The sequence below is a fragment of the Flavobacterium gelidicaeli genome (genome assembly GCF_013294005.1).
In the GTDB taxonomy this organism is placed as follows: domain Bacteria; phylum Bacteroidota; class Bacteroidia; order Flavobacteriales; family Flavobacteriaceae; genus Flavobacterium.
Genome location: NZ_JABSNK010000011.1, coordinates 1 through 106,809, shown reverse-complemented (window position 1 = coordinate 106,809; position 106,809 = coordinate 1). Strand labels below are relative to the sequence as shown.

The following is a 106,809-nucleotide window of genomic DNA, read 5'->3' as shown; positions in this document are numbered from 1 at the left end:
CCCAGAAAAAGATTTGGTTTTAAAAGTCCAAATGAAATTTTTGAGCAAAAACTTAAACAATCTGCATGAGGTTGCATTTGTTAATTGAATCCACCGTTTAAAAGTATTTTGAAACTATAAATTAATTAAAGTTTAGATTAAAACTGGTACGTTAATGAAGTCATTACTTGTCTAGGAGCAATAGGGTTAGCGCTGTAATTTTCATGAACAGTATAATTTAAGGTATTACCAACGTTAGATAATTTGCAAAGGATTGCTATTTTTTTCCAAGTATATCCTGCAGATACATCTACTGTTGTGTATCCGTCAATAGGTACTTCACGATCATTAATGCTAGTTACTCCAGTAGTTGCATCTATTACAATTTGATTGTTCCATCCCGCTACTCGATTACCAATGTAATTAGCAGATGATCCCAATGATAGTCCTTTTAATATACCAGAAGGCAATGTGTAAAAGAAGCTTAAATTAGCGGTGTTTGACGGTGTTCTAGCTAAACGATCACCTACTATGAAACTACCGTTTAAACCAGAAGTTTTAGTGTAGCGCATGTCATTATAACTATAACCTGCAATGATACTCAAACCTTCAGCTGGCCTTGCTGTAATATCGATTTCAACTCCTTTACTTTTTGTTGCTCCACTTAATACTTTGATGCTTGAATCACTATTATTCGATCCATCTGCTTTGAACTCTGCTGTTTGAGCTAAGTTGCTGTTTTCTATTTGGTAAACAGTAAAGTTTGTTGAAATTATTCCGTTCCAAAAATCTTTTTTAATACCTATTTCATATTGATCAATTACTGATGGTTTGATTGCTTTTAAGTCAACTGTAGTTCCTGAATTAGGTGTAAATGAATTTGCGTAGCTAGCAAATAAGGACAGTGCAGTTGTAGGTTGATAAACTAGTCCTACTTTTGGAGTAAAGGCTTTGTCTACACGGTTTGCGTCATCTGTAATTTTAGTAGGCGTAGTGGTCAAATCTTCCGTATTTACTTGCGCTTCTTGCCAAGACCAACGTATTCCTGCTAAAACTTTGAATTTTTCAGTAAGTGAAATTAAATCTTGTGCGTAAACGCCAAAACGGTTTGTTTCTGTTTTTACAATTTTAGTAATTGCAGCATCAGGAATACTACCTCCTTGGTCAAAATTATCAAAATCAAAGATGTTTCCGCTACCATAAGTAGAAGGATTGAATTTAAAAGTGTATGCCTGAACAAAGGAGTTCTCAAAATCTACTCCAGTAAAAATTTGGTGTTTAATTTTACCAGTATTAAAATTCCCTATGAAGCTTAATTGTTCTGATAGGATTTGTTCTTGATTTTTATTTTGTCCTAACGGTCGGCTCCAAGAACCATCTGCAGCAGGCTGAATACGTTCTGTTCCTTTAGAAGTTCGGTTGTAATCCTGGAAAGAAGAGTTGAAGTTTAATTTCCAGTTTTGGTTAAACTCATGATTTACTAAAGCGGAAACACTAGCTTGTTTTGTTTGTCCGTTTGACCATGTCGCACCTAAATAGGTGTTTCTTGGAACAGCAGCAGTTTCTTTACCAATAATTCCAGTCCCAAAATCAGGCGTCCAATCATCGTGTAAATAATCTCCTTGTAACGTGATATCTGTTTTATCGCTTACTTTAAATAAAAAAGAGGGATTAATGTAATAACGTTCTTTTTTTACTACATCTCTGTAGCTTTCGGAGTTTTCGTAAGAACCAATAATTCGGTAGGCAATAGCATTGTTTAGAGGACCATAAATATCAATAGAAGGTTTGTAGAAAGCATTGCTCCCCATTTGCATGCTAATTTCTCCACCTTTATCAAACGTAGGTTTTTTAGTTACCATATTCAATATTCCTCCAGGTGCCACGTTACCAAATAATAATGCAGCACTTCCTTTTAATAATTCAACACGTTCTAGCGAAGACACTTCTGGAATAGAGCCATTTGTAAAACGGAATCCATTTTTAAACATATTATTGCTAGACATATCGTACCCTCTAGACCAGAAAGTTTCTTGAGAACCTCCTCTTGCAGATCCTACGTAAACACCATTTGCGTTTTTAATAACATCACTTAAGCGTACTGCTTGTTGTTGCTTAATAACTTCACTGCTGATCACTTGTACACTCTGTGGAATGTCCATTGGCTTTAAGCCAGAACGTACTGCTGATACATTTTTTTTATATTGATTAGCTTTGATAACGACTTCATTAAGGGCTTCTCCTTTTTTGTTTTTAACAGTGTCTTTTTGTACAGTGTAAAACGCTTTATTTGGGCTGAGTCCTGAAGTGCTAGCTATTTCTTGCGCTTGGCTAGAAATACTAAATAGTAAAGCTATTGTAGGGAATAATATGGATTTCATGTTGTTTATTTAGATTTATTTAAAATAACGATGCAAATTTACACGCTTTTTTGACATGTGCAAAGCTTATTTAGACTTATTATTAATAATTTGTTTATTTTTTTGTTTTCCAATGCTTTACAATTAAAAGAATATGACTTTCCGTTTTGAGTGCTGAAAAATTGGCACACAAATTTTAAAGATATTAGCAAATCTATTATGATTTTTCAGAGGAAATCCGGGAAAACTTTAAGCTTATTATAATTAGTGACCCATTAGCGGATAGTCATGTTTAACTCTTTTCTACATAACTAACAGTTGATTTAAAATTATCAATTCGTAAGTTTAACATTGTAAATGGCTTTTTAGTAATAAATAGAATATCAGAGAAATATGCACGAATAACTTCCGTTTCAGATTTTTAATTTCCTGAAAAATCACCAACAAATAAAGTATCAACACTAACTTATGTTAAATCCACCGTATCCGTTTGATTTTGTAATAACACGGTCCATTTCTAACCCAGCCTGAACTTCCGTTTGTTGAATTAAAATAATTCAAACCAACAAAAATATTGTAATACAGTGGTTTGTAAATAAAAAAAAACCTAGCTGTAAGGCTAGGCTAATTTAGTAGGATACTGTAATTTTAAAGAAGTACTTAATAAATTTTAATATTTTATCAAAACCGAGTACAATATAGTTTAGTTTAATTTTATCACATTTAGAAAAGTCGTATGTAATCGTATTTTTCGAATATGCTTAATATGGTAATTGTACTGTTTATAAAAATTTTTGGTGCTATTTAGAATAAAAATCCCATGTTAATTTCGAAATATCAGCTATTATCTCTTCACTTTCTTTAAACGTTTCCGTAGTATTTTGTAGAAATATAGCTAATATAAAGTGTTTGCTATTAGGTAGTTTTACAATTCCAATATCGTTTATTGCAGCTGTTAGGCCATCACTATTTGTACCTGAAGTTCCGGGTCTATGGGCTACTTCTGCACCTAGAGGTAGCTTGCCTTTTATTCTATTTTGTGCTACTGAGGTTGCTACCATTGCGTTATAAAGAAATTCACGAGACTTTGCGGTCAATATTTTCTTTTCATAAAATTTTTTCAATAACGCAACAGAATAATTGGGTGTTGTTGTATTTACTAGTTGTGCATTCCAACTTTGATGCATTGCTTTTTCATCATTATGAATAATAAAATTGGGATTGTTAATAAAACTTTCAACTACTTTGACTCCACCAATTCTTCTTAATAAAACATCACATAAATTGTTGTCACTTTGAGAAACGGTATACTGCAAGGCTTCTTGTATAGTTATAGAAATATTTCCATCAGGATGTTTATCTCTAAACGGACTCCAAGTGTCAGCAAGTAATTCGGTTTTATTGATAAAGAGTTTGTCGCTTAAATTCAGTTCGCCTTTATCTACTTTATCTAATACCGTTAGTGCAATATGAAACTTAAAAACACTCAACATAGGAAACAACTTGTTTCCGTTAATACTTAGGGTGTCGCCGCTTTCTAAATCTAAAATAGATACGCCAATTGTAACTTTTTTCGAGGAAATTAAATGCTCTATTTGAGATTTTAATTCGCTCGTTTTTTGTGAAAATAGTTGTGAAGAAATTAGTAAAAAGGAACTTAGTATAAAAAGTTTTTTCATGTTTAGTGGTGTTACTCTTTTTGCCTAAAGATCTGCTTTTTTATCGGATATTTTTTTTTAATTCGTTTTTTGATTCCAGTAAATAATGTAAAGGGCTCCAATTATTGATGGCGTAATCCAAGTAATCAAATTCCCAATTCCTAATCCTGCAACTATGAAAGCAGTAATGGAGGCGATTAAAGCGCCAATCATTTTCCCGATGTGTTTTTGAAGCCAATTATTTTTATTTTTTGAAACATTTTTAAAGAATAGAAAGTCTTTTACTGTCATAAATAATCCTAAACTACCAAAAAAGACAAATAAGATTCCGTTAGTAATGTTATTCAAAACACAATAAATTCCAATTAGAATCATTACTAGCGACAAAAGAAGCATTGTCCCTGATATAATTTTATCAAATAAATCAGCTTTATTTTTAGACTTAAATTTTATCGCACGATTACCTGATACCACTAGATAGATAGTAAATATTCCAATTAGAAATAAAAATAAGTTATGATGTTTTGGTATCCAGCAAATTAGTAATGATAGTACAGAACTTGTAAGCATTCCTACTGAGAATAATTTTCCTAATTTTTGATGGGTGTTAGTTCCCTTTTTAGAGATTACACTTCCTACACCGGTTATTAATCCAATTCCGCCAAAAAAGGCATGAATGTAAATTAAGATTTTTATAGTTTGTTCCATTTTAACTTTATTTAGTTACTGTGGTTCAAACCTCGTATTATAAAGTGATTTAATAAAATAGTAATTACCCAACTGTAGATTATTATGGTTGAGTTGTTAAATGAAGGTAATAATTCGTTTTTTTATTGGGCGTTATTATATTTTAATGAAACATAAAAATATAATAGTAGGGCATGAGTTTTAAAATGCTGTGTGTAGTTCTTAAATATTTTTTTTAATCAGTACTTTAATTTTAAAGAGATAATGTTAATTTTCATGACTATCCGTTACTAGTCTTTAATTTTAAACTAAAAAAGTGGATCATATTTCAAACTAATTTTTATCAATTCAAGCGGAGTCAGAATACAATTGTAATTTTTAATTTAATTAAGTACTATTATACAAATAGTATTAAGAAATAGAAGAGTTTTTATTTTAAAAAGATAACCATGTCCTCGTTAACAGCTTTAGACTGGTCAATGCTTAAAAAGTGTCCTGCATCTTTTATTATTTTTGATTGCCCTTTTACTAAAATGTTTTGAACTTTTACTAAACTTTTTTCAGAATTAATCACATCATGATCACCAATTAAAACAAGAACGGGGTTTGTAATTAATCTTAAATCATCATCTGAAAAAGGCTGCATTTTAAGCATCCCTGTATTTGATTTAGCATATTTATTGGCCAAATAAAACTGTTTGTTATATACTGGGCTAATGTTTTCAGGATGTGTTGAGAATATTTCCATTGTTTTATCAAATTTTTTCTGACTAGGGAAAAGTTTTAAAAACAATGCCGTTGTTGTTTTACCAATTTTATCAACAAATTCGAATGTTTGCGCCGGACTTAATAAAATCATTTTGTTTATAGAATTATTCTTTTGAGTTGCTAATAAGGTAGCAATCCAACCGCCACGAGAAGCTCCAATAATATCAAATTGCTTTAATTTGTAGTAATTAAAAATATCATTGTACCAAATAACAATATCATCAGCTGAAAGGGATTTTGATGTTAAAGTTGATTTGCCTGGTTCTTCTAAAAAATCGATGGCATAAATACGATGGGTTTTTGCTAAAGCTTTTATATTGGGATACCACATTGTAGAGCTGGCATCCATGCCATGTAAGAGTACTAATTTTTTTCCGTTTTTAGGACCTGCTAATACGATATGCGCTGTTCCAAATCTAGTTTTAATATTTTCTTGCGAATAAGGAATTCCCCAAAGTTTTAAGGAACGATTATAAGATTTAATATAAGTAGTTTTTTCTTTTTTTGATTGAAAAACGTAATCATCAAACTTTACTTTTTTTGAGGAAGCACAACCAGCAACTAAAAATAAGAAGGCGAATTTGAGTAATAATTTTGACATAATGATAAAATTCAATTGGTGTCAAAGGTACTTTATAAACTTATTTTAAAGTTTTAGAATTTCATGTAAAAATTATATAATTATACTTTTAATGAATGTTGATTTCAAAAGCTACTTAACAAATTGTTGTTACGTAGATTTCTAACTATTCTCTTTCAAAATGCTGTACACTACTTCTTTAGTTGGTTTTTGATCTTTTAATTTTTCTCTAACGACATCAAAAGATACTTTAAAAGCACAACCTGATTTATAATCGCTGCAACCGTAAGCAGTATTTCCCTTGATAACCGTACCTTTTTGACATTTTGGACAAGCTAATGCATCAGCAGCAGTTTTGCTCTCTGTTGATGGAGTAGGTGAAGCTGATTTTTTAGGTTCCAATATAATTTTGAAGTTTTCGTCAAAACGAAGTAATCCTTCTACTGTACCGGTATCCGTTTTAAAATCTTTTAAATTTACTGTAGATCCTTTTTGTAGTAAACGCAGGTACTGATTCTCTGATATTTTTTTATCTGCAAAAGTAAATGGCAATACAAAGTCGCAACCCACTTTATAATTGGCACAACCGTAAGCCGATTTCCCTTTTAAAAGTGTTGTTTTTTTACATTTCGGACAAATTTCTGCCGCGATTCCTGCTGCTTTCTTTTTTTCGACTTTTGCTTCTTGTTTTTGAGCAGTGCCAGCATGCGAAATATTAGCACGGGTAGTTTCACTTCGAACTTCATACACTAAAGCATCTACCATGCGCTTCATGTTGTTGATAAACGCCGCAGCACTAAATGTTCCTTTTTCTATGTCTTTCAATTGCTTTTCCCAAGATCCAGTAAGCTCAGCTGATTTCACTAAATCATTTTGAATAGTATCTATTAGTTGAATTCCGGTAGGAGTAGGTAAAACTTGTTTTTTATTCCTAACGATATATTGGCGTTTAAAAAGGGTTTCAATAATATTCGCTCGCGTTGACGGACGACCTATACCGTTTTCTTTCATTAATTCGCGTAGGTCTTCATCATCCACTTGTTTACCTGCGGTTTCCATAGCACGCAGTAAAGTTGCCTCTGTAAATTGATTGGGAGCTTTGGTTTCTTTTTCTAAAAAAGAAGGTTGGTGCGGGCCTTTTTCTCCCTCAACAAAATCTGGAAGTAGGTCAGCTTCTTTCTCTTTTGCATTAGCATTTTCAAAAACAATACGCCATCCTTTTTTGAGAATCACTTTACCAGTAGTTTTAAATAAAACATCTGCAGCTTTACCTATTACTGTAGTATTCGCAACCGAGCAATCATCATAAAATACGGCTATAAAGCGTTTGGTAATAATGTCGTAAACCTGCTGTTGATTGAATTGTAAATTGCTCTGGATTCCTGTTGGGATAATTGCGTGGTGATCCGTTACTTTTTTATCATTAAAAACTTTTGTTGATTTTTTTATTTTCTTTCCTAAAAGAGGTTCTGTTAATGCGGCATAATTCGTTAGTTTTTGTAGAATTCCAGGCACTTTTGGATAAATATCATTGGGTAAAAAGGTGGTGTCTACTCTGGGGTAGGTCACTACTTTTTGCTCGTATAATGTTTGTACAATTTTTAAAGTTTCATCTGCTGAAAAACCAAATTTAGTATTGCAATATACTTGTAAGCCCGTTAGGTCAAAAAGCTTTGGTGCATACTCATTTCCTTTCTTTTTTTCGATAGAAACAATCTCAAAATCACTTTCTTTAACTTTATTAGCTAAGCGTTCTCCGTCTTCTTTTTTCAAAAAGCGGCCGTCCTCATAACTAAAAAGCGTTTCTCTATATAACGTTTGCAGTTCCCAGTAGGGCTGCGGTTTAAAATTTTCAATTTCTTTCCAGCGATCGACAACCATAGCTAATGTTGGCGTTTGTACGCGACCAATTGACAAAACTTGTTTATAACCACCGTGCTTTACGGTGTACAAACGAGTAGCGTTCATACCGAGTAACCAGTCGCCAATGGCTCTTGAAAAACCCGCATAGTACAAGTTATCATAATTTGCAGATGGTTTTAAGTTGTCAAAACCCTCTCTAATTGCCTCTGTAGTTAAGGATGAAATCCAAAGCCGTTGTACTTCTCCTTTGTAGTTGGCTTCATTCATAACCCAGCGCTGAATTAACTCTCCTTCTTGTCCAGCATCCCCACAATTAATTACTAAAGTAGCTTTATCGAATAATCCTTTTATGATCCTAAATTGCTTTTGAATACCTGAATTCTCCACTACTTTAGTTTCAAATTTTTCAGGAAGCATGGGTAAGTTGTTCAAATCCCAACTTTTCCAATAGGTTTTGTAATCGTTAGGTTCTTTTAAAGTACACAAATGTCCAAACGTGTAGGTGACTGCGTAGCCATTACCTTCATAGTAGCCATCATGCTTAGTGTTAGCTCCTAATACGGATGCTATTTCTCGTGCTACACTTGGTTTTTCGGCAATACAGACTTTCATTTTTACTACTTGTTTTGAGGGCGCAAATTAGGAATTTAGAAGTTGGTATGGAAATGAAATCTTCAGGAGTTATGAACGAATTGAATAGGGCTTAAGATTAACAAGGTTGTTTTTGAAAATTATAAATAGTGATTTAAAACTCCAAAAAAAAACTACAACTTGTTAAGGCTGTAGTTTTAAATATTTTAATTATCAGTTATTCCATAACCTCTTTTCTTTTTTTCATTATTACAAAAAATGAGATTGTGATTAGAACAGTGATTACTAAACCAATCCAGTTTGAAGTAGCTACATCAAGACCAAAACCAATTGTAGGGTCATAAAATAAATAAGAACCTATTACTGAAGTGATAAAGAAAGCAGGTGCTAGTGCAATGATATAGTGTGTTTTCTTTTGGTACAAATAAACAGCGCCAATCCATAAAGCGATGGCTGCAGTTACTTGATTCGCCCAAGAGAAATACCTCCACAATAACTGAAAGTCTATATTAGTAAGAATATAAGAAATTACGAATAACGGAATAGCAACCATAAAACGATTTTTTAATTCTTTTTGATCTATTTTTAAGTAGTCAGCAATAATCATGCGCGCCGCTCTAAAAGATGTATCTCCTGATGTAATAGGTAAAACAATAACCCCAAGTACAGCAATAGTGCCTCCAACAGTTCCTAAAAATACAATTGCAATTTTGTTCACTACTGCAGCGGGACCACCATTTGCTAAAAGCATACTTAGATCATCCCCATTCATTAAGCTCATTGCTGCTGCTGCCCAAATCATGGCAATAACTGCTTCAAGAATCATCATTCCGTAAAATATTTTTCGACCATCTCTTTCATTATCTATTGTACGAGAAATAATAGGAGATTGGGTAGCATGAAACCCCGATAATGCACCACAAGAAATGGTTAAAAATATAACTGGATAGTAGGGGATATTTTTTGGGTGCAAATTTTCAAGCGTTAATTCGGGTATTGGGTTTCCGTACATAAACATTCCAATACAAATTCCTACAGCACTAACGAGTAGCATAAAGCCAAGTACAGGATAGATTTTCCCAATGACTTTATCAATAGGTAAAACCGTAGCAATGATGTAATAGATAAATATACACAATACAATTATACTCAGGAGGCTGGAGTCATCACCAATTAAATCATCAATCATTTTAGCGGGCGCAGTGACAAAAACAGTCCCCACTAAAAGAAGCAATAATAGCGTGAAAAAGTTGACTATGTGGCTAAAATATTTGCCTAAAAAACGAGAAGCTAATGCAGGTAAATGAGCACCACCGTACCGTAATGAAATCATTCCAGTAAGGTAATCGTGCACGCCACCAGCAAAAATAGAACCAAAAACAATCCATAAAAAAGCAGAAGGGCCGTAAAGTGCACCTAGAATTGGGCCAAATATAGGTCCTACGCCTGCGATATTCAAAATCTGGATAAAAGCATTTTTGTTGCTATTCATGGGAACAAAATCAACTCCATCTTCAAGAGTATGAGCGGGAGTTGTTTTATTAGGATCAGACTTGAATGTCTTGTCGACAAACTTTCCATAAATAAGATATCCTAAAAGTAATAAAATAAGGGAGATAATGAATGTGATCATATTTAGCTATTTTTATTATGAATATTGCTACTATTCTTTAAATATAATATTTTATTGGTAAATAAATATAGCTTTTAAATTGTTATTCGTTTTTTGTGAAATTCATTGAGAATAAAACAATACTATAAGCCGAAAACGGGTTTTAGCGATTATAAATTGCTGTGTTTAATAATGTAGCGTTTTTTTTGGATGGTAAATGCTGTATTCTTAAATGGGATATTTCCAGATAGAATACTTTAAAGTTTGGACTGTTTTAACAGTTCGTCAAAATTAGGTTCGTCAAACAGTAGTTCTGTTTGCTTATTAGTTTCGCAATTATTTACAATTAACGGAAGGCTTTTTATTTTATCAGATGCAACCATTAAGTAGTAGTAATTCATATCGGTATTTATTTCTTCAAAAACGGCAATTCCCTTTTCGTTATCAATAATATGAATAATCAGTTTTTTGTCTTTTTGGGTTACGCCAGTTAGTTTGAATTCGAACGTGGCGTTGTCAATTTTATTCTGTTCGATAATTTTACTTGCAAAAGGACCTTCGCCAGTCCAATCAATAAATTCGTTATCATCAATTGAAACCTTAAAATAGGTATAAAAGTCACAAGGATAGTAGGTGTAAAATTTACCTTGGTATTGTTTTATAGGCAACCATTTTGTTTGTGCAATAATAGGTGTTTTTTTAATAAGCGGAGATTCGTTTTCTTTCAAATAATTAATTGAAAACTGATAGCTTACATCATCAGTGGGACTAAAATCCCAATTATTGATGCGATCATAATAAGAATTATTTGGGTTGTCAATCAAAGTAATTGAGAGCGTCGTATCATCAACGCTAACTTTTTTTATAGAAACAGAATCCTTAATACTCCCTTGTCCAAAAGAGGAAAAACCTATTACCAGAATTACAGTCTTGATCGTGTTTTTAAATATTTTTTCCATAAAGTTTCAATCAATTATAAAGTTTCAATCAATTATAAAGTTTTATTAGAATGAAAGAATCGTTTAGGAGTATTTAAACTACTCTAAAACTAAATTTAGAAACGCAAAAAATGGGCATTATATTATCAGTGTGAACGTTTTAGGTTCTATCACTTGTATTAAATGTTAGGATACTTCAATTATAATAAAATGCGAATTAGAGTATTGCTTGTTTTGAATATTATTTAGCATAGTTTGATTCGAAAATTCGATATTTAAAAAGGCCTACGACTATGGCGCCTCCAATACTGTTACCCAACAAGGCCAGAATTAGAAACCATAAATAATCAAAAAAGCTAACTGTGTCTGAAAATAGAAAGGCGGCAAATACCTCAATATTACCTACAATACTGTGATGAAACCCTCCAAAACCAATAACAGCAGTAATCATAAAAATTAGAAATATTCGCGTCAGTGAATTCTTGGCGCTATTCAATAACCAATTAAGCAAGCCCATTAACCATCCAGCAACTATTGCACTTAAAAAGAGCACCCAAGCATCATGGTGGACTACGTGAGACCCTATTTTTACCATTGTTTCATGTGTGAATAAATTTAATTGTGGCGCTAATAAACCAATGAATAATGTAAAAATAATTCCACCAACAATATTGCCTAATATTACCAAACCCCAAATACGAAGCAATTCTCTTATTGATCGTTGCCCATTAAGAACAGGTAATGTTAAAACAGAAGTTTGTTCAGTAAAAAGAGCTGACTTGCCTAAAACAACAAGAATGAACCCTATAGGGTAGACCAAACTAAATAACTTAAAAATTGTATTTTCGGCTAAAGTGCCTTCTAGTAAATAGTATAAGGTACAAATCATGAAGTAGCTGAAACCTATTTCAAGTCCTGCAATAATAGCACTTAATGTAATGGCTTTATTTTTAATTTGGAATATCTCTTCGCCTTCATGAATCACCCGACTTAATATTTCGCGATATTCATTTACACCATCTACTTCTTTTGATGTTTGCTCTAATTCTTCCTGATATTTTTCTTGTTCTTTTTCTTCAGTTTTCATAAGACTATTTATTAGTAGCAGAACTACTGTAATTTTAAAAACCATCCGTCCTGCTGTACGCTTTATTCCTGATAAGTAAACTACGGCAAAAATGCCTTGTTTACTAAATCAGGCGATACCGCTGCCATCAGGGCTAGGGGAGTCTGTTTTTTACTTTTAATAAAACATAAAGAGAACTGCTAACTAGTCGTTCTCGTCAACAAGTAATTTTAGAGAATTGATATAATCAGTATCAAATTCGATTACTCTTACTTTACTGTGCTTGAAACTCATCACACCCTCAAATTCACCCTCTGGACTCAAGAAGTCCATGACCAATTCCTTATCTGTGAATTCCATTAACTTACCTAAGTAAACCGCCTTATCTGATTTTTTAGCAACTTGAAAAACGGGGTACTTATTAGCCAAAAAATAAATAATTGACTCTAAATTGGTCAAAGGAATAATTTCTTCAGCACTTGTTTTTAGTCCCTTAAGTTTAATTACTTTCTCTGTAAACTCGTGATCCTTATCCTGAATAATTGCTTTTACGTTTTTGTTTTTTAAAATAGTAAAACCATCAATTATAAAATCAACAGGATTATTTTTAAGTAAAATCCAGTCTTCTGTCCAGTCAATTAAAAAACCGGTAAAAATGTCTTTCTTATCTTCAAACTCAATCGAAATCAATTGACGTAAATATTTTTCCATAATGTAATGTCGCTTTATAGAGCAGCAAAATATTGCTGCGTCAAGTATTTTTTTAAAATCTCAATTTAAGAATATTATTGATAGCAACAAATTTAATTGTAATAGCTCATAAAAGAGTAAAAGCATTTTAATGTTACTATTTAAAGCTGGAATATTGATAATGCAATCTTAATAGGTTTTGTCTTTAGAAGATTACAGTAAAGCAAAGTTAACTAGATACAAAGTTATAAGTTGTATTGCACATATCATTCTGTGTTTGATTATAGTTTGTTTGAATTTTTATTTCCTGTTGCAAATGATAAATAGATTTTAAAATAATAAGCTTAAAATTGGGGTCATATTTATAAAAACATAAGAGAGGTTGATATTTAAGTCCCTGAGCCTTCTTGTTGCTATAGCTTGTATGGGTACAAAAGTTGGTAGAATAATTATATTTATATAAAATAAATTAAAAATTGTTTATTATCTAAACTCATTTCTGATAATAAAATAAGTATTGCTACTTGTGATAGTAATAAATTCGAAATTCAGTACTTGTAGGTTTTCCAGAAAAAGAAGGAATAAAAAAAAAGTATTTTTAAAATATCGCATCATTTTTAACTTTCCTTTTTAATAATAATTGTTTTATACCAAAAATACTTAAACGCAAATAGTTTTAAATGTTTGTTTTTTTTATGAAATTAATCAAGATTTTCAGGTGTTTTTTTTCTTTTTTCCAATTCAGAAATTTTCTCCTCTTTCAGTGAGTATGATTTAATCATCATAACAGTTATGACGGCTAATAGTATTCCAAATATTGATATTACAATTTGCGCAATGGTGTTATTCAAGTAATCTTCGATTGTTTCTGCTTTAAAAGATGATTTTAAGATATAGTTCCCAAAATAGTTAGTTATAATCCATAGACCCCACCATACTCCAATTCCCGAATTGCTATTGTCTAATATTTCATCTGTATTTGATTTTATTAGAGCAGTAGTTTTATGATGCATTTCTTTCATGATTTGGTAAGGACGAAAAAAGGATATTATTGGAACAAACCAACTACCTGCGGCCCAACTTTCTGCATGATTACAGTTTGCTCTTATGTTGAGGTTATAATAAGCACGTCTAAACCATTGAATAAAAGTAAATGCAGAAATAAAGAAAACTATTAGATAGAGAATACCTATTATTCGAACTCTTGTGTCATTTGTATTAATCGTTTGAGTGCTAACGTATTCATTATTTTGTAATGAACAGAGTAATTTGTATTGTAAATAAAATGAATATACTGAAATAATATCAACAGCCGAAACCAACCAGATTAATAATTGAGCGCGATTTGCTCTTTGTAAATTTGGTTTAATTGCATTAATCTTATTTTGAAAGCCTAAAACAATGTCATTATCCAAAGCAAAGTCTTTACAAGTATCTTCGAACTCGATGTTTTTTCCTTTTAGATTACAAATGTTTTCTTCTTCGCTTACTCTTTTTTTTCGATTCAAACATTGTTTACAATCATCGAATTGTTCTGTAGTCATTTTTAAGTTAGGTTTTTAATAACTGGTTGCTGGTTGTTTTTTGTGAAAGCCAATACTATTCGTAATAAATTAATAGCGATCTCACAATTCAAATATATACTATTTTGGCTATAATTATTAAAATTAATTGATTGATAATTGCTTTTATTTTTTGGTTTAAACCAAAAAAAACCTTGCGTGATGCAAGGTTTAGAAATAAGTATTTGGTTATTTTATTTTGTTCTAATCAGAATAAATTTTTCACTGCTTGGTTTGCCTTGTTGCATTCCAGATATTTCAGTTACTAAGCTATCTTTAGAAACCAAAGTATAGGTGATTTTTTGTGGATAATTGTGCGTTGGGTTTTCAAAAATCAGCGACTTATCGGTAGTTTTTGTTAATGGGAAAGCAACGGCTTTGTCGTCATTTTGCCCCATTACGGTTGCGTTGTAGCTAAGGTTTTCTCCTAATTGCGTTAGTTCAATGGTCTCGTTATGGATGGTATCTTTTCCTTTTAAGAAGTAAGAAGTTCCTGTGTAAGTACTGTCATTAACTTTTTTCCAAGATTCTGATAGTGTGCCGTCTTCTGATTTGTTTTCCCAGTTTCCTAGCATCCAGCGAGCGGTTTTTATTTTGTCTTTTTCGTTGTCATTAGTTCCTATTTCTTCTGATTTTTTACAGGAAAAAAAGAGTGTGATAAGTAGTAATAGGATAATTTTTTTGTACATAATAATTTGATTTATGATGGAATTGAACACAACAAATTTATGAAAAATAAACGCAACTAGCCCAGATAAAAGCGGCATCCTTTTTATCCTGAAAATTGTTCCGGATATGGAATTACTTTCGGGATAAAAAGATATAGCGGCTAGCTGGAAATAGCTCCTAAAAAAACTGTATGCTAACAACTGTTAACTGTAAACTATTTTTCGTAATTTTGCACTCCAAATATAAGGACTAAGATTATGTTAGATAGACTTCAAATAGTTAAACAACGTTTCGATGAGATTTCGGATTTGATTATCCAGCCGGATGTCATCTCTGATCAGAAGCGTTATGTGCAATTGAATAAAGAGTATAAAGACCTGAAAGCATTAGCTGAAAAAAGAGACGAATACGTGATCTTAATGGCAAATATTGATGAGGCAAACGAAATAATTACCGATGGTAGTGATGCGGATATGACCGAAATGGCCAAGATGCAACTAGATGAGGCTAAGGAAAGATTACCGGAATTAGAGGAAGAAATTAAGTTTATGTTGATTCCTAAAGATCCTGAGGATGCTAAAAATGTTATGGTGGAAATTCGTGCCGGAACAGGTGGGGATGAAGCGAGTATTTTTGCAGGAGATTTATTCCGTATGTACACTAAATATTGTGAAAACCGCGGATGGAGAACATCTGTAGTGGATATGAATGAAGGTACATCAGGTGGGTTTAAAGAGGTTATCTTTGAGGTTACTGGTGAGGATGTTTATGGTACTTTGAAGTTTGAAGCGGGTGTTCACCGTGTACAACGTGTGCCCCAAACAGAAACACAAGGGCGTGTGCATACTTCTGCAGCGACAGTTATGGTTTTGCCAGAAGCTGAAGAATTTGATGTGCAAATTGACATGAATGACGTTCGTGTAGATTTCTTTTGTTCGTCAGGACCTGGAGGACAATCTGTAAATACAACGAAATCAGCGGTACGTTTAACGCACGTTCCTACGGGATTAGTGGCGCAATGTCAGGATCAAAAATCACAACACAAGAATAAAGATAAAGCGTTTATTGTATTGCGTTCTCGTTTATATGAACAAGAATTAGCTAAAAAACAAGCCGAAGATGCTACTACTCGTACTTCTCAGGTAAGTTCAGGTGACCGTTCAGCTAAGATTCGTACGTACAATTATGCACAAGGTCGTGTAACTGATCACCGTGTAGGATTGACATTATATGATTTAGGAAATATCATGAATGGTGACATCCAGAAAATTGTTGAAGAACTAGCCTTAGTGAACAACATGGAAAAATTGAAAGAAGCTAGTGAAGTTTATTAATTAAAATAAACAGTACTCAAAATAATGTATCAAGAGAATGGAATAAATAATCTTGTGTACAGAATAAATAAGTTGAAAATGCCATACTAATTATTTAGTATGGCATTTTTTTTAAATAATCATAATGTTAACTTAGTAATAACAGGAAAGTTGTTCTTAAATTTTTCTTATTTTTGCCACAATTATAAGATTAATTAAAAGAATCTAATTCGAAAGAAAATGAAAAAAAGTTTATTGTCTATTCTTGTTTTTGCAAGTTTTGCATCTGCAAATGCGCAGTCCTACCTTGGGTACACCCATGATAATTATGCGGGAGTTCAAGGTGTGTTGTTTAATCCGGCATCTATTGTTGATTCTCGTTTTAAAACAGATATCAATTTGTTTTCTATAAGTACTTCTATTAATAATGATGCTTATGGAGTAAGTTTATCTGACGCTTTAAAATCAGATTATGATTTTGACACACAAGCAAGAAAGTCATTTTCGAATAATAATAACTTGGCTTTCAATACAGATATTATGGGGCCATCGTTCATGTTTAACATTGCTCCAAAACATTCTTTGGCAATTTTTACTAGAGCGAGAGCATTTGCAAATGTGCTTAATGTAAACGGAGAAGTGGTAAATGATATCACTAAAGATGCTAATGTTAGTTTTCCTACAGGTACATTAGGAAGTCCTAATGCTATTGGGAATTCATGGGGAGAGCTGGGAATTTCTTACGCAGCTGTTATTATGCAAAAAGGGCAACATTTTTTAAAAGGAGGTGTAACGGCTAAATATTTACAAGGTGTCGCTAATTACCAATTACAAGGTAATAATGTAACGGTACGTTATGATGATAGAGGAAATCCGCTAATAGATACTTATACCACTACTGGTACTGCAGTTTATGGATCAAGTCAAGATTTTGCTACAAATGACAACATTGATATTGATTCTAAATCAAGAGGTTTTGGTTTTGATTTAGGTTTGGTTTATGAATGGAGACCTGATTATGATGCTTCAAGAACAGATATTAATAATCTAAGAGATGAGAACAAATACAAAATTCGTTTTGGTGTTTCGGTGACTGATATAGGTTCAATGAAATATGACAAAGGAATTTTGAATAGTTATGATTTGAATAAAACTATTACTGCAGCAAATTATCAAGATGCAGATAATTTTGATGAATTCATGAAAAACAATTATACAAATACAGTAATCAACGGTTCAGTAAAATCATACTTGCCAACAGCTTTACACGCAGATGTGGATTGGAATATTCATAGAAAATTCTATTTAAATGTAAATGGAGATTTTAATGTTGTTGATAAAAACAAACTAAGTCAAAATAGTATTGCTAATAGAGTGAGTTTGACGCCTCGTTTTGAGTCAAAATGGTTTAGTTTCTATGTTCCTATTTCTTATATGGATTACAGCAAACAAGCACAAGTGGGTGTTGGTTTACGTACTGGTGTTTTCTTTATAGGATCTGGTTCTGCAATTTCTAATCTTATTTCTGATAATTCAAGAGCGGTTGATTTTCATTTAGGTTTAAAAATCCCTATTTATCAAAAGAAAGACGCTATTGTTGAAGTGACAGAGGTAATGATTGAAGAGACTGCACTTGCTCCGGATAGTGATGGAGACGGTGTGATTGATAGAGATGATGCTTGTATTGATATTGCAGGTCCTGCTGATAACAAAGGTTGTCCTTATCCTGATAGTGATAATGATGGAACATTAGATAAGGATGATAAATGTCCTACAGTTGCAGGTCCAACAGAAAATAATGGATGTCCATGGGCGGATAGTGATGAAGATGGAGTTGCTGATAAAGATGATAAATGTCCTACTGTAAAAGGTACTGTGGCAAACAATGGTTGTCCTGAAGTTACTGCTGAGGTAATTATAAAATTAAATACTTTCTCTAAAGCGGTATTGTTTAACTCTGGAAAAGCTACAATTAGAACAGAGTCAAATGCTAAATTAGAAGAAATTTTAAAAGTGATGAATGAATTTAATACTGCTAACTTTATGTTAGAAGGATACACTGATAGTACTGGTTCAGTAGCTAGAAATTTACAATTATCAAAAGAAAGAGCTGCAGCGGTAAAGGATTATTTGGTTGCTAAAGGAATTAGCGCTGATAGACTTTCGTCAGAAGGATACGGAATCATTAAGCCAATTGCCTCTAATAAAACTGTAGTAGGAAGAGGATTGAACAGAAGAGTTGAAATTGTATTAGTGAAATAAGTCATAAAAACAATAGTTATATTTTATAAAAGAGGTCTGAAAAGGCCTCTTTTTTTGGTTAAAACCAGCAACTGATATGATTTGCATCAAAAGAGAGCATTGTCCAATCATATTTCTTTCATATCGAGTATAGTTGAGATGCAATAAAGGTTCTCGATTTCGATCGAACTTATATTTTACTCGTTTTATAAATTGCATTGGTTTTAATTAAATACCACGCTCACACATTTTTTCAGGAATCACAGATATTTCCAAATTAATTGAATTCAAGTTTGTAAATTTGCTGAACAAGCAAACTACACATGACTACACAACAACTTATTGAGCAAATTAAAATTAAAAAATCATTTCTGGCTGTAGGGCTAGACGTTGATTTAGAAAAAATTCCGCAACATTTATTACAACTTGAAGATCCTATTTTTGAGTTTAATAAAGCCATTATTGATGCTACACATGATTTATGCGTAGCCTACAAACCCAATATTGCTTTCTTTGAAGCATACGGAATTAAAGGATGGATGGCATTGCAAAAAACGATCAATTACATCAACGACAACTACCCTGATATTTTTACAATTGCCGATGCAAAACGCGGCGATATAGGAAACACATCATCAATGTATGCTAAAGCATTTTTTGAAGATTTGAACTTTGATAGCGTTACCGTTGCTCCTTACATGGGGAAAGATTCAGTGGAACCTTTTTTAGCCTTCGAAAACAAACATACGATTATGCTGGCTTTAACATCAAACGAAGGAGCATTTGATTTTCAAACGCTTTTAGTAGACGGAAAAGAACTGTACAAGCAAGTGCTGGAAACGTCAAAATCTTGGAAAAACAGTGAAAACCTAATGTATGTTGTAGGTGCTACAAAAGCAGAATACTTTACAGAAGTTCGTAAAATTGTTCCTGATTCTTTTTTACTAGTTCCTGGAGTAGGAGCACAAGGAGGGAGCTTAGCAGAAGTATGTAAATACGGTATGAACGACAACATAGGGCTATTAATAAACTCATCAAGAGCCATCATTTATGCTTCAAAAGAAACTGATTTTGCCAAAAAAGCAAGAGCAGAAGCTTTGAAAATGCAGGAAGAAATGGAGGATATCGTTAGTTTAAAGTTTAAGGTTTAAAGTTTATTGGATTATGTATAAATTTTAGACACGAATTGCACGAATTGGCACGGATTAAAAGTAGTGATCTTGTATTCTTCGCGGTTAAACTTTAAACTTTTTTAAACCTTAAACAAATTAAACTTTTCTCCTTTGAAACAAAAAACCCTAACAGACCAGCTCGGAACAACACACACTTTTCAGACTTCGCCTAAGCGTATCATTTCTCTAGTTCCATCTCAAACAGAATTGCTGTATGATTTAGGATTAGAAGATAAAATTGTGGGTATCACCAAGTTTTGTGTACATCCGTATCATTTTAAATCGACTAAAATGCTTGTTGGTGGTACTAAGAAAGTTAATTATCGAAAGATAAAAGAACTGCAACCTGATATTATAATTTGCAATAAGGAAGAGAATACTCTAGAAATAGTAGAACGCTTGCGCGAAATTTGCCCTGTTTGGGTAACTGATATTCACATCATCGAAGATAATTTCCAAATGATAACTGATTTCGGGCAACTTTTTAATGCGCGTACCGAAGCCAGAAAGTGGAATGATAAACTCGCTTTTGCTTTAAGCGATTTTAAAAATTTTATAGCAACTATTCCAGTTAAGAAAGTGGCCTATTTTATTTGGAAAAAGCCCTACATGGTAGCTGGTTCTGATAATTTTATTACTGCATTATTACAACTAAATCACTTTGAAAATATATATAAATATAAAGGTCGTTATCCTGAAGTAGCTATTGAAAATATAGTAGAAGATGGCGATCCTGATTTTATATTTCTATCCTCTGAACCTTTTCCGTTTAAAAAAGAAGACGGTTACGAGATTAGTAATTATACCAAGAAAGCGCAAACTGTCTTAGTAGATGGCGAAATGTTTTCGTGGTATGGTAGCCGCTTGGTAAAAGCGTTTGAATATTTTAAAATGCTGCATCGTAATATTAGTAATTAGTTTTTTGCTTTCGCAAAAGCGTTACCTTATAAAAAAACCATTTAGAAATTAAGTTCGATATACTTAGTTTCTAAATGGTTTTTAAATTATAGAATGTTTTGTTTTAGACCTAAAATAAGAATTCTAAAGTGGTATAAAACGACCTGTTATCTGATGGGATAATTCCTGGACCAGGATATCCTGTTGCTCTTCTTGTAAAATAACTGTGGTTGGTAAAATTCGTTACACCAGCTTCTAATTTCCAATTTTTCCATTTGTATGAGCATGAAACATCTGCTACGTAGTACGAAGGTATTTCTCCAAATATCCCGTATGTGTTGTCATTGTTATCTGTAATACTATTATTAGCCTCTGTAAATTGTGACGAGACATAAGTAAGTTGTAAGCTCGTCATGAAGTTTTTATATCCTATTCCAGTTCCAGTTTTGATATTGAAAAGCGGAACAAATTCTACTTTATTTCCTTCAATATTAGGAGCCTCAGATTTTAAATATTCTGAGTTGGTAACGGCAATATTCGAAAAAGCATTCCAAGTAAAGTTCTCATTATCTTTAAAGAATGTTTTACTCAAACTCCAGTCAAACATACTCTCGAAACCATAGGTAACTGCTGTTCCTATGTTAGAGCGGTAACGAACCACAGCTGCAGCTCCATTGGGATTACGGGTTTCATATTCACCAATTTTATCGTTGTAATACAAGCCGTAAACACTTGCGTCAAATGTTACGTTGTTCCCTAATTGACCACGCACACCAATGTCTGAAGTAAAACCTTTTTCATCACTTATATCGGGATCAATCACATTACTAGGACTTACCGTACGGATATCATTAAAAGTAACTGATCGGTAATTTTGAGATACGTTTCCATACATTTCTATTTTGTTTGTTGGTTTATAGCTTAAACCCACACCTAATAAAACAAAATCTCTGTCCTTAATATTATTCTCAAATTGTTCATCATCAAGAATTACATTTCCAGCTAAATCAAGATTTATTTTTCTGTAAGAACCTTTGGCTTGCGTTTTTATTTTTTCGAATCTAAACCCAGGCGTAATCGAAAAGTTAGAAGTGATTTTGAAAATATTTTCTCCAAAAACTGCTAAGTTTAAATTTGGGAAAGTATAGTTAGATTGATTTGCATAGGAAGGAAATTCAGTAGCTGCTAAGTTAAAATTAGCATCACTTCCTGTACTTCCAGGACCTTGAATTCCAGTGTTTTTGGATTGGTAATATTTAGCACCAATTAAAAATGCACTGCTGTTTCCTCTTAGATTGTATCGTTTTAAATACCTCGCTTCGGCACCCCAATTTACAAAATCACCTTTAATTAAATCCCTTACAGTTCCATCAGTATCTATACTAGAAACACGATTAGAACGGAAACCTACTGTTTTTCGGCTTGCATTTAAACCAAATAATTGTAATGAGAAATCAGCACTGTTGTTGAATTTGTGTTCAAGTTTTAAAGCAAATAAATTCCAGTCTACAGCAAACCAGTTTCTAGCACGATTACTTTGTCTTGGATTTTCATTAAACATAGCATCTGTTAATCCACCACCTTGTTGTGCTAAGTAGTTGAAATAGGTGTAATCAAAATGTAGTGCTGTTTTGTCGTTGAATTTATAATTTAAATTGGCAAAATAGTTCTTACTCTCAAACTCAGAATTAGGTCTAAAGCCATCGCCTTTTTTATAATTGAAGAAAGTATAATAGCTGAATTTTCCGTTTGTACCACTTAAAGAAGTGAAATTAGTAAACAAACCATAAGAACCTAAAGTGTTTCTCGTTACTAATTCAAAAGGTTTAGTTGTTGGAGACTTTAATTTAAAGTTCACTAAACCACCAAACTGAGTTCCGTATTGTAAAGAAGCCGCTCCACGAATTACTTGGATTTCATCCAAAGCTTCGGTAGGAGGGGCATAATAACTTTCAGGATATCCTAAAACGTCGGCACTTATATCATAACCATTTTGACGGGTATTGAAATTAGAAGTTCGGTTGGGATCTAATCCGCGTCCTCCAATGCTCAATTGCAAACCACCATCTGAACTTTCGTTAATTGTTATACCTACAACTTGTGCAAATATTTGACGTGCATTATTTGTTGCTTTATTAACTGTTAAATTGTCAATGGCAATTACCTCGGTTTTTTTACCAGCATAAATCGCTGTTCCTTCAATGTCTTTAAGCTTGTGAATAGCTTGTAATTTTTGATTTTGTTTTTTTATAATGACCTCGGTAAGTTTGTTTATCTTGACTAAAACAATTTTGATTGTACTTCCTGTAGAAATACTGTTTTGCTCTACAATGCTGTAGCCTTCTTTAAAAAAGACAAAATCAAAACTAGCTGATTTCTTTTGTTCTATTTCAAAAGATCCATTTGTGTCTGTAAATAATTTAGTATTTGTAGACCTATTAAATACTTCTACTCCGGACAATTTTACTCCGTTACCATCTGTGACTACGCCAGAAATTTTATTCTGTGCAAAAGTCAATATGGGAAGTAATAAGAATAAAAACAGACTAAAATCCTTTAATGTTGTTATTAAAAGGGAGTATCCAGGTTTTGTGTTTGAAACTTTCATTTTCGTTCGCTAAATTTATTTTTGAATCTATATATTTCTGACTTAATCTTCCGTTTAATGCTACGTAGCTTTCTACATAAACTTCGGGATTATTAATGCCTTGTTGTTGATAGTAATTGTGTAGATAATGTGCATACTCTAAAATAAAATCAGGCTGAAAAGCCATTTGTTTTTCTTGAAAAGTAGTTAAAAAGTGACTGTTGTTAACAATGATTTCCTTTTTAGTAATGGCATCTCTTACGGTAAATGTTGCGTAACCTGCTTTCTCTATTAGCATGACGCGCCAAGAGAAACGAAAACCTTCTTCGGTCCAGAATAATTCATTAGGATAGCAAAAATATCTAAATGGAAACAGTAATTGCAACAATACAAAACAGCCAATAAATGTTAATTTGGCTTTAGCCAAAAAATTAAATTCTTGTATTTTTTCTTTTCCATTTTCATAGATGGCAATGCTGCTAGAACCTATTTTTGAAATGGAATTGAGTATTTTTTTATGCAAATCAGGGCTAAAGAAAATTAATGAACTAATGATCATTACATAAGGAAAAACGCCAATTGGGAATAATATTTTAGTTAAGATATGGAATACCACAACTAAAATAAAACCAAATAATCGCGTTCTTTTATAGAGTAATAAAAATACGATTCCAAGATCATATATTGCGCCTGTCCAGCTAAAAGCGTAATGTACCCAGTTTTGATTCAATAACGATCCTAGAAAAGGAAGGTTTGAGTTATTAGGCAGCCAAATTTTTAATGGCATAGCACTTATAAGCCAGTCTGAATTAAGTTTAGCCAGTCCCGCATAAAAATAGACGATGGCTAATAATAGTTTTAGAATATCAATGTTCCAAGTTGGGATTTTTTCAAAACGTATCTTCTCATTTTTATACGCATCAACAGAAAAATAACAGTTTGCGGGTAAAAATAATAATACAAAGCTGATTATTGTGATAAAATAATAATGATTGAGATAAGTGGTTTTATCCATTAATTCAATGTAGGTAAAACTCAAAAAAAAGGCGAGTATTGACCATTTGTATTTGTAACCAATAGCTACAAATAGTGCTGAAATCCCAGCTATTATAAATATGAAATAGGTGTAATTACCAATAGGTTTTACCCATTCAAAGCCATAATAGGTAAAATGGAAGTTGGGCGTAATGTAGAATTTTTGAATCCAACCATAACTCGCAAAACGAATCAAACTCAGTAGCATCATTAAACCAAACGCTAGCCTGTAAAAGGCTAGCGTTGCAGCTGAAGTATATTGTTTGAAATAATTGTGTATCATTATTGGGAGTGCTAATTATCAAAAGTCTGTTGTATTTTAGACTTTATTAATCTCCGTCACCATCAACATAATCAATAGTGATATTTAATGCTTGCATCATATCTAGTTTTGTATAAACAACATTTTGTTGTAAAACGTCGTAAGCAATAAGAATTTTAGCTTTATCAGTAGTTATCTGAGTAAAAAAGTTAGCGTTTAATGTGTTATTTGAAGCAATTATTGCTACATACTGATCATTAATAATAGTGCTTAGCTTTTGGCCACTTCGCATAGCATTTACAAAATCTAGGTAAGATTTTAAACCTTCACCAGTTGTAGTGTTGTTAAAGTGTTTTCCGTTAAAGAAATCTTGTGATGCTTGTACTGCTATATTTAGCAACTCTCTTGAAACATCTTTTTTATAGAAGGCTTCTACTTTTTCAGGAAGAGCTGTGCCAGTAGAGAAAACACCTGCAGGGATACCAATTTTTCCAGAACGTACATCCTTTTCTAAATTTTTGACAAATACGTTTGTTGTTATATTTACAGATCCACTTACTGAAGTTCCACTATTTGCAATGTAAGTAGTTCTGTAAGATGAGTTCCAGTCAGTCAAAACGGCATCGGCTGTTGTTTTTAATCTTGAAGTAACATCAGTTAAGTATTTTTGGTATTTGCCAGCATTTGCATTAGTGCTATAAAAAGTCACAATCTCAGCATCAGTAGTTCCTAAACCGTTGATTAAATAATCTAAAGCAGGAAAACCTTGTTTGTCAAATTGAGATAATAATGAAAGGTTATATCCACCAGACATAATGTTGCTTTCAATTTCAGCGGCATTAGTAGGGTAGGTATTGGCAGTTTCTTTTAAATTAAGATCTTCTGATTTCCCAAAACTATAAATGGCTACATATTGATATGCTTTATACGCTTCTAACCAAGAAGTTCTTACTGCTGCAAGATTAACTTCGTTTGCAGTTGCGTTAAAAGCGGTAATATCTGTTGCTAAGATTTGTAATTTAGCTTGATAGTTAGTATAGCTAGGGATGATAATGTTGTCAGCCCAATTTGTTAAAAGCGCTTTCCTATCAAAATTGCTTGATGCTGTTGTTTCATCGGTGCTATCGCTAGATGAACAAGCTGCAATAGTAAGTAATGCACTAAAAAATATAAATAGTTTCTTCTTCATGTTGTCTTATTTTTGGCAAAAATACAAAACCTATTGTACTTATCTGTATTTATTCTAAATTAATTTACTGTAGCAGCTTGCTCCACTGTAAAACCAAATGTTGTTGCGATTTGTGTAGAAAGGGTGTCTAGTTTAGCTCCTAAAGTATCAATATCCCATAATCCATTTGTACCACTAACCATTGAGGCTAACATAGCATCAACTTCCGTTTTTGATAAGTAAGGATTGTTAGTACCTGGTTTGTTTGTATAACGTAATGAAATAATAAAACCGTAAGCTTCAGAAAGTGCGTGGAAAGCTTTTGCCCCACCATCAGTAGTTAGTTTTCCTTTACCATCTTGTAAATAATAAACCGCTCTTACAGCAGGAACTAAGGCTAGTTTTGCTTTGATAATATCAATTTGCGCATCACGAGTGGTGTAATCATTAGCAACAATTGCAGCTCTACCAGTACGGAAAGCCAAATCAATATCTGTTTTTAAGGTATTAAAATCACTATCAGCATTTACTTGTGAAATATAACTACTCCAGTATTTTGTGCCATCTGCACCATATATGTAACCGTAAGCTTCATCCCAAGCATGCTCCATTGTTGTGTATTCCTTGTCTTCTTCAAGTACTTTATTAGTATTATTGATTTTATTACTCGCTTCGTCTAGTTTATTTTTACTTAGATAATTGTTTACAACTTGATCCATAAAACCAGCACCCATCATTCCTTTTAAAAGAACTTGTTGCGGCTCTAATCCATTTGCGGCAAATAATCTTGAACTTGAACCATCAAGGTAAGATCCTGCTAAACCAGCCGAAGCTACAGTACCTAAACTAGCTTGGTTAGCAAATGTTAATTGTGTTTCAAAAAAAGCTTGAACATTTGTTTTTTCTACCGTGCTTCCGCCGCCTAGGAATAATTCAAAATAATCTTTTGACGCTGCAGTTTTGTTTTTTAATTGCTTACCTGAAGTATTTAATTCAGTTGTAGAAAACGGATTGTTAGTATTGCTGTACATGTTAGATAGAACTGCATTGTCTACAATAGTTCCTGCAGTTGCAGCTGTTTTAATATAATTCCCCATTTCTTCTAACATCAATAATCTACTAGATTGACCAGAATAATCAACAGAGGTAACGCTATTTCTCTCGAAAGTATAGGTTGCCGGAATAGTATAATTTACAGTGGTATCATCATTGTCATTTGAACAAGATGTAATAGATAATGATGCAACAATTGCCGAAGCGAAAATTAATTTAGAATATTTCATATTGGTTATTAAGATTAAATAAAAATAATTTCCGCAAAGATATAAAGCATTTATTGATAGGCAAGTTTTGTTTAGATTATTTCTAAATAACTTTTAAACAATCATTATTAATGCTAAAAAATCCAAATAACGATACCTTAATTTAATCTAAAAATTTATTTAAAATAAATCTAAATTAGCTTTGTCAATTCAAACAAACCCTATATTTTTGCCTTAAATTTAATTATTCTAAATAATAATAATATGAAAAAAGTGGTTCTAAGGACATCCTTATTTTTATTACTTGCGACTTTTACTTTCTCTTGTAATAGTACAGATGATAATGCTGACAATATTACAACTGTGACCAAAAAGGAGGTTGTAGCAAACTATGTGAATATTGCTTACGCAAATTATAAACAAGCTTATGATGACGCTGTAGTTTTAGAGACTGCTATAAATGCTTTTACAGATGCGCCAACGCAAGCTAATTTTGATGCAGCAAAATCTAAATGGAAACAATCAAGAGAAAGCTACGGTACAACAGAAGCTTTCCGTTTTGCAAATGGACCTATCGATGATGAAAACGGACCAGAAAGCTTGATGAATGCTTGGCCATTAGATGAAAATTACATTGATTATGTAGATGGAGCAAGTGCTTCAGGAATCATTAACGATCCTATTACTTTTCCTATTATCGATAAAGCATTTTTAGAAGCTGAAAATGAAAATGGTGGAGAAAAGAATATTAGTGTAGGATATCATGCGATTGAATTTTTACTTTGGGGACAGGATTTAACTGCCCCTTCTGAGAAAAAAGCTGGATTAAGACCTTATACTGATTATGTTGTAGGAATAAATGGAACAGCTGCAAATCAACTTCGTAGAGCGGCTTATTTAAAAGTATGTGCTGATTTATTGACTGATAATCTAGAATATATGGTTAACCAATGGAAAGTAGATGGTGTTTATAGAAATACTTTCTTAGCATTATCAGATGATCAAGCAATCAAAAATATATACTTAGGGATAACAACTCTTGTTTCAGCTGAATTACCTGTTGAGCGCATGTATGTGGCTTTAGGAAATGCAGATCAAGAAGATGAACATTCTTGTTTTAGTGACAATACGCATAGAGATATTGCACTAAACTTACAAGGTGTTATCAATGTGTACCAAGGTAAATATGGTACAATTGATGGTGCTTCGTTAGAAGATTTAGTAAAACAAGTTAATGTTGATGTCTACAATGATACTGATGTTGCTGTTAATGCTTCATTGACTAAAGTAAGTGCAATTTTGACGCCATTCGATTTAGCCATTTCCGGTGGAATCGACTCTGTAGAAGGTGCTAAAGTTAACGCGGCAGTTATCGCTCTTAAAAGTTTAGGCGCTAATTTATTAGCTGGAGCTTCAAAAATTGGAATTACCGTTAACGGATAATTTAATAAAATATGTATAACTAAAGTGTCCTTTTTTTAGGACACTTTTTTCTGTTTAAAGCAATGAAGAATAATGTAAAAATTTTGGTTTTGTTGATTAGCTTTCAATTTCTTAGCTGCAGTAGTAGTGATGATAAATACATTCCGCTTACTGCTGAAGAAGGAGAGCAATTTTCAGGTGGTGAGACTACCTTTTTTAATGCTACTGAAGAGGCATTTGGTTTCTCAGCTCCTAATTTGACTTTTGAGGAAGAAGGTGATTTTGGGATAGGGAATTCCTTTTTCCGTCAAAGTTGGGTTACTGCTCCTTCTTCTACCACTGCTAGAGATGGTTTAGGACCTTTTTTTAATGCCGTTTCCTGTTCTGGATGCCATTTTAAGGATGGTAGAGGAAGACCGCCTTTAGTAGATGGTGAAACAGCGCATGGTTTATTACTTCGTTTAAGTATTTCAGGTGTTAATGCTAACGGAAGTTATTTTCCCGACCCTATTTATGGTGGACAATTACAAGACAACGCTATATTGGGACAAACTGTAAAAGGAAAGTTCAATATAATTTATCAGGATATCACAGAGACTTTTGAGGATGGAACTACGGTAGTACTTCAAAAACCGAATTATATCTTTAATAGTCTGGGGTATGGTGCATTTGCTTCAGCTATAAAAGTATCTCCTAGAGTAGCCAATCAAATGATAGGTTTAGGGCTTTTAGAAGCAATTGATGAAAGTACATTATTAAAATGGGCAGACCCTAATGATAGTAATAATGACGGAATCTCAGGAAAACTTAACTATGTCTATGATATTGCCTCTAATTCTAAAAAAATAGGTCGCTTTGGCTGGAAAGCTAACCAACCAAATGTGCGTCAACAGGTAGCAGCAGCTTTTTCTGGAGATATCGGAATAACATCGAGTTTATTTCCTGATGAAAACTGTCCGCCTGGTGTAGATTGTGATGCAATTCCTAACGGAGGCGCTCCTGAAATCACGGATCTTAATTTAAACAGAGTCGCCTTATATTCTAGTACGCTTGCAGTTCCTGCTAGAAGAAATTATACGGAGCAAAATGTTTTAGAGGGGAAAAAAATATTCGAAACAATTAATTGCACGAGTTGCCATATTGCTAAGGTGCAAACTGGAAATACGCATGCTATTACAGCCTTACGTAATCAAATTATTAGACCGTATACTGATTTATTATTGCATGATATGGGAGAAGGTTTAGCAGATAACGCTCCGGATTTTGAAGCTTCGGGAACTGAGTGGAGAACGCAGCCTTTATGGGGAATTGGTTTAATTAACACAGTAAATAAGCATACAAATTTAATGCACGATGGAAGGGCTAGAAACGTAACCGAAGCTATTTTATGGCATGGTGGTGAAGCCCAACAATCTAAAAGTAGCTTTAAAAAACTTTCGGCAACGGATAGAAATAAACTCTTAGAATTTATAAATTCGTTGTAAAACAATTAATAAGATACTACTAAAAGGGACCTGATTTAACGGTCCCTTTTTTTGTGTAAAAAAAGCAACAGTAGTAATTGGAAATATTATGCTATTTTTGCAAAAAAAAAGCGTGATTAGTTATACCCTATACGAAAACAATAAAAATGCCCAATGGGTGACTTTTGTGCATGGTGCAGGAGGGAGTTCTTCTATATGGTTCAGGCAAATTAGAGATTTTAAAAAACAGTACAATGTTTTATTATTAGACTTGCGCGGTCATGGAAACTCTAAAAATACCCTAAAAGCAGCTTTTAAACAAAAATATACTTTTTCGGCTTTAGCCAATGATATTCGGGAAGTATTAGACCATTTAAACATCGAGAAGTCCCATTTTGTAGGCATCTCATTAGGAACAATTCTCATTAGGCAATTGGCCGAAATGTATCCTGAACGTGTGCAGAGCATGATTATGGGGGGAGCGATTTTAAAGATGAATTTCAGGTCTCAAATTTTGATGCGTCTTGGTAATGCTTTTAAAAATGTCATGCCCTATTTAGTTTTATATCGGTTTTTTGCTTTTGTGATTATGCCCAAGAAAAATCATAAACAATCTAGAATTCTCTTTATAAACGAAGCTAAAAAAATGTATCAGAAAGAGTTTATAAAGTGGTTCAAACTAACCACAGAGATAAACCCCATATTAAAATGGTTTAGACAAGTAGAACTTAATATTCCTACACTTTATGTTATGGGAGAAGAGGATTATATGTTCCTGCCTTCAGTACGTAAAGTTGTTGCTAGTCATTATAAAACATCACAGCTATTTGTGGTAAAAAACTCTGGGCATGTTGTGAATGTAGAACAGCCTGTAATCTTCAATAAAGCAGTTTTACAATTTATGGGTAATACCCAATAAAAAATGCCAGCATCTAGAAGATGCTGGCACATTTAACTAACCAAAACCAAATAATAAATAACCAGTTTATTACTCCTGCAAAGTTAAACCATAAGCTTACCTATTGCTGTTAATATTGTGTTATTAGTTTGTTGTTTATACGTTAAGATTTGATCTCAACTTTTTGGTTTTTTTACTTTTTATCTTGCAAAGCAAATACTTTTTTAAGAACGTCAGAAGTTCTTGCATTTAAGTTACTTCTAATGTCTTTTTCTTCTACAGTAATCATTTTAAATACTCCATCAAGCGCTTTGTTAGTAATGTAATCTGTAATATCTGGATTTACTTTAGAAACAAATGGCAAGGTATTGTATTTATTTATAATATTTCCCCAAACTACATCAGCACCTACTTTACCAATCGAGGTTTGTACTACGGGATTGAACTTCGCATACAATGCAGTGGTTGTAGAATTTTGTAAATAACTAGTTGCAGAATTATCAGCACCCAGTAAAATACTTTTTGCATCTGTAATGCTCATGTTTTGTATTGCAGAAACAAAAATAGGTGTCGCTTCTTTTACAGCATCTTCGGCAGCACGATTTAGTGCTTTTATTCCGTCGTCAGCTAAACTACTCATTCCCATTTTACGTAAAGCCTTGTCAACCTTGACTAATTCTTCGGGCATTAAAATCTTTACGGCCTCATTTTTATAAAATCCGTCCGCCTCTGTTAATTTAGAAACTTGTTCTGTAACTCCTTTGTTCAAGGCTTCTTTTAATCCAGCAGCAATATCCAATCCCGAATTTGACCCGCTAATTTCGGTAACTTTATCAGTCGCTTTTTTAAGCAAATCTTTGAATTGTGCGGAACTAATTAAAGGAATAAACAATAGTAATAGTAGTAATTTTTTCATTTTTAATATTTTTGTATAGGTATAATCTAAAACTATGCCTTTTTAATACATTTTGATTTAATATTTTTTTGAACCACTAATTAATAAGTGTAGAATACTATTATTGGTGATTAGTTTTTGCTTTTTTTTTGTAACTCAGTTTTAACTAGTCAGTAAGTGGTGAAACCGAAATTAGCTGCTTTAATTAGCGTCTATTTCTAAGAAAATATTACTGTTTTATTGCTATATGTCATTACTTTTCTTTCGGCATGTAATTTTATGGCTCTTGCCAATACGATTCGTTCTAAATCTCGTCCTTTCATAATAAAATCCTCTACGGAGTTAATATGAGAAACTCTAGTAATATCTTGTTCAATAATAGGTCCTTCATCAAGTTCTTCGGTAACATAATGACTAGTAGCACCTATGATTTTTACTCCACGTTTAAAAGCCGAATGGTAAGGTTTTGCACCAGGAAAGGCAGGCAAAAAAGAATGGTGAATATTGATGATTTTATTCTTGTATAAGCCAATCAATTTTGGTGTTATGATTTGCATATAACGAGCCAAAACCACAAAATTTACTTCGTACTCTTGCAGTAACTCAATCTGTTTTTGCTCTCCTGCCTCTTTATTGTCTTTAGTAAAAGGAACATGGAAAAACGGAATATTAAATTGGTCTGCAATTGGTTTTAAATCGATATGATTGCTAATAATCAACGGAATTTCCACGTTTAATTCTCCTGCGCTGTAGCGCCCTAAAATATCATACAAGCAATGGTTGTATTTAGATACAAACAAAGCCATTTTTGGTTTTAAATCCTTGTTGTAAAAATCCCATTGCATATTAAAATCGTGTGCAATAGTTTTTTTAAAATCTTCTTTTATCGAAGCCAAAGAAATAGTACTATTAGTCAGTTCACTTTCAAGTCGCATGAAAAAAACGTTTTGCTCCACATCAACATGTTGGTCAATGTAGGTAATATTTCCTTCTACTTTTACTATAAAATTTGTCACTGCGGCAATAATTCCTTTTTGGTCTTTGCAATGAATAAGTAAAGTGATTTTTTGCATTTGGTTGGTTGTTTTTTGGTAATAGGTGTTAATTATTTATTGTCTTGCATAGCAAAAACCGATTGTAATAAAGGAGAAGTTCTAGAGCTAATATTTGTACGAATATTCTTCTCTTCAACAGCAATCATTTTAAAAACGCCATTCATCGCTTGAGTAGTAACGTAGTCATTCAAATCGGGATTCACTTTGTTTACAAGCGGTATACTATTGTATTTATTGATGATGTTTGTCCATACTTTATCAGCGCCTACTTTGCTAAATGAGTTTTTAATCACCGGATTAAATTTAGCATATAAAGCAGTCGATGTACTGTTTTGTAAATAAGTCGTTGCCGCCATGTTATTTCCTAGTAAAATGGTTTTTGCGTCAGTAAAATTCATGTTTGTAATCGCGCTCACAAATATAGGAGTCGCTTCTTTTACTGCGTCTTCGGCAGCGCGGTTTAGTACTTTCAATCCTTCGTCAGCAAGCGAACTTAATCCAATGCTTCTTAATCCTGAATCTACTTTTCGTAATTCTTCAGGCAAAAGGATTTTTACTGCTGCATTTTTATAAAAACCATCCGTAGCGGTCAATTTTGTTACTTGTTTCGTGATTCCGTTATTCAAGGCTTCTTTCAGTCCGCCCGAAATATCTACTGTGCCAATAGTTCCTAATCCAGGGTATTGTGTGGCGATTTGTTGTAATTCGGCACAACTAGAAAGGGTAAATACGACAACTAAAATCAATAATTTTTTCATGTTTCTTTATTTTATTTTTCAAAAATACTATTTATATCATACCGAGAAGCATATTTTTCTTTAGAAGCAGTAACTTTATGTTATATTTAGGAGCAGTTGTCCTGCTGTACGTTATATCCACTTTGCAATTGCTGAACACCAGCAATTACAAAGCGGGATGCCACTTCCATCAGGGCTAATTATCACGTTTTCTGCTTTTTTATCAACATCTCAAAGGAAGATTCTACAATCATTAAAAATTTTTGTAAATTGCACACTTAAAATTATCATATTCTCAAAATGAATCCACAAACACCGTATATTCCTAAGAATAAAGTAAGAATAGTAACTGCAGCCTCTTTATTTGATGGCCACGATGCAGCTATAAATATAATGAGACGAATTATTCAATCTACAGGAGTAGAGGTAATTCATCTTGGGCATGACCGTAGCGTTGAAGAAGTAGTAAATACTGCCATTCAAGAAGACGCCAACGCAATTGCTTTGACTTCCTACCAAGGAGGGCACAATGAGTATTTTAAATACATGTATGATTTGCTGAAAGAAAAAGGGGCAGGTCATATTAAAATCTTCGGTGGTGGAGGTGGAGTAATCTTACCTTCTGAAATTGCTGAATTGCAAGCATACGGAATCACACGTATTTACGCTCCAGATGATGGACGTTCTATGGGATTACAAGGAATGATAAATGATTTGGTAGAACGATCTGACTTCCCTACAGGTAATAAACTAACAGATGAAGTGGCGCAATTAGCCTCAAAAAATCCAACAGCTATCGCAAGAATTATTTCTGCGGCTGAGAATTTCCCAGAGGTTGCTAAACCCGCTTTAGAAGCCATTCATAAAATGAATGAAAACTGTAAAACTCCAGTTCTAGGGATTACAGGTACTGGTGGGTCAGGAAAATCGTCATTGGTCGATGAATTAGTTCGTCGTTTTTTAATTGATTTTCCAGAAAAAACAATTGGTTTAATTTCTGTGGATCCATCAAAAAGAAAAACAGGAGGAGCGCTTTTAGGAGACAGAATCCGTATGAATGCGATCAATAATCCTCGTGTTTATATGCGTTCTTTGGCAACTCGTCAGTCTAACTTAGCATTATCTAAATATGTTGCTGATGCGATTCAAGTAATCAAAGCAGCAAAATACGACATTATCATTCTAGAAACTTCTGGAATTGGGCAGTCAGATACAGAGATTATGGACCATTCGGATGTTTCATTATATGTAATGACTCCTGAGTTTGGTGCAGCAACTCAATTAGAGAAAATTGACATGCTTGATTTTGCTGATTTGGTAGCGCTTAATAAATTTGACAAACGTGGTGCTTTAGATGCCATTCGCGACGTTAAAAAGCAATACCAACGCAATCATAATTTATGGGATGTAAATCCTGATGAGATGCCTGTTTTTGGAACCATTGCTTCGCAGTTCAATGATCCTGGAATGAATACGCTGTACAAATCGATTATGGATAAAGTAGTAGAAAAAACAAGTTCCGACTTGAAATCTACTTTTGAGGTAACTCGTGAAATGAGTGAGAAAATCTTTGTGATTCCGCCACATAGAACGCGTTATTTGTCTGAAATTGCTGAGAGTAACCGTAAATATGATGAAACGGCTGTGAGCCAACAAAAAGTTGCTCAAAAATTATACGGTATTTTCAAAACGATAGAATCCGTTTCAGGTAATGTTCCTGTTATTAATAAAGTGGGAATTGATGATACATCAGTTTATCCATCGGCTATTAGGGAACAAGATGAAAACAATATTTTCCTAAACCTATTACTGAATCAATTTGATAAAGTAAAAATGGATTTAGATCCCTACAACTGGGAAGTAATTTTGACTTGGGACGAAAAAGTAAATAAATATAAAGATCCTATCTACTCGTTTAAAGTGAGAGATAAGGTAATCGAAATAAAAACGCATTCAGAATCATTATCACACTCTCAAATTCCGAAAATAGCCTTGCCTAAATACGAAGCTTGGGGTGATATTTTGAGATGGTGCTTGCAAGAAAATGTTCCAGGAGAATTCCCTTTTACTTCAGGGTTGTATCCTTTTAAAAGAGAAGGCGAAGATCCTTCCCGTATGTTTGCGGGTGAAGGTGGGCCAGAACGTACCAATAAACGTTTTCATTATGTAAGTGCTGGATTGCCAGCAAAACGTTTATCAACAGCCTTTGATAGTGTGACTTTATATGGTAATGATCCGCATGTACGTCCAGATATTTATGGAAAAATTGGTAATGCTGGAGTTTCTATTTGTTGTCTTGACGATGCTAAAAAATTATACTCTGGTTTTGATTTGGTTCATGCTTTAACTTCGGTAAGTATGACAATAAATGGGCCAGCACCCATGTTGCTTGGCTTCTTTATGAATGCCGCAATTGATCAACAATGTGAATTGTACATCAAAGCAAACGGATTAGAGAAAGAGGTTGAAGCCAAAATAAAAGCGATTTATAAAGAAAAAGGAGTGACTCGCCCGGTTTACAACGGTGATTTACCTGCAGGAAATGATGGTTTAGGATTGTATCTTCTAGGAGTTACGGGTGATCAAGTTTTACCTGCGGATGTATATAATGAAATAAAGGTGAGAACGCTTTCACAAGTACGTGGAACGGTTCAAGCAGATATTTTGAAAGAAGATCAAGCGCAAAACACTTGTATTTTTTCAACAGAATTTGCCCTACGTTTAATGGGTGACGTTCAAGAGTATTTTATTACTAATAACGTAAGAAACTTTTATTCGGTATCCATTTCAGGATATCATATTGCAGAGGCGGGTGCCAACCCAATCACGCAATTGGCATTTACGCTTTCTAATGGATTTACGTATGTAGAATACTATTTGAGTCGCGGAATGAGTATTAACGATTTTGGACCTAATTTATCCTTCTTCTTTTCAAATGGAGTAGATCCTGAGTATGCGGTTATAGGTCGTGTGGCTAGGAAAATTTGGGCGAAAGCCATGAAAACAAAATACGGTGCTAACGAAAGAGCCCAAATGTTGAAATACCATATTCAAACATCAGGACGTTCTTTACATGCGCAAGAAATTGATTTCAATGATATCCGTACAACATTACAAGCCTTATACGCTATTTATGACAACTGTAACTCGTTGCACACTAATGCGTATGACGAAGCGATTACAACGCCTACAGAAGAATCTGTACGTCGTGCAATGGCAATTCAGTTGATTATTAATAAGGAATTAGGTCTAGCCAAAAACGAAAACCCAATTCAAGGTTCGTTTATTATCGAAGAATTAACAGACTTGGTAGAAGCTGCTGTTTTATTAGAATTTGATAGAATTACAGAGCGTGGAGGAGTTCTTGGCGCCATGGAAACCATGTACCAACGATCAAAAATTCAAGAAGAAAGCTTGTATTATGAAACATTGAAACATACGGGTGAATTCCCAATTATTGGAGTAAATACCTTTTTAAGTTCAAAAGGATCACCAACAGTTATTCCAGCTGAGGTAATTCGTGCAACTGAAGAAGAGAAACAATTCCAAATTAAAACTTTAGAGAATTTGCATAAAGCAAATGCCAAACAAGTGCAAGTGCAATTGGAAAATATTCAAGATGCGGCTATTAAAAACGAAAATTTGTTTGATCATTTAATGGAAGCGACAAAAGTGTGTACGCTAGGACAAATAACAGCTGCTTTGTTTGAAGTAGGAGGACAATATAGAAGAAATATGTAAGCAGAGAATCGCTTATCCCGATTTTTATCGGGATATATATGAAATATTAAAACAAAAAAAATGCGGAAATCACTTTCCGCATTTTTTTATTGCATTAATTGAGAATTACACTTGTTGTTAGTGCTTTCCTTCTTTAATTTCTTCTACCATTTTTTTATTAAATGCTGGTAAATCGTCAGGATTTCGACTAGTCACTAATCCTTTGTCTACAACCACTTCTTGATCATGCCAGTCTGCTCCTGCATTAATTAAATCAATTTTAATAGATGGGTAAGAGGTTATTTTTCTACCTTTAACTAAACCAGCACTAATTAAAATTTGAGGTCCATGGCAAATGGCTGCTACAGGTTTTCCTGCTTCAAAGAAATCTTTAATGAATGATAAAGCATTTTCATCAGTTCTTAATTTGTCTGGATTGATAACTCCACCAGGCAATACTAATGCATCGTAATCAGTAGCTTTTACATTTTTTAACTCTTGGTCTACTTTGTAATCTTTCCCCCAATCAGTAGACGCCCATGATTTTATGCTTCCACTTTCTGGACTTACTACATCTGCTTGCCAACCTTGTTTTTCTAAATATTCTTTTGGTGAACTTAACTCTACTTCTTCAAATCCGTTTGTTGCTAAAATTGCTATTTTCTTACTCATAATAGTATAGTTTGTGTGTTATTATTTTGTTTGATATAAAATTACAAATCACTTTAAGAAACAAATCATAATAGGTTATTAAAAAAGAATTAATCTTTGTTAAAAGGAAAGTGTGTATATGTTTATGGTAGAGTAAATAAGATACAATAGCTTTTTTTACTTTGGCTCTAAGCCAAGATTTAGGAATAATAATATTGTTTTATTTGATGGTACAGGAAATTTTATAAAATAAATTATTGGTATTAATTTTTTTATTTTTTGGCGTAAAGCCTATAATATGCTGCTGTAATTGTTAGTTGTTTTGTGTGTTTTGAAACTTTGAATAGAGCGTGTACTATTTTTTGGCACAGTTAATGAATACTATCAAAAAGTAACCATTTAAATAAAAAGATTATGAAAAAGATATTTACCTTATTAGCCTTTGTGGCTGTTTTAAGTTTGCAGAGTTGTACAGTTTCGGAGGAAGTTTATGTTGATAACACTCCTAGAACTGAAGTTTTTGAAGTACCAACTTCTTTTGTAGCGGCTAACAATTATAGTAAACAAATCGTTTTTAACCCTAATATTTATTCTTCGGATGAGGTTTTAGTGTACCGTTTGTCGGGTAGCAATGTTTGGGAATTATTACCAGAATCACATTATTTTAATGATGGAAGTTTTGATTTTGGATATGAATTTGATTACACAAATAGGGATGTAACAGTGTACTTAACGGGTAGTAATTTAAAAACAGTTCCAACAAATTTTAGATTAGACCAAATTTTGCGTGTCGTAATTATCCCAGATAGTTTTGCGAAATCAATAAATAAAAAGAATTACGTAGATGTTTTAACTGCTTTGAATCTAAAAGACGACCAAATCAAAACGATTAATTTTTAAAAATATAGTTGAAGAGGAGGTATGCATATCTCCTTTTTTTATGTTTAACTTTGGTTGATTAAAATAAAAAAGAACCTTTTAAATTTTATACTTATGAAAAAAATAATGACACTTGTAATGTTAGCAGGGATGGTAATCGTTTCTGGATGTAGTGGATCAGATGGTGCTCCAGGTTTTGACGGTCAAGATGGATTGGATGGACTTAATGGATTGGATAGTGAAGTTTTTCAACTTAATAATTTTGATTTTGTGAAAGATCCTGTAGTTGGTTACACAATTTATCAAAAATTCACTCCAGTTATATTGTCTTCGGAAAATATATTGATTTATAGAAAAACAGGAACTACGACATCAAATGATCCTATTTGGCGCCTGATTCCTAATACAATAAATGCAACACAGGGTGAAGTGAAATATGATTTTGATTTTAGTAAAGAAGATTTTAGTATTTATGTTAGCGCTACTTATGATTTAGCTTTGACACCAGCCTACATTAATAATCAAACGTTTAGAATTGTAATTGTACCAGGGACTATGTCAACAACAATTGATAAAAATAATTATCTAGATGTTGTTTCCTCTTTAAATATTAATGAAAGCCAAGTTAAGGCAATTAATTTTTAATACTTTTGGATTATGTAATATAAAAAAAGGAAATCGTGAGATTTCCTTTTTTTATTTAGAGCAATTACGCCCCTTATTAAAACCTGATTCCTTTTTTTTTAGTTTTAAATTTACCTTTGATTAGCAATAAAATCCTTGTGTAATTTATAAAAACAAATTATTTTTTACTCCTAATTTCTAAATAATTCTTAGAACAGTTAATACGTGACAAGTAATTAACTCTGAATACTAGCAGAATACGATAATTGCAAAATTTAGCTATAAAATTGAGTAGGTTGGTAATTAAGACGGTTGTTTTTGATAAATGTGTAATTTTAGAAGATGTACCCTTAAAAAAAGGAGGTAAATTTCATCTAAAGTGATAATTATTCTATATTTGCACTCTATTAACGGGGGTTTAATTAAAAAAAAAATTATGTCAACAATACGTTTCCAAGCTTTAAGAGAAGCTTCAACTAGAAAACCAGTACAATTTGAAGAAACAGGCAGGAAATCTGCTATTTTCGGCTCAAATGTTTTTAATGAAAAGGCCATGAAGCAATATTTGACTTCAGATGCTCTTAAAGGAGTTCAAGGAGCGGTACAGCACGGGACTAAAATTGACAGAAAATTAGCTGATTATATCGCAATGGGTATGAAAGAATGGGCACTTGCAAAAGGTGTTACTCATTATACACACTGGTTTCAACCATTGACAGGTGCTACAGCTGAAAAGCACGATGCTTTTTTTGAAACATCTTATGATGGTAGTGATCCAGTAGAGAAATTTGGTGGAGCACAATTAGTACAACAAGAACCAGATGCTTCTAGTTTTCCAAATGGTGGAATTAGAAATACATTTGAAGCAAGAGGGTATACTGCATGGGATCCAACATCTCCTGCGTTTATATATGGTACAACTTTATGTATTCCTACTGTTTTTATTTCTTATACAGGAGAAGCATTAGATAATAAAATTCCATTATTAAGAGCATTATCTGCAATTGATGAAGCAGCTACTGATGTTTGTAAATATTTTGATAAAAATGTAAAGAAGGTTACTGCTACACTAGGTTGGGAGCAAGAATATTTCTTGATAGATAGATCGTTAGCAGAGTCTCGTCCTGACTTAATGATGACTGGAAGAACATTATTAGGACACACATCTGCAAAAGGACAACAGTTAGATGACCATTACTTTGGTTCTATTCCTACTCGTGCATTAACGTACATGAGAGATCTTGAACAAGAATGTATGTTACTTGGAATTCCAGTTAAAACACGTCATAATGAAGTAGCGCCAAACCAGTTTGAGTTTGCACCTATTTTTGAAGAGACAAATCTAGCTGTGGATCACAACTGTCTATTGATGGATGTAATGCAAAAAGTGGCTGAACGTCATGATTTAAAAGTATTACTTCATGAAAAACCATTTAAAGGAGTTAATGGTTCAGGAAAACATAATAACTGGTCGCTGGCTACTGATACTGGAGTAAATTTGTTGAGTCCGAGTAAGACACCAATGACTAATTTACAGTTTTTAGCTTTCTTTATTAACACAATTAAAGCGGTAAATGATCACGAAGCGTTGTTAAGAGCAGCAATTGCTACAGCAAGTAATGATCATAGATTAGGAGCTAATGAAGCGCCACCTGCAATTATCTCTGTTTTTATTGGAGCACAATTGACTAAAGTATTAGAAGAGTTAGAAGGTGTTACTACAGGAAAATTATCTCCTGAAGAAAAAACAGATCTAAAACTAAATGTAGTTGGTAAAATTCCAGAAGTAATTCTCGATAATACAGATAGAAATAGAACGTCACCATTTGCTTTTACAGGAAATAAATTTGAGTTTAGAGCGGTAGGTTCTACTGCAAACTGTTCTAACGCGATGACTACTTTAAATACTATTGTTGCAAAACAATTAAAAGACTTTAAAAAAGAAGTAGATTCATTGATCGAAACAAAAGACATGAAGAAAGATGATGCTATCTTCAACGTTTTAAGAGAGTATATCAAGCATTCTAAGAAAATTCTTTTTGAAGGAGATGGATATAGTGAAGCTTGGGAAATTGAAGCTGCTAAAAGAGGCTTGAGTAATTTTAAAACTACTCCACAAGCTTTGAAAGCAAGAGCATCAAAACAAGCTTTAGATTTATTTTCTAGTATGGGAATCATGAATCATATAGAGGTTGAAGCTCGTTATGAAATTGAATTAGAAGAGTACACTAAGAAAATTCAAATTGAAGGAAGAGTTTTAGGAGATATTGCTACAAATCACGTAATTCCAACAGCAATACGTTACCAAAACACACTAATTGAAAACGTAAAAGGATTGAAAGATATCTTTGGAGATGATTTTGAAAAAATTGCTAAAGAGCAAATCATAATCATAAAATCTATTTCTAAACATATTGAAGGAATCAATTCTAAGGTTCTTGAAATGACTAATGAAAGAAAGAAAGCAAATGTTTTAACAGATGCTCAGGAAATGGCTGAGGCTTATTGTGATAATGTTAAGCCTTACTTTGAAATAATTAGAGAGCACTGTGATAAATTAGAACTTTTAGTTGATAATGAATTATGGACTTTAACTAAATATAGAGAATTGTTGTTTACAAAATAATTCTTAAACAACTTTATAATTATAACCGCTTCATTATTGAGGCGGTTTTTTTGTTTTTAATAATATCAATTTTAGGAATTAATTTGCTTAATGTTAGCTCACTATTATAAAAATTTACGGGTTGATGTATAAGGGAATCTTAATGTAGTTTAAGACATAATTATTATTGATTACATTATTTTTGTTTAAATGACAATAACTTGTTTAATAGTGATAATGATTGCAGTATGTTTATTTTTTTATTGTAAATGTTGTGATAAACTTTATTTTTATTGCTCAATAGTAGATAGGTAATTGTTTTCTTATACATGATTTTTAAATAAATGCATTTCATCGGATTAGAATTGCTTTTTATCGAAAAATAGTTAATTATTTGAAAAACAAGTATTTATACGGGGGTCTTTTCTGGAATACTTTTATATCTTTGAAATGTAATAATTCGGAAAAAGTTAATCATTATGTTTAATGTTTTACGAGATATTAATGAGAGAGATTCCCAAATCACTTTTTTAGGCCTACATTAAATAAAAAAGTTTCCCCACAACTTTTTTAAAACCTACATAATAACTTGTATTAATAACCAATTAAATATATTTATTATGAAAAAAGTAATTTTAAGCGTCTCAGCGATGCTATTCGGATCGGCAATGGTTTTGGCTCAAGGAGCTCCAGTTTCTACCTATGCAGCAAATTACAGTATTGTTACAGAAACAGGTAACAGCAATTCAGCAAACATTATGCAAACAGGAGACAAACATGTTTCTGAAGTAACTCAAGACGGAATGAATTTTGGTTTTGGAGGTTTTAAAAACGAGGCATATGTTAAGCAGTCTGGAGATAATCAAAAAGCTATTATTGGATCACATGGTGATAAAAATATTGCTACAGTTGTGCAAAAAGATGAATTTAATTTAGCTACAATTGACCAAGGTGTAGGCTATGCTGAAAAAAACGAAGCTACTGCTAAACAAGATGGTTCTAAAAATGAGTCTACTCAAACACAACGCTTTGATAGAAACACAGCTTTTGTTAAACAAGATGGGGATAAAAACACCGCTTTTCAAACTCAAAGTACTTTGTCTAACTTAGCTAAAGGAAGTGAAGCTATTATTCGTCAAGATGGTAACAGAAATATGGCTAGACAAACTCAAAATGGGGAGGATAATTATGCTAAAACTACTCAAACTGGTAATTTAAATAAAGCTTGGTCTACTCAAACAGGTGATAAAAATAGCGCAATAACTAGTCAGGACGGTAATCGTAACAAAGCTTGGGCTACACAAACAGGAGACAAAAATGAGGCTATAACTAGACAATCTGGAAATGATAACTGGTCTACTATTGCTCAACTAGGTGATAATAACTTTGGTAGAGTTGTACAAGAAAACGGATTGCAAATGAGTATTGTTTCTCAAACAGGAAACAGTAATTCAGTAAACGTTCATCAAGACTAATTAATTAAATATATAAAAGAGGTAGTTTAGTAATGAACTACCTCTTTTTTTTTAAACTAATATTATGAAAACTAAAATATACATACTTTTAATTGTGTTTTCATTTTCTCAAATGGCTATTAGTCAGAATATTTTGGAGGGTATAGGTAGTGAAAAGACAAGTTCCTTAAGTGACTTTTCTAAAGAAATGAGGTTTCATTTGATATCCCAGATTAATTTTAAAAATGAAAAAAATAATCTACAAAAGGATTATTATCAAAACGAAAATTTAAATATTAATCAAATCGGTAGCTATAACTCTATTAATGTAAAAATATCGGCTAAAGTTTTAGCTCTTGATGTTTTACAAAAAGGAGATGAAAATAGATTACAATTAGATAAACAAGTTAACGACTTGAAACAAAAAGTGATTCAAGAGGGACAAAATAATACGATTAAAGATATTTCTCTATATAGGACTAGTAATGATGTAAATACAGAGTTTATTCAAAAAGGAAATAACCAGACTATCCATAACTACGGAGAAAATTCCATTTCAAAAGATATGAAGGTTATACAAAAAGGGGACGGAGCAGCTGTTTTTATTTTTAATCATAAATAAATGAATAATGAAATGGAGTAATTTATTTAATGGAATTGTAGTTTTTCTATTTACGGTAATGTGTTATTCTCAAACGACAAATACAAAAGTAAAAGCTAAAATAGAATTTGAAGAAAATGATGGGGTTATTAAAATAACTGGAACGGCTGAAAATTTGACCGAAATAGTAAAAAGTGTTTCTTATACTTCGACAGTTATAAAAAAAAATAATTCTAATAACAATTCCTCTAATAACGTACAAGAAGGTTTGTTTAGTTTAAAGGCTAATGAAAATAAAAACCTATCTACAACTCAGGTAAATTTGAGTAATGGAGATGAAGTAATTGTGTTGTTACTTTTTTATGATGAAAATAAAAAACTCATTGGAAAAGATAGAGTAGTTTTTGGTGATGAAAAAAAAAAGTAGAAGTACTACCAATTGATGGCTTTGAGCTCAGAGGAATCGTTTCAGATGAGACAAAAACTAGAATGGGTAAAGATTTCTATGATTTGTATTATTATCTCTATAATGAATATAGAATAAATTCTAAAGAAATAGTTGCAGTAAATGAAGAATTCAGCTTTTCAAGGAATACAAAAATAATGATAAGTATAAACAATGAGCTTGTTTATGAATTTTTATCTCGGCCTGATGAAGATTATCTTGATACAATGGCTAAAAAAGCAATTTATGAAACCTACCTGCATTTAAAAGATTTAGAAAAGAAAAGTGAATATTTCACTCAATACTAATTAAATATAGAAATTATGAAACTCTTATTTTCTTTATCAATATTTTTATTCTCACTATCAATATTTGCTCAGGATTTAGTTTATAAACCTAAAAATCCAGCTTTTGGAGGTGATACCTTCAATTATCAGTGGATGATTAGTTCAGCAGAATCTCAAAATAAATTTAAAGATACAAGCACTCAAGCTACAGAGCTGACTGAATTAGAGCAGTTCACAAAGGATTTGAATTCTCAGTTACTGAGTTCCGTTTCAAGGTCTTTATTCACACAACAATTTGGAACAGAAGGAATATCTGCTGGGAGTTACGTTTTTGGAAGCCTTTCTGTAGAGGTTTATCCTTCTTCGGGAGGATTAACAGTTGATATATTAGATACCAAAACGGGTGAGCAAACACAAGTAATCATACCAAATCAATAATATGAGATTATATAACTACTTTATCCTATTGCTGTTTTTTATTATTTCTAGTTGCGGAGCTTACTATAATCAACCTACAGGAGTTGAAAAAGCGGTTATTGGCGAGAGTACACCTGCAACAACATTACTAAAAGAATTGCCTAAACCTAAAGAGCCTATTGTTGTAGGACTTTATAAATTTAGGGATCAAACAGGACAGTATAAGCCTTCTGAAAACGGAAGTAATTTTAGCACTGCGGTAACGCAAGGGGCTACTTCGATATTAATTAAAGCTCTAGAGGATTCAAAATGGTTTGTACCTATCGAAAGGGAAAATATAGGAAACCTTCTGCAAGAAAGAAATTTGATTCGCTCTACAAGACAAGAATATACAAAAGACGTTGATCCTAATGTACCGCAAATAACTCCTTTGCTTTATGCTGGAGTTTTACTTGAAGGCGGAATTATTTCGTACGATACTAATATTATTACAGGAGGTTTTGGAGCAAGATATTTTGGTACGGGTGGTGCTATAAAATACAGGCAAGACCGAGTTACTATTTATTTAAGAATGGTTTCTACTGCCAATGGTAAAATTTTGAAATCAGTTTATATTTCAAAAACAATACTTTCACAAGCTATTGATCAGAGTCTTTTTAAATATGTGAGTTTTAAAAGATTATTAGAAGTCGAAACTGGATATACAACTAATGAACCCGTACAAATGGCAGTTACAGAGGCTATAGAAAAAGCAGTTGCTACTTTAGTTTTAGAAGGAATTAAGGAAGGAATTTGGGAAGCAGACGCTCCTAAACCTGAGATTGACTCTTTGCTTTTAAAATATGAAGAAGAAAATAAAGAAGCTGATGTAACGGCAATATATAATAGAGAATTAAAAGAGAGGAGATCGCGTTTCGCTATAGAAATTGCAGGAGGAGCAACGTTAATGGATGGAGATTATGAAAGTCCGTTAGTGCGACCTATGGGGCGTGGTGCTTTGAAATATTTTTTTTCGCCTTCATTTAATTTAAGTGCTTCTACAAATGTTATAGAACTTGCTAATAAAAACCTTATAGATGTAGGATACGCAACATTTGATCTTAATGCCGAATTTATTTTCTTGCCAAAAGACAAACTTACACCATATATTTTTGCAGGAGGAGGTTATGGAATGAATCGCAAATTCGAAAATCAACATGTAAAAGTGCAGTATGGAGGAGGTTTTGAATATATGGCTTCGGATAATATAGGAATTAAAATTTATGGAGAACATAATTTGAATTTTAGTGACAATATAGATTATATAAAAAGAGGAGTAAGAGATGATTTTTATTACAGATTTGGTTTGGGTTTAACTTATTATTTTCCAAATAAAAAGAATACAGTTTCTGGGAAATAAATAGAATATAATTCTCAAAAACATAGCCTTTTCAATAAACAATAATTAAAAATGATGAAAAATATTTATCTTAAAATTAGTTGCTTTCTTTTATTAATAATTTGCTCTTGTAGCGAGGAAAAATTTGCTGGTGAAGAATTTGGTGCTATAGAAGGTAAGGTGGTTAGCGCTGTAGATTTTCTGCCTATTGCTAATGTAAAGGTTTTTTCAAGTCCAAATTCTAGTATTGTTTTTACAAATGAAGAAGGCAAATTTTCAATTCCTAATATAAAAGTTGGTGATTATTCTTTTGAAGCACAAAAAGAAGGCTATTTGTCAAAATTTGAATCGGCTACTATCAATGTTGACAAAACAACTAATGTTGTATTCGAATTAAAATTATCAACAACAAATAATAAACCACCGGTTGCACCTGCGCTTGTTGCTCCACTAGATAATGTGAACAATCAGGCGTTAGAATTAGGTTTAAGTTGGACAGCAACTGATCCTGATAAAGATGTCTTAAAGTATGAAATTACACTAAGGAAAAGTAGCAGTGATGAAGTAATCGTATATTCGGATATTACAGATACAAGTTATACTCTAAAAGAACTGTCCTATAATACAAAGTACTATTGGCAAGTTTCAGCAACTGATGGAATAAATCCTCCAGTTTTAAGTGCAGTACAATCTTTTACGACACTTGCTTTTCCAAATACTCGTTTTCTATTTGTAAAGAAAATTAATGATAATAACGTTATTTATTCGGGTGATGATAATGGCAATAAACAACAACTAACTAGTTTAAGTTTGAACAGCTGGAGACCAAGGAAAAATAATCAAGCCAATAAAGTAGCATTTATTAGATCTAGCGGTGCTCAAAATCATATTTATACTATGAATCCAGATGGATCAGGGGTTTTAAAAATTACAAACTCGGTTCCTATTGCAGGTTTTAACTCTGAGTTGCTTAATTTTTCATGGAATACTTCGGGGAGTCAAATTATATATCCATCTTTTGATAAATTGTACCGTATTAATAAAGATGGAAGTGGTTTAACTAAGATTTACCAAACTACAAGCGGAAAATTTATATCAGAGTGTGACTGGAGTAATGATGGAACTAAAATTGCCTTAAAAGTTAATGATGCAAGTGGTTATAATGTTGAGGTCTTTGTGATAAATACTTCAGGTGTTGTAATTGATCAAGTACTTTCAAATTTTCTTGGAGCTGTAGGAGGTTTAAACTTTTCAGTAACGGGACAAAAAATAATTTACACTAGAGATGTGTCAGGATATGAAAATGCTAATTACAGACAGTTAGATACTCGAGTTTTTCAATATGAATTCAGTAGCGGAGTAACAACTGAAATAGGAATAGAAAAACCTATAGGAACAGTAGATTTAGATGTGCGTTATTCTCCTAATGAAGCCGAATTAATTTTTATGAATACTTCAAATGATGAATTATCAACAAAAAATATTATCAAATTTACACCATCAGTCAATAGTTCAGGAGCTTCAAGGACTATATTATTTACAGATGCAAGTATGCCTGATTGGGAATAATAAATAAAAATTGTCAAGAATACCTAAAAGCACCTATTTAAACAGGTGCTTTTTATATTATATAGCACTTATTTATAGTATTAAACCCCAATTCTTACAGATAAGCAATGCTTAATAACCCAAAAAAAATATTTACCTTTGCCAAACAACCCAGTTGCTGATTAGCGACTTACACAACTATACTAAATGAGTTCAGATACTAGCAAACGATATGCACTTAGAGGTGTGTCGGCATCAAAAGAAGATGTGCATAATGCCATAAAAAACATTGACAAAGGATTGTTTCCTCAAGCCTTTTGTAAAATAGTTCCAGACTACCTTACCCAGGACGAAGATTACTGTCTTATTATGCATGCTGATGGTGCAGGTACAAAATCATCTTTAGCTTATATGTATTGGAAAGAAACAGGAGACGTTTCAGTATGGAAAGGAATTGCGCAAGATGCATTGATTATGAATATTGATGACTTATTGTGTGTAGGTGCTACAGATAATATTTTACTATCATCAACAATTGGGCGAAATAAAAACCTAATTACTGCTGAGGTTATTTCTGCCATTATCAATGGTACCGAGGAGTTAATCAAAGAATTAGATTCCTTTGGCGTAAGCATACATTCAACAGGAGGAGAAACAGCTGATGTAGGGGATATTGTTCGTACAATAATAGTAGACTCTACCGTTACTGCACGCATGAAACGTTCTAAAGTGATTGATAATGCTAACATTAAAGCTGGTGATGTTATTGTAGGTTTGGCTTCTTTTGGTCAAGCAACTTATGAGAAAAGCTATAATGGCGGAATGGGTAGTAACGGCTTAACATCGGCACGTCACGATGTTTTTGAGAAATATTTGGCTACTAAATACCCAGAAAGTTTTGATGCAGCTGTTCCTGAAGAATTAATTTATTCAGGTCAGGTAAAATTGACTGATGCAGTTCCAAATAGTCCTATTGATGCAGGTCAATTGGTACTTTCGCCTACTAGAACTTATGCGCCTATTATCAAGAAAATTTTAGATAAATATAACTCAGAATCAATTCACGGAATGGTGCATTGTAGTGGTGGAGCACAAACAAAAATTTTACATTTTGTAGAAAAGTTACACATCATAAAAGATAATTTATTTCCAGTCCCGCCTTTGTTTCAGTTAATTCAGGAGCAATCAAAAACTGATTGGAAAGAAATGTACCAAGTATTCAATTGCGGGCACCGTATGGAACTTTACGTACCAGAGCAGATTGCGCAGGATATTATCGCTATTTCAAAATCATTTAATGTTGATGCTCAAATCGTAGGAAGAGTCGCAGCAGCCGATGCTAAGAAATTAACGATAACAAGTGAATACGGTACTTTCGAATATTAATAACAGCTATATTTTTAGGAGCTAATCCCGTTATACGCTATATCTTTTTATCTTGAATATGTTTCAGAATCCTGAAAAATATTCAAGATAAAAAGGATGCCGCTACTACCGGGGCTAAAAAATAAAACCCATGTACGAATTACTTTTTTGGAAATACCTTGAAGGAGTTTATCTCAATCATCAAGAGGTTTATCAAGCATTAGAAGTCGAACCTACAATTGAAGGTTTAGAAGCACTACCTGTTCAAGTAATTTTAAATAGAATAGCTTCTGTTTTTTCTAAATGGGAAAAAGTAGATGATACGAGTTGGAAAAATACAGCTGGAGTAGGTGCATTTCATGTGAGAACTACACCGCAAAGTATACAGATTGATTGTTATGGAACTGAAGGCAAAACAATGGACAAATTGGTAGATATCATGGACGAATTTAAATGTCCTTTATACGATCCACAAGTTCCAGAACGATATGATGAAATGAGCGAATAGTTAGTTTTATTTATATAGAAAGGGACACTAAAGGAATAAAGTAATTTATTCCTTTAGTGTCCCTTTTTTTCTTTAATGCTATTGATAAAAATGAGTATTATTGTAAAACTAAACAATATATAAAATGGATTTTAATTTCATGCAAAACACTATTCTTGAGGACGATGTGGTTATACTACGTCCGCTTCAAGAAACCGACTTTGATAATCTGCTTCCTTTTTCTATAAACGAACCTGATACGTGGTTTTATTCTTTAGTTAGAGCAAACGGAAAAGAAAATTTAACACAATATTTAAAATCAGCTGTACAAGGAAGAGACAATGAAAGTGAGTTTCCTTTTATTGTTTTTGATAAAAGAACAAATTCCTACGCAGGAAGCACGCGGTTTTATGACATTAATTTTCAGTATAAAACATTGCTTTTAGGTTTTACTTGGTATGGAGAACAATTTAGAGGAACAGGTTTAAATAAACACTGTAAGTTTTTATTACTACAATATGCTTTCGAGAGCTTAAATATGGAAAGAGTGGAGTTTAGAGCAGATAATAGTAATACTAGAAGTATTGCTGCAATGAAAAGCATTGGATGTGTAGTTGAAGGAGTGTTGCGCAATCACATGCCTACTCATGGTAGCGAAATAAGACGTGATAGTATTGTACTCAGTATTTTAAAAAAGGATTGGTTTGAGTCAGTAAAGCAAAAATTAAAAGCTTCATTAGTATAAGCATTTTAACAAATCCTTTTTCAAAACTATATTTGTAGTACCATCATACAGTGATTATTTGATTAATTATATATCGTATTTGTGAAAAACTTTACGAACTTTGCAGTCGAGTAATTGACTCAGCTTTTAATAGAAAATACAATTGTATTTGGGGTGTTGAATAAAACAAAATTAGAAAAACAAAAAGCAAAAGATGAAAATAAATTTAAAAAACGGAATAGATAAACTCATTTTCGGAATGAAGCAAAACGATGTAATTGCTGTTTATGGTAAGCCAGATAGAAATTATAAAGATGAAGATGATAATGTTATTTTTGCTTACAATGCACAAAAAATCCGATTAACATTTTATCAAGAAGAGGAGCTTAAGCTAGGTTACATGGTTGCTTCAAGCCCTGATTTAGAATTATTCGATAATAAAGTTATTGGAAAACAAATCAAAGAAATTAAGAAAGAACTGTCTAGAAAAGGTGTTGCTAAATTCACACAAGAAGAGTTTGATACTTTTGAAAATTATTTTAATGAAGACAACTGGTTTATTTTACAAACTGAATTTGATGAGGTTGTGAAATTCGAAATTGGTGCTATCATCAATGATAAAGATCAATTTGACTGGAAATTCAGTAAAAAATAATTAAAGTTATACTAATTCTAATACAACTTAATTTTTATCAAATCATGAGCAGTCGAGATGCACTAGTGGTTTCGACTCCGTTCAAACTTAAAATTAGAATGTTCTATAAATAGTAACGTATTAAAACATTAATCAGTTTACTACTAAATAATCAGTAACAAGAAACCCGATATGCAAAGATACATATCGGGTTTTTTATATAGTAGTAAAAGACAGTTATTGTTTAGGAGCGGGTTGTTTATCAAATAGCTCTAATTCAAAAATCAAATCTGCATTAGGGGGAATTACACCTCCAGCGCCTCTTTCTCCATATGCTAATTTAGCAGGAATAAAAGCGATTAATTTATCTCCGTAAGACATTAAGCTTAATGCTTCTATAAAACCAGGGATCATGCCTTCCTTACGTCCAGCTTGAAAAGGGAAAGCATTGTAACCGTTTAATGCGGCTCTTTTTTCGTCAAACTTTCCGTAAGTTTTGTTTACATCTTCATAACTACTGTCAAATAAGTTTCCGTCTTCAAAGTAACCTGCGTAATGAAAGTAAAAAGTATTTCCGTCTACTGGTTTGACTCCTGTTCCTTTTTGGATGATTTTATATGTCAACCCTGAATCAGTTGTTGTTGCGCTAGTTTTAGTAGTAGTAAAGTAAGCTAACTTTGCCGCAACTACAGGAGCGAATTTTTCCTTATAAGCTTTTTCTTTTTCAAGTTCAAGTGCTGCTTCTTTCTTTTGTTTTTCTTGTTCTAATACCGCTTCTTTTTTTGCATCTTCTGCTTTGTTGTTAAAGTAAGTTTCAAAAACTTTAGGAGCATCAAATTTTCTAGCAAGAGAGCCTTTGCGCGTAATGGTAACTTTAGTCATTACATCATTTTGCAAAATTTTATTAACAACATCCATTCCGCTTATAACATGACCAAAAATAGTATGGCGATTGTCTAGCCATGGCGTGTCTTTGTGCGTAATGAAAAATTGACTGGAGTTACTTGCAGGTCCTGAATTTGCCATAGCAAGAATTCCACCTTTATCGAATTTTAAATCAGTAAATTCGTCTTTAAAAGCATATCCTGATCCACCGGTTCCGTTTCCTTGAGGATCTCCAGTTTGAATCATAAAGTCGTTAATAACACGATGAAATTTTAAACCATCATAAAACGGTTTGTTTTTTAATTTAGCATCAGTAACAAAAATGTTTTTTCCTTCGGCTAAAGAGATGAAGTTAGCTACAGTAATAGGTGCTTTTTGATATTCTAAAACAAGTAAAATATCTCCTTTATTAGTAGAAATTGTTGCAAAAATACCATCAGCATCTTTCTCGTTTTTTACAACTGAATTAGTAGCTGCTTTACCTGTAGCTACTTTTTTTGTAACCTGTGCTTGCATATTTACTATTGCTAAAAATACAAGACCTAATAATCTTAATTTCATTATTATGAGTTTAAAAATAATTAATTCTAATTTATTGTGGAGTCACTTCCATCAATTCTATTTCAAATATAATATTAGCATTAGGCGGAATAACATCACCAGCGCCACCAGCACCGTAAGCTAAATGTGCAGGAATAAATAATATTGCTTTTTCGCCATAAGATAATTTTTCTAATCCTTCAATAAAACCAGGGATCATACCTTCTTTACGTCCCGCTTGAAAAGCAATTGGTTGGTATCCATTTTGAGCAGCTCTATTTTGATCGAATTTTCCAAAAGTTCTCGCTACATTTTCAATACTACTATCAAAAAGTTGGCCATCTTCTAGGAATCCAGCATAATGAATGAATACTTGTGTTCCTTTGGGTGGTTTTTTATTAGCTGTTTTTTTAGTAATTACATATTGAAGACCCGTAGAAGTTTTTGAAACTTTGCTTTTTAAGGCATTAAAATACTTTACTTTGTCTTCACGAACGTCTTTATATTTCTCGTCGTAAACTTTTTTATTTTCTGCATCAGCAGCTAATTTTTTCTTTTGATTTTCTGATTCAACAGAGAAGTAATCGTAAAATGTTTTTACGGCATTGAATTTTTTTGCCGCCTCACCATTTCTGATAATTGTTACTTTATTGATGTAGTCATTTTGTTGAATTTTATTAACTACTTCCATACCTTTTTCTACAACATGACCAAAGATAGTGTGCTTACCATCTAACCAAGGTGTTGAAACATGTGTAATAAAAAACTGACTGCTGTTTGTTTCAGGACCGTTATTAGCCATAGCTAGAACGCCACCTTTATCAAATCTTAAGTCAGAGAATTCATCTTTAAATTTATAACCTCCATCACCAGATCCCGTTCCAAGAGGATCACCAGATTGTATCATGAAATCGTTAATAACACGGTGAAATTTTAAACCATCAAAAAAGGGCTTTCCTTTAAGATTGTTATTGGTAACAAAGTCATTTTTACCTTCAGCAAGAGTAACAAAGTTAGCCACAGTAATAGGGGCTCTTTTATAATCTAAAGCAACAATGATTTCTCCTTTACTAGTTTCTAATTTTGCATAAAGACCATCAGGAAGGTTGCTGTTATCATCTTTACAAGAAGATAAACTAACGATTGCGAGTAATACAAATAGGATTCTTTTTTTCATATCTAAAAAATATTAACTTATTTTAAAGTGTCTTTGGGTTGGTTTGTAGTAGTTTTTTTTGGGGTAACTGTAGGTTTTATAGTTATTTCATTAATAGTTTTTTTTACTGAAGGAGTAGCAGTATTAGGAGCAATAACCGTTTTTTCTACTGTTTTTTTCTTAGCACTAGCTTCGGGTTTGAAATCGTTTAAAGTTACAGTGACTATTAATGGTTGATTTGTTCCTATTTTTTTATCATCACCGTGATAGCCATATCCCATGTGTGAAGGAAATAAAAAGTTTACTTTCTCAGTTTTATGCATTAATTTTATACCGTCTCTTAATCCCATCATTATTTCTTGCTTGTCAACATAATAAGTTTGTGGTCTTAATTCAAGATCAGAATAAATAACATTGCCTTGTAAATCTTTTATTTCGTAATCAAAATAAGCAACGTCACCTTTCATTGGTGTTAGTGTATCTAATGTGTTTTTGGTATCGTAAGAATACCAATATCCTTTTGCTGATGATAAATAAGTTACTTGAGGACTATTTTTCATTACCTCTTTTATCAAATCCTCCTCTGAAGCAACCAACTTTTTATTTCTTATGATTGATTTTTTCATAAAAGCTCCTGAAGAATGTGAGATAGGTCTTCTTGCTTCCTGATGTTGTTTACAGCTAGATACGATGAGTACTAAAAGTATTGTAATTGCAATTGATGATTTAAATTTCATGTACTATATTGTTAGATGTGCTACTAAATTTTCAAATTTAACAATAGTTTCTTCCATAGAAACTTCTGATCTTCCGCCTGCAGCATTGCGATGTCCACCACCATTAAAATGATCTCTTGCAAATTGATTTACATCAAAATCTCCTTGTGAACGGAACGATATTTTGATTATTTTTTCATCGGTATTTTCAATGAAAATTGCTGTAAAAACAATTCCTTTTATACTCAAACCATAATTTACAATTCCTTCAGTATCTCCTTTTACATATTCAAAAGAATTTAATTCTTCTTGGGTAAGTGTCGTGTATGAAGTATTATGATGAGCAAGTACTTTCATGTTTTGAAGTGCTCGTCCCAATAATTGTAATCTTTGATAGGAACTATTCTCAAACAGTAAATTTGGGATTTTAGTATTTTCAACACCTAAATCTATTAATTCAGCTACAATGCGATGGGTATTACCAGTTGTTCCTGGAAAACGAAAAGAGCCAGAGTCAGTAAGGATTCCTGTGTAAATACAAGTACCAATAGTTTTATCAATAGCGTCTTTCTTACCTAAAAAATTAATGAAGTTATATAGCATTTCACAAGTAGATCCAAAACCAGTGTTTGAATAAGTGTAAGCCGCATAATCATCAGGTTTTTGATGATGATCAATCATAATGTATGTTGATTTTAACTCGGTTAATACTTTCTCCATTTCGTTACCTACGCGGTGAAAAGCATTAAAGTCAAGAGTAAAAACTAAATCAGCTTCTTGTAATATTTTAGTGCAGTTTTCTTTGTCTTTTTCAAATATTTTAACTGTTTCTGAACCTGGTAACCAAGCCAAGAAATCTGGAAATTCATTGGGAGCAATCACAACTGCTTCGTGATTGTATTTTGATAAAAAGTGGTATAATCCTAAGGTTGACCCCATGGCATCACCATCAGGGCTTCTGTGAGGGATGATAACAATTTTTTTTGGTGTTGCCAGTAGCAACGCGATAGCTTCAATGTCTTGTATTTTCATAGTGTGCGAAATTACATTTTTTTAATGTAAAGTTGGAATTCATTTGTAAATAAAACCCTTTTTTTAGCGTTAAAAAAGGTCTAATTTTTTTCTTTTAATTTTTTCGTATAAATGGTATTTAGCGCCTTTAACTATCTGAGCATGGTAAATACCTACAGATCCAGAGGACAAATAGGCAATAAAACAAGCGGTTCCTATGTAGATACCTGATTGAATCCCGAATAGTTCGAGTCCCATAACTGTGCAGGCAATAGGAGTGTGTGTGGCTCCAGAAAAAACTGCTACAAACCCCATTCCAGCTAATAATGCAATAGGCAACGGAATAAATAATGACAAGGCGCTTCCTAATGTGGCTCCAATGAAAAACAGCGGTGTGACCTCGCCACCCTTAAATCCTGCGCCCAAAGTAAACCCTGTAAAAAGAATTTTTAGTAAAAAATCATAATAGTTGCTTGGAGTAGAAAAAGACTCAACAATCATAGGTACTCCGAGTCCAATATATTTTGTAGTTCCTATAAAGTAAATAGTAAACGCTAAAACGGTCCCTCCTATAAAAGGTCGTAATGGTGCATATTTTATTTTTTTAGTGAATAATGCACCCCAATAATGCGTACTTCGTGAAAATAACATTGCAGCTAAACCAAATAGGATACTTACTGGAATAATCCAAAGAAGTATTTCAAAATTAAAATCAGGTACATTAGGAATAGCATAATGTGTGTGCTTTACCTGCCAAATGTCGACCGTGTAATAAGCAAAATAGGCAACTATAAAAGATAGAATAGTACTTTTAAGAGTGATTTTGCTAAAATACACTACTTCTAAGGCAAAAATTGCACCTGCTAAAGGTGTTCCAAATACTGAAGCAAAACCAGCACTAATTCCTAATATGATAATTGTTTTTCTTTCGGCTCCGTCTAGTTTAAAAAGAGATGTGAATTGGTCTGCTATCGCGCCTCCCATTTGTACAGCAGTTCCTTCTCGACCTGCTGAACCTCCAAAAAGATGTGTTGCAATCGTTCCAAAAAGCACTAAAGGTGCCATTATAAAAGGAATTTTTGCTTTTGGCTTATCGTATTCTTCTAAGAGTAAATTATTGCCTCTTACAGCAACTGCTCCATAATAATAGTAGCTCAAACCTATCAGTAAACCAGCTATTGGCAGCAGCCAAATAATCCAAATAGTATTGGCTCTAATTGTTGCCGCCCACTCAAGCGAAACAAGTAAAAAAGCAGATGCTGATCCTGAGAAAAAGCCTATCAATGCACAAATAAGCAGCCATTTAAAGACCGATAAAAGGGTGTTTTTTATTTTAAGTAAATTCATTTGTTAGTTTACAAGAATTGTAATCTTGTTATTTTAAAGGAGTATTTACAATCCTTTATATTGTTTTTATGCTATTACTGCCGTGAATTCTATTTCTACAAGATATTCGGGTGCAATTAATTTACTTACTTCGTAAAAACCTGTTGTAGGTTTGATGTCTTTAAAGTAGACAGAATGCGCTTTGGCGACAGCCTCAAAACTAGTAATATCTGTTGTGAAGATTCTTGTTCTAATGACATCTTTCATGCTTACGTTTAAATCTTCAAGAACTACAGCTACTCGTTCCATGATATTTAAAGTTTGTGCATAGGCATCAGTAGCTTTTACTTTGTCATTGTCAACAATAGCAACTGTTCCAGAAACTTCTACAATGTTGCCGATCCTTACAGCACGGCAATAACCCATTTTGTCTTCCCAGGGTGATCCAGTAAGTATGTTTTCTCTTTTCATTGTGTTTTATTTTAGCTTATTTTTAAAGCAAATTGATTCAAAAACAATTTTGGTATATTTTTTGCAATTTAGGAAAAAAACAACAACGATTTGTTATTCTGCTGGTTGATTTAATGGCATTATTTAGCTTGACTTTACAATCAGGGAATAATAATCACTAAAAAAGACTGTTATAATAGTAAGTTAAATTATATGTGGATTTGTTGATATATAATTTTGGTTTTTTATTTTTAAAAAAAAATAGTTCAATACCATTCAATATAAAGCATCATGAAAAGAATACTTTTTTTAATTCTACTAATAGGTACAACCGCAATGGGGTATTCTCAGAACGAGTTTAGCAGTAAATTTAAAGCTATTCCACCAGTTGATAATGGTTATAAGGCTAAAAAAACGATTCCGCCAACTAATGAACCTCCGGTTATTGTAGCGCCCAATGTTTTTAAAAAACCAGATCCTTTTACACCGCCAAGTACTAATTTTCAAATAGGAAAACCCGCTCAAATGACGATGACTCCTAAAAACGATTTTGTAAACCCAGGCGATGCTATTGTAGAGAAATTAAATAAGAAAGAAGACAATCCGGAAGCTATTGTTTATAGAAAGAATCAAAATCTTGGTGATTTTAAAACAAATTCAACAACGGCAAAAGTATTGTATCGTGATGCCGCGTATGTTGATGGGGATCAAATTAGAGTATATCTAAATGACAAAGTGATTCAGTACCAAGTGAATCTTGATAGTGAGTTTAAAGGATTTGAGATTGAATTACAAAAAGGGTTCAATAAAATTGACTTTGAAGCTTTAAATCAAGGAAGCTCAGGGCCTAATACCGCTGAATTTAAGGTTTATGATGACAAAGGAGGATTAATATCTGCTAGTCAATGGAACCTAGGTACTGGATTTAAAGCGACAATAATTTTAGTTAAAGAGTAATTGTTAATTAAAAAGGATCAGCAGTAACTCTAAAATTCATGTCAGCTTTTATAGTTACGTCTTTAGTAACGGTTTCTTTTAAAACTGCTTCTGTGCGAATTTTATAACTTGAAGCTTTAATGTATTTGTCAAGTTTAGCCTCAGTAGAAATTAATTGTATAGTATTATCAGTAGTATTTATATTGTCTAAATAAGCTAATTCAATTTCGTCATTTGCATCTGTAGATATGTATAAATGAACTGATTTTAAAAAGCTAAAACTTTTATCAGATGGATCTGTTATAGTAAGAATTAAGTCTTTAAGTTTAACTTCTTTTACTAAGTTAGCTTTTGTTTTATTGTTTTCAAATTCACTACTTGAATTGGTTGTAATATCAGGAGTGCTAATTTCAAAAGGTGTTCCTAGAGGTAGGTTACTGTCAATTTGTATGCTAGTACTGTTAGAGATTGTAAAGGTTAACAGTTTGTCTACAATGCTACATGAAATTACAAATAAGGATAAAAGGAGAGTTATTGCGTAATTTTTTATTTTCATAATATGATTTTGAGCTGTTTAAGCAATTGTTAATAAAAATTTTTATTTTACAAAAGTAGTCTTTTTAATAATAGTGCTTAAGTCGTGTTGCTAAATTAGTATTAGAACTTGTTAGCGGTTTTGTTTTTTGTAATGAATTTCAGTTGTTTAAGACTTGTTTTTTACTTAAAACCTAGTGTTGGAAAAAAAATTCAATTTTTTCAAAATTCAATTTTCCAATTCAAAATATAAAAAGTATTTTTGCGCATGCAACACAACGTACTTATTTTAGATTTCGGATCGCAATACACTCAGCTTATTGCGCGTAGAGTTCGCGAATTAAATATATTCTGCGAAATTTTCCCTTATAATCACATACCTAGTGATTTATCCAGTTATAAAGCCGTAATTCTTGGTGGAAGCCCCTTTTCTGTTCGTGGAGAAGATGCTCCCCATCCTGATTTATCTCAAATTAGAGGAAAATTGCCTTTACTAGCGGTTTGTTATGGCGCACAATACTTAGCTCACTTTAGCGGTGGAGAAGTAGCGGCATCAAATACTAGAGAATATGGTAGAGCTAATTTGTCTTTTATTAAAGAAGACGAGATATTCTTTGAAAATGTTTCAGTGAATAGTCAAGTTTGGATGAGTCACAGTGATAGTATAAAAGCTTTGCCTACTAATGGGGTAAAACTAGCGAGTACTCATGATGTAGAATTTGCTGCTTATAAAATAGAAGGCGAAACTACTTATGCGATTCAATACCACCCAGAGGTTTTTCACACCACAGATGGTTCAAAAATGTTAGAGAATTTCTTGGTGAAAATTGCCGAAGTTCCACAAACATTTACACCAAATGCTTTTGTTGAAGAAATGGTTGCTGAGTTAAAAGAGAAAGTAGGAAACGATAAAGTTGTTTTAGGACTTTCTGGTGGAGTAGATTCTACTGTAGCAGCAGTTTTATTACATCAAGCTATTGGTGAAAACTTGTATTGTGTTTTTGTAAATAATGGTTTGCTTCGTAAAAACGAATATCAAAGTGTACTAGATCAGTACAAGGGAATGGGCTTAAACGTTAAAGGAGTAGATGCGGGAGATCGTTTTTTATCTGAATTAGCGGGAGTAAGTGATCCTGAAACAAAACGTAAAATTATAGGAAGAGTTTTTATCGAAGTTTTTGATGATGAATCACATCTTATCGAAGACGTAAAGTGGTTAGCTCAAGGAACGATATATCCGGATGTTATTGAGTCGGTTTCTGTAAAAGGACCGTCAGCAACTATAAAATCACATCATAATGTAGGTGGTTTGCCTGATTACATGAAATTAAAAATTGTAGAACCTCTTCGCATGCTTTTTAAAGATGAAGTACGTAGAGTAGGGGCTTCATTAGGAATTGATCCTGAACTATTAGGAAGACATCCTTTTCCAGGTCCAGGATTATCAATTCGTATTTTAGGAGATATCACTCCAGAAAAAGTGCAAATTTTACAAGATGTAGATGCTGTGTTTATTGATGGATTAAAATCTTGGGGATTGTATGATAAAGTTTGGCAAGCAGGAGCAATATTACTTCCTGTAAATAGTGTAGGGGTAATGGGGGATGAGCGTACTTATGAAAAAGTGGTTGCGCTACGTGCGGTAGAATCTACTGACGGAATGACGGCTGACTGGGTGCACTTACCTTATGAGTTTTTAATGAAAATCTCAAATGACATTATAAATAAAGTAAAAGGAGTAAATAGAGTAGTATATGACATTAGCTCTAAACCACCAGCGACTATTGAATGGGAATAATAAATTTTTAGTTATATATAAGGTTTTTTGATCTCGAATTTCCTTAATTTTATAAACGGTATCAAGTTTTTGGAATAAAATTTGATACCGTTTTCTTATCTTTGACTTAATAATTTTTAAATAAATAAAATGAAATATTTTTTTGCTACTTGTGCTACATTTTTGTTTTTTGCCGGAACTGTTTTCTCGCAAAACAAAACCTTAACTCATAAAGTAGAGAAAGGGGAGACAATCAATCAAATTGCACAGAAATATCAAATTACACCGTTTGATATTTATCAATTAAATCCAGATGCACAAAGCGGACTAAAATTGAATACGGTTTTGTTGATCCCTAATAAAAAAGAGGCTGGTGTAAGTGTGCAAAAGGTGAAAACTGTTCCTTCTTCTGGATCAATAACACATATGGTTATTGCTAAGGAAACACTATACGGGATCGAAAAACAATATAACATTTCTGATGCCGACTTGAAAAAAGCAAATCCAGATATTGAAATTGATGGATTGAAAATAGGAATGCTTTTGACTATTCCTTCAAAACATCCTACTAAAGCTGCTGTTAAAAAAGTAGAAAAAGAGACTACGAAACAAGAACAAGCGGTATATCATGATGTATTACCTAAGGAGACTAAGTATTCTATAGCGCGACAATATGGAGTTACAATTCAACAAATTGAACAGCGCAACCCTGAGGTTGTAGATAACTTACCTATTGGATATAAATTATTAATCAAAGGCAATCCTTCACAAACTATAAATGAAGTTAAGGCTGTAGCAAAAGAGGAAATTACAGATTTAAAAAATGCCGCTATTGCAAAAGATACTGTAGTTAGTTATATCGCATATGAAGTTCAGCCAAAAGAAACACTTTATAGTCTTTCAAAAATGTTTGATATTTCGCAAGAAGAGTTAATAAAGCTAAATCCAGAATTAAATAATGGTGTTGATATTGGTATGCTTTTAAAAGTACCTTCAAAAATTGCTGCCGTTACTCAAGAAAAAAAGGAATATGTTTCCTTAAGTAAAAATATTGCTGAAGGGAGGCGTAAAAAAATGGTGTTATTACTACCTTTTAATGTTTCAAAAATTGAAGGAGATACCATAAATTCAGCTTACAGTAGATTAAAAAAAGATAAGTTTTTAAACATGACTCTTGATTTTTATGCCGGTGCATTAATTGCAATTGATTCAGCTAAAACATTAGGTCTTCCTATTGATGTAGAAATTTATGATTCTCAAGAAAGTAAAAACAGCTCTAATGTTGCGGCTGTAATTAGAGATAATAAATTACAAAATGCTAATGCTATCGTAGGACCTTTTTATCAAAGTAATGCCGAAGTAGCTGCTCAAGCAGTAGGATTGAATAATGTCCCAGTTATATCGCCACTTTCTAAAGATGTAGGTAACGCTTATGCAAATTTATACCAAGCGGTACCTTCAAATGAAGTTGTTAAGGGGACAATGTTTGACTATATGCGTGCTCAAAACGGAAATATAATGGCTGTTGTTGATAAAAAGAAAGAATCTATTCTTCAATATTTAAGAGATAATCAAAAAAATGTTCCTCTAGTGGCTTTTAAAGATAATGGTAGTGTTTCTGCAGAAAGTTTAAAAGGAATGTTGGTAAAAGACCGTATGAATTATGTTGTCATGGAGACAGCTAATACTTGGATGATTAAAACAACAATTGCTGCTATGATAAGTGCAATGCCTGCTTATCAAGTACAATTAGTGATTTTGGAACCTAATGAAACATTGGATTTTGAAGAGGTAAAATTCTCAAACTTAACGAAGTTAAAGCTGATGTATCCTTCGGTAATTCGCGACTGCGTTACTCCTGAAGCTGCTATTTTTGATAAAAAATTTAAAAGCGCAAATAATATTTATCCTAGTGATTATGCTACTCGTGGTTTTGACGTTACCTTTGATACAATGATGCGATTGGTTCAAAATGTAAAATTTGAGCAAACTGTAAAAGTTGCTGCAACTGAATTAGTAGAAAATAAGTTTGAATATTATAAAAAAGAAGATGGTGGATACACTAATAAAGGGGTGTTTATCATGTATTATGACACGGACTTAATTATAAAAGAAGCTAAATAATGACTTCAAAAGTAACTTATTTAGGTGATTTAAGAACGTCATCGATTCACGTTCAATCAGGAAGTGAAATAATGTCAGACGCTCCTTTAGATAACAATGGAAAAGGCGAAGCTTTCTCACCTACTGACACTGTAGCGAATGCATTAGCAAGTTGTATGATGACTATCATGGGAATAAAAGCAGGTGATTTATCGGTTGAGATGGCTGGTACTACTGCTGAAGTAACTAAAATAATGAACGCTGAGCCTAGAAGAATAGGAGCTATTGAAATTATTTTTAATTTGGTTGGAACCAATGATCCAAAAAATAGAGCGATTCTTGAAAGAGCCGCTTTGACCTGTCCTGTTTTTTTAAGTTTAAATCCAGATATCGAAAAGCGAATTTCTTTCAACTGGAAATAATATGAATTAACAACAAGAATTGAGAAACAAGAAGTAGTGACTTTATTGTTTGTTGATTCTTGTTTTTTTATAAATAACAATGGATCAAAATCAAAAGGAATTAATAAAATTAGCACATACAAAAATGCCCTTCGGTAAATACGAGGGGCGTTTTCTTATAGATTTACCAGAGTATTATGTCGTGTGGTACCATAATAAAGGATTTCCTAATGGTGTTTTAGGAGATCAATTGCGATTAATCTATGAGTTGAAGTTAAACGGATTAGAAGAATTGATTCGGAATATTAAAAAAAGATATCCCAAAGGGCTTTAGTGAAAGTAAATAATTGCTATTTACCTCAAAACTTGTTCGTTAATCAATTGACAATTTTCTAAATTATCTCTTTTTTAAATTAGCATATTCTCAATTTATAATCGTATTTTTGCCAAGTTTTTTACACAACTACAATACAAACAACAACATAATGAATCAAACAAAATATATCTTTGTTACCGGTGGTGTGACTTCTTCTTTAGGGAAGGGGATTATAGCAGCATCTTTAGCAAAATTATTACAAGCAAGAGGGTACAGGACCACAATTCAAAAATTCGATCCTTATTTAAACGTTGATCCAGGAACATTAAATCCTTATGAACATGGGGAGTGTTATGTGACTGATGACGGTGCTGAGACTGATTTAGATTTAGGTCATTATGAGCGTTTTTTAAATGTACCTACTTCTCAAGCTAACAATGTAACTACAGGAAGAATTTATCTTTCGGTTATTGAAAAAGAGCGTAGAGGAGAATTTCTAGGTAAAACGGTACAGGTAGTTCCTCACATCACTAATGAAATTAAAGACAGAATGCAATTACTTGGTAAATCAGGTGATTATGACATTGTGATTACTGAGATTGGTGGGACTGTAGGGGATATTGAGTCATTACCATATATTGAATCTGTTCGTCAATTAGTTTGGGATATGGGTGAAAATAATGCTATTGTTATTCATTTAACATTAGTGCCTTATTTAGCTGCTGCGGGTGAGTTAAAAACAAAACCTACACAACATTCTGTGAAAACTTTAATGGAAAGCGGTATTAAAGCTGATATTTTAGTTTGTAGAACAGAGCACGAAATTTCAGATGAAATTCGTAATAAATTGGCTTTGTTTTGTAATGTAAAAAGAGAGGCTGTAATTCAATCTATTGATGCAGATACAATTTATGAAGTACCTAATTTAATGCTTGAAGAAGGATTAGACTTAGTGGCTTTAAAGAAATTAGACTTGCCTAAAAAATCAGCTCCAGATTTAAAAACTTGGAACACTTTTTTGAAAAGATTAAAAAATCCTAAACATACTGTAAATATTGGTTTGATTGGGAAATATGTAGAAATGCAAGATTGTTACAAGTCAATTTTAGAGGCTTTTATTCATGCAGGAGCTACTAATGAGACTAAAGTAAATGTTATTTCAATACATTCAGAACATATTGATGCTTCAAATGTAGCTGAAAAATTAAAAGATCTAGACGCTGTTCTTGTTGCGCCAGGTTTTGGTGAAAGAGGTATAGAAGGTAAGATTGAAGCGGTACGTTATGCACGTGAAAATAAAATGCCATTCTTCGGGATTTGTTTGGGAATGCAAATGGCAGTGATTGAGTATTCAAGAAATATTCTAGGCTATGCTGATGCAAATTCTACTGAGATGAATGAAGCGACTAAGCATCCAGTTGTAAACTTAATGGAAGAACAAAAAACAATTACTGATAAAGGTGGGACCATGCGTCTTGGTGCTTGGAAATGTAATATTAAGCCAGATACGTTAGCTTATAAAATCTATGGTAAAACGGATATTACAGAGCGTCACCGTCACCGTTATGAGTTTAATAGCGCTTACGCAGATGAATTACAAAAAGCAGGTTTAATTGCTTCTGGAGTGAATCCTGACACAGGTTTAGTAGAGATTGTAGAGATTGAAGATCATCCTTTCTTTATAGGAGTACAGTACCACCCAGAATATAAAAGTACAGTAGCAAATCCGCATCCTATTTTTGTGAATTTTGTTGCAGCAGCTGTAAAAGCTAAGAAAAAATAATTTTAGAATACGCATATATAGTAATGCCTAATTGAGCTTGTTATCAAGCCAGGCTATAAATAATAATTGAATATAATGGAACAAAAAAAGTTTGACCCTAATTCGTTAATTGGTTTTGTATTGATTTTTGGTATATTGATTTGGATGATGTACAATAACCAACCAACTGATGCGGAAGTAGCAGCAGAAAAAACCAAAAAAGAATTGGTAGTTAAAGAGGATGCTAAAGCAAATAATGTAAAAACTACCGAAAAAGCTGCAGTTGTAGCCGTAGGAGATACATTGCAAATAGCTCAACTACAAAAATCATTAGGTAGTTTTGCCTATTCAGCAGCACTTCCATCCGCTAAAGAAGGTTTTACAACTATTGAGAATAAGTTGGTTACTTTAAAAATCGCTAATAAAGGGGGGTACATTGTTGAGGCTACTTTAAAAAATTTCGAAAGATTTAAAAAAGGATCTGGAGAATTAGTAAAACTTGTTAAAGATAATAATGCGAGTTTAAACATTCAATTGTTTACTAGTGACAATCATACTTTAAATACTAAAGACCTTTATTTTGAACCAACATTGACAAAAAATGGTGAAGACCAAATTTTATCAATGCGTTTAAAAGCTGGAGCAAACCAATACTTAGAATATAAATATGTGCTTAAAGCAGATGATTATATGCTAGATTTTGATATTCAGTCGCAAGGATTGAGTAAAGTATTGAATACTTCTAAACCATTAAATTTAGAGTGGGATTTAAAAACGTATACGAATGAAAAAAGTATTACGTATGAAAACCGTTATTCTGAGTTGTATTATGAGCATGAAGATGGAAAAAGTAACTATTTAGGATTAGGTAGTCAAGAAGATGATATTGTTAAGGACGTATCTTATGTAGCCTACAAGCAACACTTTTTCTCTTCTATCTTGTTGTCAGCTACACCTTTCGAGCAAGCAGAATTACACTCGACTAATTTAGTTAAGGATGATAAAGTAGATACTACTTTTACAAAGCAATTTAAAGCGGTTGTTCCTTTAGCTTTTAAAAATGGGGAAATTGACCAAAGAATGAATTGGTTCTACGGACCAACGGACTATAAGTTATTAAAAACGTACGATAGAAATTTAGAGGATATTGTTGCTTTAGGTTGGGGTATTTTCGGTTGGATTAACCGTCATGCATTTATTCCTATGTATAGTTTTTTAAGTATGTTTATTTCTCACGGTTGGGCAATTGTTATTTTTACTATTTTAGTAAAATTAGTTATGTCACCTATTACGTATAAATCGTTTTTGTCTCAAGCAAAAATGAAAGTTTTACGACCTGAAATTGCTGAGTTAGGGGAAAAATTCAAAAAGGACCCAATGAAAAAACAGCAAGAAACAATGAAGCTGTATAATAAAGCAGGTGTGAACCCGATGGCGGGTTGTGTCCCAGGTTTATTACAAATGCCTGTGTTTTACGCTTTGTTTCAATTCTTCCCTTCAGCTATAGGTTTAAGGCAACAAGGGTTTTTATGGGCAGATGATTTATCTTCATTTGATTCTGTTTACCAATTGCCTTTTCATATTCCAGGGTACGGAGATCACATAAGTTTATTTCCTATTTTAGCTTCTATTGCTATTTTCTTTTACATGAAAATGACTACAGGAGATCAACAAATGGCTGCGCCTCAACAAGAAGGTATGCCGGATATGGCTAAAATGATGAAAATCATGATTTATGTTTCGCCATTGATGATGTTAATTTTCTTCAATGGATATGCATCTGGTTTGAGTTTGTATTATTTTGTATCTAACTCAATTACTATTGGTATTATGCTTGTAATTAAAAACTACATTATTGATAGTGATAAAATTCACGCTCAAATTCAAGAAAATAAATTAAAAGAGCCTAAGAAACAAGGTAAGTTCCAGAGAAAATTACAAGAAGTAATGGAACAACAAGAAGCGGTAAAAGCGCAACAAAAAAAGAAATAGTTATTATTTTAAACATAAAAAAAGCTTCCAGTGATGGAAGCTTTTTTAGTTTAAGATATTTATGAATTATAACATAGGTAGTAATACTTTGTTTAAAACATGGATAACTCCATTAGAACATTGTACGTCTGTAGCTACAATTGTAGAAATTCGGTCATTTGCATCCTTAATTTTTGCGCCACTAGTTAATTGTACTGTAAATGATTGTGGCGTTTCTAATGTAGGAACTACTTTTCCTTCAGTCAAAGTTGCTGCTAATATATTTCCAGAAACTACATGATATTTTAGTACTTTAGTTAAATTCGCTGCAGAAACACTTGCAATCCCACCAGTTAATTCGGCATCTAATGCTGTAAAGGCATCATTAGTAGGGGCAAATACAGTAAATGGTCCTGTACCTGATAAAATAGATACAAAATCTGGTTGATCATTGCCAGTTAGAGCGCCAACTAATGATGTGAAATTTGGATTAGCAGTCGCATGAGTTACAATTGTAGGTAAGTTGATTACGGCATCAACAATATGAATTACTCCATTTGATGCCATTATATCTGCACTAGTTACCATGGCAACACCATTTAATTTTACAGTACCACCACTAGTATTTACAAACATGCTTAAGTTATTTGTTGCTGAAGCTGTTCCTTTTGCTAATGTTTTTATGTATGTTGTTGTAAGATCAGTAGATTTTATTGTACCACTAATAACATGATTTAATAAAATTTCTTTTAATGCAGCAGTAGGTACGTCATTAATAGTAGCGTAAGGTGTAGTGGCAAGAAATGCTGTGAAAGCTGCATTTGTAGGAGCAAAAACGGTGTAATTATCAGTTCCTTGTAAGGTTACTGCTAAATCTGCTTTGGTTAAAGCTTGGACTAAAATACTGAAATCTGGTGTTTTTGCAGCAATACCTGTTATGGTATTATCTGTCGCAACTGGTTCATCATTATCATCATTACTACATGATGTTGCTGAAAATGTCAATGAAGCAACCATCATTAAAAAAATAGGTTTTAATAAATTTTTCATAATTGTTTGTTTTAAATTTTGAGCAATTTAAGATAATTTGTTTAACTTTTAGTTAATAATAATAAACATAATATAAATTTTGTGATAATTTTAAATTTTGTTTATTATTATAATAACTATTGATTATGAGTTGTTTAGTTGTTTTACTCTGTTATTGTTAAGCTTTTTTTTGATTTTATGTGTTTTGTTTTAAAAATGATAAGTTAAACAGTTTTAACATATGGTTATTTCTTTGTTTAATGATAATTTTTAAATTTTTATACATAAAAGTAATATTATGGAAATTGAAAAGTTCTTGTGTAAAAGGATTATTTTTGCATTTCAATAAACCGCATCTATTAAACTTATAAATTATTATGAAATACTTTAAAGCTTTTTCATTGGCATTTTTAATTTGTTCAACTCAATTATTATTAGCACAGACTAATGTGAATAAATTAGATAGTAAAGGGAAAAAAGAAGGTGTCTGGAAGGGGACTTACGAAACTTCTAAAAGACCGAGATATGAAGGAAACTTTTCTCATGGAAAAGAAATCGGCCTGTTTAAATTTTTTGATGATACAAAAGCAGGAAGTATTATTGCTACAAGAGAATTTAATGATAAAGACACAAGTGCTTATACTATTTTTTATGATCAAGCCAATAATAAAGTGAGCGAAGGTAAGGTAGTCAATAAATTATTTGAAGGGGAGTGGAAATACTATCATCAAGCTGCAAAAACCATTATGACACTCGAGAATTATAAGAATGGTAAACTGGAAGGGTTACGATCTGTTTTTTATCCAAATGGAAAAATTGCTGAGGAAATCGTGTATAAAAATGATTTGAAAAACGGAATGTGTAAAATTTATTCTGAAAACGGATTTGTTTTAGAGGAAACGATGTATGTTAATGGAGAGTTTAATGGTCCGGCTATTTTTAGAGATGGTTCAGGGAATATAGCTTCTTCAGGGAAATTTTTGAATAATAAAAAAGTGGGCATCTGGGAGTTTTTTGAAAAAGGAAAGAAAGTGAAAGAATTGAATATGAGTTTTCCGCAGACCAATTCTAAATAGTATCCTAATTAACGCAGTACTAAGATCGCTACTCAAATAAAACGTTGTAACTTTGCAGTCTTATAAAATAATAAAGAATTAAGATGAAACGTGTTGTAGTAGGACTTTCTGGAGGTGTAGATTCAAGTGTTGCCGCTTATTTATTGCAACAACAAGGATATGAAGTGATTGGTCTTTTTATGAAAAACTGGCATGATGACTCTGTGACAATTTCAAATGAATGTCCTTGGTTAGAAGACAGTAATGATGCATTATTAGTTGCTGAGAAATTAGGAATACCTTTTCAAACTGTAGATTTAAGTGAAGAGTATAAAGAAAAAATCGTTGATTATATGTTCAACGAATACGAAAAAGGAAGAACTCCAAATCCGGATGTACTTTGTAATCGTGAAATAAAATTTGATGTTTTCATGAAAATTGCTTTAAGTCTTGGTGCTGATTATGTAGCAACAGGACATTATTGCCAGAAAAGTGAAACAACTGTAAACGGAGAAACAGTTTATCAATTAAAAGCGGGTGCTGATACTAACAAAGATCAATCGTATTTTCTTTGTCAGTTATCACAAGAGCAATTGGCTAAATCCTTGTTTCCTATAGGTGAATTAACGAAACCTGAGGTACGCGAAATAGCAACTGAAATGGAATTAGTAACCGCCGAAAAGAAAGATTCGCAAGGCCTTTGTTTTATTGGTAAAGTACGTTTGCCAGAATTTTTACAACAAAAATTGCAACCAAAAGACGGGTTAATTGTTCAAATAGATAAAGATGATGCTGTATATACTAATTTAAATACAGTGGCATTGACTGAGGAAGAAGCTTTGGTTCTTGCTTCAAATAAAATTGCTTATACTCCAGAAATGGGTAAGGTAGTTGGGAAACATCAAGGAGCGCATTATTTTACTATAGGACAACGTAAAGGGCTTAATGTAGGTGGTACTAAAGATCCTTTGTTTATCATAGGTACTAATGTAGATACAAATACTATTTATACTGGTTTAAGTAGTCAGCATCCAGGATTGTTTAGAAAAGCACTTTTTATTGACACTCCCGAAGTACATTGGGTACGATCTGATATGGCATTAGAAAATGGTCAAAAAATGGAGGCAATGGTTCGAATTCGATACAGACAGCCACTTCAAAAAGCAACGTTACACCAGCTTGAAAACGGAATGTATATTTCATTTGAAGAGCCGCAATCAGCAATTACTGAAGGGCAATTTGCGGCTTGGTATCTTGGAGATGAACTAATTGGTTCAGGTGTGATTTCGTAAAGCATCCTTATTTATATAAAAGTCAAAAAACCAGACTACAGTTTTATTTACTGTAGTCTGGTTTTTATTATTTATAATTAGTAGTTTAGTACACTAATTTAATAATTGATTATGAAAAAGCTTTACCTACTACTTTTTTTATCAATGACAACAATCACTTTTGCACAAGAGGATGCTTGGGTGTACTTTAAAGAAAAGTCTAATGCACAAACTTATCTTGATTCTCCGTTAAAAATGCTCACTCAAAGGGCTATTGACAGAAGAGCTAATCAAAAAATTGCATTTGATTTAAAAGATATTCCTATTGATCAAACCTACATCAATAACATAAAATCAGTAGCAGGAATTACGGTAATGGCTAAGTCTAAATGGCTAAATGCGTTACATATTAGAGGAACTCAAACAGCAATTAATGGCTTGAAAACAATTGATTTTGTTGACAAAGTAGATTTTGCGAATAAAAGTTTAAACGGGACCGGTCGATTAATTCAATCTAATAAAATTAACAGGCTTACTCAAGCTAGAGCGATCACTAAAGTAGAAGAAACAGCGGTGAATTATAATTATGGAGCTTCATCTAACCAAATAACAATGTTAAAAGGAGACCTTTTGCATCAGCAAAATTATACTGGTTCTGGAAAAGTTGTTGCCATTTTAGATGCTGGTTTTCCGGGAGTAAATACTACTGCGCCTTTTAAAAGATTACGTGATAACAATCAAATTTTAGGAGGATATGATTTTGTGAATAGAAAGGAAGATTTTTATGCTTCAAGTTCGCACGGAACCTCTGTTCTATCGACAATGGGAGGTTATATTGATAATTCGTTAGTGGGTACAGCACCAGATGCAAGTTTTTATTTATTCATTACAGAGGATGAAAATGCCGAAAACCCTGTTGAAGAATCGCTTTGGGTAGAAGCAGCTGAAAAAGCAGATAGCTTAGGTGTGGATATTATCAATAGTTCATTAGGATATTTTGATTTTGATAATAGTTCCTATAGTCATACTTATGCGCAAATGGATGGGCAAACTACATTTATTTCAAGAGGTGCTGAGATTGCTTTTAGTAGAGGAATGATGGTCGTAATTTCGGCGGGTAATTCAGGAAGCTCTATTAATCCTCATATTGCTGCTCCGGCAGATGCTGTTTCGGTTTTGACAATTGGTGCAGTTAATAGTAGTAAATCTCGTGTTTCATTTAGTTCAATAGGACCTTCGTATGATAGTAGAATTAAACCAGATGTAATGGCACAAGGATTTGCGACTGTTTTATCAAATGAATTTGGCCAGATCACCACAGCAAATGGAACTTCATTTTCTAGCCCAGTCATAGCAGGGATGGTTGCTTGTTTGTGGCAAGCATTACCTGATAAAACCAATAAAGAAATTAGAGCGATAATTGTAGAATCGGCAGATCGTTTTACAAGTCCAGATAATAACTATGGATACGGAATTCCCGACTTTAGTTTGGCTGTAGCCAAAAATCTAAGTGCTAGAGACTTTATTGCTAATGATTTTTATATCTATCCTAATCCAACTAAAGATTTAGTTCAATTTCCCGTACCAAAAGATTTCAATAATGGAAAAGTATATTTTTATAGTACATTAGGAAAAAAAGTTTTGGAGGAAAATATAAATAAAGAATCTAGTTTTATTTCATTACAATCTTTAAGTAATGGGGTATATTTCTATACATTTGAAACAGATTCGTTTGTTAAAAACGGAAAAATAATAAAACAGTAAATAGTACTATTCGATGAATAAGATTACCAAACTTTTCAATATTAAATACCCTATTATTCAAGGAGGAATGATCTGGGTTAGTGGTTATAAATTAGCTAGTGCCGTGAGTAACGCAGGTGGTTTAGGACTTATAGGAGCTGGGTCAATGTATCCAGAGGTGTTGCGAGAACATATTCAAAAATGTAAAAAATCCACAACAAACCCTTTTGGTGTTAACGTTCCTATGTTGTATCCTAATATAGACGAAATTATGAAGATTATTGTTGAAGAAGGTGTGAAAATTGTTTTTACATCGGCTGGTAATCCTAAAACTTGGACTCCTTATTTAAAAGAAAACGGAATACAAGTGATACATGTTGTAAGTAGTACTGTTTTTGCTTTAAAAGCACAAGATGCAGGGGTTGATGCCATTGTTGTTGAGGGTTTTGAAGCGGGAGGACACAATGGACGTGATGAAACAACAACGTTGACTTTGATTCCGATGGTGAAAGAAAAAATAAAAATTCCGGTTATTGCAGCGGGAGGAATAGGTACCGGTCGTGCAATGCTAGCTGCTATCGCGCTTGGTGCTGATGGAGTACAAGTAGGAAGTAGGTTTGCCGCTTCATTAGAATCATCGGCACATGATAATTTTAAACAAACAATTGTTGAAGTAGGAGAAGGAGGGACGCAATTAACACTTAAAGAGCTTGCGCCTGTACGATTGGTAAAAAATAAGTTTTTTAATGATGTTCAAGAACTCTATGCAAATCACGGAAACAAGGAGGAATTAATATCGCTTTTAGGTAGAGCAAGAGCTAAACGAGGTATGTTTGAAGGTGATTTAATTGAAGGTGAGTTAGAAATAGGTCAAGTTGCAGGATTGATTCATGAAATAAAATCATCAGCGACTATTATTGATGAAATGATAGCTGAATTTAAAATGGCACAGAACGAAGTAGCTTCCTTTAGTTTTTAATTGAAATCATGATGAATAATTATAAAGTATATGCAATAGCTTTTTTTTTGTTTTTAGGAATACAGCAATCCTTTGCACAAAATTATAAATTTAGAACATCAGGTTTTAGTGTTCTTGAAAAAAATGAAAGAGGAAAATGGGGTAGTTGGTCTGATTTGAAGCTGGTTACTATCTCAATAAATTTAGATACTGAAAAAAACAGGTTTGTAGTTTATTTACCTTTAGTTCAATTATTTGAGATTGCAGCTTATGAACCTACTGAAGAGAATGAATCAGATATTGTATATTCCTTTGTTTGTAAAGACACGAACGGAGAGGATTGTGTGGTAGCTATCATTACTCGAAAAAAACAAGACAATAGAAAACAACTCTATATTACTTATAAAGATAAAATCATTGTCTATAATATTGTTAATGCACAATAGTTATTTCTATTACTATTTAAAACAGAATCCAATTACCATTAGAACGAAATAGAGACATGTTACCGTATTTTAACTGCGCTTGATGGGATAAATAAAGTACTATACTTTAGTGGTTCTTGGTACTCTAATAAAGGTACAAAAAAGTGGACAAAAAAAAGTGGACGTTAAGATTAACGTCCACTTTTATAAAGAGCTCTTTTTTTATTTTCGAATATAAAAAGAGTGTACTGTATTTTCTTATTAGAACTGCTCTCTTCCTGCAAAATGGAAAGCACCTTCGATAGCTGCGTTTTCATCACTGTCAGAACCGTGAACTGCATTTTCTCCAATAGAAGTAGCGTATGCTTTACGGATAGTTCCTTCAGCAGCTTCAGCTGGGTTTGTAGCACCAATTAAATTTCTGAAATCTTCAACTGCATTGTCTTTTTCTAAAATAGCAGCAACAATTGGTCCTCTTGACATAAATTCAACTAATTCACCGTAGAAAGGTCTAGCAGCGTGAACTGCGTAAAACGCTTGTGCATCAGCAATTGTAAGTTGAGTTAATTTTAAAGAAACGATTTTGAAACCTGCATTAGTAATCATTGCAAGAATGTTTCCGATGTGTCCGTTAGCAACAGCATCAGGCTTAATCATTGTAAATGTTCTATTAGTAGCCATTTTTTTATTTTTTAGATTTTGTGCAAAAATAGTTTTTTTTGTTTAATAATGTTACAATTTTTCTATTATAGTGTGTCAAAAATCATTATAACGTAATAATTTCAAATTTTTGCTCTAGCGGATGCAAACTTGCAATCAATTTCGGAATTAAATTATCGCCACTTTCAAGATAAAACTCAGAGAAGTTAGCTTGTCTTTCTTGCAAACTTTTGTTAGGAAATAATTCATTTTGTAAGTCGGTTGTGCGTTCAATTTCATCGCTAAACTTTCTTTTTTGTGCTTTTAGCAAACGTTTTTCTAAACTCTCTAATCCTTTTGTTTGCTTCACTTCTTGCGCTTTTACAGCTCCAGTAAATGATTTATCTGTTTGCTTCGCTAATTCAAACAAAGCCTTAAATTGCTGCTGTAATTGTTCTTTTTGAGGTGTTAAATCAATTGGGAATTCAGAACTTTTTTGAGTGACTTTATTTATAAGTTGTGATTGTTTTGCAAATAAGTCGCTCCAACTCAATTTTAGCTTATCTATTTTTTTAATTTGCTTTTCGGTTGCTAATAAAACGGAATTACGAACTAAAAGCATTGGGAAAGTAATATTCACAGCATTAAAGAACGACTTTAATTCCAGCCAGTAGGCAATTTCGCCTCCACCACCTATGTAGCATAGATTGGGTAATATGACCTCTTGATAGAGTGGACGCATAATTACATTAGGGCTAAACTTTTCAGGATTGTTTTTTAAAAGTTGTATTATTTCAGTTTCTGAAAACGTCATTTTAGTATTGTTAATGCTATAAATATTGTTTTCAAGAATGATTCGTTCTCGTAAGTCATCTTCAATATAAAACAAGTTTATCTCTCTAGGATTAACTTGGATATTGTATTCTTTTAGTTGCTCAGTTGTTTCTAGAACAGCTTTATGAGAAGTTTGTTTTAAAAGTTCTTCCTTTATATAAGGAATAAAGTTTTGTTTCAACGAGCGCTCATCAGCATCAATAATTACTAAACCTAGTTCTCCAAAAAGTGCATTAGCTAACTGTCTTGTTGCACTAGCTAGATTATCATGCTGTAAATACGCCTCTTTGAATATTTTTTTAAGTGTTGTAGCGTTCGTGCTAGTTCCTAATTCTTGCTGGTAGATGTCAAAAAAATCAGATAATCCTTCAGTTGATAATCTCCCTACAGGTCCAGTACTTTCTTTATTCCATCTGAATTTTTTTCCTTTATAATTGAAATAGTTTATTTCTTCAAAATCATGATCCTCAGTCGCCATCCAATAAATAGGAACAAAATTATAGGCAGGATATTTCTCTTTTAATTCTTTAGTAAGATTAATAGTAGATATAATTTTATATAAAAAATAAAGTGGTCCACTAAATAAATTAAGTTGGTGCCCTGTTGTAACGGTAAAAGTATTGGAACCTTTTAGAGCTTCAATATTCTGCTTAGTTAATGGGGAAATGTTTAATCCTTCGTATTGTTTTTGTAAAACAGTTACCAGCTGCGCTCTAGAGGCATCATTAAAATTGGCTTGTTTTTCAAGAATTTGTGCTTCAAAGTTTTCAATTTTCGGAAAACGGTTGTATAGTGGTGCTAGGTTTGATTTTTCGTCTAAATAATCATTCATCAAAGGCGAGAAATATCCAGAATTTTGATAGCTGATACAGTCGGTAGGCATAAGTTTGAATTTCTAAATTTAATGCTAAAGTAATAAAAAGTAAAGTTACGCTTTTTAGGTTTATGAAAGCTTTGTGAATTTTTCAAATGTTAATAATAAAATCAACAAGAAATTTATTTTAAAAAAAAGAGGCTGTCTTTTCAGACAGCCTCTTCCCAAGATTTGGGGTTACTCGGGGTGCAATATAATTGGTTATTATATTTATTATTGAAATGCGTAAGTAGTTATTCTGAAATTACTAGATGCGCTTGTAAAAGTATATATTTTGTTTGGAGGTCCTCCAAATGTGAAGTTTTCACGCTTTACATACAATCCTTTTGGGTTAAGTAATTCTGCATCTATTTTTGCTAATACTGCTGGCGTACTGCCTGAATCCCAACCAAGATCTTGAAATATGATTGTTTTGTTAACAGGGTCTTCAATAACTTGTAAATTATGAAATTCTGATCCTTTACCTCCAGTAAATGTGTACACTATGTAACTACCAAATGCAGTGTTAAATTGAAGTTGGACTCTATCTATTGCTATACCTGCAGGGAGGTTTGCATTGATTTCAGCTAACAAATTTTTTGTAACGTCAGAGTTAGTTGGAGCAGCGCTTAAAAATCTAGTTATATAACCAAAAGCAGTTGATGGATTTCCATCTAAGAGAGCTAAATAATCATCAGTAATAACTAGCGGTTTATTAGAATATCTAATAGTTGCCGTAACTCCTCCTGTACCAGTGGCATTAAAACTTCCAGTACTTTCTTCGTAAGTAAATTCAGACAAGCTCTGTGAGCCTATTTTTACTGCAGGACTAACAATAATTCCTGTAGGGGTATATGCAATCCCCATGTTGTATGAAAAACTAGATCCTGATTCAATAGAATTGGCTACAGCATAACGTGAAGCTGTAGTGAAGTTAAAGTCAAATTGACTTATTTTTGATCCATCATTAGTTTCTAATAACCTAAATAGAGGTCTTGTAGTAGCTCCTATTACATTAGGTATCATTGCTCTTCCTTTTGCTAAATCAGTCCAGTCAGCTGCAGTAGCTTTAACAAAACGTAATTCTTCAAAACTTCTGTTAGTTCTAAAAATGATTTGACCATCTTCTTGACCATAATATAAAAACTGAAAGTCTCCTTTATATCCCTTTCCTCTTAATGCAGATGTTGGGTAGTTATCTGAATCGGATAATAAATGTATTCTATTTTTAGTAGAAAAAAGTAAGCTAACAGTACTACCTAATTCAATACTATATTCACTAGAATAAATGGAAGTGTCATCATCATAATCTGATGCCATATCAACAACACCATCTTTAAATTTAAATACATGAGTAAATCCACCTAGTTGAGTTGTATCTGTAAAATAGACTGCTTTCCAACCAAATTCAGATGATTCAAGTAAATCATTTAATTCTGTTTGTTGCGCATTTAAACGCTCAGTGGGTGTTGCACCAAAAGGCGAATCGAGGGTTTCTTTGTTATCACAAGAAACCAATTGTATGGCTATAAAAGCCACCAATAGATAATTAATTATAGTTTTTAATTTCATAATGTTTTTTATATAAATTAATTAGTAACTGCTATAGTGTTTTTTTCCACTTCATCTCTCAAATCATAGATATTAATAGAGAATGTATCTTTAAAATATTTTACAATTACCGCTTCTTTAGCCTTAATATTAGCTACTGCTACAGGATCAGTTATTCCATCTAGTATGGCATTGTATTCATCTTCTGTGTTACCTATTATTGTAGATGCCATTTCAGCAAAATCTTCGTTTATGTTTGATCTTGCATAATCAGTAATAAAACCTTCTTCGTTAGCAACAGCAGTTGATGTAGCATCCCAGTTAGCAGTATAACCTGTTGGAGTTATTTTTGCTAATGCTTTTTCATCAAAAGGTTTAGTTTGATTTAATATATGAATATATTCGTGTTGAATAGTATGTACAAACATTTTTACGCTTTCACGGTTGTTTTTTACTACATAATCCGTTTCAAATAAGGTGATTCTTAAACCAGCTTCGGCTAAACCTAAAGTTCTTGTCCCCGTTGTGTTTAAATTTAATCCTCCAACAAGAACAATTTCCCTAGGTGATATTTTTTTTACAAAATCAGCTCCACCAACTGTAGAGTAACTATCTAGCCAAATTTTTTGAACTATTTCTAGAGCTGGCTGGACTTTTGATTGTAATGGAGGGAATAAAAAACGATTGTTGTCTACTACATTTTGATTCCATTTATACTGAACATTAATATTGTATGGGTTAAGGTAATTGGTGTCAATCCAATTATCTAAAGTTGTTTTTGTTGGAATTGACACATCAAGAATACTTTCTTTAAGTGGGTCTTCACTTGCGCAAGCTCCTAGGAATAAAACCGAAGAAAGTACGACTACTTTTTTATATAGATTTAATTTTTTCATTTTAATTAAGGTATTAACGTGGGTTTTTTTCTATTCCTGTATTTGTTACGTGTAACGGCAACTGAATTGCTTTACGTAAATCATCTTTTTCTAAAACATTATCAGCTTGATTGAATGCTTTGTGAGTTACTTTTAAAGCAAATCGTTTAATATCTAACCATCTTAAACCTTCGTGAAGAAACTCTCTTCTTCTCATTTCAGCAAGTGCTTTAATGTATGAAGTTTGTACGGGTGTTAAGCTATAAAACGGCGTATATTCATCACTGATCACTGGATATTTTGCTACTATTTTAGCCTCAGAAACCTTATCAGTTGCAGCATCATAATCAGTTATTCTAAGCGATAGAAAATGATCAATTTCGTCATTAGCTATACCTAGTTGGTTGTTCATTACATGAGCTTCAATTCTATTTAAGAATAGCTCGTCATTGCTTAATAGAACTAGTGCATCAAACGGTTGACCAATACCTGCGTTAGCGTTTGTATATCTGAAATATTCTACAAATTTTGGAATAAAAAGGGTAGTTTGGCCATTATAAGAGAGTGGTCTATATAAATACGTTTTATTAACTAAATTAGTATTTGCACCAAGCATCAAGTCTCTATCTGCACCCGTTAATTGAAACCTATTTATGTAAAAACTTCTAGAGTAAATAGAAGATGCAGAAGCTATCAAAAGATTTGTGTTTTCACCCTCATCAGAATATTTTCGAGTACCTGTTTCAAAGTCTACATCTAAGTAAGATTGATAATCTCTTAATTGAGAACCAGGTTTATTTCCTAATTCATTAGAAACATCTAAAACGCTATCCCAATCTCCTATTACAGTATAGAAACGACTAGCAAAAGCATTTGCTGCAGCTCTATTAAAGTGAAATTTAGGTTGTTTGTAGTCACTTGTTACAAAGGCTAATCCTTCTTCTAAATCGGCTTTAATTAACTTGTAAACTTCTTCAATAGAGTTTCTTTTATATTGAGCAAGTAATACAGTTTCAGGCTTTAATATGTAAGGAATACCTAGATCTGTTTTAGCAGTTGCAGGATTGTACCTTTTAGAAAATAGACTTACTAACATATAATGTGAATAGGCTCTAGCTAATAAAGCTTCTCCCTTTTGAGGTAATAAATTAGAAGGATCTCCTAATTTTTCAATTGCATCTAAGGCTTGATTAGCGTGCGCAATTGCTGTATAGCAAGCATCCCAATAATTAGAAGGAGTATCTTGAGCAATGTTCTCCTGCATTTCCCAGTTGTAATTTTGACTGTTTTTAACAGTAGTAAGTGTTAAATCACCGCTGTCAAAAACATTATCAGTCATTGTTTCAGCAAATTCCATATAATTAGCTTCTGGATATGCTTTAACTAATATTTCTGAAATTTTTTCTGGTGTGTCTAATTGTGTTCTGTTGTCTGGAACTTCCGAAAGGAAATCATCACAACTACTACTAAGTCCTAGTATAACTAAGAGGGATAGGGTTATTTTTATTTTTCTCATGTTTTTTTATTAAAATGATACGTTAAGTGAGAATGTGTATTGGCTAGTAATTGGTTGAGAAACTCCTCCAGTTCTGTAAAATTCAGGATCTTGTCCGTTTAATTTTTTATCAGAATAAATTAGTAACGGATTCGCTGTTGAAGCTTTTAATGAAAACGTATTAACGCCTAGATTTTTCTTTAAATCTTTAGGGAATTCATAAGTTAGAGAAACGTTTTTCAATCTTACAAAAGTACCATCAGCTACACGCTCATTAGAAAAGTTATAAGTATTGTATGCTATTTCTAAATTTTTTGATTGCGCATTGTAATTAGCAATCAAACGTTGGTCAGCGATTACGGGTATGTTAGTAAGTGCTTCATCACCAGGGTTAATCCATCTGTTTGTGAATTCTTTAGTAAAAACAGTAAGATCGTCATATTCACTAGCATAAATTGGGTTTAAACGTACTTTATTACCACCAGCAGCAACGATAAAGATGTTTAAAGACCAATTGTCATAAGTGAAAGTATTTGAAATACCTGCTGATTTATTAGGTTCGATAGATCCTTCATATTTTAAATATTTTGTAACATCTTCTGAATCCTGAAAATTAGCACCAGCAATATTGTCTTGCTCACCATTTGCCATAACAAATGTTGGTAAACCTTGGTTTGTCAATCCGGTAAATTGGTATGAATATAGCCCGTTTCTTGGGTGTCCTACAGTGTTTCCTCCAGTACCATCAACTAAACCTAATACTTGAGGGTTGTTTTGTAACTTCGTTATTTTTTGATCATAAATAGAAAAGTTAAAAGAGGTAGTCCATTTTAATCTTGTGTCATTAAGGTTTCTAGTTGTTAAAGACATTTCAATACCTTTAGTTTCCATATCAGCATTATTTCCTCTTTTTAATTTTTGACCTCCAATTCCTGAAGTTGTAACAAAATCAACTAGATCAAAAGCTTTACGGCTATATACATCAGTAGTGAACTGAACTCTATTGTTAAACATACCTAAGTCTAAACCAATGTTAGTTTCAAATTGTTTTTCCCAAGTTAAATCAGCATTTTGAAGTTCATCAATATCTAAACCAGTTTCTCTGTTTGATAAGTTAAGACGATCAGTAATAAAGCTCTTGTAAATTGCTAGAGAGTTTGTTGCAGGTCCTGCAGTTGCTGTTAAACCGTAAGAACCTCTTAAGCTTAAGTTATTAATTGTGTTAATGTTTTTCATGAAATCTTCTTCCATAATATTCCATTTACCACTAAAAGTATAGGTAGGTAGCCATCTTGAAGAAGTACTATTACCTTGTCTATTAGATCCATCATAACGTCCTGTGATTGACCCAGTGTAACGTCTATCATAAGTATATCCTACTTTACCAAAGAAACCAACTGTTCTTTCTCTTTCTTCATTGAAACCATAATATGATTCTCCACCATTAATTATTTTTTCAAGAATTCTAGGATCTGTAAAAGCAGTTAAGCCTCTGTCATATTGTAAGCCATAAGCAGTAAAGTTATCATTACTTCTATCAACTGATCTTAATTCTTGACCAAATAAAGCTTCGAATTCATGATCATCATTAAAAACATTTTTATAATTAAAACTATTTCTAATGTTATAAGATGTTAATTCGTTTGTGAATTTTCTTAAAATACCACCATTAGGTAAAACAGATACTTTAGGAGCCGTTAAATCGTTAGGATCTTCATATAAAAATATATTTGCTTCTCTAACAATTGTTGTTTCCATTGCGTTATAAGCACCCACAATATTAGACTGCTCTAGGATATTGTGCTCTCTAACTGTATTAGCATAACGTGCGTTAGCTGTAAAGTTATAAGTTAATTTAGGAGTTATGTCATACCCTAAATCTGCTTGAAAACGAATATCTTTTACATTGATGTCCATGTAATTATTTTTCAACTCTTCAATAATGTTTATTGGAGCCCAGTTATTTCTATAGTACTCATAGTTTCCATTATCATCATAAGGTCTTAAAGTTCTACTTGTATTTAATACATAGCTAAAAGGATTGATATCAAAATCTCTGGTGGTACTTCCGTTTACACCATCTTTAAGGCTATCGTAACTCCCTGGAGCAGCTTGATTTCTTACAGAAGCTTGTGTTGATAAAGCTAATTTTAATTTGTCATTAATGAAAAAAGTACTCTTAATGTTTGATGTTAATTGATTTACTTTATCTGCAATAGTCCATCCTGGATCGCTATAAAAACCAAGTGACGCATAGTAAGTACTATTTTTACCACCACCACTTAAACTTAATGAATGATTTTGTGTTATTGAAGGTCTAAATAATGTTTTAAACCAGTTTGTGTTTGCTAATTCATATTTTTTTAAGAAAGCATTTCTACTTGGTTCATCATTTTTAACACCAAAAGCTCCATTAGTGGTGTCATATGTGTTTATAGCGTTCGCAAGAATATTATAAACTCCTCCATAACGACCTTGTGAAGTATCTGGTAAGCCAAAGAAACCTTTAGATTCAATTTCTTTTAAGATTCCCATTGTTTCTTGAGAATTTAAAATATCATATTGATTATAGCTAGGTACAACTCTCGCTGTTTGCTCTAATGAATAGGTAATACTTAATGGTGCTTCACGTCTACCTTGTTTAGTAGTTACTACTACAACACCGTTTAAAGATCTTGACCCATAAATAGAGGTAGCTGATGCATCTTTTAATATTTCAATGCTTAGTACGTCATTAGGATTTAGTCCTGCAATAGAAGAACTTAATAAAGTTTCAGAATTTCCAGATGCTAAATCAGCAAAAGATAAATTCACGATGTCTTCTTGAACAATACCGTCAATTACCCAAAGAGGTTTAGTATCTCCAAAAATAGAAGAAGATCCACGTACGGTAATTTTAGGAGCTGTTCCAAAAGTTCCTGTTACATTTTGTACTGTAACACCAGCAGCTTTTCCTTCAATCATTCTACTGATATCAACTACACCTTCTACTAGTAAATCCTTTTCAGATATTCTACTAATAGCACCTGTAAAAGTTCTTTTTGATGTTTTTTCGTATCCAGTAGTAATTACCACTTCATTTAATTTTTGTCCTACCTCTGCTAATATAATAGTCATAGGAGTAGCTTTTGCAACAACTTCTTGTGTTTGCATACCAATATAGGAAATAACTAAAGTTGTAGTATTTCCAGGCATATCAATAGTAAATTTACCGTCAAAATCTGTCATTACTGCTACTCTAGTACCTTTTACTAAAATTGTAGCACCAGGTAAAGGGTTACCTTTGTCATCAAGTACTTTTCCTGTAACAGTTTTAGCAAATAAAACACTATTTAAACCGTTAACTAGATTAAGTGTTAAGTCATTCGCTAATGCCGTTTCGTTTTGTAATACAATTTGATTGCTTACCTCAGAGTAAGTAATATTAAGAGGCTTTAAAATATTGCTAAGTATTGATGATAATAGTTCATCATTAGCCTTGTAATTCACTTTTTGATTCAATTGGCTTATTCTTGAATTGTAAGAGAATTTAACTTTCGCCGTCTTTTCAAGTTTTACTAAAGCATTGTATAAAGTTAAGTTTTCGATACTTAAGGTAACTTTAGTATCTAGTTTCTTTTGACCATTTACACTATTTGCCATAGTTACAGTTGAAAACACAAAAGCCAACAAGAGTTGGAATAGGGTTATTTTCATGATTCGAAAGAGTAATCGTTGTTTAACAACAGGTTTTTTCATAATTTTGGTTTTTATTAGTACTTATTATCGGGTATTATAGAACAACACAAATTGCTTTTTACAGAAGACAATTTGATTTCATTTAAACGTCGATTATGTTACAGCATTTTCGGCGTTTTTTTTAGTTTTAACTTTACATAGGCATTACTGGTTTAATTACAACCATCTGAATCGATGATAATTTGATTTCCATTCATTTCATAGTTTGTATTGTTTCCTAGAGCTTTACATATAATTTTTAGTTTCTCAGGTAAAGGTTGGTCATTTAGTGAAGTTGTTAAGTGACAGTTTTTTAATTTTTCTTTTGGGTAGTCAATATTAACTAGGTAGGCTTGTTCAATTGTTTTAAAAATTTGACTAACCGGGATGTCAGTAAAATCAAAACTAAGTTGCTCGATATTACTTAAGGAATTTATTAAAACTTCATCTTTAGTAATATCAGTTATTTTTTTAAATTTTAGATCCTGGCGTGTAAAGCGAATAGCTTCATTAGGCAATAAAGTGATGTCTTCATTTTTATCATTATTCATTATCGCTTTGTTAGATTCAATTTTAACTTTTCCTGTCCTAACAAGCACTTCAATATTTGGTTTATTTGCATAAGCAGTAACTTTAAAACTTGTACCTATAACTCGAGTGACAATTTCGTTGGCATAAACTAAGAATGGTTTTTGTGGATTTTTACTAATTTCAAAAAAGCCTTCTCCTGATAAATACACTCTTCTTTCTGTTCCAGTAAAAGTTTTTGGATAACTTAATTTACTCTTAGGTTGTAATAAAACAGAACTTCCGTCAGATAAAGTAATAATTTGTGGTTTGTCAGAATTATTGGTTTGTTCTACTAAGCCTTCATTATTCTCATCGATAAGTTCATTATAAATTTGTGTAGTGTCATTTGATATAAATAAATGACTATAGGTCCAAGTAGCGAGTAATCCAAAAACCAAAACTGCTGCTATAGACCTTAGCCAATTTCTATTCCATAATTTTACTACAGGTTTATTTGAAATAGCATCTTCCTTTTTTTCAATTTTATTCCAAGTAGCGACTAGTGCTGATTGAACTGTTGCGGTAGAAAAAGAATTTTCAGGTACTTTCATAGCTAAAACCCACAAACGTGCAGTCTCTACTAACTTAGCACGTTTAGCATCTTCAAGGGTCCATTCTTCCCAATGATCACGATCAACATTTGAACGTACCCATGAAAGGAAAGAGGCATCTGCTAAAAAGTCTTCTATTTCTGTATATTGATTGCGTCTTTGCATTTTAAAAATAAGGTTACAAACATATAAAGGACAGTTTCTTTATTGTATACTCAGTAAATTATGGTTTTTTTTTAATTTCTTTAAGAAATAATTATAATACACTAAGTGATAGTAGTGTCAGTAAGGGAATAGAGCCGCTCCAATCTTTACGCAAATTAAGTAATGCGCGATGTAATAAATTATTAGCTGATTGGTAATTCACTTCAAGCATGTCAGCAATTTGCTCTACGTTTAAACCTTGATTGTATCTAAGGTATAAAGCCTCTTTTTGCCTTGAAGGTAAGAGGTTAATAAGTTTATTTAACTGGAATACTTTAGTAGCAGTTATTTCATCAGATATTAATTGATGTTCAATCGAAAATTCAAATAAAAAATTAGTAACATCAGTTGATGTAACTTTGTTAAAAACCCTATCTCGCTCTTGAAGTCTAGAAAATCTTTTACGAACACTTGATAATAGGTACGCTTTAACATTAGTAGTGTCACTTAATGATTCTTTGTATATCCAAATATCAGTAAATACATCTTGCACACAATCTTGGATTTTCTCGGAATAATTTGAAAAGGAATTTCCATAACGAACTAAATGCTCATAATATCTCTCAAATAGTATTGAAAAAGCTTTTTCATCTCCCGCTTTCAATCGGCTCCATAATTGGGAATCTTCAGATGTAGTTGCAATATTTTTGTGGTTTATTTTCAATGTAATAAAAGTGGCTATATTAATTTTGTGTTAATTGTTTTGTAATTTTACGTATTAAATTAGGAAAAAACAAATAACCTTATTAAAACTATTTTAAATTCAATGAATCCTCATTTGAACTGTGTATTAAATAATTAAATCATTTTTTATAGCCGTAAAATTGCAGTATTCCTATTTTGATTAGTTGCTTTTTTATTTTGATTTTAAGAAAGAAACATAATGTTAATAAGGGTTTTGGTTTATACCAAAGTTAAAATGCGGCGATTATATTGGGAGTTTTTAATGAATAAAGAATCCGCTTAATAGCTTATGGCTATTTGAAACCGCTAATTAATTATATCATGAATTATTTAAACAGAATAGTTTTTAAAAGGTATTCTTACGTTTTTATTGTTTACAATAAGATAATGATTTTTTAATAGTAAGTTTTTTGATAGATTTTCTTTTTTTTGGATACGTCTATAAAAAGGCTAATAAACATTTGCTGTTATAAAAAATAAGGCTGACTTTTATAAGGATAAAATTAATCACTACAATGGAAAAAAAATCAACCAATACGAATTCAGTAAAGCATGTACTTTTTGGTAGTTTAATAGGAACAACGATAGAGTTTTTTGATTTTTATATTTATGCTAACGCAGCAGTTTTAGTATTTCCTCAATTATTTTTTCCTTCAGCTGATAGTACTAATTCCGTATTGTTATCATTGGCCACTTTTTCAATCGCTTTTTTATCACGCCCCTTAGGTTCGGCGGTATTTGGGCATTATGGTGATAAAGTAGGACGTAAAACAACACTAGTAAATTGCTTTACTGACCATGGGTATTTCAACGGTTAGTATTGGTTTTTTACCTAGTTATACAAGCATAGGAATAGCAGCGCCTTTATTGTTAATGCTTTGTCGTTTCGGTCAAGGTGTGGGTTTAGGCGGAGAATGGGGCGGAGCGGTATTGCTCGCTATTGAGAATGCACCTCCAAATAAACGTGCTTGGTATGGTATGTTTCCTCAACTTGGCGCACCTATAGGTTTGCTACTTTCAGGTGGAACTTTCTTAATTTTAACTGATACAATGTCTCCTCAAGATTTTCTTGACTACGGCTGGAGAATTCCTTTTATATCGAGTTCGCTTTTAGTAGTTCTAGGGTTTTACATTCGATTAAAAATTACGGAGACTCCTGCTCTTGAAAATGTAAAAAAAGAAAAAGAAGAAGTGAAAATTCCTTTTTTTACGTTAGTGAAGTTTTACAAGAACCAATTGATTTTTGGCACATTTGCAGCCATAACAACTTTCTTAGTTTTTTATTTAATGACTGTTTTTCCTTTGAGCTGGGCAACATCTGATTTGGGTTATTCAAAAAGAGATTTTCTGTTAATGCAATTATTTTCGGTATTGTTTTTTGCGCTTTTTATTCCAGTATCTGCTTTAATTGCAGATCGTATTGGACGTAGAAAAATGCTTGTTTGTACAACAATAGCTATTGCTCTTTTTGGTTTTGTGTTTTCTTTTTTTCTAAACTCTGGAAGTCCTTTTCTTGTGACTTTGTTTTTATGTGTTGGGATGATATTAATGGGTTTTACTTATGGACCTTTAGGAACTTTTTTATCAGAATTATTTCCTACAAATGTTCGTTACTCAGGAACCTCATTAGCGTTTAATATGGCAGGGATCATTGGAGCCGCATTTGCGCCTATGATTGCTATTTGGTTAGCAACACATTATGGTTTAACTTATGTTGGTTTTTATTTAACTGCTGCCGCTTGTATCTCTTTATTTTCGCTTTTAATGATCAGTAAAGAGGAGCACAAATTTTAGTAGGTTGAGATACTTGCATATATTTATATTGTTGGTATAAAATAGCTTATTTTTGCAGAAAATTTATTCCCTTTGAAAACGAAACTTTTTCTAATTACGCCTCCTTTTACACAATTAAATACGCCGTATCCTGCAACTGCTTACATTAAAGGGTTCTTGAATACAATTGATGTCGAATCAGTTCATGCGGATTTAGGAATTGAAGTGATTTTGGAATTATTTTCTAAAAAAGGTTTGAAAGAGATGTTTGACATTGCAAATGAAGTTACTACAATCTCTGATAATTCCAAACGTATTTTTGCCTTACAAGACGAATACATTAAAACAATTGACGGAGTAATAGCCTTTTTACAAGGAAAGAACCCAACATTAGCGTTACAAATTTGTCAGGAAGATTATTTACCTGAAGCCTCTCGTTTTGCACAGCTTGAAGAATTAGATTGGGCTTTTGGGACTATGGGAACGCAAGATAAGGGAAAGCATCTCGCTACATTATATCTTGAAGATATTTCTGATTTTATTGTGGAATGTGTTGATGCAAATTTTGGTTTCAGCCGTTATGCTGAACGTTTAGGGAGGTCAGCGAATTCTTTTGACGAATTATATACTGTCTTACAGCAAGAACCTACCTATATAGACGCAGTTTTGCTTTCGATACTAAAAGAAAAAATTGAAACAGTACAGCCTACTATTTTCTTGATTTCTGTACCCTTTCCAGGGAATTTATACAGTGCGTTTCGATCGGCTCAATGGGTAAAAAGGAACTATCCAGATATTAAAATCTCGATGGGAGGTGGGTTTCCAAATACTGAGCTACGCTCTTTATCTGATGCTCGTGTTTTTGAATTTTTTGATTTTATCACTTTAGATGATGGTGAAGTGCCAGTAGAAGAATTGATAAATAATGTAGAAAATCCTGATCATAATTCTTTTAAAAGAACATTTATTCTAGAAGATGGAAAAGTTGTTTACAAAAATAATTCATTAAAACCAGATTATAAACAAGCGCAAGTAGGAACCCCTGATTATTCTGATTTGCATTTGGATAAATATATTTCGGTAATCGAAATCGTAAATCCTATGCATAGAATGTGGAGCGATGGACGCTGGAATAAATTGACCATGGCACATGGTTGTTATTGGGGTAAGTGTACCTTTTGTGATATTTCATTAGATTATATAAAAATCTACGAACCCGTAGCGGCAAGTTTGCTGTGTGATCGTATGGAGGAAATGATGGAACAAACAGGTGAGAATGGTTTTCATTATGTTGATGAAGCTGCGCCTCCAGCCTTAATGCGTGCCTTAGCGATAGAAATTCTACGCAGAAAATTATCGGTTACATGGTGGACAAACATTCGATTTGAAAAAAGCTTTACCGCTGATTTGTGTTTGTTATTGAAAGCTTCTGGTTGCATTGCTGTTTCTGGTGGTCTTGAAGTGGCTTCTGATCGGTTGTTGAAATTGATAGATAAAGGAGTTACTGTAGAGCAGGTGGCTAAAGTGAATAGTAATTTTACTGAAGCCGGAATTATGGTGCATGCCTATTTAATGTACGGTTATCCTACACAAACCATTCAGGAAACGGTAGATAGTCTAGAAATGGTGCGTCAGCTGTTTGAAGCAGGTGTTTTGCAGTCAGGATTTTGGCATCAGTTTGCGATGACGGCGCACAGTCCTGTGGGAATGTTTCCAGAAAAATTTGGAGTAGTAAAAGAAACGGAAGCTATAGGAACGTTTGCTAATAATGATATTAATTATACCGACTCAACGGGAATAGATCATGATAAATTTAGTTTTGGACTTAAGAAATCATTATTCAATTTCATGCACGGAATTTGTTTTGATTATGAGTTGCAAGATTGGTTTGATTTTAAAATCCCAAAGACTAAAATCCCTGATGACTTTATTTTTAATGCCTTGCAAGACGATGGTTTTTTAAGTGTGAAACCTAACGCTAAAATTGTTTGGTTAGGAGGGAAGCCTTTTGCGGAAGCGTTTACCAAATCTAAAAAAGGAAACTCGTGGGAAATGGTAGCACTTACGTTTCATGATAAAAAAGAAAGTTTTAGCATTCAATTAAATAAAGAATTAGGGGACTGGTTACTTGTTGCTTTAGAAAAAATGAAGGTAACAAATTCTAAGGTGCACAGCTTTCAAGAAATAAAGGCAGATTTTGAAACGAATCTAGAGGATTTTGAGCTTTTTTGGTTCTCAAAACCCATTAATACATTACGAGAATTTGGATTGTTAGTTTTGTAATTCTTCGGTGTATTTAAAACCTATTCCGTGTAAGTTTTCAATTAAAATGTTTTTTTCGTTAGCCAATATTTTTCGCAAGCGGGAAATAAAAACATCTAAACTACGTCCCATAAAATAGTCGTCATCACCCCAAAGTGTGGTTAATATTTGCTCTCTTTTTAAAACTGTATTTTTGTTTTCTAAAAATAATTTCAATAGTTCAGCTTCGCGTTGTGTGAGACTGATTTTTTCATTTTCATTAGTTAAAAAGAAATTATTTGTATCAAAATGATATTTACCAACGCGGAAAAAAGCACCATTATTAACAGTGCTTTTTTGAGAACGTTTTATAAAAATTTCAATTTTCAACAGTAACTCTTCAATACTAAATGGTTTGACTAGATAATCATCGGCGCCTAGTCGCAAACCTTTAATGCGGTCTTCCTTTAATGTTTTTGCCGAAAGGAAAATGATGGGGATATTAGTGTCGGTTTTTCTAATTTGAGTAGCTAATTCAAAACCATCCATTTTAGGCATCATAATATCAAAAACACAAATAGAAAAAGTGTCTTTTTCATAGCTTTCTAATGCGGCTTTGCCATTGGTAAAATGAGTTACTTCATAACCGTTTTGTTCTAAATTATCTTTAGTTAAAAAGGCGAGTGTTTCATCATCTTCAGTATATAAAATTTTAAAAACGCGCATTATTTTGTAGGTATTAAAAGAGTTATCGTGATGCCTTTTTTAGGATTGTTATTTATGGATATTTTCCAATGGTGTAATGTGCATATTTTTTTAACATAATACAAACCTATTCCAAATCCATTGATTTCATTGCTTTTTTGATTAGTAACTCTATAGAATTTATCAAAAATAAAGGGGCTGTGTTTGTCATTTATTCCAATACCATTATCAATAAATTGCAATGAGATATATTCTTTTTCAGTTGTTACTTTGATTTTAATTACGGGATTTTCATCGCAGTATTTTATAGCGTTATCGATAAGATTATAAACCAAATTTGTGAAATGAAAAGGATCAACTGTGATAAAGTAATTAGCAGTGTCATTTTCAATAGTTATAATGGCTTTTTCATTTTTTAGATTAAAACTCTCAATAGTATCTTTTAAAATAGGGATAAGTGATAACTCTTCCTTGTTTAGTGCTAAAGGAGAGTGGTCATATTTAGCGATATTTAAGATCTTTTCTATATGTTGATTGAGTTTGTTTCCTTGCGTGATAATGCTTTGGGTGTACTTTTGTAGTCGTTCATCATCTTTTATAGGATTTTGTTTAATCAAGTAATTTGAAGCAATTAAAATGGAGGATAAAGGGGTTTTAAATTCATGCGTCATGTTATTGATGAAGTCACGCTGTAGTTCAGAGTATTTTTTTTGTTGCAAAATAGTAAAAATAGAGTAAACGTAAATCACTAAAATCAGAATTAAAACAAACGATAATATGAACCAAAAACGCAATGAACTAAACAAATAATTATTTTCATTAGGAAACCGAATAGCAAAATAATAAACCAGATTTTTATGTTTTGGAAAATTTACCGTAATGGCTTTTTTATTGTCGTTGTCTAATGAAACATAGTTGCCATAAACCATTTCTTGGCTTAGGCAGTTGTAAACAGCGTATTCAAAATCAGTATTGAGATTGATTTTCTTGAATTCTGTTTTTAGATAAAATTCTAAAATTGTGGGTTCAAAATCGTTGTCGATGTTTACAATATAATAATCATTAGCTATTTTTTTTACTGGATTTTCAAATGGGAGTTCACGAGTAGTATTTTGATATAGTTTTTTAGCGACTTCAAGTAAAGCGATGTGCGTTTTTTGACTGAATTTAGTTTCTTCAATGGTAAAAGCTTCTTTAGTCCATAGTAATTGAGCGATTAAGATGCCTATAATAGCAATTAATCCTATTAGAATGATACTGTTGAGTTTGTTGATCTTCAATTATGATACTTTTAAAATGTAATATTACTAAAAAATACATTTAATTCGAGCTATTAACAACTCGTTAACAATCATTTGAAATCACTTAACAAGAAGGTGCTTAATTAGGAATTACTTTTGTTGTACAGTAGAATTAAATAGTTTTAACCAAATAAAATTTATTATGAAAATCTTCAAAATTACCATGTTAGCAGTCTCGTTAGGATTGATGTCTTTTGCAGTAATTAAGCCCATTAATACTATTGTTGAAAAGGAGAAATCAGCAGTAATTGTAGCTTCAGTATTATGGAAAGCAGAAACAATTGATGTAGGAGAAATTCCGCAAGGAACTCCTAAAAAAATGGTCTATGAGTTTACTAATACGAGTAAAGCGGTTATTATTATCACCAATGTGCAAGGCTCGTGTGGATGTACTGCTACTGATTATACTAAAACACCAATTGCAGCAGGGGCAAAAGGAACAGTTACAGCAACTTATAATGCAGCAAGTGCAGGTTCGTTTTCTAAAACGGTAACTGTGAATTTAAATGACGGATTAGCACCTAGTGTTTTAACCCTAAAAGGAGTTGTAAAAGCGGTTGAAGCTAAAATTTAATCAAAAAAACGCTCACTTCATTGTAATAGATATCTTAAGAAAAACTCCAAATTTGATTTGGAGTTTTTTTATGTGCCACTATTTTTGTTTATTATTATGGAGTTTAACAGATAAATTTTTAGATTCATTTATAAAACTTCTTTTTTATTTTACGAAAACGTTTTCTTTTACTTATTTTTACGACTATAAAAATTACATTAATGAGTGATAGCTATAAAGTAAAAGTAAATGATTCTTTTGAATTCGATATTGAAAAAGAACATGCAGTCCAACTTGATGCCGTAACTATTGAGACAAATAAGTTTCATGTTTTGCACCAAGAAACCCCTTATTTAGCTGAAATTGTCTCAGCAAATTTCAATCAAAAAAAATATACAGTTAAAGTCAATAATAATAGTTACACAGTGGCTATTGCTGATAATTTAGACTTGCTTATAAAAGAGATGGGATTTGAAGTTGGCTTAGCTAAACAAATCAATGCCATCAAAGCACCTATGCCAGGATTGATTCTAGAAATAAGTGTAGTTGTAGGTCAAACCGTAAAGGAAAATGAGCCGCTTTTAATTCTAGAAGCTATGAAAATGGAAAACAGTTTTCAATCACCTAGAGACGGAGTAATTAAATCCATTGCAGTAAGTAAGGGAGATGCTGTAGATAAGGGACAACAGTTAATTGAGTTTGAATAAAGTACGCCTTAATTCACCTAAAATTAGAAGATAATTATTTTATTCGATACTGAATAAGGTAATTATTGATACTGTGAATCTAAAATTTGAAGTCTAAAAAGTACAATTTTAAAAAACGAAAACATTTTAATAAGCATTAGAATAATTACTGCTTTCGTGGCCAAAAATATATAAAAATGAAAAAAATATTAGTTGCTAATAGAGGAGAGATTGCTATCAGGGTAATGAAAACTGCCCGAAAAATGGGAATCAAAACAGTTGCAGTATATTCTACTGCAGATAGAAATGCGCCTCACGTAAAATTTGCCGATGAAGCAGTCTGGATAGGAGAATCACCTTCTAGTCAGTCTTATTTACTGGGAGATAAAATTATTGAAGTTGCTAAAAACCTTGGTGTAGATGCTATTCATCCTGGTTATGGTTTTTTAAGTGAAAATGCCGATTTTGCTGAAAAAGCAGAAAAAAACAACATCATTTTTATTGGCCCAAAGTCAAAAGCGATTCATATCATGGGAAACAAGCTGGCCGCAAAGGAAGCGGTTAAGGTTTATAATATTCCAATGGTTCCTGGTCTTGATGAAGCGATTACGGATATTGATAAAGCAAAAATTGTGGCAAGTGAGATAGGTTTTCCTATTTTAATAAAAGCCTCAGCTGGTGGTGGTGGAAAAGGAATGCGAATTGTTGAAAACGCAGAGGAATTTGAATCTCAAATGAAACGTGCTATTAGTGAAGCAATAAATGCTTTTGGTGATGGTGCAGTTTTTATAGAGAAATATGTAGCGTCTCCGCGTCATATCGAAATCCAAATCATGGCAGATAGTCATGGTACTATTTTATATTTATTTGAAAGAGAATGCAGTATTCAACGTAGACACCAGAAGGTGGTTGAAGAAGCTCCTTCATCGGTATTAACAGCTGAATTACGAAAAAAAATGGGTGAAGCTGCAGTTTTAGTAGCTAAAGCATGTGATTATTTAGGAGCGGGTACGGTAGAGTTTTTATTGGATGAAAACCATAATTTTTATTTTCTAGAAATGAATACCCGTCTGCAGGTAGAGCATCCGGTAACCGAGTTAATTACGGGTTTGGACTTGGTTGAAATGCAAATTAAGGTAGCTCGAGGTGAGGCATTAACGCTAAGACAAGAGGATTTAAGGATAAAAGGTCATGCAATGGAGTTGCGTGTTTATGCAGAGGATCCTATGAATGATTTCTTACCAAGTGTAGGGCATCTTGACGTGTATAAGTTGCCTTCGGGTAAAGGAATACGTGTTGATAATGGCTTTGAACAAGGAATGGATATACCTATTTATTACGATCCCATGTTAGCAAAGCTTATTACTTATGGCGAAACTCGTGAGGAGGCTATTCAAATAATGATTAAAGCTATTGCTGATTATCAAGTAGAAGGTGTGCAAACAACACTGCCATTTGGTGCCTTTGTGATGGAGCATGAGGCATTTCGCTCTGGAAATTTTGATACGCATTTTGTTAAAAAGTACTATAGCGCCAATTTATTAAAAGCTGAAATTACAAAAGAGGCTGAGATTGCAGCTCGAATTGCTTTGAAACAATATTTTGAGGATCAAAAAATAGTGCGATTACCCAATTAATTTTTTCTCATTTAGAGATTTAAAAATTAATAGTTTGTGAATTAGCGGTTAAAAATAAAAGTATGAAAGACAAAATAGAAATATTAAACGATAAAATTGCCAAAGCTCATTTGGGCGGAGGGAAAAACAGAATAGAGAAGCAACATCAAAAAAAGAAATTAACAGCAAGAGAACGTGTTATTTATTTGATGGATGAAGGTTCTTTTGAAGAAATTGGGATGCTGGTTACACACCGGACAACTGATTTTGGAATGGAAAAAGAAATGTACTACGGTGATGGTGTAATTACAGGTTATGGAACCATCAATGGAAGATTAGTCTATGTTTTTGCTCAAGATTTTACCGTTTTTGGGGGTGCGCTATCTGAAACTCATGCAGAGAAGATTTGTAAAGTGATGGATATGGCTGTTAAAATGGGTGCTCCTATGATTGGTTTGAATGACTCAGGAGGGGCGCGTATTCAAGAAGGTGTTCGTTCATTGGGTGGTTATGCTGATATTTTTTATCGAAATGTACAAGCAAGTGGTGTTATTCCGCAAATATCTGCAATTATGGGCCCTTGTGCCGGTGGTGCGGTTTATTCACCTGCAATGACTGATTTTACTATGATGGTAGAAGATACAAGTTATATGTTTGTTACTGGTCCTAGTGTCGTTAAAACGGTAACAAACGAAACTGTTACCTCAGAAGAGTTAGGCGGAGCGAGTACACATTCCACTAAGTCTGGTGTGGCACATTGTACAGCAGCAAATGATATTGAATGTTTAGAGGATGTGAAACGTTTATTGAGTTATTTACCTCAAAGTAATAAAGAGAAAACTCAAAAACTACCTTATGAGTTAAATGATGAATTGCGTGAGCAACTAGCGGCTATTATTCCTGATAATCCAAATAAGCCTTATGATATGCATGGTGTTATTGCTGGAATTATTGATGAAGACTCTTTTTTTGAAGTGCATAAAAATTATGCAGAGAATATTATTGTTGGTTTTGCTAGACTTGGAGGTAGAAGTATTGGTATTGTTGCTAATCAACCTATGTATTTAGCAGGCTGTCTAGATGTAAATAGCTCCGTAAAAGCAGCGCGTTTTACCCGTTTTTGTGATGCATTTAATATTCCGTTACTAGTTTTAGTAGATGTACCAGGATTTTTACCTGGAACTGATCAAGAATGGCAGGGAATTATTGTTCATGGGGCAAAATTATTATACGCTTTAAGCGAAGCGACTGTGCCTAGAATTACGGTGATTACGCGTAAGGCGTATGGAGGTGCTTATGATGTAATGAATTCAAAACACATTGGTGCTGATATGAATTTTGCTTGGCCAACTGCAGAGATTGCTGTAATGGGAGCAAAGGGAGCCTCAGAAATTATATTCAAAAAAGAAATTAATGAAGCGGCAGATCCAGCAGCTAAACTTTTAGAAAAAGAAGCAGAATATGCGAAATTATTTGCGAATCCGTATACTGCGGCACAACGTGGTTTTGTTGATGAGGTTATTTTGCCGCAAGATACCAGGCGTAAATTGATTAAAGGCTTCAGTATGTTAGAAAATAAAGAATGTGTCACTCCAGATAGAAAACACGGAAACATTCCTTTATAAGGCTTCAAAACGCCAACTACGTATAAGCTTGGTGCTTTTTTAGAATAATTAATTATACAATTGTAGAATTTGTTCTGCAAATGTTTTTTTTTTTGGACTTGATTCAAATAGTGTATTTGCTTTTTGATATAAATTAAAACAAAAAAACCGATACAAAATGTATCGGTTTTTTTTAAGTGAAGGCAGAAGGATTCGAACCTTCGACCGCCTGCTTAGAAGGCAGGTGCTCTATCCAGCTGAGCTATGCCTCCATTGTAGTTTTCTTGACTTTTATTCTAAAAAAATAGCCTCCTTAAAAAAGAGGCTATTGATTTGTGTGATATTGTCGTTTATTACAATTTAGCAACAAATTTAGTCAACTTAGATTTTAAGTTAGAAGCTTTATTATCATGGATAATGTTCTTCTTAGCTAACTTGTCAATCATAGAGATTACATTTGACAATTTAGATGTAGCATCAGTTTTGTCAGTAGCTATTCTTAATGCTTTTATCGCATTACGAGTAGTTTTATGTTGGTATCTATTTAATACTCTTCTCTTTTCGTTACTTCTGATTCTTTTTAGAGCTGACTTGTGATTTGCCATTTTATTATATTTTTATCTTTTACTATTCTTTTAACTTGTAGTCCGTAAGGGAATCGAACCCCTGTTACCAAGACGAAATCTTGGCGTCCTAACCCCTAGACGAACGGACCATTATCCCTCTAGTTAATTTAACCTATTAAAGATTAATTGTAGCCCGTAGCGGAATCGAACCGCTCTTACATGGATGAAAACCATGCGTCCTAACCGATAGACGAACGGGCCATTATCACTTTTAAAGTTAGTGAAAACTGTATTAGCATCAGAATAGTAGCCCGTAGCGGAATCGAACCGCTCTTACATGGATGAAAACCATGCGTCCTAACCGATAGACGAACGGGCCTGCTTCTGTATTGCGGATGCAAAGATACAACTATTTTTGAGTCGCACAATAGCTAAGACAAAAAAAACTAAAATATTTAGTAAGCTTTCGCAAAAAGCACTCTTTTATTTGAAGGATTCCCAGTAAACACGCAGGTTCCGGCTTCTTCAACGCTATCTAAAGGAATGCATCTAATTGTAGCTTTAGTCAACTCTTGAATGCGTTCTTCTGTAGCTGCTGTTCCGTCCCAATGTGCTGATACAAAACCTCCTTTGTTGTTTAAAATGGTTTTAAACTCTTCAAAATCGTTTACTTCAGTAATATGCGTATTTCTATAGTCAAGCGCTTTTTCGAACAAATCTTTCTGAATTTGTTCTAGTAAATCGCTAATAAAAGTTGCAATTCCGTCTTTAGAAACTAATTCTTTAGTCAAAGTGTCTCTTCTTGCGATCTCAAAAGTTCCGTTTTCTAGGTCTTTTGGTCCAATAGCAATTCTAACAGGAACTCCTTTTAATTCCCATTCAGCGAATTTAAAGCCGGGTTTTTGCGTTGTTCTGTCGTCATATTTAACAGAAACGCCTAGCTTTTTTAATTGGGCTACTAAAATAGTTACTTCGGCAGTGATTTCAGCTAACTGTTCATCTGTTTTATGTATAGGTACAATTACTACTTGTATTGGTGCTAAATTTGGTGGTAACACTAATCCTTTGTCATCAGAGTGGGTCATTACTAACGCTCCCATTAATCGTGTTGAAACTCCCCATGAAGTTCCCCAAACATGTTCTTGTTTACCTTCGGCATTTGCAAATTTAACATCAAATGCTTTTGCAAAATTCTGACCTAAGAAATGGGATGTACCTGCTTGAAGTGCTTTACCATCTTGCATTAGTGCTTCAATGCAATAAGTTTCTTCGGCTCCTGCAAAACGTTCTGTTTCTGTTTTTATTCCTTTTACAACTGGAATTGCCATGAAATCTTGAGCAAAATCAGCGTAAACATTCATCATTCTTTCTGACTCTTCTATTGCCTCATTTTTAGTAGCGTGTGCTGTATGTCCTTCTTGCCATAAAAACTCAGCTGTTCTTAAAAACAAACGAGTTCTCATTTCCCAACGCACAACGTTTGCCCATTGGTTAATTAGTAAAGGCAAATCACGGTAGGACTGTACCCATCCTTTATACGTTGACCAAATAATTGCTTCACTAGTTGGGCGAACAATTAGCTCTTCTTCTAGTTTAGCATTTGGGTCCACCATTAACTTTCCAGGTTTGTCTGGATCATTTTTTAATCGGTAATGTGTCACAATAGCACATTCTTTTGCGAAGCCTTCTGCATTTTTTTCTTCGGCTTCAAACATACTTTTGGGTACAAAAAGCGGAAAATAAGCGTTTTGATGTCCTGTTTCTTTAAACATTCGGTCTAATTCTGCTTGCATTTTTTCCCAAATTGCATATCCGTAAGGTTTGATAACCATACATCCTCTAACTCCTGAATTTTCGGCTAAATCGGCTTTGACAACCAGTTCATTATACCATTTTGAATAATCTTCTGATCTTGTTGTAAGGTTCTTGCTCATATTGAATAGTTTGGCATAAATTTTGCATTATTTTATTTAACTAAATAGTTCAGCAAAACTAACTATTTTTGTAATGTGCAACAATAAAAAAACCTAGAGATATGAAAACTAATATTTTTTCATCCAAAAACAGTGCTATTTATGCTACTATTGGATTTATAAGCGTTTTAATGAGTTCTTGTGGGTCGTATCAAAATAGTTCTTACTATGATAATGATGGGATTTATGGGGCTACGGCTGTAAATACAACAGAAAAGCAATATCAAAATGCTCCTGATGATACAAATTATCCAAATAATCAGAACAATCAAAGTAACTCTTACGGTGATTATTTTAGTTCTTTGCAAGATGGTAATCAGTCTACTGAAATTTTCACAAACATAGATGATTATAATAATTACACTGAAGAAGCTAATAATGATGTAAGGGATGAGAATTATGCTGATTGGGGAAGTAATTCATCAGGAACTGTAATCCAAATTAATTCCAATCCATATAACTCAGGACTTTCTTTAGGTTTTGGTTTCGGATATCCTAATTATGGATATGGTAATTACGGATACGGTTATGGTAATTATGGTTATAATAACTATGGGTATAACAATTTTGGCTACAATAACTTTGGTTGGAATTATCCTTATTACGGTTATGGGTATTCTAATTATGGATGGAATAGTCCTTACTATGCAAATTACTACAATCCATATTACCGTAATTACGGCTACAATTATAATCGTCCTTATTACAGTAATAGAAATTATTCGTATAATTCAAGTAGAAGAGGGTCTTCAAGTAATAACAACGTAAATTCTATCAGGGATTACAACGGTATTACTAGAAACAGTACGGGTAGAAGTTCTAATAATGTAGATTTTAGACGAACTTCTAGAAGTTCTAATGGGAATACAAATACACAGTATACTAGAAGAAGTAGTCAAAATAATTCTTATAGCCAGCCTGTTAGAACTAATAGTAATTCAAACAACACTAGAAGAAGTAGTTCTCAAAATAATTCTTATAGCCAACCTGTTAGAACAAATAGTAGTAATAATACACGTAGAGAATCAACTCCTAGTAGTAATAGTTCTTCAGGGTCTCAAAGCTATGGTAGATCAAGTTCTTCTAGTTCTTCGGGCTCTAGTAGATCAAGTTCTGGTGGAAGTTCTAGACGAGGAGGGAATTAATCATCATATCATAATTACATAATAACTTATATTCTAAAGGAAATGAAAAAATATATTTTTATACTCATCACGGGGCTCTCTTTTTGTACCGCACAGTCGCAAGAAATAAGAGATGCGCTACGCTACTCACAAGATAATTTAAATGGAACGGCTCGTTATAGAGCTATGAGTGGTGCTTTTGGTGCGCTTGGAGGAGATTTGTCTTCTTTAAATGTGAATCCTGCAGGATCTGCTGTTTTTGTTAACAATCAAGTGGGTGTGACATTGAGTAGTATGAATACTAAAAATGATTCTGATTATTTTGGTACTAGGTCAAATGATAAAGACAACACTTTTGACATAAATCAAGCTGGTGGTGTGTTTGTTTTTAATAACCAAAGAACGAAAAGTAATTGGAAAAAATTTACTGTTGGAGTTAACTTTGAAAATACAAATAATTTCAATAATTCAGTTTTTTCAGAAGGTACTAATCCAGTAAATTCAGTAGATGATTATTTTTTATATTATGCTAATGGAACTGAACTAGGTGTTTTAGAAAATAGTAATTATCGAAATTTAAATAATGGCGATCAACAAGCTTTTTTAGGTTACAATGCATTTGTGATTAACCCTAATACAACTAATGCTAATAATGTAATTTATAATTCTAATGTTCCTGGTGGAGGTAATTATTACCAGCAAAATGCAGTAACAGCTGAGGGTTATAATGGAAAGTTGTCTTTTAATGCAGCAACTTCTTATAAAGACAAGTTGTATATAGGTATCAATCTAAATTCACATTTTACGGATTATAGAAAATCGACTGCTTTTTATGAAAGTAACACTGCTCCTTTAACTACAGATTATACAATTAGTAATATTCGTTTTGATAATGAATTGTATACTTATGGATCTGGATTTTCATTTCAAGTAGGAGCGATTGCTAAGGTAACTAATGAGCTACGTGCTGGATTAGCTTATGAGTCTTCTACATGGTACCGATTAAATGATGAATTTTCTCAAAAAATAGCTTCTACAACAAGTAGTTCTGGTGGAGTTGATAAAGACAACTATTTTAATCCTCAGGTTACTAATTTTTATGAAGCATATAAATTGCAAACCCCTAGTAAAGTTACAGGGAGTTTAGCTTATATTTTTGGAAAAACAGGCTTGATCAGTATAGATTATGCTATAAAAGATTATAGTAACACTAAATTCAAGCCTGAAAACGATGCTTATTATACTCGTATAAATAATGCTATGAATGATGTACTTGATAATACAGGTGAATTAAGAATTGGAGCAGAGTATAAAATTAAGCAATTGAGTTTGAGAGCAGGGTACCGCTATGAGCAGAGTCCGTATAAAAACAAAACTACTATTGGTGATTTAACGGGTTATTCAGGAGGTTTAGGATATAACTTTGGTGCTACTAAAGTTGATTTGTCTTATGCTTACGCAAAAAGAGATTCGCAACAAGGGTTTTTTGCACAAGGTTTTACTGATGGAGCAAAAATCAATTCTATAAATAATAATGTGTCATTATCAGTTTTATTTGAATTGTAATTGATATAAAATTTTTATGAAAACCGTCTTGTGTTATTTGTACAAGACGGTTTTTTTTAGCCCTGATGGCAGCGGCATCCTTTTTCTAGCTTTTTTGCTAGGAAAAGATACAGCGTACAGCAGGAATAGCTTCATAAAAACAGGAATCTTTTACATTACCCGAAATAAAAATTGTAATTTTGCACTCCAATTTACAAATCTATGAGAACCAAGTCTTTAAAAAAGAACAAAATCAACGTGATCACTCTTGGGTGTTCAAAAAATATATATGACAGTGAAGTCTTAATGGGACAACTTCGTGCAAACGGAAAAGAAGTTGAACATGAGGCTCCTGCTGACAAAGAAGGGAATATAATTGTTATTAATACCTGCGGATTTATTGACAATGCTAAAGCGGAGTCAGTAAATATGATTCTGGAATATGCAGATAAAAAAGAAAAAGGATTAGTAGACAAAGTTTTTGTTACAGGATGTTTATCGGAACGTTACAGACCTGATTTAGAAAAAGAGATTCCAAATGTGGATCAATTTTTTGGAACAACTGAGTTGCCTCAATTATTGAAAGCTTTAGGAGCTGATTATAAGCACGAGTTATTGGGAGAGCGTCTAACAACAACTCCAAAAAACTATGCCTACTTAAAAATTGCTGAAGGTTGTGATAGACCATGTAGTTTTTGTGCTATTCCTTTAATGAGAGGAAAGCATGTTTCGCAACCTATTGAAAAATTAGTTAAAGAGGCAGAAGGATTAGCTAGAGATGGTGTGAAAGAATTGATTTTAATCGCACAAGATTTAACTTACTACGGACTTGATATTTACAAAAAACGTAATCTTGCTGAGCTTTTAGAAGCTTTAGCTAAAGTAGAAGGAATTGAGTGGATTCGTTTGCATTATGCATTTCCTACTGGTTTCCCTATGGATGTTTTGGATTTAATGAAGCGCGAACCTAAAATTTGTAATTACATTGATATTCCTTTACAACACATTTCAGATTCAGTTTTAAAATCAATGCGTCGTGGAACTACTCAAGAAAAAACCACGAAATTATTAAGAGACTTTCGTGAAAAAGTACCTGGAATGGCGATTCGTACTACACTAATTGTAGGGTATCCTGGGGAAACTCAAGAAGATTTTAATATTTTGAAGGATTGGGTACAAGAAATGAAATTTGATAGAATGGGATGTTTTGCTTATTCTCATGAAGAAAATACACATGCTTACTTGCTTGAAGATGATGTTCCAGATGATGTTAAACAAGCACGTGCTAATGAAATAATGGAATTGCAATCTCAAATTTCTTGGGACTTGAACCAGGAAAAAATTGGTCAAGTTTTTAAATGTATTATTGATCGTAAAGAAGGTGGTCACTTTGTAGGTAGAACTGAATTTGATAGTCCTGATGTAGATAATGAGGTTTTAATTGATGCGTCAAAACATTATTTAAAAACGGCTGATTTTGCAATGATTAGAATTACCGAAGCAACAGAATTTGATTTATATGGTGAACCAGTTTAAACAATAATTCTTATTTTTATAGCTCAAATTAAAATACTGTATATGAAAACATTTCAAGCAATAATAGTTGTATTCTTTTTACTGACACTAACAAGCGTTTCTGCACAATATGGAAACAATGGTTATGGAAATGGTTACGGTAATAGCGGCTCCGGAAGAAATGGAGGAATGAATCAAATGAGTCAAAATAGAGAGCCCGAAAAGCCTAAAGAAATTCCTATTGAGGTTACTGTAGGTAAAATCATGGAAAAAATTAAGCCAGCTCTTGATCTTGATGCGTTGCAAGAAATTGCTATTGCAAATGTTTTGACAGAAAGTATTCGATCGCAAGGTATTTTATTGAAAGATGAAAGCAATCAAGAACAAAAAATAAAAGAATTTGAGGCGCTTTCAGAAACTACAGATAGAAAAATCAAAGAGTTTTTAAATGAAGATCAAAAAGAGAAATATAAAGCTCTAAATGAAGAGAACGCAAGTTCTAAAAAGAAAAGAAGAAACAGGTAGTCTTTTTAGCATCTTAATATATTATGTCAAAATATTTTTACTATTTAGCCTTGGCTATTGCAGTTGCATCATGTTCTCCTAATCCTTATAAAGTTAGCGAGAAAGAATACAATGAGAAATTAAAAACTTTTAAAGAGGTTATTTCTAAGAAAGAACCTGAACCTTTACCGGTGGTAATAAAAAGTACTATAAGTATTGATAGTTCTTATGCAAAACAGCTGTACACTTTTAAAGATAGCGTTTATAATAGAGGGGCTTCGTATCCAGAGAATAGTAATATGAAATGGATAGGAACTGTTAATTTTAATTTGCGTAAGCCTAACTTTATAATTATTCATCATACTGCTCAAGATTCTATACAACAAACGATAAGAACATTTACTTTAGCAAGAACACAGGTAAGTGCTCATTATGTTATAGGTGATAATGGTGAAGTGGTTCAAATGCTTAATGATTACTTGCGTGCTTGGCATGCTGGTTCTGGTAGCTGGGGAAAAAATACTGATATCAACTCTGCTTCTATAGGAATTGAGTTGGATAATAATGGTAAAGAACCTTTTTCTGAAGCTCAAATTACAAGCTTGATGGCTTTGTTGAGTAAGTTGAAAAAGGATTACAAAATTCCTGCTGAGAATATTATAGGACATTCTGATATTGCGCCAAGTAGAAAGCAAGATCCAAGTGTCTTTTTTCCATGGAAAACTTTAGCCGATAATGGATTTGGCTTGTGGTATGATGAGGTTTTAGAAGAAGCTCCTATGTATTTTAGTTCTGAATTAGGATTGCGTGTAATAGGTTACGATACTAAAAATCTACAAGCAGCAATTACGGCATTTAAATTACATTATATGCAAAAAGAAGTTAATGCTGTATTGGATCAAAATACAATCAATACTATTTATGCAGTTTATAAAAAGCAGTAAATAGATTAAAATAAATAGTAAGAAGAGAGTTTTCTAGATTTTAGGAAACTCTTTTTCTTGTTTTTAATTCATCGATTAGCTCTATTTGATATTAAAAAAAACTGCCAAAGTACTAAGAGCACCTTGACAGTTAAAAAAAAATATAGGGGTAATCATGAGTTATATGTAAATAGTAATTTACATTATGTTTTTTTTTTTTTTTTGAATGTTTAAAAACCGTAAACTACCGCTACTGCAAATTGAGTTGCTGATTTTGTTCCGGCCATATTTGAATCTACAAATACTTCATCTGAAGCGTTGTCTAGTCTTATTTCAGGAATAAAAGTTAATCCACCTGATTTTAAATTAGCAGATAATGTAAAAGCAGTGAATGAAGTGTCACCAGATCCTTTTTTATAATCGAAATATTCACCACGTAATCCCAAACCAAAATTTTCATTTACAGCAAATGATGGGTATAAAGCAACACCTGTATATCCTACATCGCCTTCATTTGAGTAATCGGCTGCATTTAATCCTAAGTTGAATTTTTCTGAAACTTTAAATGAAGCTGTTAAGTCAATGATTGTTCCACTTACGGAACCATCCATAAAGTTGACGTAAGCGCTAATATTTTCGCTTGGAGTTAAAGATAGTTGTGCGCCAACAGCGTTTAGTCCTTTAAATGCGTCTGCAGTGTAAGAATTCCAAGCGTCATTAAACGCACCAACCATAATTCCTACTTTGTCGGAAATTGCATAAGTTGCTTTTACACCAGCATTTTGAAAAGGACCGTTTGTGAATAAGTAAGAAGTAGAATAGTGGAAGTTGCTTAATGGTGATATTACCTCGTATCCTATAAATGTCCCCATGAATCCAGCAGTAAAGCTTAGTTTATCTGATGCCGCATAGGTTGCGTATAAATTTTGAATGTGAAATGAATTAGCTCCTAATTCATCGTAAGTTCCGTCCGAATTTAAAATGGATTGAAATTGTCCTCTTGGTCCAAAGGATACTTCACCTACAAAAGAGGTTTTACCTGTAGTTTTCTTTAAAGCGATATCAATCATTCCTAAAGAAACTGAATTTTGATCAGATGCAAAACTAGTAGGGATGTTTGCAGTTTTAGAAAAATCATATTTATAATATAGGTCTCCTGAGCCCGAAATTTCTAATGGAGTGTCTTGAGCAAATGATGTGTTAGCAGCAAATGCTAATATTAGTATTGTTAGTAGCTTTTTCATGTAATAGTTGTTTTTGTTAATTCTTTTGGTTGTTAGTTAATGTGTTTTAAGTCTAAAATATAAAATGAGAGCTCTTCATTTTGAAAGAATTTTGAACAGTAAAACAAGGCGAATTTATTAACATTTAGTAAGTAAACAGAATTTAGAGCTAACAAATGACGCTTATTTGGAAAGAATTATTGATAAGAAAAAATCAATTTAAAAAAACAAGCATAATTCATTTTTGAATATGAAAAAATAAATAATTCACAATAGTTATTTTATTTGAATTGCATTTTTAATAGGGTATTTTGGTTTATTTTTATGTTTATTCATTTCAACACCCCTATTTTATAAGGGTGTTTTGTTTTGATTTATGGAATATTTTTATTTATGCTTGTTTTTTAGATTTTGTGTTATATTTAAAATAGGTCATCTTTGTGTTGGTGTGTATTTGTTTTGATGTATTTGTATTTTATGATTTGTGTTCCTCTTTTTCGTAATATATTAGGAATGAAGGATAGGTCGTTTGTAATGAAATTTTATTTAATGTTATTTGACTGTTGTAGGAGTTAAAATCAATGTTGCTATTAATTATTATTAGATATAATTGTATATAGGTATGTAATAATATTATGTATATCTTGAATTAAGAGTTTTTTTTGCTGCCGATGCTTTGGGGTTGTTAAGTTAAGTTTTATAGAATATTTAGACATTGTTAAATAAAGAGGTAGATGTGGTTTTTTTTTTTTTTTTTTTTTAGCTGAATGAATTTTCGTGTATGAGTGATTGTGTTTTATCTTAAGATATTTAGCTCGTGTATAACTGTGCTATATGAATTTTTCTTAAGCTAGATTTTTTTGAGCTGAGTAACCTTGGTGTGTGTAATTTAATTTACAGGAGCTATTTCCTGCTATCTGCTACAATCTAGTTCGCCGAACACCTGCTCCCTAGGATTTCCGCTACTATCAGGGCTAGGGGAGGAGTGGTGTGTTTGAATCTAGATTTTGCTACCTATATATTAAGGAGTAATTAGTTTGTTCAAATTACATTTAGTAATAAAGCATAATAACTGAGCTAAGTTAAGAGGATTAATAGCTTCTGCAAAGTCGCTCTTAACTGTAAAGTATTTTAATGAAAGGTTCTCTAAGCGAGTTGCAACCTAGGGAAAACCATAAATAGGTCGTAAATCTAATAAGAACCCAATCTACAACAGTAATAATTCCTACTTTTACTCAAAACCGCACCAACAACTCTTTTTCAAAGACAAGGTTTCCAGTAGTTTAAAATTAAAGTTATAAAAACATTAAAAAAAGGCAATCAAAAGTATTGTTTAACGGAAAAGAGTCAGTACTTTTGCACCCGCAACA

General features: G+C 32.6%; 86 protein-coding genes and 4 tRNA genes. 46 read left to right on the top strand and 44 right to left on the bottom strand.

Going from position 1 to position 106,809, the window contains the following annotated elements:
* Window positions 1-137 precede the first annotated feature (137 nt).
* The 11 genes from HNP99_RS14640 to HNP99_RS14590 all read right to left on the bottom strand — a co-directional run bounded on the left by HNP99_RS14640 (window position 138) and on the right by HNP99_RS14590 (window position 15,043).
* Window positions 138-2,360: a TonB-dependent siderophore receptor gene (locus HNP99_RS14640; RefSeq protein WP_173854134.1), complete on the bottom strand. Its 2,223-nt coding sequence runs from the start codon at window positions 2,358-2,360 to the stop codon at window positions 138-140.
* A 779-nt stretch (window positions 2,361-3,139) separates the two neighbouring features.
* Entirely contained in the window at window positions 3,140-4,018 is an 879-nt protein-coding gene (bla, locus tag HNP99_RS14635; RefSeq protein WP_173854133.1) for a class A beta-lactamase, subclass A2, read from the bottom strand.
* Between the two features lie 57 nt (window positions 4,019-4,075).
* On the bottom strand, window positions 4,076-4,705 hold the full coding sequence (locus HNP99_RS14630; protein WP_173854132.1) for a DUF2306 domain-containing protein: 630 nt from the start codon (window positions 4,703-4,705) through the stop codon (window positions 4,076-4,078).
* A gap of 409 nt (window positions 4,706-5,114) precedes the next feature.
* On the bottom strand, window positions 5,115-6,053 hold the full coding sequence (locus HNP99_RS14625) for an alpha/beta fold hydrolase (RefSeq protein WP_173854131.1): 939 nt from the start codon (window positions 6,051-6,053) through the stop codon (window positions 5,115-5,117).
* 141 nt (window positions 6,054-6,194) lie between these two features.
* Entirely contained in the window at window positions 6,195-8,507 is a 2,313-nt protein-coding gene (locus HNP99_RS14620; protein WP_173854130.1) for a type IA DNA topoisomerase, read from the bottom strand.
* 196 nt (window positions 8,508-8,703) lie between these two features.
* Complete coding sequence (locus HNP99_RS14615; RefSeq protein WP_173854129.1) at window positions 8,704-10,119, bottom strand: carbon starvation CstA family protein; 1,416 nt, start codon at window positions 10,117-10,119, stop codon at window positions 8,704-8,706.
* Between the two features lie 236 nt (window positions 10,120-10,355).
* Window positions 10,356-11,057: a hypothetical protein gene (locus HNP99_RS14610; RefSeq protein ID WP_173854128.1), complete on the bottom strand. Its 702-nt coding sequence runs from the start codon at window positions 11,055-11,057 to the stop codon at window positions 10,356-10,358.
* 220 nt (window positions 11,058-11,277) lie between these two features.
* Window positions 11,278-12,123, bottom strand: a complete 846-nt coding sequence (locus tag HNP99_RS14605) for a formate/nitrite transporter family protein (RefSeq protein ID WP_173854127.1) — start codon at window positions 12,121-12,123, stop codon at window positions 11,278-11,280.
* 183 nt (window positions 12,124-12,306) lie between these two features.
* On the bottom strand, window positions 12,307-12,813 hold the full coding sequence (locus tag HNP99_RS14600) for a hypothetical protein (protein ID WP_173854126.1): 507 nt from the start codon (window positions 12,811-12,813) through the stop codon (window positions 12,307-12,309).
* A gap of 680 nt (window positions 12,814-13,493) precedes the next feature.
* Window positions 13,494-14,336 (bottom strand): DUF4328 domain-containing protein, encoded by an 843-nt coding sequence (locus HNP99_RS14595; protein WP_173854125.1) that lies wholly within the window; start codon window positions 14,334-14,336, stop codon window positions 13,494-13,496.
* 212 nt (window positions 14,337-14,548) lie between these two features.
* Entirely contained in the window at window positions 14,549-15,043 is a 495-nt protein-coding gene (locus tag HNP99_RS14590) for a DUF6265 family protein (RefSeq protein ID WP_173854124.1), read from the bottom strand.
* Between the two features lie 237 nt (window positions 15,044-15,280).
* Between HNP99_RS14590 and prfA the strand changes: the two genes are divergently transcribed.
* The 4 genes from prfA (at window position 15,281) to HNP99_RS14570 (ending at window position 20,667) form a co-directional block, all read left to right on the top strand.
* Window positions 15,281-16,357 carry a peptide chain release factor 1 gene (gene prfA, locus HNP99_RS14585; protein ID WP_173854123.1) on the top strand — a complete coding sequence of 359 codons (1,077 nt, stop codon included), beginning with the start codon at window positions 15,281-15,283 and terminating at the stop codon, window positions 16,355-16,357.
* A gap of 219 nt (window positions 16,358-16,576) precedes the next feature.
* Complete coding sequence (locus tag HNP99_RS14580) at window positions 16,577-18,598, top strand: DUF5723 family protein (RefSeq protein WP_173854122.1); 2,022 nt, start codon at window positions 16,577-16,579, stop codon at window positions 18,596-18,598.
* Window positions 18,599-18,900: 302 nt separating this feature from the next.
* Window positions 18,901-19,728, top strand: coding sequence for an orotidine-5'-phosphate decarboxylase (gene pyrF, locus HNP99_RS14575; RefSeq protein ID WP_173854121.1), 828 nt, complete (start codon window positions 18,901-18,903; stop codon window positions 19,726-19,728).
* Window positions 19,729-19,860: 132 nt separating this feature from the next.
* Window positions 19,861-20,667 carry an ABC transporter substrate-binding protein gene (locus HNP99_RS14570; RefSeq protein WP_173854120.1) on the top strand — a complete coding sequence of 269 codons (807 nt, stop codon included), beginning with the start codon at window positions 19,861-19,863 and terminating at the stop codon, window positions 20,665-20,667.
* A 109-nt stretch (window positions 20,668-20,776) separates the two neighbouring features.
* Here HNP99_RS14570 and HNP99_RS14565 read toward each other — a convergent pair whose 3' ends face one another.
* The 4 genes from HNP99_RS14565 to HNP99_RS14550 are packed head-to-tail and all read right to left on the bottom strand — an operon-like array spanning window position 20,777 to window position 26,981.
* Window positions 20,777-23,254, bottom strand: coding sequence for a TonB-dependent receptor domain-containing protein (locus tag HNP99_RS14565; RefSeq protein WP_173854119.1), 2,478 nt, complete (start codon window positions 23,252-23,254; stop codon window positions 20,777-20,779).
* On the bottom strand, window positions 23,193-24,551 hold the full coding sequence (locus tag HNP99_RS14560) for an HTTM domain-containing protein (protein WP_173854118.1): 1,359 nt from the start codon (window positions 24,549-24,551) through the stop codon (window positions 23,193-23,195). Before HNP99_RS14560 ends, HNP99_RS14565 begins: the two co-directional genes overlap by 62 nt.
* A gap of 46 nt (window positions 24,552-24,597) precedes the next feature.
* Complete coding sequence (locus HNP99_RS14555) at window positions 24,598-25,719, bottom strand: imelysin family protein (protein ID WP_173854117.1); 1,122 nt, start codon at window positions 25,717-25,719, stop codon at window positions 24,598-24,600.
* A 59-nt stretch (window positions 25,720-25,778) separates the two neighbouring features.
* The gene (locus HNP99_RS14550; protein WP_173854116.1) at window positions 25,779-26,981 is read right to left on the bottom strand and encodes a DUF4856 domain-containing protein; all 1,203 of its coding nucleotides are present in this window, start codon (window positions 26,979-26,981) and stop codon (window positions 25,779-25,781) included.
* A gap of 243 nt (window positions 26,982-27,224) precedes the next feature.
* Between HNP99_RS14550 and HNP99_RS14545 the strand changes: the two genes are divergently transcribed.
* The 3 genes from HNP99_RS14545 (at window position 27,225) to HNP99_RS14535 (ending at window position 30,764) form a co-directional block, all read left to right on the top strand.
* The gene (locus HNP99_RS14545; protein WP_173854115.1) at window positions 27,225-28,403 is read left to right on the top strand and encodes an imelysin family protein; all 1,179 of its coding nucleotides are present in this window, start codon (window positions 27,225-27,227) and stop codon (window positions 28,401-28,403) included.
* 62 nt (window positions 28,404-28,465) lie between these two features.
* The gene (locus tag HNP99_RS14540) at window positions 28,466-29,866 is read left to right on the top strand and encodes a di-heme oxidoreductase family protein (RefSeq protein ID WP_173854114.1); all 1,401 of its coding nucleotides are present in this window, start codon (window positions 28,466-28,468) and stop codon (window positions 29,864-29,866) included.
* A 112-nt stretch (window positions 29,867-29,978) separates the two neighbouring features.
* On the top strand, window positions 29,979-30,764 hold the full coding sequence (locus tag HNP99_RS14535; RefSeq protein WP_173854113.1) for an alpha/beta fold hydrolase: 786 nt from the start codon (window positions 29,979-29,981) through the stop codon (window positions 30,762-30,764).
* Window positions 30,765-30,936: 172 nt separating this feature from the next.
* On the opposite strand, the gene HNP99_RS14530 is transcribed toward HNP99_RS14535, so the two are convergent.
* The 3 genes from HNP99_RS14530 to HNP99_RS14520 form a co-directional block, all read right to left on the bottom strand.
* Window positions 30,937-31,659: a DUF4197 domain-containing protein gene (locus tag HNP99_RS14530; RefSeq protein WP_173854112.1), complete on the bottom strand. Its 723-nt coding sequence runs from the start codon at window positions 31,657-31,659 to the stop codon at window positions 30,937-30,939.
* A 197-nt stretch (window positions 31,660-31,856) separates the two neighbouring features.
* Window positions 31,857-32,711, bottom strand: a complete 855-nt coding sequence (gene purU / locus HNP99_RS14525; RefSeq protein ID WP_173854111.1) for a formyltetrahydrofolate deformylase — start codon at window positions 32,709-32,711, stop codon at window positions 31,857-31,859.
* A gap of 32 nt (window positions 32,712-32,743) precedes the next feature.
* A complete protein-coding gene (locus tag HNP99_RS14520; RefSeq protein WP_173854110.1) occupies window positions 32,744-33,451 on the bottom strand; it encodes a DUF4197 domain-containing protein in 708 nt (235 codons plus the stop codon).
* A gap of 279 nt (window positions 33,452-33,730) precedes the next feature.
* On the opposite strand from HNP99_RS14520, the gene HNP99_RS14515 reads away from it, so the two are divergent.
* Window positions 33,731-37,171, top strand: a complete 3,441-nt coding sequence (locus tag HNP99_RS14515; RefSeq protein WP_173854109.1) for a methylmalonyl-CoA mutase family protein — start codon at window positions 33,731-33,733, stop codon at window positions 37,169-37,171.
* Between the two features lie 117 nt (window positions 37,172-37,288).
* Here the strand turns inward: HNP99_RS14515 and HNP99_RS14510 are convergent, their stop codons facing one another.
* A complete protein-coding gene (locus HNP99_RS14510) occupies window positions 37,289-37,822 on the bottom strand; it encodes a type 1 glutamine amidotransferase domain-containing protein (protein ID WP_173854108.1) in 534 nt (177 codons plus the stop codon).
* Window positions 37,823-38,215: 393 nt separating this feature from the next.
* Here HNP99_RS14510 and HNP99_RS14505 point away from each other — a divergent pair, with 393 nt between their 5' ends.
* The 14 genes from HNP99_RS14505 to HNP99_RS14440 all read left to right on the top strand — a co-directional run bounded on the left by HNP99_RS14505 (window position 38,216) and on the right by HNP99_RS14440 (window position 51,270).
* On the top strand, window positions 38,216-38,701 hold the full coding sequence (locus HNP99_RS14505; protein ID WP_173854107.1) for a hypothetical protein: 486 nt from the start codon (window positions 38,216-38,218) through the stop codon (window positions 38,699-38,701).
* Window positions 38,702-38,794: 93 nt separating this feature from the next.
* The gene (locus tag HNP99_RS14500; RefSeq protein ID WP_173854106.1) at window positions 38,795-39,325 is read left to right on the top strand and encodes a hypothetical protein; all 531 of its coding nucleotides are present in this window, start codon (window positions 38,795-38,797) and stop codon (window positions 39,323-39,325) included.
* Window positions 39,326-39,740: 415 nt separating this feature from the next.
* Window positions 39,741-41,930 (top strand): glutamine synthetase III family protein, encoded by a 2,190-nt coding sequence (locus HNP99_RS14495; protein ID WP_173854105.1) that lies wholly within the window; start codon window positions 39,741-39,743, stop codon window positions 41,928-41,930.
* A gap of 599 nt (window positions 41,931-42,529) precedes the next feature.
* A complete protein-coding gene (locus tag HNP99_RS14490) occupies window positions 42,530-43,384 on the top strand; it encodes a hypothetical protein (protein ID WP_173854104.1) in 855 nt (284 codons plus the stop codon).
* A gap of 64 nt (window positions 43,385-43,448) precedes the next feature.
* Complete coding sequence (locus tag HNP99_RS14485; protein ID WP_173854103.1) at window positions 43,449-43,985, top strand: hypothetical protein; 537 nt, start codon at window positions 43,449-43,451, stop codon at window positions 43,983-43,985.
* Window positions 43,986-43,992: 7 nt separating this feature from the next.
* Window positions 43,993-44,391 (top strand): curli-like amyloid fiber formation chaperone CsgH, encoded by a 399-nt coding sequence (gene csgH / locus HNP99_RS14480; protein WP_173854102.1) that lies wholly within the window; start codon window positions 43,993-43,995, stop codon window positions 44,389-44,391.
* 11 nt (window positions 44,392-44,402) lie between these two features.
* Window positions 44,403-44,717, top strand: coding sequence for a CsgE family curli-type amyloid fiber assembly protein (locus HNP99_RS14475; protein WP_370566951.1), 315 nt, complete (start codon window positions 44,403-44,405; stop codon window positions 44,715-44,717).
* A 15-nt stretch (window positions 44,718-44,732) separates the two neighbouring features.
* A complete protein-coding gene (locus tag HNP99_RS14470) occupies window positions 44,733-45,134 on the top strand; it encodes a curli production assembly/transport component CsgF (RefSeq protein ID WP_173854100.1) in 402 nt (133 codons plus the stop codon).
* 1 nt (window position 45,135) lies between these two features.
* Window positions 45,136-46,512: a CsgG/HfaB family protein gene (locus tag HNP99_RS14465; protein ID WP_173854099.1), complete on the top strand. Its 1,377-nt coding sequence runs from the start codon at window positions 45,136-45,138 to the stop codon at window positions 46,510-46,512.
* Window positions 46,513-46,563: 51 nt separating this feature from the next.
* Window positions 46,564-48,060, top strand: coding sequence for a carboxypeptidase regulatory-like domain-containing protein (locus tag HNP99_RS14460; RefSeq protein WP_254596874.1), 1,497 nt, complete (start codon window positions 46,564-46,566; stop codon window positions 48,058-48,060).
* Between the two features lie 186 nt (window positions 48,061-48,246).
* Window positions 48,247-49,425, top strand: coding sequence for an AIR synthase related protein (locus tag HNP99_RS14455; protein ID WP_173854098.1), 1,179 nt, complete (start codon window positions 48,247-48,249; stop codon window positions 49,423-49,425).
* A 130-nt stretch (window positions 49,426-49,555) separates the two neighbouring features.
* Window positions 49,556-49,912 (top strand): hypothetical protein, encoded by a 357-nt coding sequence (locus HNP99_RS14450; protein WP_173854097.1) that lies wholly within the window; start codon window positions 49,556-49,558, stop codon window positions 49,910-49,912.
* A gap of 124 nt (window positions 49,913-50,036) precedes the next feature.
* A complete protein-coding gene (locus HNP99_RS14445) occupies window positions 50,037-50,636 on the top strand; it encodes a GNAT family N-acetyltransferase (protein WP_173854096.1) in 600 nt (199 codons plus the stop codon).
* Between the two features lie 193 nt (window positions 50,637-50,829).
* Window positions 50,830-51,270 carry a hypothetical protein gene (locus HNP99_RS14440; protein WP_173854095.1) on the top strand — a complete coding sequence of 147 codons (441 nt, stop codon included), beginning with the start codon at window positions 50,830-50,832 and terminating at the stop codon, window positions 51,268-51,270.
* Window positions 51,271-51,486: 216 nt separating this feature from the next.
* Here HNP99_RS14440 and HNP99_RS14435 read toward each other — a convergent pair whose 3' ends face one another.
* From HNP99_RS14435 to HNP99_RS14410, 6 genes are all read right to left on the bottom strand, one after another.
* The gene (locus tag HNP99_RS14435) at window positions 51,487-52,695 is read right to left on the bottom strand and encodes a peptidylprolyl isomerase (protein ID WP_173854094.1); all 1,209 of its coding nucleotides are present in this window, start codon (window positions 52,693-52,695) and stop codon (window positions 51,487-51,489) included.
* A 31-nt stretch (window positions 52,696-52,726) separates the two neighbouring features.
* Complete coding sequence (locus tag HNP99_RS14430) at window positions 52,727-53,851, bottom strand: peptidylprolyl isomerase (RefSeq protein WP_173854093.1); 1,125 nt, start codon at window positions 53,849-53,851, stop codon at window positions 52,727-52,729.
* Window positions 53,852-53,868: 17 nt separating this feature from the next.
* Window positions 53,869-54,567: a gliding motility-associated peptidyl-prolyl isomerase GldI gene (gldI, locus tag HNP99_RS14425; protein WP_173854092.1), complete on the bottom strand. Its 699-nt coding sequence runs from the start codon at window positions 54,565-54,567 to the stop codon at window positions 53,869-53,871.
* 3 nt (window positions 54,568-54,570) lie between these two features.
* A complete protein-coding gene (locus HNP99_RS14420) occupies window positions 54,571-55,578 on the bottom strand; it encodes a DHH family phosphoesterase (RefSeq protein ID WP_173854091.1) in 1,008 nt (335 codons plus the stop codon).
* Between the two features lie 69 nt (window positions 55,579-55,647).
* Window positions 55,648-56,904, bottom strand: coding sequence for a chloride channel protein (locus HNP99_RS14415; RefSeq protein ID WP_173854090.1), 1,257 nt, complete (start codon window positions 56,902-56,904; stop codon window positions 55,648-55,650).
* A gap of 66 nt (window positions 56,905-56,970) precedes the next feature.
* On the bottom strand, window positions 56,971-57,354 hold the full coding sequence (locus HNP99_RS14410) for a RidA family protein (RefSeq protein WP_173854089.1): 384 nt from the start codon (window positions 57,352-57,354) through the stop codon (window positions 56,971-56,973).
* A gap of 270 nt (window positions 57,355-57,624) precedes the next feature.
* On the opposite strand from HNP99_RS14410, the gene HNP99_RS14405 reads away from it, so the two are divergent.
* The gene (locus tag HNP99_RS14405; RefSeq protein WP_173854088.1) at window positions 57,625-58,290 is read left to right on the top strand and encodes a hypothetical protein; all 666 of its coding nucleotides are present in this window, start codon (window positions 57,625-57,627) and stop codon (window positions 58,288-58,290) included.
* A gap of 7 nt (window positions 58,291-58,297) precedes the next feature.
* On the opposite strand, the gene HNP99_RS14400 is transcribed toward HNP99_RS14405, so the two are convergent.
* Window positions 58,298-58,825 carry a hypothetical protein gene (locus tag HNP99_RS14400; RefSeq protein WP_173854087.1) on the bottom strand — a complete coding sequence of 176 codons (528 nt, stop codon included), beginning with the start codon at window positions 58,823-58,825 and terminating at the stop codon, window positions 58,298-58,300.
* Window positions 58,826-59,071: 246 nt separating this feature from the next.
* Between HNP99_RS14400 and guaA the strand changes: the two genes are divergently transcribed.
* From guaA to yidC, 6 genes are all read left to right on the top strand, one after another.
* On the top strand, window positions 59,072-60,601 hold the full coding sequence (gene guaA / locus HNP99_RS14395) for a glutamine-hydrolyzing GMP synthase (protein ID WP_173854086.1): 1,530 nt from the start codon (window positions 59,072-59,074) through the stop codon (window positions 60,599-60,601).
* 129 nt (window positions 60,602-60,730) lie between these two features.
* Window positions 60,731-62,704, top strand: a complete 1,974-nt coding sequence (locus HNP99_RS14390) for a PBP1 and LysM peptidoglycan-binding domain-containing protein (protein WP_173854085.1) — start codon at window positions 60,731-60,733, stop codon at window positions 62,702-62,704.
* Entirely contained in the window at window positions 62,704-63,105 is a 402-nt protein-coding gene (locus HNP99_RS14385; protein WP_173854084.1) for an OsmC family protein, read from the top strand. Before HNP99_RS14390 ends, HNP99_RS14385 begins: the two co-directional genes overlap by 1 nt.
* 79 nt (window positions 63,106-63,184) lie before the next feature.
* Window positions 63,185-63,418 (top strand): DUF3820 family protein, encoded by a 234-nt coding sequence (locus HNP99_RS14380; RefSeq protein ID WP_173854083.1) that lies wholly within the window; start codon window positions 63,185-63,187, stop codon window positions 63,416-63,418.
* A 151-nt stretch (window positions 63,419-63,569) separates the two neighbouring features.
* Window positions 63,570-65,183, top strand: a complete 1,614-nt coding sequence (locus tag HNP99_RS14375; protein ID WP_173854082.1) for a CTP synthase — start codon at window positions 63,570-63,572, stop codon at window positions 65,181-65,183.
* A gap of 75 nt (window positions 65,184-65,258) precedes the next feature.
* Window positions 65,259-67,154 (top strand): membrane protein insertase YidC, encoded by a 1,896-nt coding sequence (gene yidC, locus HNP99_RS14370; RefSeq protein ID WP_173854081.1) that lies wholly within the window; start codon window positions 65,259-65,261, stop codon window positions 67,152-67,154.
* Window positions 67,155-67,220: 66 nt separating this feature from the next.
* Here yidC and HNP99_RS14365 read toward each other — a convergent pair whose 3' ends face one another.
* Entirely contained in the window at window positions 67,221-68,183 is a 963-nt protein-coding gene (locus tag HNP99_RS14365; protein WP_173854080.1) for a fasciclin domain-containing protein, read from the bottom strand.
* 356 nt (window positions 68,184-68,539) lie between these two features.
* Between HNP99_RS14365 and HNP99_RS14360 the strand changes: the two genes are divergently transcribed.
* The 5 genes from HNP99_RS14360 to HNP99_RS14340 all read left to right on the top strand — a co-directional run bounded on the left by HNP99_RS14360 (window position 68,540) and on the right by HNP99_RS14340 (window position 73,635).
* Window positions 68,540-69,238, top strand: coding sequence for a toxin-antitoxin system YwqK family antitoxin (locus HNP99_RS14360; protein ID WP_173854079.1), 699 nt, complete (start codon window positions 68,540-68,542; stop codon window positions 69,236-69,238).
* An 83-nt stretch (window positions 69,239-69,321) separates the two neighbouring features.
* Entirely contained in the window at window positions 69,322-70,509 is a 1,188-nt protein-coding gene (mnmA, locus tag HNP99_RS14355; RefSeq protein WP_173854078.1) for a tRNA 2-thiouridine(34) synthase MnmA, read from the top strand.
* Window positions 70,510-70,620: 111 nt separating this feature from the next.
* Window positions 70,621-72,252, top strand: coding sequence for a S8 family serine peptidase (locus tag HNP99_RS14350; RefSeq protein ID WP_173854077.1), 1,632 nt, complete (start codon window positions 70,621-70,623; stop codon window positions 72,250-72,252).
* Between the two features lie 13 nt (window positions 72,253-72,265).
* Window positions 72,266-73,210, top strand: a complete 945-nt coding sequence (locus HNP99_RS14345; protein ID WP_173854076.1) for an NAD(P)H-dependent flavin oxidoreductase — start codon at window positions 72,266-72,268, stop codon at window positions 73,208-73,210.
* An 8-nt stretch (window positions 73,211-73,218) separates the two neighbouring features.
* The gene (locus HNP99_RS14340; RefSeq protein WP_370566947.1) at window positions 73,219-73,635 is read left to right on the top strand and encodes a hypothetical protein; all 417 of its coding nucleotides are present in this window, start codon (window positions 73,219-73,221) and stop codon (window positions 73,633-73,635) included.
* 240 nt (window positions 73,636-73,875) lie between these two features.
* Here HNP99_RS14340 and HNP99_RS14335 read toward each other — a convergent pair whose 3' ends face one another.
* The 8 genes from HNP99_RS14335 to HNP99_RS14300 all read right to left on the bottom strand — a co-directional run bounded on the left by HNP99_RS14335 (window position 73,876) and on the right by HNP99_RS14300 (window position 85,567).
* A complete protein-coding gene (locus HNP99_RS14335) occupies window positions 73,876-74,295 on the bottom strand; it encodes a nucleoside-diphosphate kinase (RefSeq protein ID WP_173854075.1) in 420 nt (139 codons plus the stop codon).
* An 85-nt stretch (window positions 74,296-74,380) separates the two neighbouring features.
* Complete coding sequence (bshC, locus tag HNP99_RS14330; RefSeq protein WP_173854074.1) at window positions 74,381-75,970, bottom strand: bacillithiol biosynthesis cysteine-adding enzyme BshC; 1,590 nt, start codon at window positions 75,968-75,970, stop codon at window positions 74,381-74,383.
* Window positions 75,971-76,174: 204 nt separating this feature from the next.
* Window positions 76,175-77,512: a DUF4302 domain-containing protein gene (locus HNP99_RS14325; protein WP_173854073.1), complete on the bottom strand. Its 1,338-nt coding sequence runs from the start codon at window positions 77,510-77,512 to the stop codon at window positions 76,175-76,177.
* Between the two features lie 17 nt (window positions 77,513-77,529).
* Complete coding sequence (locus HNP99_RS14320; protein WP_173854072.1) at window positions 77,530-78,387, bottom strand: zinc-binding metallopeptidase; 858 nt, start codon at window positions 78,385-78,387, stop codon at window positions 77,530-77,532.
* Window positions 78,388-78,400: 13 nt separating this feature from the next.
* Entirely contained in the window at window positions 78,401-79,882 is a 1,482-nt protein-coding gene (locus HNP99_RS14315) for a RagB/SusD family nutrient uptake outer membrane protein (protein ID WP_173854071.1), read from the bottom strand.
* Between the two features lie 9 nt (window positions 79,883-79,891).
* Window positions 79,892-83,599, bottom strand: coding sequence for a SusC/RagA family TonB-linked outer membrane protein (locus tag HNP99_RS14310; RefSeq protein WP_173854070.1), 3,708 nt, complete (start codon window positions 83,597-83,599; stop codon window positions 79,892-79,894).
* Window positions 83,600-83,751: 152 nt separating this feature from the next.
* Complete coding sequence (locus HNP99_RS14305) at window positions 83,752-84,864, bottom strand: FecR family protein (protein WP_173854069.1); 1,113 nt, start codon at window positions 84,862-84,864, stop codon at window positions 83,752-83,754.
* A gap of 91 nt (window positions 84,865-84,955) precedes the next feature.
* Window positions 84,956-85,567, bottom strand: a complete 612-nt coding sequence (locus tag HNP99_RS14300) for an RNA polymerase sigma factor (protein ID WP_217424430.1) — start codon at window positions 85,565-85,567, stop codon at window positions 84,956-84,958.
* A 535-nt stretch (window positions 85,568-86,102) separates the two neighbouring features.
* Between HNP99_RS14300 and HNP99_RS17715 the strand changes: the two genes are divergently transcribed.
* From HNP99_RS17715 to HNP99_RS14290, 3 genes are all read left to right on the top strand, one after another.
* Window positions 86,103-86,405: a hypothetical protein gene (locus tag HNP99_RS17715; RefSeq protein WP_254596873.1), complete on the top strand. Its 303-nt coding sequence runs from the start codon at window positions 86,103-86,105 to the stop codon at window positions 86,403-86,405.
* Window positions 86,386-87,381 (top strand): MFS transporter, encoded by a 996-nt coding sequence (locus tag HNP99_RS14295; protein ID WP_254596872.1) that lies wholly within the window; start codon window positions 86,386-86,388, stop codon window positions 87,379-87,381. The genes HNP99_RS17715 and HNP99_RS14295 overlap by 20 nt, the downstream gene beginning before the upstream one ends.
* 72 nt (window positions 87,382-87,453) lie before the next feature.
* Window positions 87,454-89,643: a B12-binding domain-containing radical SAM protein gene (locus HNP99_RS14290; protein ID WP_173854068.1), complete on the top strand. Its 2,190-nt coding sequence runs from the start codon at window positions 87,454-87,456 to the stop codon at window positions 89,641-89,643.
* Here HNP99_RS14290 and HNP99_RS14285 read toward each other — a convergent pair.
* Both HNP99_RS14285 and HNP99_RS14280 read right to left on the bottom strand, forming a co-directional pair.
* Window positions 89,632-90,327 carry a response regulator transcription factor gene (locus HNP99_RS14285; protein WP_173854067.1) on the bottom strand — a complete coding sequence of 232 codons (696 nt, stop codon included), beginning with the start codon at window positions 90,325-90,327 and terminating at the stop codon, window positions 89,632-89,634. The two genes, HNP99_RS14290 and HNP99_RS14285, sit on opposite strands and share 12 nt — an antisense overlap.
* Entirely contained in the window at window positions 90,327-91,586 is a 1,260-nt protein-coding gene (locus tag HNP99_RS14280) for a sensor histidine kinase (protein ID WP_173854066.1), read from the bottom strand. Before HNP99_RS14280 ends, HNP99_RS14285 begins: the two co-directional genes overlap by 1 nt.
* 163 nt (window positions 91,587-91,749) lie before the next feature.
* On the opposite strand from HNP99_RS14280, the gene HNP99_RS14275 reads away from it, so the two are divergent.
* From HNP99_RS14275 to HNP99_RS14260, 4 genes are all read left to right on the top strand, one after another.
* On the top strand, window positions 91,750-92,181 hold the full coding sequence (locus HNP99_RS14275) for a DUF1573 domain-containing protein (RefSeq protein WP_173854065.1): 432 nt from the start codon (window positions 91,750-91,752) through the stop codon (window positions 92,179-92,181).
* A 200-nt stretch (window positions 92,182-92,381) separates the two neighbouring features.
* Window positions 92,382-92,867 carry an acyl-CoA carboxylase biotin carboxyl carrier protein subunit gene (locus HNP99_RS14270; protein ID WP_173854064.1) on the top strand — a complete coding sequence of 162 codons (486 nt, stop codon included), beginning with the start codon at window positions 92,382-92,384 and terminating at the stop codon, window positions 92,865-92,867.
* A gap of 176 nt (window positions 92,868-93,043) precedes the next feature.
* The gene (accC, locus tag HNP99_RS14265) at window positions 93,044-94,483 is read left to right on the top strand and encodes an acetyl-CoA carboxylase biotin carboxylase subunit (RefSeq protein WP_173854063.1); all 1,440 of its coding nucleotides are present in this window, start codon (window positions 93,044-93,046) and stop codon (window positions 94,481-94,483) included.
* A 62-nt stretch (window positions 94,484-94,545) separates the two neighbouring features.
* Entirely contained in the window at window positions 94,546-96,087 is a 1,542-nt protein-coding gene (locus tag HNP99_RS14260; protein ID WP_173854062.1) for an acyl-CoA carboxylase subunit beta, read from the top strand.
* A gap of 177 nt (window positions 96,088-96,264) precedes the next feature.
* Here HNP99_RS14260 and HNP99_RS14255 read toward each other — a convergent pair.
* The 6 genes from HNP99_RS14255 to proS all read right to left on the bottom strand — a co-directional run bounded on the left by HNP99_RS14255 (window position 96,265) and on the right by proS (window position 98,566).
* Window positions 96,265-96,338: transfer RNA gene (locus HNP99_RS14255), tRNA-Arg, on the bottom strand.
* Window positions 96,339-96,419: 81 nt separating this feature from the next.
* Window positions 96,420-96,671 carry a 30S ribosomal protein S20 gene (gene rpsT, locus HNP99_RS14250; RefSeq protein ID WP_173837097.1) on the bottom strand — a complete coding sequence of 84 codons (252 nt, stop codon included), beginning with the start codon at window positions 96,669-96,671 and terminating at the stop codon, window positions 96,420-96,422.
* A gap of 38 nt (window positions 96,672-96,709) precedes the next feature.
* Window positions 96,710-96,781: transfer RNA gene (locus tag HNP99_RS14245), tRNA-Glu, on the bottom strand.
* 40 nt (window positions 96,782-96,821) lie between these two features.
* A tRNA-Glu gene (locus HNP99_RS14240) sits at window positions 96,822-96,893 on the bottom strand.
* 46 nt (window positions 96,894-96,939) lie between these two features.
* A tRNA-Glu gene (locus tag HNP99_RS14235) sits at window positions 96,940-97,011 on the bottom strand.
* A gap of 76 nt (window positions 97,012-97,087) precedes the next feature.
* A complete protein-coding gene (gene proS / locus HNP99_RS14230; protein ID WP_173854061.1) occupies window positions 97,088-98,566 on the bottom strand; it encodes a proline--tRNA ligase in 1,479 nt (492 codons plus the stop codon).
* 101 nt (window positions 98,567-98,667) lie between these two features.
* Between proS and HNP99_RS14225 the strand changes: the two genes are divergently transcribed.
* The 5 genes from HNP99_RS14225 to HNP99_RS14205 all read left to right on the top strand — a co-directional run bounded on the left by HNP99_RS14225 (window position 98,668) and on the right by HNP99_RS14205 (window position 104,237).
* Complete coding sequence (locus HNP99_RS14225; RefSeq protein WP_173854060.1) at window positions 98,668-99,750, top strand: hypothetical protein; 1,083 nt, start codon at window positions 98,668-98,670, stop codon at window positions 99,748-99,750.
* 42 nt (window positions 99,751-99,792) lie between these two features.
* Window positions 99,793-101,295 carry an OmpP1/FadL family transporter gene (locus tag HNP99_RS14220; RefSeq protein ID WP_173854059.1) on the top strand — a complete coding sequence of 501 codons (1,503 nt, stop codon included), beginning with the start codon at window positions 99,793-99,795 and terminating at the stop codon, window positions 101,293-101,295.
* A gap of 201 nt (window positions 101,296-101,496) precedes the next feature.
* Window positions 101,497-102,810 carry a 30S ribosomal protein S12 methylthiotransferase RimO gene (gene rimO, locus HNP99_RS14215; RefSeq protein ID WP_173854058.1) on the top strand — a complete coding sequence of 438 codons (1,314 nt, stop codon included), beginning with the start codon at window positions 101,497-101,499 and terminating at the stop codon, window positions 102,808-102,810.
* A gap of 42 nt (window positions 102,811-102,852) precedes the next feature.
* Window positions 102,853-103,314, top strand: coding sequence for a hypothetical protein (locus HNP99_RS14210; protein WP_173854057.1), 462 nt, complete (start codon window positions 102,853-102,855; stop codon window positions 103,312-103,314).
* A gap of 23 nt (window positions 103,315-103,337) precedes the next feature.
* A complete protein-coding gene (locus HNP99_RS14205) occupies window positions 103,338-104,237 on the top strand; it encodes an N-acetylmuramoyl-L-alanine amidase (protein WP_173854056.1) in 900 nt (299 codons plus the stop codon).
* Window positions 104,238-104,446: 209 nt separating this feature from the next.
* Here HNP99_RS14205 and HNP99_RS14200 read toward each other — a convergent pair whose 3' ends face one another.
* Complete coding sequence (locus HNP99_RS14200) at window positions 104,447-105,460, bottom strand: porin (RefSeq protein ID WP_173854055.1); 1,014 nt, start codon at window positions 105,458-105,460, stop codon at window positions 104,447-104,449.
* Between the last annotated feature and the right edge of the window lie 1,349 nt (window positions 105,461-106,809).

Excerpts from the sequence above, each read along its gene's own strand:
- HNP99_RS14505 (WP_173854107.1), top strand. The coding sequence starts at position 38,216 with ATGAAAAAGATATTTACCTTATTAGCCTTTGTGGCTGTTTTAAGTTTG.
- HNP99_RS14415 (WP_173854090.1), bottom strand. The coding sequence starts at position 56,904 with ATGAATTTACTTAAAATAAAAAACACCCTTTTATCGGTCTTTAAATGG.
- HNP99_RS14540 (WP_173854114.1), top strand. The coding sequence starts at position 28,466 with ATGAAGAATAATGTAAAAATTTTGGTTTTGTTGATTAGCTTTCAATTT.
- HNP99_RS14305 (WP_173854069.1), bottom strand. The coding sequence starts at position 84,864 with ATGCAAAGACGCAATCAATATACAGAAATAGAAGACTTTTTAGCAGAT.
- HNP99_RS14295 (WP_254596872.1), top strand. The coding sequence starts at position 86,386 with ATGGGTATTTCAACGGTTAGTATTGGTTTTTTACCTAGTTATACAAGC.
- HNP99_RS14420 (WP_173854091.1), bottom strand. The coding sequence starts at position 55,578 with ATGAAAATACAAGACATTGAAGCTATCGCGTTGCTACTGGCAACACCA.
- HNP99_RS14460 (WP_254596874.1), top strand. The coding sequence starts at position 46,564 with ATGATGAAAAATATTTATCTTAAAATTAGTTGCTTTCTTTTATTAATA.
- HNP99_RS14430 (WP_173854093.1), bottom strand. The coding sequence starts at position 53,851 with ATGAAAAAAAGAATCCTATTTGTATTACTCGCAATCGTTAGTTTATCT.
- gldI (WP_173854092.1), bottom strand. The coding sequence starts at position 54,567 with ATGAAATTTAAATCATCAATTGCAATTACAATACTTTTAGTACTCATC.
- HNP99_RS14590 (WP_173854124.1), bottom strand. The coding sequence starts at position 15,043 with ATGTACAAAAAAATTATCCTATTACTACTTATCACACTCTTTTTTTCC.
- HNP99_RS14320 (WP_173854072.1), bottom strand. The coding sequence starts at position 78,387 with ATGAAAAAATTAAATCTATATAAAAAAGTAGTCGTACTTTCTTCGGTT.
- HNP99_RS14605 (WP_173854127.1), bottom strand. The coding sequence starts at position 12,123 with ATGAAAACTGAAGAAAAAGAACAAGAAAAATATCAGGAAGAATTAGAG.
- bla (WP_173854133.1), bottom strand. The coding sequence starts at position 4,018 with ATGAAAAAACTTTTTATACTAAGTTCCTTTTTACTAATTTCTTCACAA.
- csgH (WP_173854102.1), top strand. The coding sequence starts at position 43,993 with ATGAAATGGAGTAATTTATTTAATGGAATTGTAGTTTTTCTATTTACG.
- HNP99_RS14275 (WP_173854065.1), top strand. The coding sequence starts at position 91,750 with ATGAAAATCTTCAAAATTACCATGTTAGCAGTCTCGTTAGGATTGATG.
- HNP99_RS14610 (WP_173854128.1), bottom strand. The coding sequence starts at position 11,057 with ATGGAAAAAATATTTAAAAACACGATCAAGACTGTAATTCTGGTAATA.
- HNP99_RS14530 (WP_173854112.1), bottom strand. The coding sequence starts at position 31,659 with ATGAAAAAATTACTACTATTACTATTGTTTATTCCTTTAATTAGTTCC.
- HNP99_RS14455 (WP_173854098.1), top strand. The coding sequence starts at position 48,247 with ATGAGTTCAGATACTAGCAAACGATATGCACTTAGAGGTGTGTCGGCA.
- HNP99_RS14400 (WP_173854087.1), bottom strand. The coding sequence starts at position 58,825 with ATGAAAATAAAAAATTACGCAATAACTCTCCTTTTATCCTTATTTGTA.
- HNP99_RS14335 (WP_173854075.1), bottom strand. The coding sequence starts at position 74,295 with ATGGCTACTAATAGAACATTTACAATGATTAAGCCTGATGCTGTTGCT.
- HNP99_RS14440 (WP_173854095.1), top strand. The coding sequence starts at position 50,830 with ATGAAAATAAATTTAAAAAACGGAATAGATAAACTCATTTTCGGAATG.
- HNP99_RS14485 (WP_173854103.1), top strand. The coding sequence starts at position 43,449 with ATGAAAACTAAAATATACATACTTTTAATTGTGTTTTCATTTTCTCAA.
- HNP99_RS14285 (WP_173854067.1), bottom strand. The coding sequence starts at position 90,327 with ATGCGCGTTTTTAAAATTTTATATACTGAAGATGATGAAACACTCGCC.
- HNP99_RS14445 (WP_173854096.1), top strand. The coding sequence starts at position 50,037 with ATGGATTTTAATTTCATGCAAAACACTATTCTTGAGGACGATGTGGTT.
- rpsT (WP_173837097.1), bottom strand. The coding sequence starts at position 96,671 with ATGGCAAATCACAAGTCAGCTCTAAAAAGAATCAGAAGTAACGAAAAG.
- HNP99_RS14380 (WP_173854083.1), top strand. The coding sequence starts at position 63,185 with ATGGATCAAAATCAAAAGGAATTAATAAAATTAGCACATACAAAAATG.
- HNP99_RS14360 (WP_173854079.1), top strand. The coding sequence starts at position 68,540 with ATGAAATACTTTAAAGCTTTTTCATTGGCATTTTTAATTTGTTCAACT.
- HNP99_RS14545 (WP_173854115.1), top strand. The coding sequence starts at position 27,225 with ATGAAAAAAGTGGTTCTAAGGACATCCTTATTTTTATTACTTGCGACT.
- HNP99_RS14405 (WP_173854088.1), top strand. The coding sequence starts at position 57,625 with ATGAAAAGAATACTTTTTTTAATTCTACTAATAGGTACAACCGCAATG.
- HNP99_RS14560 (WP_173854118.1), bottom strand. The coding sequence starts at position 24,551 with ATGATACACAATTATTTCAAACAATATACTTCAGCTGCAACGCTAGCC.
- HNP99_RS14200 (WP_173854055.1), bottom strand. The coding sequence starts at position 105,460 with ATGAAAAAGCTACTAACAATACTAATATTAGCATTTGCTGCTAACACA.
- HNP99_RS14270 (WP_173854064.1), top strand. The coding sequence starts at position 92,382 with ATGAGTGATAGCTATAAAGTAAAAGTAAATGATTCTTTTGAATTCGAT.
- HNP99_RS17715 (WP_254596873.1), top strand. The coding sequence starts at position 86,103 with ATGGAAAAAAAATCAACCAATACGAATTCAGTAAAGCATGTACTTTTT.
- HNP99_RS14640 (WP_173854134.1), bottom strand. The coding sequence starts at position 2,360 with ATGAAATCCATATTATTCCCTACAATAGCTTTACTATTTAGTATTTCT.
- HNP99_RS14385 (WP_173854084.1), top strand. The coding sequence starts at position 62,704 with ATGACTTCAAAAGTAACTTATTTAGGTGATTTAAGAACGTCATCGATT.
- HNP99_RS14630 (WP_173854132.1), bottom strand. The coding sequence starts at position 4,705 with ATGGAACAAACTATAAAAATCTTAATTTACATTCATGCCTTTTTTGGC.
- HNP99_RS14520 (WP_173854110.1), bottom strand. The coding sequence starts at position 33,451 with ATGAAAAAATTATTGATTTTAGTTGTCGTATTTACCCTTTCTAGTTGT.
- HNP99_RS14435 (WP_173854094.1), bottom strand. The coding sequence starts at position 52,695 with ATGAAATTAAGATTATTAGGTCTTGTATTTTTAGCAATAGTAAATATG.
- HNP99_RS14500 (WP_173854106.1), top strand. The coding sequence starts at position 38,795 with ATGAAAAAAATAATGACACTTGTAATGTTAGCAGGGATGGTAATCGTT.
- HNP99_RS14375 (WP_173854082.1), top strand. The coding sequence starts at position 63,570 with ATGAATCAAACAAAATATATCTTTGTTACCGGTGGTGTGACTTCTTCT.
- pyrF (WP_173854121.1), top strand. The coding sequence starts at position 18,901 with ATGACTACACAACAACTTATTGAGCAAATTAAAATTAAAAAATCATTT.
- HNP99_RS14350 (WP_173854077.1), top strand. The coding sequence starts at position 70,621 with ATGAAAAAGCTTTACCTACTACTTTTTTTATCAATGACAACAATCACT.
- HNP99_RS14410 (WP_173854089.1), bottom strand. The coding sequence starts at position 57,354 with ATGAAAAGAGAAAACATACTTACTGGATCACCCTGGGAAGACAAAATG.
- HNP99_RS14345 (WP_173854076.1), top strand. The coding sequence starts at position 72,266 with ATGAATAAGATTACCAAACTTTTCAATATTAAATACCCTATTATTCAA.
- HNP99_RS14205 (WP_173854056.1), top strand. The coding sequence starts at position 103,338 with ATGTCAAAATATTTTTACTATTTAGCCTTGGCTATTGCAGTTGCATCA.
- HNP99_RS14340 (WP_370566947.1), top strand. The coding sequence starts at position 73,219 with ATGATGAATAATTATAAAGTATATGCAATAGCTTTTTTTTTGTTTTTA.
- prfA (WP_173854123.1), top strand. The coding sequence starts at position 15,281 with ATGTTAGATAGACTTCAAATAGTTAAACAACGTTTCGATGAGATTTCG.
- bshC (WP_173854074.1), bottom strand. The coding sequence starts at position 75,970 with ATGCCTACCGACTGTATCAGCTATCAAAATTCTGGATATTTCTCGCCT.
- HNP99_RS14615 (WP_173854129.1), bottom strand. The coding sequence starts at position 10,119 with ATGATCACATTCATTATCTCCCTTATTTTATTACTTTTAGGATATCTT.
- HNP99_RS14620 (WP_173854130.1), bottom strand. The coding sequence starts at position 8,507 with ATGAAAGTCTGTATTGCCGAAAAACCAAGTGTAGCACGAGAAATAGCA.
- HNP99_RS14595 (WP_173854125.1), bottom strand. The coding sequence starts at position 14,336 with ATGACTACAGAACAATTCGATGATTGTAAACAATGTTTGAATCGAAAA.
- HNP99_RS14310 (WP_173854070.1), bottom strand. The coding sequence starts at position 83,599 with ATGAAAAAACCTGTTGTTAAACAACGATTACTCTTTCGAATCATGAAA.
- HNP99_RS14490 (WP_173854104.1), top strand. The coding sequence starts at position 42,530 with ATGAAAAAAGTAATTTTAAGCGTCTCAGCGATGCTATTCGGATCGGCA.
- mnmA (WP_173854078.1), top strand. The coding sequence starts at position 69,322 with ATGAAACGTGTTGTAGTAGGACTTTCTGGAGGTGTAGATTCAAGTGTT.
- HNP99_RS14550 (WP_173854116.1), bottom strand. The coding sequence starts at position 26,981 with ATGAAATATTCTAAATTAATTTTCGCTTCGGCAATTGTTGCATCATTA.
- HNP99_RS14365 (WP_173854080.1), bottom strand. The coding sequence starts at position 68,183 with ATGAAAAATTTATTAAAACCTATTTTTTTAATGATGGTTGCTTCATTG.
- HNP99_RS14515 (WP_173854109.1), top strand. The coding sequence starts at position 33,731 with ATGAATCCACAAACACCGTATATTCCTAAGAATAAAGTAAGAATAGTA.
- accC (WP_173854063.1), top strand. The coding sequence starts at position 93,044 with ATGAAAAAAATATTAGTTGCTAATAGAGGAGAGATTGCTATCAGGGTA.
- HNP99_RS14555 (WP_173854117.1), bottom strand. The coding sequence starts at position 25,719 with ATGAAGAAGAAACTATTTATATTTTTTAGTGCATTACTTACTATTGCA.
- rimO (WP_173854058.1), top strand. The coding sequence starts at position 101,497 with ATGAGAACCAAGTCTTTAAAAAAGAACAAAATCAACGTGATCACTCTT.
- HNP99_RS14315 (WP_173854071.1), bottom strand. The coding sequence starts at position 79,882 with ATGAGAAAAATAAAAATAACCCTATCCCTCTTAGTTATACTAGGACTT.
- HNP99_RS14565 (WP_173854119.1), bottom strand. The coding sequence starts at position 23,254 with ATGAAAGTTTCAAACACAAAACCTGGATACTCCCTTTTAATAACAACA.
- HNP99_RS14465 (WP_173854099.1), top strand. The coding sequence starts at position 45,136 with ATGAGATTATATAACTACTTTATCCTATTGCTGTTTTTTATTATTTCT.
- HNP99_RS14495 (WP_173854105.1), top strand. The coding sequence starts at position 39,741 with ATGTCAACAATACGTTTCCAAGCTTTAAGAGAAGCTTCAACTAGAAAA.
- HNP99_RS14510 (WP_173854108.1), bottom strand. The coding sequence starts at position 37,822 with ATGAGTAAGAAAATAGCAATTTTAGCAACAAACGGATTTGAAGAAGTA.
- guaA (WP_173854086.1), top strand. The coding sequence starts at position 59,072 with ATGCAACACAACGTACTTATTTTAGATTTCGGATCGCAATACACTCAG.
- HNP99_RS14625 (WP_173854131.1), bottom strand. The coding sequence starts at position 6,053 with ATGTCAAAATTATTACTCAAATTCGCCTTCTTATTTTTAGTTGCTGGT.
- HNP99_RS14220 (WP_173854059.1), top strand. The coding sequence starts at position 99,793 with ATGAAAAAATATATTTTTATACTCATCACGGGGCTCTCTTTTTGTACC.
- HNP99_RS14390 (WP_173854085.1), top strand. The coding sequence starts at position 60,731 with ATGAAATATTTTTTTGCTACTTGTGCTACATTTTTGTTTTTTGCCGGA.
- HNP99_RS14260 (WP_173854062.1), top strand. The coding sequence starts at position 94,546 with ATGAAAGACAAAATAGAAATATTAAACGATAAAATTGCCAAAGCTCAT.
- HNP99_RS14450 (WP_173854097.1), top strand. The coding sequence starts at position 49,556 with ATGTACGAATTACTTTTTTGGAAATACCTTGAAGGAGTTTATCTCAAT.
- HNP99_RS14600 (WP_173854126.1), bottom strand. The coding sequence starts at position 12,813 with ATGGAAAAATATTTACGTCAATTGATTTCGATTGAGTTTGAAGATAAG.
- HNP99_RS14225 (WP_173854060.1), top strand. The coding sequence starts at position 98,668 with ATGAAAACTAATATTTTTTCATCCAAAAACAGTGCTATTTATGCTACT.
- proS (WP_173854061.1), bottom strand. The coding sequence starts at position 98,566 with ATGAGCAAGAACCTTACAACAAGATCAGAAGATTATTCAAAATGGTAT.
- HNP99_RS14470 (WP_173854100.1), top strand. The coding sequence starts at position 44,733 with ATGAAACTCTTATTTTCTTTATCAATATTTTTATTCTCACTATCAATA.
- yidC (WP_173854081.1), top strand. The coding sequence starts at position 65,259 with ATGGAACAAAAAAAGTTTGACCCTAATTCGTTAATTGGTTTTGTATTG.
- HNP99_RS14210 (WP_173854057.1), top strand. The coding sequence starts at position 102,853 with ATGAAAACATTTCAAGCAATAATAGTTGTATTCTTTTTACTGACACTA.
- HNP99_RS14580 (WP_173854122.1), top strand. The coding sequence starts at position 16,577 with ATGAAAAAAAGTTTATTGTCTATTCTTGTTTTTGCAAGTTTTGCATCT.
- purU (WP_173854111.1), bottom strand. The coding sequence starts at position 32,711 with ATGCAAAAAATCACTTTACTTATTCATTGCAAAGACCAAAAAGGAATT.
- HNP99_RS14325 (WP_173854073.1), bottom strand. The coding sequence starts at position 77,512 with ATGAAATTAAAAACTATAATTAATTATCTATTGGTGGCTTTTATAGCC.